At 68.7% G+C, this 110,601-nt stretch carries 103 protein-coding genes and 1 tRNA gene (1 of these 104 cut by a window edge); 57 read left to right on the top strand and 47 right to left on the bottom strand.

Features of this window, described 5'->3' with window-relative positions:
- Positions 1 to 294: 294 nt before the first annotated feature.
- The gene (locus ACWF9G_RS14255; RefSeq protein WP_452515627.1) at positions 295 to 639 is read left to right on the top strand and encodes an MmcQ/YjbR family DNA-binding protein; all 345 of its coding nucleotides are present in this window, start codon (positions 295 to 297) and stop codon (positions 637 to 639) included.
- Positions 640 to 661: 22 nt separating this feature from the next.
- On the opposite strand, the gene ACWF9G_RS14250 is transcribed toward ACWF9G_RS14255, so the two are convergent.
- Positions 662 to 1,450, bottom strand: a complete 789-nt coding sequence (locus ACWF9G_RS14250; RefSeq protein ID WP_452515637.1) for an RNA polymerase sigma factor SigF — start codon at positions 1,448 to 1,450, stop codon at positions 662 to 664.
- A 104-nt stretch (positions 1,451 to 1,554) separates the two neighbouring features.
- Positions 1,555 to 1,977 (bottom strand): ATP-binding protein, encoded by a 423-nt coding sequence (locus tag ACWF9G_RS14245; protein WP_379309906.1) that lies wholly within the window; start codon positions 1,975 to 1,977, stop codon positions 1,555 to 1,557.
- A gap of 98 nt (positions 1,978 to 2,075) precedes the next feature.
- On the opposite strand from ACWF9G_RS14245, the gene rpe reads away from it, so the two are divergent.
- Positions 2,076 to 2,732 (top strand): ribulose-phosphate 3-epimerase, encoded by a 657-nt coding sequence (gene rpe, locus ACWF9G_RS14240; protein ID WP_379033572.1) that lies wholly within the window; start codon positions 2,076 to 2,078, stop codon positions 2,730 to 2,732.
- Positions 2,733 to 2,745: 13 nt separating this feature from the next.
- Here the strand turns inward: rpe and ACWF9G_RS14235 are convergent, their stop codons facing one another.
- A complete protein-coding gene (locus ACWF9G_RS14235) occupies positions 2,746 to 3,216 on the bottom strand; it encodes a hypothetical protein (protein WP_379309907.1) in 471 nt (156 codons plus the stop codon).
- A 544-nt stretch (positions 3,217 to 3,760) separates the two neighbouring features.
- Here ACWF9G_RS14235 and ACWF9G_RS14230 point away from each other — a divergent pair.
- The 4 genes from ACWF9G_RS14230 to ACWF9G_RS14215 all read left to right on the top strand — a co-directional run bounded on the left by ACWF9G_RS14230 (position 3,761) and on the right by ACWF9G_RS14215 (position 6,756).
- Positions 3,761 to 4,384, top strand: a complete 624-nt coding sequence (locus ACWF9G_RS14230; RefSeq protein WP_189023588.1) for a riboflavin synthase — start codon at positions 3,761 to 3,763, stop codon at positions 4,382 to 4,384.
- Positions 4,385 to 4,506: 122 nt separating this feature from the next.
- A complete protein-coding gene (locus ACWF9G_RS14225; RefSeq protein WP_379032565.1) occupies positions 4,507 to 5,751 on the top strand; it encodes a bifunctional 3,4-dihydroxy-2-butanone-4-phosphate synthase/GTP cyclohydrolase II in 1,245 nt (414 codons plus the stop codon).
- Positions 5,752 to 5,782: 31 nt separating this feature from the next.
- Positions 5,783 to 6,259, top strand: a complete 477-nt coding sequence (ribH, locus tag ACWF9G_RS14220; protein ID WP_189023584.1) for a 6,7-dimethyl-8-ribityllumazine synthase — start codon at positions 5,783 to 5,785, stop codon at positions 6,257 to 6,259.
- A complete protein-coding gene (locus ACWF9G_RS14215) occupies positions 6,256 to 6,756 on the top strand; it encodes a PH domain-containing protein (protein WP_379309909.1) in 501 nt (166 codons plus the stop codon). The genes ribH and ACWF9G_RS14215 overlap by 4 nt, the downstream gene beginning before the upstream one ends.
- 4 nt (positions 6,757 to 6,760) lie before the next feature.
- Here the strand turns inward: ACWF9G_RS14215 and ACWF9G_RS14210 are convergent, their stop codons facing one another.
- The gene (locus ACWF9G_RS14210; protein WP_452515624.1) at positions 6,761 to 8,494 is read right to left on the bottom strand and encodes a gamma-glutamyltransferase family protein; all 1,734 of its coding nucleotides are present in this window, start codon (positions 8,492 to 8,494) and stop codon (positions 6,761 to 6,763) included.
- Between ACWF9G_RS14210 and ACWF9G_RS14205 the strand changes: the two genes are divergently transcribed.
- On the top strand, positions 8,478 to 8,720 hold the full coding sequence (locus ACWF9G_RS14205) for a hypothetical protein (protein ID WP_452515623.1): 243 nt from the start codon (positions 8,478 to 8,480) through the stop codon (positions 8,718 to 8,720). The genes ACWF9G_RS14210 and ACWF9G_RS14205 overlap by 17 nt on opposite strands.
- Positions 8,721 to 8,876: 156 nt before the next feature.
- On the top strand, positions 8,877 to 9,569 hold the full coding sequence (locus ACWF9G_RS14200; protein ID WP_452515621.1) for an HAD family hydrolase: 693 nt from the start codon (positions 8,877 to 8,879) through the stop codon (positions 9,567 to 9,569).
- An 18-nt stretch (positions 9,570 to 9,587) separates the two neighbouring features.
- On the opposite strand, the gene ACWF9G_RS14195 is transcribed toward ACWF9G_RS14200, so the two are convergent.
- The gene (locus ACWF9G_RS14195; protein WP_379309911.1) at positions 9,588 to 10,001 is read right to left on the bottom strand and encodes a hypothetical protein; all 414 of its coding nucleotides are present in this window, start codon (positions 9,999 to 10,001) and stop codon (positions 9,588 to 9,590) included.
- 190 nt (positions 10,002 to 10,191) lie between these two features.
- Here ACWF9G_RS14195 and uvrC point away from each other — a divergent pair, with 190 nt between their 5' ends.
- The 7 genes from uvrC to tpiA all read left to right on the top strand — a co-directional run bounded on the left by uvrC (position 10,192) and on the right by tpiA (position 18,503).
- Complete coding sequence (gene uvrC, locus ACWF9G_RS14190; protein ID WP_379309912.1) at positions 10,192 to 12,180, top strand: excinuclease ABC subunit UvrC; 1,989 nt, start codon at positions 10,192 to 10,194, stop codon at positions 12,178 to 12,180.
- Positions 12,181 to 12,301: 121 nt separating this feature from the next.
- A complete protein-coding gene (rapZ, locus tag ACWF9G_RS14185; protein ID WP_379309913.1) occupies positions 12,302 to 13,258 on the top strand; it encodes an RNase adapter RapZ in 957 nt (318 codons plus the stop codon).
- Positions 13,255 to 14,301 (top strand): gluconeogenesis factor YvcK family protein, encoded by a 1,047-nt coding sequence (locus tag ACWF9G_RS14180; RefSeq protein WP_189023569.1) that lies wholly within the window; start codon positions 13,255 to 13,257, stop codon positions 14,299 to 14,301. Before rapZ ends, ACWF9G_RS14180 begins: the two co-directional genes overlap by 4 nt.
- A complete protein-coding gene (gene whiA, locus ACWF9G_RS14175; protein ID WP_067493655.1) occupies positions 14,292 to 15,275 on the top strand; it encodes a DNA-binding protein WhiA in 984 nt (327 codons plus the stop codon). Before ACWF9G_RS14180 ends, whiA begins: the two co-directional genes overlap by 10 nt.
- Before the next feature lie 199 nt (positions 15,276 to 15,474).
- On the top strand, positions 15,475 to 16,491 hold the full coding sequence (gap, locus tag ACWF9G_RS14170) for a type I glyceraldehyde-3-phosphate dehydrogenase (RefSeq protein ID WP_379309915.1): 1,017 nt from the start codon (positions 15,475 to 15,477) through the stop codon (positions 16,489 to 16,491).
- Between the two features lie 5 nt (positions 16,492 to 16,496).
- Entirely contained in the window at positions 16,497 to 17,711 is a 1,215-nt protein-coding gene (locus tag ACWF9G_RS14165; RefSeq protein ID WP_452515618.1) for a phosphoglycerate kinase, read from the top strand.
- Between the two features lie 3 nt (positions 17,712 to 17,714).
- Positions 17,715 to 18,503 (top strand): triose-phosphate isomerase, encoded by a 789-nt coding sequence (gene tpiA / locus ACWF9G_RS14160; RefSeq protein WP_379309917.1) that lies wholly within the window; start codon positions 17,715 to 17,717, stop codon positions 18,501 to 18,503.
- 64 nt (positions 18,504 to 18,567) lie between these two features.
- Here tpiA and ACWF9G_RS14155 read toward each other — a convergent pair whose 3' ends face one another.
- Complete coding sequence (locus ACWF9G_RS14155; RefSeq protein WP_452515617.1) at positions 18,568 to 19,353, bottom strand: META domain-containing protein; 786 nt, start codon at positions 19,351 to 19,353, stop codon at positions 18,568 to 18,570.
- 136 nt (positions 19,354 to 19,489) lie between these two features.
- Between ACWF9G_RS14155 and ACWF9G_RS14150 the strand changes: the two genes are divergently transcribed.
- On the top strand, positions 19,490 to 21,076 hold the full coding sequence (locus ACWF9G_RS14150) for an MFS transporter (protein WP_452515635.1): 1,587 nt from the start codon (positions 19,490 to 19,492) through the stop codon (positions 21,074 to 21,076).
- Positions 21,077 to 21,110: 34 nt separating this feature from the next.
- Positions 21,111 to 21,344, top strand: coding sequence for a preprotein translocase subunit SecG (gene secG / locus ACWF9G_RS14145; protein WP_189023559.1), 234 nt, complete (start codon positions 21,111 to 21,113; stop codon positions 21,342 to 21,344).
- On the opposite strand, the gene ACWF9G_RS14140 is transcribed toward secG, so the two are convergent.
- Complete coding sequence (locus ACWF9G_RS14140; RefSeq protein ID WP_452515615.1) at positions 21,331 to 23,562, bottom strand: dehydrogenase E1 component subunit alpha/beta; 2,232 nt, start codon at positions 23,560 to 23,562, stop codon at positions 21,331 to 21,333. The two genes, secG and ACWF9G_RS14140, sit on opposite strands and share 14 nt — an antisense overlap.
- A 200-nt stretch (positions 23,563 to 23,762) precedes the next feature.
- Here ACWF9G_RS14140 and ACWF9G_RS14135 point away from each other — a divergent pair, with 200 nt between their 5' ends.
- Positions 23,763 to 24,740 carry an alpha/beta hydrolase fold domain-containing protein gene (locus ACWF9G_RS14135; protein WP_452515613.1) on the top strand — a complete coding sequence of 326 codons (978 nt, stop codon included), beginning with the start codon at positions 23,763 to 23,765 and terminating at the stop codon, positions 24,738 to 24,740.
- A gap of 73 nt (positions 24,741 to 24,813) precedes the next feature.
- On the opposite strand, the gene ACWF9G_RS14130 is transcribed toward ACWF9G_RS14135, so the two are convergent.
- The 6 genes from ACWF9G_RS14130 to tkt form a co-directional block, all read right to left on the bottom strand.
- A complete protein-coding gene (locus ACWF9G_RS14130; RefSeq protein ID WP_452515611.1) occupies positions 24,814 to 25,563 on the bottom strand; it encodes a PaaI family thioesterase in 750 nt (249 codons plus the stop codon).
- Between the two features lie 125 nt (positions 25,564 to 25,688).
- Positions 25,689 to 26,474 (bottom strand): 6-phosphogluconolactonase, encoded by a 786-nt coding sequence (gene pgl / locus ACWF9G_RS14125; RefSeq protein ID WP_452515609.1) that lies wholly within the window; start codon positions 26,472 to 26,474, stop codon positions 25,689 to 25,691.
- On the bottom strand, positions 26,467 to 27,375 hold the full coding sequence (gene opcA, locus ACWF9G_RS14120) for a glucose-6-phosphate dehydrogenase assembly protein OpcA (RefSeq protein WP_452515607.1): 909 nt from the start codon (positions 27,373 to 27,375) through the stop codon (positions 26,467 to 26,469). The genes pgl and opcA overlap by 8 nt, the downstream gene beginning before the upstream one ends.
- Positions 27,372 to 28,946: a glucose-6-phosphate dehydrogenase gene (gene zwf, locus ACWF9G_RS14115; protein ID WP_379309925.1), complete on the bottom strand. Its 1,575-nt coding sequence runs from the start codon at positions 28,944 to 28,946 to the stop codon at positions 27,372 to 27,374. Before zwf ends, opcA begins: the two co-directional genes overlap by 4 nt.
- 4 nt (positions 28,947 to 28,950) lie before the next feature.
- Complete coding sequence (gene tal, locus ACWF9G_RS14110) at positions 28,951 to 30,087, bottom strand: transaldolase (protein WP_452515605.1); 1,137 nt, start codon at positions 30,085 to 30,087, stop codon at positions 28,951 to 28,953.
- Positions 30,088 to 30,092: 5 nt separating this feature from the next.
- Positions 30,093 to 32,234, bottom strand: a complete 2,142-nt coding sequence (gene tkt / locus ACWF9G_RS14105) for a transketolase (RefSeq protein WP_452515604.1) — start codon at positions 32,232 to 32,234, stop codon at positions 30,093 to 30,095.
- A 440-nt stretch (positions 32,235 to 32,674) separates the two neighbouring features.
- Between tkt and ACWF9G_RS14100 the strand changes: the two genes are divergently transcribed.
- Positions 32,675 to 33,664, top strand: coding sequence for a heme o synthase (locus tag ACWF9G_RS14100; protein WP_379309929.1), 990 nt, complete (start codon positions 32,675 to 32,677; stop codon positions 33,662 to 33,664).
- Positions 33,665 to 33,757: 93 nt separating this feature from the next.
- Here ACWF9G_RS14100 and ACWF9G_RS14095 read toward each other — a convergent pair whose 3' ends face one another.
- The gene (locus tag ACWF9G_RS14095; protein ID WP_452515602.1) at positions 33,758 to 35,212 is read right to left on the bottom strand and encodes an FAD-dependent monooxygenase; all 1,455 of its coding nucleotides are present in this window, start codon (positions 35,210 to 35,212) and stop codon (positions 33,758 to 33,760) included.
- A gap of 96 nt (positions 35,213 to 35,308) precedes the next feature.
- Here ACWF9G_RS14095 and ACWF9G_RS14090 point away from each other — a divergent pair, with 96 nt between their 5' ends.
- Positions 35,309 to 35,911: a TetR/AcrR family transcriptional regulator gene (locus tag ACWF9G_RS14090; protein ID WP_452515600.1), complete on the top strand. Its 603-nt coding sequence runs from the start codon at positions 35,309 to 35,311 to the stop codon at positions 35,909 to 35,911.
- A 17-nt stretch (positions 35,912 to 35,928) separates the two neighbouring features.
- Here the strand turns inward: ACWF9G_RS14090 and ACWF9G_RS14085 are convergent, their stop codons facing one another.
- The 12 genes from ACWF9G_RS14085 to ACWF9G_RS14030 all read right to left on the bottom strand — a co-directional run bounded on the left by ACWF9G_RS14085 (position 35,929) and on the right by ACWF9G_RS14030 (position 42,696).
- Complete coding sequence (locus ACWF9G_RS14085) at positions 35,929 to 36,234, bottom strand: gas vesicle protein K (protein WP_189023537.1); 306 nt, start codon at positions 36,232 to 36,234, stop codon at positions 35,929 to 35,931.
- On the bottom strand, positions 36,227 to 36,457 hold the full coding sequence (locus ACWF9G_RS14080) for a gas vesicle protein (RefSeq protein WP_452515597.1): 231 nt from the start codon (positions 36,455 to 36,457) through the stop codon (positions 36,227 to 36,229). The genes ACWF9G_RS14085 and ACWF9G_RS14080 overlap by 8 nt, the downstream gene beginning before the upstream one ends.
- Positions 36,454 to 37,248: a GvpL/GvpF family gas vesicle protein gene (locus ACWF9G_RS14075; RefSeq protein ID WP_452515595.1), complete on the bottom strand. Its 795-nt coding sequence runs from the start codon at positions 37,246 to 37,248 to the stop codon at positions 36,454 to 36,456. Before ACWF9G_RS14075 ends, ACWF9G_RS14080 begins: the two co-directional genes overlap by 4 nt.
- A complete protein-coding gene (locus ACWF9G_RS14070) occupies positions 37,245 to 37,631 on the bottom strand; it encodes a gas vesicle protein (RefSeq protein WP_379310937.1) in 387 nt (128 codons plus the stop codon). Before ACWF9G_RS14070 ends, ACWF9G_RS14075 begins: the two co-directional genes overlap by 4 nt.
- On the bottom strand, positions 37,628 to 37,963 hold the full coding sequence (gvpO, locus tag ACWF9G_RS14065; protein WP_379310936.1) for a gas vesicle protein GvpO: 336 nt from the start codon (positions 37,961 to 37,963) through the stop codon (positions 37,628 to 37,630). The genes ACWF9G_RS14070 and gvpO overlap by 4 nt, the downstream gene beginning before the upstream one ends.
- Before the next feature lie 5 nt (positions 37,964 to 37,968).
- A complete protein-coding gene (locus ACWF9G_RS14060) occupies positions 37,969 to 38,220 on the bottom strand; it encodes a gas vesicle protein GvpG (RefSeq protein WP_379310935.1) in 252 nt (83 codons plus the stop codon).
- A gap of 3 nt (positions 38,221 to 38,223) precedes the next feature.
- Positions 38,224 to 38,985, bottom strand: a complete 762-nt coding sequence (locus tag ACWF9G_RS14055; protein ID WP_452515593.1) for a GvpL/GvpF family gas vesicle protein — start codon at positions 38,983 to 38,985, stop codon at positions 38,224 to 38,226.
- Positions 38,985 to 39,398 (bottom strand): gas vesicle protein GvpJ, encoded by a 414-nt coding sequence (gene gvpJ / locus ACWF9G_RS14050; RefSeq protein WP_452515591.1) that lies wholly within the window; start codon positions 39,396 to 39,398, stop codon positions 38,985 to 38,987. Before gvpJ ends, ACWF9G_RS14055 begins: the two co-directional genes overlap by 1 nt.
- Entirely contained in the window at positions 39,395 to 40,534 is a 1,140-nt protein-coding gene (locus ACWF9G_RS14045) for an SRPBCC family protein (protein WP_452515589.1), read from the bottom strand. The genes gvpJ and ACWF9G_RS14045 overlap by 4 nt, the downstream gene beginning before the upstream one ends.
- A gap of 5 nt (positions 40,535 to 40,539) precedes the next feature.
- Positions 40,540 to 41,178 carry a hypothetical protein gene (locus ACWF9G_RS14040; RefSeq protein ID WP_452515587.1) on the bottom strand — a complete coding sequence of 213 codons (639 nt, stop codon included), beginning with the start codon at positions 41,176 to 41,178 and terminating at the stop codon, positions 40,540 to 40,542.
- 207 nt (positions 41,179 to 41,385) lie between these two features.
- Positions 41,386 to 41,592 carry a hypothetical protein gene (locus ACWF9G_RS14035; RefSeq protein ID WP_452515585.1) on the bottom strand — a complete coding sequence of 69 codons (207 nt, stop codon included), beginning with the start codon at positions 41,590 to 41,592 and terminating at the stop codon, positions 41,386 to 41,388.
- 138 nt (positions 41,593 to 41,730) lie between these two features.
- Entirely contained in the window at positions 41,731 to 42,696 is a 966-nt protein-coding gene (locus ACWF9G_RS14030; protein ID WP_452515583.1) for a quinone oxidoreductase family protein, read from the bottom strand.
- Between the two features lie 76 nt (positions 42,697 to 42,772).
- Between ACWF9G_RS14030 and ACWF9G_RS14025 the strand changes: the two genes are divergently transcribed.
- Positions 42,773 to 43,141: a hypothetical protein gene (locus ACWF9G_RS14025; protein ID WP_452515582.1), complete on the top strand. Its 369-nt coding sequence runs from the start codon at positions 42,773 to 42,775 to the stop codon at positions 43,139 to 43,141.
- A 59-nt stretch (positions 43,142 to 43,200) separates the two neighbouring features.
- Here the strand turns inward: ACWF9G_RS14025 and ACWF9G_RS14020 are convergent, their stop codons facing one another.
- From ACWF9G_RS14020 to ACWF9G_RS14000, 5 genes are all read right to left on the bottom strand, one after another.
- A complete protein-coding gene (locus ACWF9G_RS14020) occupies positions 43,201 to 44,169 on the bottom strand; it encodes a COX15/CtaA family protein (protein ID WP_452515580.1) in 969 nt (322 codons plus the stop codon).
- 66 nt (positions 44,170 to 44,235) lie between these two features.
- Positions 44,236 to 45,018, bottom strand: coding sequence for an ABC transporter permease (locus tag ACWF9G_RS14015; RefSeq protein WP_452515578.1), 783 nt, complete (start codon positions 45,016 to 45,018; stop codon positions 44,236 to 44,238).
- Positions 45,015 to 45,947 carry an ABC transporter ATP-binding protein gene (locus tag ACWF9G_RS14010; RefSeq protein ID WP_452515576.1) on the bottom strand — a complete coding sequence of 311 codons (933 nt, stop codon included), beginning with the start codon at positions 45,945 to 45,947 and terminating at the stop codon, positions 45,015 to 45,017. The genes ACWF9G_RS14015 and ACWF9G_RS14010 overlap by 4 nt, the downstream gene beginning before the upstream one ends.
- Positions 45,944 to 47,662 (bottom strand): polyprenol phosphomannose-dependent alpha 1,6 mannosyltransferase MptB, encoded by a 1,719-nt coding sequence (gene mptB, locus ACWF9G_RS14005; protein ID WP_379310924.1) that lies wholly within the window; start codon positions 47,660 to 47,662, stop codon positions 45,944 to 45,946. The genes ACWF9G_RS14010 and mptB overlap by 4 nt, the downstream gene beginning before the upstream one ends.
- A 77-nt stretch (positions 47,663 to 47,739) precedes the next feature.
- Entirely contained in the window at positions 47,740 to 48,690 is a 951-nt protein-coding gene (locus tag ACWF9G_RS14000) for a rhomboid family intramembrane serine protease (protein WP_452515574.1), read from the bottom strand.
- A 74-nt stretch (positions 48,691 to 48,764) separates the two neighbouring features.
- Between ACWF9G_RS14000 and ACWF9G_RS13995 the strand changes: the two genes are divergently transcribed.
- From ACWF9G_RS13995 to ACWF9G_RS13955, 9 genes are all read left to right on the top strand, one after another.
- Positions 48,765 to 50,243, top strand: coding sequence for an FAD-dependent oxidoreductase (locus ACWF9G_RS13995; protein WP_452515572.1), 1,479 nt, complete (start codon positions 48,765 to 48,767; stop codon positions 50,241 to 50,243).
- A gap of 179 nt (positions 50,244 to 50,422) precedes the next feature.
- Positions 50,423 to 51,199, top strand: coding sequence for a helix-turn-helix transcriptional regulator (locus ACWF9G_RS13990; protein WP_452515570.1), 777 nt, complete (start codon positions 50,423 to 50,425; stop codon positions 51,197 to 51,199).
- Positions 51,196 to 52,632, top strand: a complete 1,437-nt coding sequence (gene sufB, locus ACWF9G_RS13985; RefSeq protein ID WP_379032649.1) for a Fe-S cluster assembly protein SufB — start codon at positions 51,196 to 51,198, stop codon at positions 52,630 to 52,632. The genes ACWF9G_RS13990 and sufB overlap by 4 nt, the downstream gene beginning before the upstream one ends.
- Entirely contained in the window at positions 52,632 to 53,810 is a 1,179-nt protein-coding gene (gene sufD, locus ACWF9G_RS13980; protein WP_379306707.1) for a Fe-S cluster assembly protein SufD, read from the top strand. The genes sufB and sufD overlap by 1 nt, the downstream gene beginning before the upstream one ends.
- A gap of 36 nt (positions 53,811 to 53,846) precedes the next feature.
- On the top strand, positions 53,847 to 54,614 hold the full coding sequence (gene sufC / locus ACWF9G_RS13975) for a Fe-S cluster assembly ATPase SufC (protein WP_378853788.1): 768 nt from the start codon (positions 53,847 to 53,849) through the stop codon (positions 54,612 to 54,614).
- A 1-nt stretch (position 54,615) separates the two neighbouring features.
- A complete protein-coding gene (locus tag ACWF9G_RS13970; protein WP_452515567.1) occupies positions 54,616 to 55,887 on the top strand; it encodes a cysteine desulfurase in 1,272 nt (423 codons plus the stop codon).
- 22 nt (positions 55,888 to 55,909) lie between these two features.
- A complete protein-coding gene (gene sufU, locus ACWF9G_RS13965; RefSeq protein ID WP_452515565.1) occupies positions 55,910 to 56,386 on the top strand; it encodes a Fe-S cluster assembly sulfur transfer protein SufU in 477 nt (158 codons plus the stop codon).
- Complete coding sequence (locus ACWF9G_RS13960) at positions 56,386 to 56,769, top strand: metal-sulfur cluster assembly factor (protein WP_379306699.1); 384 nt, start codon at positions 56,386 to 56,388, stop codon at positions 56,767 to 56,769. The genes sufU and ACWF9G_RS13960 overlap by 1 nt, the downstream gene beginning before the upstream one ends.
- 168 nt (positions 56,770 to 56,937) lie before the next feature.
- The gene (locus tag ACWF9G_RS13955) at positions 56,938 to 57,363 is read left to right on the top strand and encodes a DUF4189 domain-containing protein (RefSeq protein ID WP_452515563.1); all 426 of its coding nucleotides are present in this window, start codon (positions 56,938 to 56,940) and stop codon (positions 57,361 to 57,363) included.
- Positions 57,364 to 57,416: 53 nt separating this feature from the next.
- On the opposite strand, the gene ACWF9G_RS13950 is transcribed toward ACWF9G_RS13955, so the two are convergent.
- Positions 57,417 to 58,046 (bottom strand): TetR/AcrR family transcriptional regulator, encoded by a 630-nt coding sequence (locus ACWF9G_RS13950; protein ID WP_452515561.1) that lies wholly within the window; start codon positions 58,044 to 58,046, stop codon positions 57,417 to 57,419.
- Positions 58,047 to 58,201: 155 nt separating this feature from the next.
- Between ACWF9G_RS13950 and ACWF9G_RS13945 the strand changes: the two genes are divergently transcribed.
- The 3 genes from ACWF9G_RS13945 to ACWF9G_RS13935 all read left to right on the top strand — a co-directional run bounded on the left by ACWF9G_RS13945 (position 58,202) and on the right by ACWF9G_RS13935 (position 60,741).
- Positions 58,202 to 59,425, top strand: coding sequence for a PucR family transcriptional regulator (locus ACWF9G_RS13945; RefSeq protein WP_452515559.1), 1,224 nt, complete (start codon positions 58,202 to 58,204; stop codon positions 59,423 to 59,425).
- Between the two features lie 76 nt (positions 59,426 to 59,501).
- The gene (locus ACWF9G_RS13940; protein ID WP_452515558.1) at positions 59,502 to 60,050 is read left to right on the top strand and encodes an NADAR family protein; all 549 of its coding nucleotides are present in this window, start codon (positions 59,502 to 59,504) and stop codon (positions 60,048 to 60,050) included.
- 190 nt (positions 60,051 to 60,240) lie between these two features.
- Positions 60,241 to 60,741, top strand: coding sequence for a DUF4189 domain-containing protein (locus ACWF9G_RS13935; protein WP_452515557.1), 501 nt, complete (start codon positions 60,241 to 60,243; stop codon positions 60,739 to 60,741).
- Positions 60,742 to 60,807: 66 nt separating this feature from the next.
- On the opposite strand, the gene ACWF9G_RS13930 is transcribed toward ACWF9G_RS13935, so the two are convergent.
- From ACWF9G_RS13930 to ku, 6 genes are all read right to left on the bottom strand, one after another.
- The gene (locus tag ACWF9G_RS13930) at positions 60,808 to 61,470 is read right to left on the bottom strand and encodes a methionine ABC transporter permease (protein ID WP_379306690.1); all 663 of its coding nucleotides are present in this window, start codon (positions 61,468 to 61,470) and stop codon (positions 60,808 to 60,810) included.
- Positions 61,470 to 62,483 carry a methionine ABC transporter ATP-binding protein gene (locus ACWF9G_RS13925; RefSeq protein WP_452515555.1) on the bottom strand — a complete coding sequence of 338 codons (1,014 nt, stop codon included), beginning with the start codon at positions 62,481 to 62,483 and terminating at the stop codon, positions 61,470 to 61,472. The genes ACWF9G_RS13930 and ACWF9G_RS13925 overlap by 1 nt, the downstream gene beginning before the upstream one ends.
- The gene (locus ACWF9G_RS13920) at positions 62,480 to 63,352 is read right to left on the bottom strand and encodes a MetQ/NlpA family ABC transporter substrate-binding protein (RefSeq protein WP_452515553.1); all 873 of its coding nucleotides are present in this window, start codon (positions 63,350 to 63,352) and stop codon (positions 62,480 to 62,482) included. Before ACWF9G_RS13920 ends, ACWF9G_RS13925 begins: the two co-directional genes overlap by 4 nt.
- A 132-nt stretch (positions 63,353 to 63,484) precedes the next feature.
- A complete protein-coding gene (locus ACWF9G_RS13915; protein ID WP_452515551.1) occupies positions 63,485 to 64,744 on the bottom strand; it encodes an NAD(P)/FAD-dependent oxidoreductase in 1,260 nt (419 codons plus the stop codon).
- A gap of 48 nt (positions 64,745 to 64,792) precedes the next feature.
- Entirely contained in the window at positions 64,793 to 65,338 is a 546-nt protein-coding gene (locus ACWF9G_RS13910; RefSeq protein ID WP_379306682.1) for a GNAT family N-acetyltransferase, read from the bottom strand.
- A gap of 14 nt (positions 65,339 to 65,352) precedes the next feature.
- Entirely contained in the window at positions 65,353 to 66,267 is a 915-nt protein-coding gene (ku, locus tag ACWF9G_RS13905; protein ID WP_452515549.1) for a non-homologous end joining protein Ku, read from the bottom strand.
- A gap of 109 nt (positions 66,268 to 66,376) precedes the next feature.
- Here ku and ACWF9G_RS13900 point away from each other — a divergent pair, with 109 nt between their 5' ends.
- Positions 66,377 to 67,459: a lycopene cyclase family protein gene (locus ACWF9G_RS13900; RefSeq protein ID WP_452515548.1), complete on the top strand. Its 1,083-nt coding sequence runs from the start codon at positions 66,377 to 66,379 to the stop codon at positions 67,457 to 67,459.
- A gap of 208 nt (positions 67,460 to 67,667) precedes the next feature.
- Complete coding sequence (locus tag ACWF9G_RS13895; protein WP_452515547.1) at positions 67,668 to 70,001, top strand: MMPL family transporter; 2,334 nt, start codon at positions 67,668 to 67,670, stop codon at positions 69,999 to 70,001.
- A gap of 81 nt (positions 70,002 to 70,082) precedes the next feature.
- On the opposite strand, the gene ACWF9G_RS13890 is transcribed toward ACWF9G_RS13895, so the two are convergent.
- Positions 70,083 to 70,847, bottom strand: a complete 765-nt coding sequence (locus ACWF9G_RS13890; RefSeq protein ID WP_452515546.1) for an SDR family oxidoreductase — start codon at positions 70,845 to 70,847, stop codon at positions 70,083 to 70,085.
- Between the two features lie 147 nt (positions 70,848 to 70,994).
- Here ACWF9G_RS13890 and ACWF9G_RS13885 point away from each other — a divergent pair, with 147 nt between their 5' ends.
- Both ACWF9G_RS13885 and ACWF9G_RS13880 read left to right on the top strand, forming a co-directional pair.
- Positions 70,995 to 72,626 carry an ABC-F family ATP-binding cassette domain-containing protein gene (locus ACWF9G_RS13885; RefSeq protein WP_379306672.1) on the top strand — a complete coding sequence of 544 codons (1,632 nt, stop codon included), beginning with the start codon at positions 70,995 to 70,997 and terminating at the stop codon, positions 72,624 to 72,626.
- A 232-nt stretch (positions 72,627 to 72,858) separates the two neighbouring features.
- Positions 72,859 to 73,131 carry a helix-turn-helix domain-containing protein gene (locus ACWF9G_RS13880; RefSeq protein ID WP_379306670.1) on the top strand — a complete coding sequence of 91 codons (273 nt, stop codon included), beginning with the start codon at positions 72,859 to 72,861 and terminating at the stop codon, positions 73,129 to 73,131.
- A gap of 7 nt (positions 73,132 to 73,138) precedes the next feature.
- Here ACWF9G_RS13880 and ACWF9G_RS13875 read toward each other — a convergent pair whose 3' ends face one another.
- From ACWF9G_RS13875 to ACWF9G_RS13860, 4 genes are all read right to left on the bottom strand, one after another.
- Positions 73,139 to 74,098, bottom strand: a complete 960-nt coding sequence (locus ACWF9G_RS13875) for an MvdC/MvdD family ATP grasp protein (protein WP_379306668.1) — start codon at positions 74,096 to 74,098, stop codon at positions 73,139 to 73,141.
- A 14-nt stretch (positions 74,099 to 74,112) separates the two neighbouring features.
- A complete protein-coding gene (locus ACWF9G_RS13870; RefSeq protein WP_379306666.1) occupies positions 74,113 to 74,532 on the bottom strand; it encodes a hypothetical protein in 420 nt (139 codons plus the stop codon).
- 284 nt (positions 74,533 to 74,816) lie between these two features.
- A complete protein-coding gene (locus tag ACWF9G_RS13865; protein WP_379306664.1) occupies positions 74,817 to 75,233 on the bottom strand; it encodes an acyl-CoA thioesterase in 417 nt (138 codons plus the stop codon).
- Between the two features lie 89 nt (positions 75,234 to 75,322).
- The gene (locus tag ACWF9G_RS13860) at positions 75,323 to 75,817 is read right to left on the bottom strand and encodes a cupin domain-containing protein (RefSeq protein ID WP_452515543.1); all 495 of its coding nucleotides are present in this window, start codon (positions 75,815 to 75,817) and stop codon (positions 75,323 to 75,325) included.
- A gap of 65 nt (positions 75,818 to 75,882) precedes the next feature.
- Between ACWF9G_RS13860 and ACWF9G_RS13855 the strand changes: the two genes are divergently transcribed.
- Positions 75,883 to 76,377, top strand: a complete 495-nt coding sequence (locus ACWF9G_RS13855) for a MarR family winged helix-turn-helix transcriptional regulator (protein WP_452515541.1) — start codon at positions 75,883 to 75,885, stop codon at positions 76,375 to 76,377.
- Positions 76,378 to 76,438: 61 nt separating this feature from the next.
- Here ACWF9G_RS13855 and ACWF9G_RS13850 read toward each other — a convergent pair.
- From ACWF9G_RS13850 to acnA, 3 genes are all read right to left on the bottom strand, one after another.
- Positions 76,439 to 76,520 (bottom strand) — tRNA-Val (locus tag ACWF9G_RS13850).
- Positions 76,521 to 76,534: 14 nt separating this feature from the next.
- Positions 76,535 to 77,104, bottom strand: a complete 570-nt coding sequence (locus ACWF9G_RS13845) for a TetR/AcrR family transcriptional regulator (protein ID WP_189023455.1) — start codon at positions 77,102 to 77,104, stop codon at positions 76,535 to 76,537.
- 135 nt (positions 77,105 to 77,239) lie between these two features.
- A complete protein-coding gene (gene acnA / locus ACWF9G_RS13840; RefSeq protein WP_379306658.1) occupies positions 77,240 to 80,053 on the bottom strand; it encodes an aconitate hydratase AcnA in 2,814 nt (937 codons plus the stop codon).
- Positions 80,054 to 80,334: 281 nt separating this feature from the next.
- On the opposite strand from acnA, the gene ACWF9G_RS13835 reads away from it, so the two are divergent.
- The 3 genes from ACWF9G_RS13835 (at position 80,335) to ACWF9G_RS13825 (ending at position 83,666) form a co-directional block, all read left to right on the top strand.
- The gene (locus ACWF9G_RS13835) at positions 80,335 to 80,895 is read left to right on the top strand and encodes an Rv1476 family membrane protein (protein ID WP_379306656.1); all 561 of its coding nucleotides are present in this window, start codon (positions 80,335 to 80,337) and stop codon (positions 80,893 to 80,895) included.
- Between the two features lie 325 nt (positions 80,896 to 81,220).
- Positions 81,221 to 82,585, top strand: coding sequence for an NlpC/P60 family protein (locus ACWF9G_RS13830; protein ID WP_452515538.1), 1,365 nt, complete (start codon positions 81,221 to 81,223; stop codon positions 82,583 to 82,585).
- A 472-nt stretch (positions 82,586 to 83,057) separates the two neighbouring features.
- On the top strand, positions 83,058 to 83,666 hold the full coding sequence (locus ACWF9G_RS13825) for a LuxR C-terminal-related transcriptional regulator (RefSeq protein WP_452515537.1): 609 nt from the start codon (positions 83,058 to 83,060) through the stop codon (positions 83,664 to 83,666).
- 92 nt (positions 83,667 to 83,758) lie between these two features.
- Here the strand turns inward: ACWF9G_RS13825 and ACWF9G_RS13820 are convergent, their stop codons facing one another.
- Positions 83,759 to 84,352, bottom strand: coding sequence for an HAD-IA family hydrolase (locus ACWF9G_RS13820; RefSeq protein ID WP_452515535.1), 594 nt, complete (start codon positions 84,350 to 84,352; stop codon positions 83,759 to 83,761).
- Between ACWF9G_RS13820 and ACWF9G_RS13815 the strand changes: the two genes are divergently transcribed.
- The 16 genes from ACWF9G_RS13815 to ACWF9G_RS13740 all read left to right on the top strand — a co-directional run.
- Positions 84,246 to 86,429: a fatty acyl-AMP ligase gene (locus ACWF9G_RS13815; RefSeq protein ID WP_452515533.1), complete on the top strand. Its 2,184-nt coding sequence runs from the start codon at positions 84,246 to 84,248 to the stop codon at positions 86,427 to 86,429. The genes ACWF9G_RS13820 and ACWF9G_RS13815 overlap by 107 nt on opposite strands.
- On the top strand, positions 86,429 to 92,062 hold the full coding sequence (locus tag ACWF9G_RS13810) for an SDR family NAD(P)-dependent oxidoreductase (RefSeq protein WP_452515531.1): 5,634 nt from the start codon (positions 86,429 to 86,431) through the stop codon (positions 92,060 to 92,062). The genes ACWF9G_RS13815 and ACWF9G_RS13810 overlap by 1 nt, the downstream gene beginning before the upstream one ends.
- A complete protein-coding gene (locus tag ACWF9G_RS13805) occupies positions 92,059 to 95,154 on the top strand; it encodes a type I polyketide synthase (RefSeq protein ID WP_452515529.1) in 3,096 nt (1,031 codons plus the stop codon). The genes ACWF9G_RS13810 and ACWF9G_RS13805 overlap by 4 nt, the downstream gene beginning before the upstream one ends.
- Complete coding sequence (locus ACWF9G_RS13800) at positions 95,151 to 95,927, top strand: thioesterase II family protein (RefSeq protein WP_452515527.1); 777 nt, start codon at positions 95,151 to 95,153, stop codon at positions 95,925 to 95,927. Before ACWF9G_RS13805 ends, ACWF9G_RS13800 begins: the two co-directional genes overlap by 4 nt.
- Positions 95,928 to 95,930: 3 nt before the next feature.
- Entirely contained in the window at positions 95,931 to 96,950 is a 1,020-nt protein-coding gene (locus ACWF9G_RS13795) for an AfsA-related hotdog domain-containing protein (protein WP_452515525.1), read from the top strand.
- Complete coding sequence (locus ACWF9G_RS13790; RefSeq protein WP_452515523.1) at positions 96,947 to 98,572, top strand: FAD-dependent monooxygenase; 1,626 nt, start codon at positions 96,947 to 96,949, stop codon at positions 98,570 to 98,572. The genes ACWF9G_RS13795 and ACWF9G_RS13790 overlap by 4 nt, the downstream gene beginning before the upstream one ends.
- A gap of 233 nt (positions 98,573 to 98,805) precedes the next feature.
- A complete protein-coding gene (locus ACWF9G_RS13785) occupies positions 98,806 to 101,022 on the top strand; it encodes an MMPL family transporter (RefSeq protein WP_452515522.1) in 2,217 nt (738 codons plus the stop codon).
- A 100-nt stretch (positions 101,023 to 101,122) separates the two neighbouring features.
- Positions 101,123 to 102,199 carry an alpha/beta hydrolase gene (locus ACWF9G_RS13780; RefSeq protein WP_452515520.1) on the top strand — a complete coding sequence of 359 codons (1,077 nt, stop codon included), beginning with the start codon at positions 101,123 to 101,125 and terminating at the stop codon, positions 102,197 to 102,199.
- A 47-nt stretch (positions 102,200 to 102,246) separates the two neighbouring features.
- Entirely contained in the window at positions 102,247 to 103,833 is a 1,587-nt protein-coding gene (locus ACWF9G_RS13775; protein ID WP_452515518.1) for an MFS transporter, read from the top strand.
- Between the two features lie 563 nt (positions 103,834 to 104,396).
- Positions 104,397 to 105,563: a chaperone MoxR1 gene (moxR1, locus tag ACWF9G_RS13770; RefSeq protein WP_452515516.1), complete on the top strand. Its 1,167-nt coding sequence runs from the start codon at positions 104,397 to 104,399 to the stop codon at positions 105,561 to 105,563.
- A 23-nt stretch (positions 105,564 to 105,586) separates the two neighbouring features.
- The gene (locus ACWF9G_RS13765; RefSeq protein WP_379306628.1) at positions 105,587 to 106,543 is read left to right on the top strand and encodes a DUF58 domain-containing protein; all 957 of its coding nucleotides are present in this window, start codon (positions 105,587 to 105,589) and stop codon (positions 106,541 to 106,543) included.
- Positions 106,540 to 107,544, top strand: coding sequence for a VWA domain-containing protein (locus ACWF9G_RS13760; RefSeq protein ID WP_189023421.1), 1,005 nt, complete (start codon positions 106,540 to 106,542; stop codon positions 107,542 to 107,544). Before ACWF9G_RS13765 ends, ACWF9G_RS13760 begins: the two co-directional genes overlap by 4 nt.
- 84 nt (positions 107,545 to 107,628) lie before the next feature.
- Entirely contained in the window at positions 107,629 to 108,345 is a 717-nt protein-coding gene (gene fabG1, locus ACWF9G_RS13755; RefSeq protein WP_452515514.1) for a 3-oxoacyl-ACP reductase FabG1, read from the top strand.
- Positions 108,346 to 108,419: 74 nt separating this feature from the next.
- Positions 108,420 to 109,256, top strand: coding sequence for an NADH-dependent enoyl-ACP reductase InhA (gene inhA / locus ACWF9G_RS13750; protein ID WP_189023417.1), 837 nt, complete (start codon positions 108,420 to 108,422; stop codon positions 109,254 to 109,256).
- 26 nt (positions 109,257 to 109,282) lie between these two features.
- The gene (locus tag ACWF9G_RS13745; protein ID WP_452515513.1) at positions 109,283 to 110,341 is read left to right on the top strand and encodes a ferrochelatase; all 1,059 of its coding nucleotides are present in this window, start codon (positions 109,283 to 109,285) and stop codon (positions 110,339 to 110,341) included.
- 87 nt (positions 110,342 to 110,428) lie between these two features.
- Positions 110,429 to 110,601, top strand: the 5' portion of a protein-coding gene (locus ACWF9G_RS13740; RefSeq protein WP_379306621.1) for a hypothetical protein. Its footprint extends 229 nt past the window's final position; the window shows 173 of its 402 coding nt (coding positions 1-173); it begins with the start codon at positions 110,429 to 110,431; its stop codon lies beyond the right edge, outside the window.

The raw sequence follows: 110,601 nt of genomic DNA, 5'->3' as shown, positions 1-110,601 counted from the left end.
CGCACGTCATCGCCGGCGATCTGCCCATCAGCCTTTCCCCGCTCGATGAGCGCCATCACAGACTCGGACTCGGCGATCTCCGGCGGGAGCGTACGGGATGGGCTCGCACCGCGGCTGCCGACACTGGGCAACCGCGACAGCGGGCTCGGCTCGAACACGGTGGAATGGCCCGCAGGCGCCGGGCAACCGGTCTCGCTCCGGGTCTGTCCCGAGCGGGCCTGGCTCTCGGCGCGAACCGCCGATACGTGACATTCGTCCAATCGCCCGGCGCACGAACAGGCGCAGAATCGGGGCATGGCGATGACGTGGGAGCAGGTGGTGGACGTGGCGACGGCGCTGCCGGGTGTGGAGGAAGGCACCTGGTGGCGTAGTCCCGGGCTGAAGGTCGAGGGGAAGGGGTTCGCGCGGTTGCGGGTCGAGGCCGAGGGTGGGCTCGCAGTGCTGTGTGAGCCGGGGGAGAAGGAAGCCCTCCTGGCCTCCGGTGATCCGGCGTTCTACACGACACCGCACTACGACAGGAGTCCGTACGTCCTCGTCGATCTCGCGGTGGTCGACGCCGATCAGCTCGCCGAACTCCTCGACAGCGCCTGGTGGCTGCGGGCGCCCGCCCGGCTGCGGCGCGAACGGCAGGGCGCGTAGGGACATCGTTGTCCCGGTGACCTCAGTCCCGTTCGGACAATTCGCGCAGGCGGGCCAGGGTTTTCGCGAGGATACGCGAGACGTGCATCTGGGAGATCCCCAGCTGGGACGCGATCTGGGTCTGCGTCATCGACTCGAAGAAGCGCATCGTCAGGATGCGGCGCTCGCGTTCGGGCAGGCCCGCCAGCAGCGGTCGCACCGCGATGTACTCCTCGACCCGGTCGAACTGCGATTCCTCCTCGCCGAGGGTGTCGAGCAGCGAGGCATCGCTGTCGCGCCCGACCGAGGCGGCATCGATCGAGGTGGGCTGATACGCGTTGCCCGCGATCACCGCCTGGGTGACCTCGTCGGGGTCGACCTCGAGTTCGGCCGCGATCTCCTTCGCGGTCGGGGAGCGACCGAGCCGCTGCGACAGCTGATCGACCGCTGCGCCGATGCGTAGGTGGGTCTCCTTGACCCGCCGGGGGACTCGCATCGCCCAGGTGTTGTCGCGGAAATAGCGCCTGACCTCGCCCATGATCGTCGGCACCGCGAAGGACAGGAAGTTCGAGCCGCGGCTCAGATCGAACCGGTCCACCGCGTGCACCAGGCCGACGCGCGCCACCTGCGACAGATCGTCGAACGGTTCGCCGCGCCCGCTGAACTTCCTGGCGATGTGATCGGCCAGCGGAATGCACCGGTTGATCAGCGCGTCCCGCGCGACCGCGTGCGCGACACTGCCGGGTTCGGTCGCCGCGAGACGCTCGAACAGCGCGCTGACGTCGTCGTAGCCGGATACCGGCTCCTCGGTCTCGGCGTCCTCGTCGACGATCTCCTCGGCCGGGTTCTCCGCCGCGGCGCCGTTGTCGGCGGCCTGCGGTTCGGCTCGGGTTTCCTGGTCGGGCTTGTGGTCTTCGGTGGTGTCCTCGCCGTGCACTACGCCTTCCCCCGGACCCGGCGGAATCGGACCGTCGTCGGATAACCGGATACGACCGTGTCGAAGCCCTGCTGATCGGCGCTCACCTCGTCGCTGAGGGTGCGCAGCACGTGCCAGCCGAAGCTGCGCTGATCGGGCATGCCCTCGGCCGCGGCGACGCCGTCGACCCGCACCATCAGTTCGCTGTCGCCGACGACGAATTCGCAGGTCAGCGTCGAACCAGGCGCCGCGATCGCGATGAGCGTCGAGCAGACCTCGTCCACGGCCAGGCGCACGTCGGCGACCTCGTCGAGGGTGAAATCACTGAGCAGGACCAGGGTTTCGGCCAGGCCGCGCAGGATCGGCAGCTGGGTCAACGAAGCTGCTACGCGAATCTCCACCGGGGCGCTGAACAGCCCTTGTTCCGCCGAAATATTGGTCACCCTATGGAGGCTACCCACATCCCGGCAGGGCAATCACCATTTGGTCGCTACACTTGCGCGCTGTGTCCACACCGACGTTCTCCCGCCCGGCCAAGCCGATGATCGCCCCGTCCATCCTGTCTGCGGACTTCGCGAACCTGGCTGCCGAGGCGGCCGCTGTCGAAGGCTGCGACTGGCTCCACGTCGACGTCATGGACGGCCACTTCGTGCCGAACCTCACACTCGGCCTGCCGGTCGTGCAGAGCCTGCTCAAGGCCACCGACATCCCGTTCGACTGCCACCTGATGATCGACGACCCCGGCCGCTGGGCGCCGGGCTACGCCGAAGCGGGCGCCTACAACGTCACCTTCCACGCCGAGGCGACCGACGATCCGATCGCGGTGGCTCGCGACATCCGCGCCGCGGGCGGCAAGGCCGGGCTGTCGGTGAAGCCGAATACGCCGATCGAGCCGTACCTCGAGATCCTGCGCGAATTCGACACCCTGCTGGTGATGAGCGTCGAGCCCGGTTTCGGCGGGCAGTCGTTCATTCCGGGCGTGCTGGAGAAGGCGCGGATCGTGCGCAACCTGGTCGACGCGGGTGAATTGCAGCTCGTCGTCGAAATCGACGGCGGCATCAACCTCGACACCATCGAGCAGGCTGCCGCGGCGGGCATCGATTGCTTCGTCGCAGGCTCGGCGGTCTACAACACCGCCGATCCCGGTGCGGCCGTGCAGACGCTGCGCAGCATCGCGACTGCCGTCTGGCAGCCGTAGGTCGCGCATTCGATCAGAGCGAGCGGAGTGTGCGGGTGCCCAGCGCCCGCGCCGCTTCGATCACCGCGTGCACCGGCGGCCGGGTGTCGGCCGCCACCGGCGCCTGCACCCAGGTGCGGTAGCCGGTGCGCTCGTCGTCGGGCGACGGCAGCACGATCTGGCTGCCGTGGCACGCGACCGTCGTGTAGAGCCGGAACAATTCGGCGGACGCGGTGGGGGTGATGCTGTCGGGGCGGCACGGGCCGGTGAGGAAGGTCCAGCGCCGTGCCCGCGGGTGGTCGACGACCGGACCCGCGATCGCGGCGCTGCGCAACCGGGCCTGCACCCGCTCGCCCAGATCGCCCGGCATGGTGACCGCGCCGTAGTGCGCGCCGATCAACAGCAGAATGCGCCGGGAATCGGGATCGATCGTCGCGGGCAGGTGCAGTTCCCGCCGATAACGGACACAGCGAATTTCCAGCGTGGAATCGACCAATGTGCTCACACGGCACCCCCACATGTATCGAACCTGTTGTGACCCACAGTATTGTCTGACTTCCTGGAGTGGTGGACTATCCCTGGGTCGAACTGCCTACGGCTGCCTTGCCGCGGCCCGAATGCGCCGCCGACCAGGCCGAGACGAATAGTTGAACAGCAGGAATCGGCGACATAACAATATTGCGTCAATGGCCTGCCCGGCGCAAGCATTCGAATCACCGTGTTTCTAGTTCGTAATTCAAGGGTAAGTACAGGTTAGAGCCGCCGAAGGAATGGCTGTGACCGATTCTCCGAAAATTCGATTGAACAATTACCGCCGGAATGATTAACGGCGGGGTTTCATCATGTCGGCCTGCATTCACCGCCGGATCGATGCACCGCTGTCCGTTTCCCCGGATGTGACCGTGCCCGAGGTCCGATTCGACCCCGACCCGGCAGGCCTCACCCCGCCCGCCACTAGGCTGTGCGGCGAGCGGGTGCCGCCGGGAATAGCGGCCACCCACCTGCTGTTGGGCCCAACGGGTACAGATGACGCGACAAGGGAGTCAGGCATGTTCACAGGGATCGTCGAAGAGCTGGGCGAGATCGTCGCCACCGAACAGCTGGCCGACGCCGCCCGGTTGACGATCCGCGGCAAGCTGGTGACTTCCGATGCCGGGCACGGCGATTCGATCGCCGTCAACGGTGTCTGCCTCACCGTCGTCGATGTGATCGACGGCGACAGCTTCACCGTCGACGTCATGGCGGAGACGCTGAACCGGTCGAGCATCGGCGCTCTGGTCGCCGGCTCCCGGGTCAACCTGGAGCGCGCCGCCGCGCTGAACAGCCGCCTCGGCGGCCATCTCGTGCAGGGTCACGTCGACGGAACCGGCACCGTGCTCTCGCGGACGCCGTCGGAGAACTGGGAGGTCGTCCGGATCTCGCTGCCCGACGCGATCGCGCGCTACGTGGTGGAGAAGGGCTCGATCACCGTCGACGGCGTCTCCCTCACCGTGTCGGGCCTCGGCATCGCCGACGAGCCAGCCGCCGACGGCAACCGCGACTGGTTCGAGGTCTCCCTGATTCCGACCACGCTGGCGCTGACCGTCCTCGGCACCGCGCCCGTCGGCACCACGGTGAATCTCGAGGTCGACGTGATCGCCAAGTACGTGGAGCGACTCGCCCAGCGAGGCTGACCTACCGCGGCCCCGGGCGGCACCGAAAGCGCCTGGAGCACGCCGTACTGTGTAGGAAGAATCGAGGCCGAGAGGCCGAGAAATCCGCGGCGCCAGCCGCCAAGAATACGGAGCAAGCAGACGTGACCAGGTTGGACAGCATCGAGCGCGCGGTCGCCGATATCGCGGCCGGCAAGGCTGTCGTCGTCGTCGACGACGAGGACCGGGAGAACGAGGGCGATCTCATCTTCGCGGCCGAGAAGGCCACTCCGGAGCTGGTCGCGTTCATGATCCGCTACACCTCCGGCTACATCTGCGTGCCGCTGACCGGCGACGACTGCGACCGCCTCGGCCTGCCGCCCGCCTACGCGATGAACCAGGACAAGCACGGCACCGCCTACACCGTCTCGGTCGACGCCCGCGAGGGCATCACGACCGGCATCTCGGGCGCCGACCGCGCGGTCACCATGCGCCTGCTGGCCAGTGCCGAGGCCAAGGCCGACGAGTTCACCCGGCCCGGTCACGTGGTGCCGCTGCGCGCCAAGGACGGCGGCGTGCTGCGCCGCCCCGGCCACACCGAGGCCGCGGTCGATCTGGCCAGGATGGCCGGTCTGCGCCCGGCGGGCGTGATCTGCGAGATCGTCAGCCAGAAGGACGACGGGCACATGGCCCGCACCGACGAGCTGCGGGTCTTCGCCGACGAGCACGATCTGGCGATGATCTCGATCGCCGACATGATCGCGTGGCGGCGCAAGCACGAGAAGCATGTCGTGCGGGTGGCCGAGGCGCGGATCCCGACGGCGCACGGTGACTTCAAGGCGGTCGGCTACCAGAGCATCTTCGACGAGGCCGAACACGTCGCGCTGGTGCGTGGCGACATCGGCGACGGCGAGGACGTGCTGGTGCGCGTGCACTCGGAGTGCTTGACCGGCGATGTCTTCGGTTCGCTGCGCTGCGACTGCGGTCCGCAGCTGGACGCTGCGCTGGAGATGGTCGACGCCGAGGGCCGCGGTGTCGTGCTCTACATGCGCGGGCACGAGGGCCGTGGCATCGGCCTGATGCACAAGCTGCAGGCCTACCAGCTGCAGGACACCGGCCGCGACACCGTCGACGCCAATCTCGATCTCGGCCTGCCCGCCGATGCCCGTGACTACGGCACCGGCGCGCAGATCCTGGTCGACCTGGGTATCCGGTCGATGCGCCTGCTCACCAACAACCCGGCCAAGCGCGTCGGTCTGGACGGCTACGGCCTGCGGATCACCGAGCGGGTGCCGATGCCGTTGCGCGCCAATGCCGAGAACCTGCACTACCTGCGTACCAAGCGGGATCGGATGGGCCACGACCTGATCGGCCTCGACGACCTGGATCTGGGCGAAACCGCGCAGTGACCACCACGCACACTCCCGAAAGGCAGCAACGATGAGCGGCACGGGCGTCCCGTCCTTCGCGCTGGCACAGGCCAAAGACGTCAAACTCGGCATCGTCGCCTCGCGGTGGCACACCGAGATCTGCGACACCCTCGTCGCCAACGCGCAGCGGGTCGCCGAGGAAGCCGGCGTCGAGCAGGTGACCGTGGTGCGCTGCGCCGGTGCGATGGAACTGCCGGTCGTCGCGCAGGAACTGGCCCGCACGCACGACGCCGTCGTCGCGCTCGGTGTCGTGATCCGGGGTGGCACACCGCATTTCGAGTACGTGTGTGACGCCGTGACCGCGGGCCTGACCCGGGTGTCGCTGGATGCGGCCACCCCGGTCACCAACGGTGTACTGACCACCAACGACGAGGAACAGGCGCGCGACCGCGCCGGGCTGCCCGGTTCGTCCGAGGACAAGGGCGAGCAGGCCTGCGCCGCCGCCCTGGACGCCGCGCTCACCCTGCGCGCTCTGCGATCGGCGTGACCGTGCCGGTGGTGCGGACCTGGCGGCGCGGTGCGGGCGCACCCGAACCCGGGGCGACCTGGGAATTCGAGGTGCGGCCGCGGCGCGCGATCCGGACCGCGGTGGTGGTCGCGATCGTCATCCTCGTCTTCTTCACCGCCGGTGGTCTGCTGCTGCGCACCGGTTCGACCGGGGTGAACTTCCGGGTCGCCGACCAGATCGGGATGATCCTGATCGGCGTCCTCGGCGCGGCCGCAGTCCTGCTGCTCACCCGGCCCAGGGTCCGCGCGGGCGCCGCGGGGGTCTCGGTCCGCAATATCCTCGGTGATCACGAGTACCCGTGGTCCTACATCCGCGGCGCCGCGTTCCCCGACCGCAAGTCGTGGGCACGCCTCGAGCTGGCCGACGACGATTACGTCCCGATGCTGGCGATCCGGTCGAACGACAAGGCCCATGCCGCCGACGCTATCGAGCGCCTGCGTGAGCTGGGCGCCAAGTATTCGTCCGCCCAGGACTGACCCGCTAGCGGGTGTCGCCGAGGACCGCTCCTTCGCGGCGGGGGTCGGCGCCGCCGATCCAGCCGTCCTTGCCGTCGCGTTGCAGCGCGCTCAGACCGCTGGTCTGTGGTGCCACCGAGACCTGGTGGCCCATGGCGCGCAGGCGCTGGACGAGGGGATCGTGGTCGCCGTTGTCGGTGGCATCGATGTCGGGGTGTTCGCCGCCGATGCCGGTCACCGGGGTGTTGCCCGCGCCGAAGGAGACGCCGGAGACGGCCTGTTGCGGGTCGACGCCCCAGTCCAGGACGTTCACGAGGGTCTTCACGACGAACTGGATGATCACCGCGCCGCCGGGCGAACCGGTCACCAGGGCGAGGTCGCCGCGGTTGCCCGCATCGTCACGGTCGAACACCAGGGTGGGGGCCATCGAGCTGCGGGGGCGCTTGCCGGGCTGCAGGCGGTTGGCGACCGGGGTGCCGTCCGGGTCCAGCGGGTCGGACGCGAAGTCGGTGAGCTGATTGTTCAGCAGGAATCCGTCGACGAAGTGGAACGAGCCGAACGCCGCCTCGACGGTGGTGGTCATCGCGGCGGCATTGCCGTACTTGTCGACGACGGAGATGTGACTGGTGCCGTGTTCGGGCGGCTGGGGACCGTTGCCCAGCGGCACCGGACCGAGGTCGCCGGGCTTGGCGGTGCCCATGCTGCGCTGCGGGTCGATCAGCGTCGAACGCTGCTTCAGGTACTGCGGGTGCACCAGGGAGAGCACCGAATTGCCCGGCAGCGGAACGAAATCCGGATCCGCGACATACTTGTTGCGGTCGGCGTAGGCCAGGCGCTCCGCCTCGGAGATCAGGTGCACGGCCTGCGCGTCGGGGCGCCCGCCGTTGGCATCGAGGTCCTGCGGGCGCAGGGCGGCCAGGTCGAAGTTGGCCAGGATGCCGAGCGTCGCGGCGACGGTGCTGCCGCCCGAGGACGGGGCAGGCATGCCGCACAGTTCGAATTTGCGGTAGCCGGTGCACAGCGCGGCGCGCTTCTTGACCTGGTAGTCGGCCAGATCGGAGGTGGTCAGCAGGCTGGGGGTGCGCCCGCCGGCGGTGCTGCCCGCCGCCTCGACGATGTCCTGGGCGATGGCTCCGGTGTAGAGGGCCTGCGCGCCGTCGGTGGCGACGGCCGACAGTGTCTTCGACAGGGCCGGGTTGGTGAGGACCGTGCCTGCTTTCTTGGGTGCGCCGTCCGCTTCGAGGAAATACCCACGCGCGCCCTCGTCGGCGGAGAGGTCCTTGGCCGACTCGGCGATCTGCCCGGCCAGCCGCGGACTGATCGCGAAACCGCTGTCGGCCAGGCTGATCGCCGGGTCGAACAGTTCCTTCCACGCGGTCATCCCGTGCTCGCGGTGCGCGAGCTCGAGCATCCGCAGCACGCCGGGCACCCCGATCGACCGGCCGCTGGCCCTGGTGTTCGGGGCGGGTTCGGTGCGGTCGGTGTCGCTGACCCAGCGCAGGTAGTTCTCGGTGGCCGCGGCGGGCGCGGTCTCGCGGCCGTCGTAGGCCTCGACGGTGCGCGATTTCGCGTCGTAGTGCAGCAGGAACGCGCCGCCGCCGATGCCGGAAGCCTGCGGTTCGACGAGCCCGAGCATCGCCTGCGCGGTGACCAGCGCGTCGGCGGCAGTGCCGCCGGCCCGCAGCACCCGGCACGCGGCCTCGGTGGCCAGCGGGTTGGCGGTGGAGACGGCGTAGGTGCGGGTGCGCACCGCGGTCATGTCCGAGCGGTACCCCGACGCGATCTCCGGGTTGGTGCTGAGATTCTGCGTGGTCGGGGCGCCGGTGGCAGGCGCAGCCGAGACGGGAGTGCCGTTCGGCGTGCTCGTGCATTCGGCTGCCGCGGCGTCGTTCGACGAGCAGCCCGTCAGTAGACCTACCGTGAGCACTCCGGCCGCCGCGGCCCCGATCCACGTCTGTCGCCTTGGCGTCATCATGGCAGCGTAACTCCGCACGGCCCACTCCTGCCGCCTTTTTCCGGCGCAGCGCCCGCGGTCGACGGATTGCCGCGCCGTCGACGCGCCGGTGACGACGGCACGAATCTTCGGTTGCCGGACCATTTTTCCGCCCGGCGCCCCGTGCGGGGCTCGCTACCCTGGCGAGATGGATATCGACGCGGTGCTGTTCGACTTCTCCGGCACGGTCTTCCGTCTGGAAGACGATCGGACCTGGGCCGACGAGCTGATCGACGACGACGGCGCACCGTTCGACGTCGCGGCGAAAGCCGAAGTACTGCGGCGGATGACGGCGCCGGTCGAGCAGTTCATGACCTTCGACGCGGCAGGTCAGCACGCCTGGGACAACCGTGATCTCGACCCGGCCCTGCACCGGCACGCCTATCTCGAAGTGCTGCGTGGCTCCGGGGTCCCCGACACCAAGGCCGCCCGCCTCTACGCGCGACTCATCGACCCGCTGGCGTGGACGCCGTATCCCGATACCGGCACCGTCCTGGAATCCCTGGCCGCCCAGGGCATTCCGATCGGCATCGTCAGCAATATCGCCTTCGACATCCGCCCCGCTTTCGCGGCACGCGGGTGGGCGGACCTGATCGGTGCGATGACCCTGTCCTACGAGGTCGGCGCCATCAAGCCGGACGTGCAGATCTTCCGCGACGCCACCGACCGCCTCGGGGTCGCCCCCGAGCGGGTCCTGATGATCGGCGACAGCACCGAAGCCGACGGCGGCGCGACCACCCTCGGCGCCCGCTTCGCCCTCGTCGCCGCGGTCCCGACCACCCAGCGTCCCCGCGCGCTCATCGACGCGCTCGCCGAGCACGGCATCCGCACGGCCGGGTGATCCGAACGGCCCAGCAGGTCAGCGTTCGCGGGTGAACCAGGCCTTGGCCGACGGCCGCAGGAGCAGCGCGGCCACCGCACCGTTGGCGACGATGCCGACAGCGCCCGGCGGCAGCCCGGTGAGGATCCCGGTGCACGACACCAGACCAGCCAGCGCGGCGACGCCGACCGCGGCCTTCCGGATCAGGTCACCGCCGCGACCGAACAGCAGCACCAGCGGGATGAGCGCGAAAGTCGGCAGGTAACCCGCGATCAGCGCACCGAGCGAACCTCCGGTGCCCAGCGCGACGGTGATGGCGATCAGCACGACGCCGACGGCGGCCGCGACCGCGGCGATGAGCCGCGCACCGCGCACGGTGCCCGGCATGACCCCCGGCGGGGTGGCCTCGTCGAACAGGTCATCGTGGAGTGGGGCAGCGGGCGCGTTGGTCATCGGAGGTCCTTTCCGGCACGGAAGCCGGCCACCCACGCTACACAGGCGAGCCGGCGGGCCTGCCGTTGCGCGGTCGTCCGAGTGCTGATCAGCACGGCCGGTGGAACCCATGGTGCGCGCGCGTCATCTCGGTGGGAGCCGAAGTCCGGAGCGCGACCGGCGTGTCGGATGTGCTCGCTAGGCTGGATGGGTGGCAGATCCCGCGACGTACCGGCCGGCGCCGGGCACTATTCCCGTCGAACCCGGTGTGTACAAATTCCGGGATGTGCACGGGCGGGTCGTCTATGTCGGCAAGGCCAAGAGCCTGCGCAGCCGGTTGAACTCCTACTTCGCCGATGTGTACTCGCTGCATCCGCGGACCAGGCAGATGGTGACCACGGCGGCGAGTGTCGAGTGGACGGTGGTGTCCACCGAGGTGGAGGCGCTGCAGCTCGAATACAACTGGATCAAGGAATTCGACCCGCGGTTCAACGTCCGCTACCGCGACGACAAGACCTATCCGGTGCTGGCGGTGACGCTGAACGAGGAGTACCCGCGCCTGTTCGTCTACCGTGGCGCCCGCAAGAAGGGCGTGCGCTACTTCGGCCCCTACGCCCACGCCTGGGCGATCCGCGAGACACTCGACCTGCTGCTGCGCGTGTTTCCCGCGCGCACCTGCTCCAACGGAGTCTTCAAGCGGCACAGCCAGATCGGGCGTCCCTGCCTGCTCGGCTACATCGACAAATGCTCGGCGCCGTGCGTCGGCCGGGTCACCGCCGACGAGCACCGCCAGATCGTCGACGACTTCTGCGACTTCCTCTCCGGCAGGACCGACAAGATGGTGCGCGCGCTGGAACGGCGCATGCACGAGGCCGCCGACGACCTCGACTTCGAGACCGCCGCCCGCCTGCGTGACGACGTGCAGGCCTTGCGCCGCGCGCTGGAGAAGCAGGCGGTGGTGCTCGGCTCCGGCACCGACGCCGACGTGATCGCCTTCGCCACCGACGAACTCGAAGCCGCCGTCCAGATCTTCCACGTCCGCGACGGCCGCGTGCGCGGCCAGCGCGGCTGGGTGGTCGACAAGTCCGGCGACGCGCTCGACGTCGCCGAATCCGGCACCGAACTCGCGGCGCTGGTCGAACAGTTCCTCACCCAGTTCTACGGCGAACAGGCCGCGATGGCCGAGCAGAACGCCGACCGTGATGTCGTCGTCGTTCCGCGCGAGGTGCTGGTCCCCGAGCTGCCCGGCGACGCCGAGGAGATCCAGGACTGGCTGACCAGGCTGCGCGGTTCGGCGGTCTCGCTGCGCGTGCCGCAGCGCGGCGACAAGAAGGCGCTCGCCGAGACGGTGCAGCGCAACGCGGGTGAAGCCCTGGCCCAGCACAAACTCAAGCGCGCGGGCGACCTGACCTCCAGATCGCAAGCGCTGCAGGACATCCAGGACTTCCTCGACCTGGACAGCGCACCGCTGCGGATCGAGTGCGTCGACATCAGCCACGTCCAGGGCACCGATGTCGTCGCCTCGCTGGTGGTCTTCGAGGACGGCCTTGCCCGCAAATCCGACTACCGCCACTACGCGATCAAGGAGGCCGCGGGCGATGGCCGCTCCGACGACGTCGGCAGCATCGCCGAGGTGACGCGGCGCCGCTTCGCCAGACTGGCCCGCGACCGCCAGCAGGTCGTCGACGTCGAGATCGACGACACCGACGAGCCGACCTCGCGCCCCGGCGTCGACCCGACCACCGGCAAGCCGCGACGCTTCGCCTACCCGCCCAACCTCTACGTCGTCGACGGCGGCGCGCCCCAGGTCGCCGCGGCCGCCGAGGTGCTCGACGAACTCGGCATCACCGATGTCGCGGTGATCGGCCTCGCCAAGCGGCTCGAAGAGGTCTGGGTGCCCGGCGAACCCGACCCGGTGATCATGCCGCGCAACAGCGAAGCGCTCTACCTGCTGCAACGCGTGCGCGACGAGGCACACCGCTTCGCGATCACCTTCCACCGCAGCAAGCGCTCGCGCCGGATGACGGCGTCCGCGCTGGACTCGGTGCGTGGACTCGGCGAGGCGAGGCGAACCGCGCTGGTCACCCACTTCGGCTCGGTCGCCCGTATCAAGGACGCGACTGTCGAAGAGATCACATCGGTGCCGGGTATCGGCGTCTCCACGGCGAAAGCGGTGTTGGAAGCACTGAACAGCCCGTAGCCGGGGACGGGCGCGGATCACAGGACGCAAGATTGCGAGTGCCGTACGTTGTGTGTCTGCGCCCGATACCCGAACCGGTGCGGGATGATCGAAAGGCACCCAGAAACGGATCCGGTAGGACATGACACGCGTCGAATCGAACAACAATGCGGGGGCGGTACCCGGAAAGACCGGGTCGGTCACCGACAAAAAGCAACCAGTAGAAGTGGTCATCGTGACCGGCTTGTCCGGCGCGGGCCGCGGTACAGCCGCGCGCGTATTGGAGGATCTCGGCTGGTACGTCACCGACAACCTGCCGCCCGAACTGATCGGGCGGATGATCGAGCTCGGCGCCGCAGCCGAACCACCGATCCGGCGTCTGGCGCTGGTCATGGACGTGCGCAGCCGGTTCTTCACCGGTGACCTCTCCGGCGTCACCGAGCAACTGCGCTCGGCGGGCATCCGGACACGCGTGCTGTTCCTCGAAGCCTCCGACGACGTCCTGATCCGGCGGTTCGGCTTCGCACGGCGCAGGCACCCGTTGCAGAGCGACAGCCCCGACGGCACCCTGTCGGCGGGCCTGACCGCCGAGCGGGTCCGGCTCGCCGCGGTGAAGGCGGCGGCCGATGTCGTCATCGACACCACCGAGCTGTCGATCCACCAGCTGCACCGCAAGCTGGAGGAGGTCTACGGTGCTGGCGCGCCCGCCGCGCTGCAACTGACCGTGCAGTCGTTCGGATTCAAGTACGGTGTTCCACTCGACGCCGACATGGTGTTGGATGTCCGATTTCTGCCCAATCCGCACTGGATTCCCGAGCTGCGGGAACACACGGGCCAGGAATCGGTGGTCAGCGACTACGTGTTGTCGAGGCCGGGTGCGCAGGACTACCTGCAAACCTGCCACCATCTCGTCGACCTGACCACGACCGGATACCGCCAAGAGGGGAAGCGATACATGACGGTGGCAGTGGGGTGCACCGGCGGCAAGCATCGCAGTGTCGCGATCGCCGAGGCGCTCGGCGAGCGCATCGGCGCCGATACCGGGCACGCGGCGGTGGACGTCGTCCGCGTCGTGCACCGGGATCTGGGGCGCGAATGAGTGGATGGGAAGCCGACCCGGCCGTTGTCGCGCTGGGCGGCGGACACGGGCTCTACGCGACCCTGACGGCGGTACGCAGGCTGACCAGGCGCATCACCGCGGTCGTCACCGTCGCCGACGACGGCGGGTCGTCGGGCAGGCTGCGCGCCGAACTGGGCATGCTGCCGCCGGGTGACCTGCGGATGGCGCTGGCCGCGCTCGCCGAGGACGCCGACGGCGTCTGGGCGACGACGGTGCAGCACCGTTTCGGCGGAACGGGCGCGCTGGCCGGTCACTCGGTCGGCAATCTGATCCTGGCCGGGCTCACCGATGTCCTCGGCGACCCGGTGGCCGCGCTCGACGAGGTGGGCAGGCTGCTGCGGATCACCGGCCGGGTGCTGCCGATGTCGCCGATCCCGCTCGACATCGAGGCCGAAGTCTCGGGCCTGGAAGCGGATCCACGGATCGGGCGGTGCGTGCGCGGTCAGGTTGCGGTGGCGACCACGCCGGGTAAGGTCCGGCGGGTGCGGCTGATTCCGTCCGATCCGCCTGCCAGCCCCGAGGCGACCTCGGCCATCGAACACGCGGATGTCGTTGTGCTCGGCCCTGGTTCGTGGTTCACCAGCGTCATTCCGCATGTCCTCGTGCCGCAACTGCACGAATCGCTGGTGCACACCAGGGCGCGCAAGGTGCTCGTGCTGAACCTGGCCGCCGAGCCGGGGGAGACAGCCGGCTTTTCGGCCGAACGTCATCTGCATGTATTGTCCCAGCACGCACCGGATTTCGCGGTCGACGACGTGCTCGTCGACTCGGCGTCGGTGCCCGAGGGGCGGCAACGGGAACATGTGGCAAGAGCCGCCGAACAGTTGCGCGCACGGGTAACGTTCAGCGATGTCGCCGAGCCGGGAACGGATCGGCATCATCCCGGAAAACTAGCCGCCGCACTGGATCAGCTGATCCGGCAGCCGCGGTCGCAACTGGCAGGGCTTCGAGTCGAGGGACGGCACACGGGATCGGATGTGCGTTCCGGGTCGGTGGGAAAGGAGCGCGTCTCGTGGCGATGACAGCCGAGGTGAAGGACGAGCTGAGCAGGCTCGTTGTATCGCAGGTCAGCTCACGCAAGGCGGAATTGTCGGCCTTGCTGCGGTTCGCCGGTGGTCTGCACATTGTCGGGGGCCGGGTGATCGTCGAGGCCGAGGTGGACATGGGGTCCATCGCGCGGCGGTTGCGCCGGGAGATCTTCGAGCTCTACGGGTACGGCTCCGACGTGCACGTGCTCGGCGCGGGCGGGTTGCGCAAGACGTCCCGCTACGTCGTGCGGGTGTCGAAGGAAGGCGAGGCGCTGGCGCGCCAGACCGGTTTGCTCGACGTGCGCGGGCGTCCCGTCCGCGGGCTGCCCGCCCAGGTGGTCGGCGGCAGTATCGGTGACGCCGAAGCGGCATGGCGCGGTGCGTTTCTCGCGCACGGTTCGCTCACCGAGCCGGGGCGTTCCTCGGCGCTCGAGGTGAGCTGCCCCGGCCCGGAGGCGGCATTGGCGCTGGTCGGCGCCGCCCGGCGGCTCGGCATCACCGCCAAGGCGCGCGAGGTCCGCGGCACCGATCGGGTGGTGGTGCGTGACGGCGAGGCGATCGGCGCGCTGCTCACCAGGATGGGCGCGCAGGACACCAGGCTCACCTGGGAGGAACGCCGGATGCGCCGCGAGGTGCGGGCCACCGCCAACCGGCTCGCCAACTTCGACGACGCCAACCTGCGCCGGTCGGCACGGGCGGCCGTCGCCGCGGCGGCGCGGGTGGAGCGGGCGCTGGAGATCCTCGCCGACGACGTGCCGGATCATCTGGCCGCCGCGGGCAAGCTGCGTGTCCAGCACCGGCAGGCCTCGCTCGAGGAGCTCGGTCAGCTGGCCGAACCGCCGATGACGAAAGACGCTGTCGCCGGACGGATCCGGCGCCTGCTGTCGATGGCGGACCGGCGGGCCAAGGACCTCGGCATCCCCGACACCGAATCGGCGGTGACGGCGGAACTCCTCGACGACGCGTAGTGCGGTCGCCGCTCGCTGTGGCGAATCCGACGTTTAGGGCAGAGCGGTCATGCGTGACCGCTCTGCCCTTTATTCTGGGATTCCTGCAGGCCGGGGGCAGGGACCTCACAAATCACAGGTGGCTGTCGTGAAGTCGACAGACGGCTACTAGTGTGGTGACGGTCGGAATGAATCCGCTTGAAAGCTGAGGAGCGATAACGTGACTGTCCGGGTAGGTATCAACGGCTTCGGTCGTATCGGACGAAACTTCTTCCGTGCGGTGGAGGCGCTGAAGGCTGTCGGCAAGACCGATATCGAGATCGTCGCGGTCAACGACCTCACCGACATCAGCACCCTCGCCACCCTGCTGAAGTACGACTCGATCCTGGGTCGGCTGCCGCAGGACGTCTCCGTCGACGGTGACACCATCGTGGTCGGCGAGCAGCGCATCAAGGCGCTCGCGATCAAGGAGGGCCCCTCGGCGCTGCCGTGGGCCGACCTCGGCGTCGACGTGGTCGTCGAGTCGACCGGCATCTTCACCGCCGCCGAGAAGGCCAAGGGTCACCTGTCCGCCGGCGCCAAGAAGGTCATCATCTCCGCGCCTGCCACCGGCGACGACATCACCATCGTGATGGGCGTCAACGACGACAAGTACGACGGCAGCCAGAACATCATCTCCAACGCTTCGTGCACCACCAACTGCCTCGGCCCGATCGCGAAGGTCCTGCACGACTCGTTCGGCATCGAGCAGGGTCTGATGACCACCATCCACGCCTACACCCAGGACCAGAACCTGCAGGACGCGCCGCACAAGGACCTGCGTCGCGCCCGCGCCGCTGCCCTGAACATCGTGCCGACCGGCACCGGCGCCGCCAAGGCCATCGGCCTGGTGCTGCCCGAGCTGCAGGGCAAGCTGGACGGCTACGCGCTGCGCGTTCCGGTCCCGACGGGCTCGGTCACCGACCTGACCGCGACCCTGACCAAGGCCGCCACCATCGACGAGATCAACGCCGCGATGAAGGCCGCCGCCGAGGGGCCGATGAAGGGCATCCTGAAGTACAACGAGGACCCGATCGTGTCGAGCGACATCGTCACCGACCCGCACTCCTCGATCTACGACGCGCCGCTGACCAAGGTCATCGGCAACGAGGTCAAGGTCGTGTCCTGGTACGACAACGAGTGGGGCTACTCCAACCGCCTGGCCAACCTGGTCGATCTCGTCGGCAAGTCGCTCTGAACCCGATGACAGTCCAGACACTGCAAGATCTGCTGGCCGAGGGTGTCGAGGGCCGGGGCGTGCTCGTGCGCTCCGACCTCAACGTCCCGCTCGACGACAACGGTCAGATCACCGACCCCGGCCGCATCATCGCCTCGGTGCCGACCATCCAGGCGCTGGTCGAGGCCGGTGCCAAGGTGGTCGTGATGGCCCACCTCGGTCGCCCCAAGGGCGAGCCCGACGCCAAGTTCTCGCTGGCCCCGGTGGCGGCGAAACTGGCCGAGCTGCTCGGCCGCAACGTCCAGCTCGCCGGTGACGTGGTCGGCTACGACGCGCTCTCGCGCTCGGAAGGCCTCACCGACGGCGACGTGCTGCTGCTCGAGAACGTGCGTTTCGACGCGCGCGAGACCAGCAAGGACGACGCGGAGCGCGCCAAGCTGGCCGCCGCCTACGTCGAGCTGGTCGGCGACGACGGTGCGTTCGTCTCCGACGGTTTCGGTGTGGTGCACCGCAAGCAGGCGTCGGTCTACGACGTCGCCCAGGTGCTCCCGCACTACGCGGGCACGCTGGTGGCTGCCGAGGTCGAGGTGCTGCGCAAGCTCACCGAAGACCCGGCCCGCCCGTACGCGGTGGTGCTCGGCGGCTCCAAGGTCTCCGACAAGCTCGCGGTCATCGAGGCGCTGGCCCCCAAGGTCGACACCCTGGTCATCGGCGGCGGCATGTGCTTCACCTTCCTTGCCGCACAGGGCCTTTCGGTGGGCACCTCGCTGCTGCAGGCCGAGATGATCGACACCTGCAAGTCGCTGCTCGAGCGCTTCGGCGACGTGCTGCACCTGCCGGTCGACATCGTGGCGGCCGACAAGTTCGCGCCCGACGCGGACTCGAAGACCGTCGCGTCGACCGAGATCCCCGAGGGCTGGATGGGCCTGGACATCGGCCCCGAGTCGGTGTCGCGGTTCGCCGCGCTGCTGACCGAGGCGAAGACGGTGTTCTGGAACGGCCCGATGGGCGTGTTCGAGTTCGAGCAGTTCGCCGCGGGCACCCGTGGCGTCGCCGAGGCCATCGTGACCGCCACCGGCAAGGGTGCGTTCACGGTCGTCGGCGGCGGTGACTCGGCGGCTGCCGTGCGAACCCTCGGCCTGCCCGACGACGGCTTCTCGCACATCTCCACCGGTGGCGGCGCGTCCCTGGAATACCTGGAAGGCAAAGAGTTGCCCGGTATTTCGGTGCTGGAGGGCTGAGCGATGGCAGCACGTAAGCCGCTCATCGCGGGCAACTGGAAGATGAACCTCAACCACCTCGAGGCCATCGCGCTGGTGCAGAAGGTGGCCTTCGCGCTGCCGGAGAAGTACTTCGCGAAGGTCGACGTGTCGGTGATCCCGCCGTTCACCGATCTGCGTAGCGTGCAGTCGGTGGTCGAGGGCGACAAGCTCCTGCTCACCTACGGTGCGCAGGACGTGTCGGTGCACGACGCGGGCGCCTACACCGGCGAGATCAGCGGGTCGATGCTGGCCAAGCTGGGCTGCACCTTCGTGGTGGTCGGGCACTCGGAGCGTCGTCAGTACCACAACGAGGACGACGCGACCGTGCTTGCCAAGACCAAGCAGGCGCTGAAGAACGAGATAACCCCGATCGTCTGCATCGGCGAGGGTCTCGGCGTCCGCGAGGCGGGCACACACGTCGAGTACAACCTCGAGCAGCTGCGCGGTTCGCTGAAAGGCCTGACGGCCGAGCAGATCTCGCAGATCGTCATCGCCTACGAGCCGGTCTGGGCGATCGGCACCGGCAAGGTCGCCTCGGCGGCCGACGCGCAGGAAGTGTGCGGCGCGATCCGGGCCGAGCTGGCCGAGCTGGCCTCCCCGGAGGTCGCCGCGGGTGTCCGCGTGCTCTACGGCGGGTCGGTCAACGCCAAGAACGTCGGCGAGCTGGTCGGCCAGACCGACATCGACGGCGCCCTGGTCGGCGGTGCCTCGCTCAAGGCGGACGAGTTCGCGACCCTGTCGGCGATCGCCGCGGGTGGACCCCTGCCCTGATCGGGTAGCTCTGTAGCGAAGGGCCGGGAACCGGAAACGGTTTCCGGCCCTTCGTCGTTCGTCGCTACTGCGCGTGCAGGATCAGGCCGGTGCCGTTGCCGTTGCGCAGGGTGAGGCTGTCGCCGTCGATGGTGGCCGTCGTGCGGCCGTCGAGGGCGCGCAGCACGGTGTTCTCGATCTCCATGACATCCGGTGCGCACATCATCTTGGTGGTGGCGACGGCGAAGTTCACCGCGTCGCCGGGGCCGACGCCCGCGGTGCCGGTCATCCGGTTGCAGCCCGCCATCCCGTTGACGGTGCCGCCGGCGCCGATCGTCAGGTTGGGGCTCACCTCGTCGAGGGTGGTGGAGCGGACCTGGCCCTGCTCGGTGATCAGGGTGGTGACGACCCAGGTGGTGCCGGTCAGCGGCTTGTCCGGGGTGACGATCTTCTTGTCGGTGAGGTGGATGGTGGCGGTCGTGCCGGTGAGGGTCAGCTTGTCGCCGTCCAGACGCCAGGTGGGATCGGACTCCAGGAAGGAGTTCTGCCAGGCGTCGGACATGCCGACCTCGTCGGTGCATGCCATCAGGGTGCTCGCCAGCGGCGACGTACTCAGGACATGGTTGCTCAGGTCGACGGTGCCGCTGCTGGTGTTGCAGCCGGAGTTCGCCGAGATGCGTCCGTCGGCGAACGTGAGCGTCATCGGACCGCCGCCGGGGATCGGGTCGCCCTCGACCTCGGTGGAGATGTAGGTGTGTCCCATCGGGGTCGCGGTGTCGTCCGGCGCCTTCGGCGAATCGGAGGAGCAGGCCGTGGCCGCGGCGGTGGCGAGCACACAGAGCGCGGCGAGACGGATCAGGGTTGCCGACATGTAGCCCATCGTACGTGGCGGAGGGGTGAATTCGGCTCGAGCTGCGGCGAATCCGTCTCGCGACCGCACCGGACCTGCCGCCGTTGCGCACACGGTCGCGCACGGTCGCCGGGGATATGCTCGGCGGGTGAACAGTGTGGCGGCGGAACCGGTGTCGACGTGGGCGCCGTTGCGATCGCCGGTGTTCCGGGCACTGTGGATCGCGCAGCTGGTGTCGAATCTGGGCACGTGGATGCAGACGGTCGGTGCGCAGTGGATCCTGGTCGACCAGCCGAACGCGGCGGCGCTGGTGTCCTTCGTGCAGACCGCGCTCGCGTTGCCGGTGATGTTGCTGTCCATCCCGTCCGGGGTGCTCGCCGACCTGGTCGACCGGCGCAGGCTGCTGATCGGCGCGCAATCGGGAATGGCGCTGGCCTCGCTCACCCTCACCGTGTTCACCGCCACCGGGCACACCACGCCCGCGGTGCTGCTGACTCTGCTGTTCCTGCTCGGCTGCGGGCAGGCGCTCACCGCACCCGCGTGGCAGGCGATCCAACCGGAACTGGTGCCGCGCGACCAGATCACCTCCGCGGCGGCGCTGGGCAGCATGAGCGTCAATATCGGCCGCGCCGTCGGGCCGGCGGTGGCCGGCGTGATCGTGTCGATCGCCGGGCCGACGGTGGTGTTCGGGTTCAACACGCTCTCGTTCGTCGGCATCGTCGCGGTGCTGCTGGTGTCGCGGTGGCCGATCCGGGTGCGCACCCTGCCCAGCGAGCGCCCGCTCGCGGCACTGCAGGCAGGCACCCGGTTCATCCGCGCCGCGCCCGCGATCCGGCGGGTGCTGTTCCGCGCGATCCTGTTCATCGCGCCCGCCAGTGCGGTGTGGTCGCTGCTGCCGGTCATCGCGCACGACCGGCTCGGGCTGGCCTCCGACGGCTACGGTCTGCTGCTCGGCGCGCTCGGCCTCGGCGCGGTGTGCGGCGCGCTCGGCCTGTCCCGGCTGCGGGTGCTGTTCACCCCGACCCAGCGGCTGGCGCTGGCCGCGGTGCTGTTCGGGCTCGGCGCGGTGGCGACGGCGCTGGTGCCGAGCGTCCCGATCGTGCTGGTGCTGCTGGTCGGGTCAGGCCTGGCGTGGCTGCTCGCCATGGCGACGCTGAACTCGACCATGCAGTTGCTGCTGCCCGCCTGGGTGCGGGCACGTGGTCTGTCGGTGTACATGCTGGTGTTCATGGGCGGGCAGGCCATCGGCTCGCTGCTGTGGGGTCTGGTCGCCGGTGCGTACAGCGCTGTGGCGGCGCTGCTGATCGCGGCGGGTTTGCTGGCCTGCTGCGCGGTGAGCACGCTGTGGTGGCCGATCCGGCACAACGTCGAGGACATCGACCTGTCACCGGCCGCGTTCTGGCCTGAACCGCAGCTCGTCGTCGAACCCGACCCCGAGGACGGGCCGGTCCTGGTGATGCGCGGCTACGACGTGCCGGCCGAGGATGTCGCCGGATTCACCGCGGCGATGGCCATGGTCGGCCGGTCCAGACAGCGCACCGGCGCGATGGAATGGCGGCTCTACCGCGACGTCGGCATCGTCGACCGATTTGTCGAGGCCTTCGTCGTACGCTCCTGGGCCGAGCACATGCACCAGCATCAGGTCCGGCTCACCGCCCGCGACCAGGAGATCGAACAGACCGTCGCGCAGTGGTCGGCCGGCGCCGAAACCGTCGCCCACCTGGTCGCGGTCGAGCCTGGTTAGACCAGCCGGGCGTGGACCCCATAGGATGGGCGCCATGTCGCTGTTCCTCGATATCCTCCTTGTGATCACCAGCGTCCTGTTGGTGCTGCTGGTGCTGCTGCACCGCGCCAAGGGTGGCGGCTTGTCCAGCCTGTTCGGTGGCGGCGTGCAGTCGAGCCTGTCTGGCTCCACCGTCGTCGAGAAGAACCTCGACCGCATCACCATCTTCGTCGGCATCGTCTGGCTGATCGCGATCCTCGGCATCGGCCTGGAGATCAAGTTCGCCTGAGTCGCTGTGCCGCCGCTTCGATAGCCGACTCGCTCAGCAGGACGGTGTCGGCGGCGGGGCCGAGGGGGACGAAGCTGTCCTCGCTCGTGACGCGGGCGAGGGTCCCGGGGAAACCCGCGTCGACGAGCGCCGCGTAGACCGACTCGGACACGCCGCCGCTGCGCCGGGTTTCGTCGGCGACGAGCACGTGGCCGGTGGCCTCGGCGTGACGGAGCAGGTCGGCGACCGGGAGCGGGTTCAGCCAGCGTAGGTCGAGCACCCTGGCGTGGATGCCCTGGGCGGCGAGGCGGTCCGCGGTGCGCAGGCACATCGGCACCCCGTTGCCGAAGGTGACGAGGGTGAGATCGGTGCCGTCGCCGTAGACCCGGGCACTGCCGATCGGGACATGCTCGAAAGTCGGTGCGGCGAGCCAGGATTCGTCGCCGGGGTGCAGATCCCTGGTGTGGTACAGCGCGATCGGCTCCACGAACAGGCAGACGCGCCCGTCGACCCGGGCGGCGGAGACGCAGGTGCGTAGCATCGCCGCCGCGTCGTCGGCGCGAGCGGGCACCGCCACGACTACACCGGGGATATCGCGCAGGGCGGCCAGGGAATCGTCGTTGTGGAAGTGGCCGCCGAAGCCTTTCTGGTACGCGAGCCCGGCGATGCGCACCACCATCGGATTGCGGTACCGGCCGTTGGAGAAGAACGACAGGGTCGCCGCTTCACCACGGATCTGGTCGGCGGCATTGTGGACGTAGGCCAGGTACTGGATCTCCGGGATCGGCACGAATCCGGCCAGCCCGGTTCCCAGGGCGGTCCCGAGGACGGCTTGCTCGTCGAGCAGCGTGTCGAACACTCGCCGCGCCCCGAATCGCTTCCGCAGGCCCTTGGTGACGCCGTAGACGCCGCCCTTGCGAGCCACGTCCTCACCGAAGACCAGCACGTCATCGTCGCGGGCGAGCAGTTCGCCGAGCGTGTGGTTGATCGACTGGGCGAGTGTCATCGGCGGCAGTGCGGGGACGGCCGAATCGCCAGGCGACCCGGTGTCCTCCGGGCCGCTGGGGCCGAGCCCGAGGACATCGGCTGCGCGGTTGCCGACGCTCCGGGCGACGTCGCTGCGGATCGCGTCGGGAGTGGACGGGGCGAGGGGAGCCGTTACCGCCGCCGCGGAGTCGAGCCGGGCCTCGCCGAGCACCTCGTCGGCCGTGTCGCGGACGCGAGCGCCGATGCGCTCGTAGCGGTCGAGCAGGTCGGTGGCGTCGGCGAAGCCCGCATCGAGCAGAAAGCGGGCGGTCCCGAGCAAGGGATCACGAGCCAGGTCGGCGGCGAGCTCGGCAGGCCCGCGGTAGGCCGCCTCGACATCGGACCCCGCGTGCCCGCCGAGGCGAACGGTGCGCAGATGCACGAAGACCGGCACCCGCCACGTCCGGGCGAGGTCCACCGCGTCCTCGGCGACGCCGAGGGCATCCGGGAGATCGCAGCCGTCGGCAGCGAGGTAGGTGAGCCCGGGCCGCGGGCCGTAGGACCGTTCGATCCAGTCCGGTGGCGTCGGCACACTGATGCCGATCCCGTTGTCCTCGCAGACGAACACGAGCGGCATCGGCACACCCTGATGCGCGGCGTGCACCGCCGCGTTGATCGCCCCCGCCGCAGTGGAGTGATTGGCCGAAGCGTCACCGAAGCTGCACACCACGACCGCATCGGCGGGCCATGGACACGGAATGCCCTGCCGTGCGGCCCGATCCAGTGCGAATGCCAGCCCCACCGCGCGCGGCAGCTGGGACGCGATCGTCGAGGTCTGCGGGATGATCGAGGCCTGTTTGCTCCCGAACACCTTGTGCCTGCCACCGGAGATCGGATCGGCGGCCGCCGCGACAACCCCGAGCAGCACGTCCCGGATGGGGTCGGCCCCCGGAATCTGCCTGCACCGCTGGACAAAGAACGCGCCCGATCGATAGTGCAGCAGCGCCGGATCGTCGACCCGCAGCGCGGCCGCCACCGCCGCATTGCCCTCGTGTCCCGAGGACCCGATGCTGTAGAACCCCTGCCGGGCGGCGCCGAGCCGCCGAGCCGCCAGATCGAGATGCCTGCTGGTGACTTGGGACTCGAACAGCTCCAGCCCCCGCGCGGCATCGATCGCGCCGACGGCATCGCACCGGTCGGCCGCGGTGAGACCGGCCAGCGCGGTCCGAAACGCCGCGTCCAGGTCGAGCGAGCTCCTCGCCACTTCGCCCATCGCACCCACTCCTCGCCCGCAGTCGAGTCGACGTCCGATCCCGTCGGCATGCCAGGAATCCGATGCTAGGCGCTCGCGCCCTGTGACCCGCGCCGGATCGCACATTTCCGAAAGCGCACAGCCGGTCGCGCCTGCCACGGTAGTGCTACCCCCGCTCAGCGGCCGGTGAACAGCACGACGAGACGTCTGGAGGATCCATCATGCGAGGCACAGTTCCCCTGCGAATGCGCATACTCGCCGCACTGAAGCCCGAACCCGACTGGGATGCGATCACCCCGGCCGAGGTCATCGAGCTCCGCGCCGCGCAGGCGCGCACCCTGAGGTCCGCGCTCGGCGCCTTCGTCCTCGGCAAACCCGACCCCGGCGCGCGGATCACGACGCACTCCCTCGAACTCCCCGGCCGCACCCTCGATGTGCGGATCTACCAGCCGACGAGTGGCGGCACCGAGCTGCCGTTGATCGTCGCCTTCCACGGTGGCGGCCTCATCGGTGGTGTTCCGGCCCAGGACGATTGGCTGCTCAGCCATCTGGCCGCGCATACCCCGGCGGTGGTTGCCTCCGTGGATTACCGCCTGGCGCCGGAACATCCGGTACCCGAACCCGTCCAGGACGCCTACGACGCGGTGCCTCGCCTCGTCGAGCAGGCCACGCGATGGGACGCCGATCCAGGCCGACTCGCCCTGCTCGGCGCCAGCGCGGGCGCCACGCTCGCGGCCCTCACCGCGATCAGGGCCGTGGAGCTCGGTCTGCCGGTGCGCAGCCAAGTCCTGATCAATCCGCAGCTCGACTGGACCGACGCCGTGTTCCGGTATCCCTCGTTCACCGAGAACGCCGATGCGCCGACCGCGTCGCCCGCCAATTGCCGTGCGGTACAACGGATCGTGCTACCCCCGTCGTTCGATGCCAGGACGATCTCGCCGCTGTACGCCGACGATCTCACCGGCGTCGCCCCCGCCCTCATCGTGTCGGCCGGTCTCGACACCCTCGAGGACCAGTCGCCCGCCTACGCCGACCGGCTGCGCGCAGCAGGCATCGAGGTGACACTGACTCGCTATGCCGAAGCGACCCACGCCTTCCTGAGCATGCCCCGGCTCGTCCCTGCGGCCCAACCGGCCCGCGAGGAAATCCTCGCCCACCTGCGCAGCCGCCTGCTGGAGCGCACGAGTACGCCACGCTGACCCGGGCGTGCCCGACGTCAATTCCGCGGTGGCGATCACTTCGGCGCGGATGTGGCAAGTCCCCGGCGCGGCGCTATCGCTCGGAAGCCGAGGCCGGGGTCTGCTCGCGCGGCGCAACCCACAGGGCCTCGGCGAGGGCGCACAGCTCACCGCCGCGCGTCGAAAGGGACACGCCCACCGTGTATTTGCGGCCTTCGCTGCGGATCGCCCAGGCATGCGAGATGTATTCCGTGCCCGCCAGGACCGGCTGGAACCGGGTGGCGGTGAGGGCCGCGGTAACCGCCCCGTGGGCCATTCCCTGGAACACCCAGGCGGCGATACCGCCGGGGCAGTCGAGGGCAGCCCAGACGATCTCCGGCGGCAGTTCCCCGTTGTCGTCCGCGAGGCCCTGATCCGGAGTCCACGCGGCGGCGATGACCGGACGGTCCGGTACCGGCCAGGGGAACAGGCGCAGGCCGTGGCCGGGCGAGCACTCGACACCGCAGCCGAAGCAGTCGGTGACCGGGCGTTTCGGGCTCGCGAGCGCGGCTTCGGCAGCGCGCTTCGCCGCCGACCAGGAGGGACCGGGCGGCGCGGTGATGCCGAGCGTGGCGGGAGCAGCCTGCGCCAGCAGCGTGCCGTCCGCGTCGGTCAGGGTCGCGTGCCCGGGTTCGGCGGCGGGCAGGGCGATCGGGGTGTCGATCGGGACAGCGCGGCGGAAATCGACGCGCACCGTGTCGGCCCCGGATCGGCGGGCCAGCATTCCGGCCACATATCCGCCGAACGCCACCTGCGGATAGCCGTGCACATGGCCGGGAATCGTCACCGTCTCGGTCTGGATCATGCTGGTGGTCACCCTTTCGGCCGGTAGAACACCCTCGACGATATCGATGGGCCGGGGAGGCCGCTGCGATGGGCCCGGCATGCGAAAGGGCCGGACCCGCCTGGGCCCGGCCCTTCGCCGGACGACTATTCCTCGTCGAGCAGCAGGTCGGCGGCGGCCGCCTCGTCGACGACCCAGGTGGTCGACTCGATGCCGACGGCGCCCGCCGACGGAACGTCGTCGGGTGACGCGCCGTTGACCGCGGCGGCCACGGCGGCCGCCTTGGCGGTGCCGCTGACAACGAGCATCACGTGGCGGGAGCGGTGGATCGCCGGGAGGGTCAGGCTGACCCGGGTCGGCGGCGGCTTCGGGCAATCATGCACGGCGACAACGTAATCGTGCTGTTCCCGGATGGCGGGGGAGTGCGGGAACAGGGAGTCGATGTGGCCTTCGGGGCCCATGCCGAGAACGGTCAGATCGATGTCGCCGCGCTCGTCGAGCTCGGTGTGGATCGCCTGGGCATAGGCGGCGGCCGCCGCCTCCGGCGAGCCGTAGGTGCCGTCCGAGGCCGCGATCGGGAAGACGTGGGCCGGGTCGAGCGGGACGAAGTCGAGCAGCGCCTTCCTGGCCTGGAGTTCGTTGCGATCCGGGTCGTCCGCGGGGACGAAACGCTCGTCGCCCCAGTAGACGTAGAGCTTGGACCAGTCGATGGCGCCCGGGTTCTGCCGGACCCGCTCGAGCAGCCGGATGCCGTCGCTGCCGCCGGTCAGCGACACCGAGGCGGTGCCGCGTTCGGCCTGGGCAGCGACGATCACGTCCACGAATCGTTCGGCGGCGGCATCGGCCAGACCGTCGGCGTCGTCGTGGACCTCGACGGTATCGGCCGGGAATTCGGCACCGAGCTCGTCGTGCACGTCGATGTGGTCACTCATAGGTCACCTTCTCGATTCCGGCGAGCGCCTCGGCGTAGATCTCGTCGGCATCGAGCCGGCGCAGTTCCTCGGCGAGGCAGTCGCGAGTTTCCCGGCGCGCCAGCGCGATGCGCTGGTCGGGTTCACCGGTGCGGGTCAGCGTTGCTGTTCTTCCTAGTTGCGGGCGGCTGATGGCGATCGAATCCGCGCCGCGGTGCAGCTCCACCCGCAGCTCACCCGTCCTGCGGACGACGGGACAGCTCAGACGCGAAGCGAGCCAGCCCGCGAGGGTGTCCAGCGCGGGCTCGCCGGCCAGGCCGGACACGGTCACCGAGGTGACCGGCTCGAACGGCGGCTCGTCCAGCGCGGCGGCCAGCAGCGCACGCCAGTAGGTGATGCGGCTCCACGCCAGATCGGTGTCGCCCACCGCGTAGGAGTAGCGGCGCTTCTTGATGGCGGCCTGCGGATCGGGCGCGAAGGTGGCGTCGGTGATCCGGCGCTTGGCCAGCTTGCCCACCGAGTCCAGCGACGGGAACTCCGGCGCGCCACGCGGCCACCACGCCACCACGGGGGTGTCGGGCAGCAGGAACGGCGTGACGACGCTGCTCTCGTGGTTCACCAGCGGACCCTGCAACCGCAGCACGATCACCTCGGCCGCACCGGCGTCGCCGCCGACCCGGATCTGGGCGTCGAGGCGGGTATCGGCGTCGCGGTCGCCGCGGGCCAGCACGATCACCCGGCACGGGTGTTCGCGGCTGGCGTCGTTGGCGGCGTCGATCGCGTCCTCGGCCTCGGAGGAATCCAGGGTGCAGACCACCAGGGTGAGCACCCGGCCCTGGGTGATGACGCCGTTGGTCTCGCGCAACTGCACCATCCGCTTGCCGACCTCGACGGTGGTGGTGTCGGGCATGTCGACGATCACGGGCGCCGCCATTCCCGCCCGCTGCGCGCGAGCATCTCATCGGCCGAGGCCGGGCCCCAGGTGCCCGCCTCGTAGGGTTCGGGCTTGCCCTCGGCCGCCCAGTGCTCGAGCACGGGATCGAGGATGCGCCAGGACAATTCGACCTCCGCGTTGACCGGGAACAGCGAGGGCACGCCGAGCAGCACGTCCAGGATGAGCCGCTCGTAGGCCTCGGGGGAGGACTCGGTGAACGCCTCGCCGTAGCTGAAGTCCATGTTCACATCGCGCACTTCCATGCCGGAGCCCGGCACCTTGGAGCCGAAGCGCAGGGTGATGCCCTCGTCCGGCTGCACCCGGATGACCAGCGCGTTCTGCCCGAGTTCCTCGGTCATGGTCTGGTCGAACGGCAGGTGCGGCGCGCGCTTGAAGATCACCGCGATCTCGGTCACCCTGCGGCCGAGGCGTTTTCCGGTGCGCAGGTAGAACGGGACACCGGCCCAGCGGCGGTTCTCCACGTGCAGGGTGATCGCGGCGTAGGTCTCGGTCCGCGACTGCGGGTCGAAGCCGTCCTCCTCGTGCAGGCCGACCACCTGCTCGCTGCCCTGCCAGCCCTCGGTGTACTGGCCACGCGCGGTCGTCTCGTCCAGCGGCGCGACGAGTTTGGTCGCCGAGAGCGCCTTGATCTTCTCGGTGGTGAGCTGCTCCGGCTCGAAGGAGGTGGGCTCCTCCATCGCGGTCAGCGCCAGCAGTTGCAGCAGATGGTTCTGGATGACGTCACGCGCGGCGCCGATCCCGTCGTAATACCCCGCACGCCCGCCGAGGCCGATGTCCTCGGCCATGGTGATCTGCACGCTGTCGACGTAGTTGGCGTTCCAGAGCGGCTCGAACAACTCGTTGGCGAAGCGCAGCGCCAGGATGTTCTGCACCGTCTCCTTGCCGAGGTAGTGATCGATGCGGAACACCTGCTCCTCCGGGAAGACCCGGTTGACCAGGGCGTTGAGTTCCTTGGCGCTGGCCAGGTCGTGCCCGAAGGGCTTCTCGATCACCACCCGCCGCCACGGCAGGTAGCCGTCGGCGCCGGTGCCGACCGGCTGGGCCAGCTTGTGCTCGGAGAGCTGGTCGAGCACCACCGGGAACATGTTCGGCGGAATCGACAGGTAGAAGGCGTAATTGCCGCCGGTGCCGCGGGTCGCGTCCAGGGTCCGCAGGGTGTCGGCGAGCGTCGCGAAGGCCGCGTCGTCGTCGAAACTGCCCTGGACGAAGCGCAGCCCCTCCGCCAGGTGATCCCAGACCTCCTGGCGGAAGGGTGTGCGTGCGTGTTGTTTCACCGCGTCCAGGACGACGGCGGCGAAGTCTTCGTCGGCGTAGTTACGCCGGGCGAACCCGACCAGGGCGAAACCAGGGGGCAACAGCCCCTGGTTCGCCAGGTCGTAGATGGCCGGCATCAGCTTCTTGCGGGACAGATCTCCGGTGACACCGAAGATCACCATGCAGCAGGGCCCCGCGATGAAGGGAACCCGTTTGTCTCGTTCGTCGCGCAGCGGGTTGCGCCACAGCCCCGCCGCCCGATCCGTCGATGCTGTGCCGGCCATCGGGTCAGTTGCCCCCCGCCGCCGCGGTGCGCAGTTCGCCGGTGGTGGCTTCGAGCAGTTCGTTCCACGCCGACTCGAACTTGTCGACGCCCTCGCGCTCGAGCAGCGCGAACACATCGTCGAGGTCGACGCCGACCGCCGCCAGGTCGGCGAAGACCTGCGCGGCCTCGGTGGCCCGGCCGCTGAGCGTGTCGCCGATGACCTCGCCGTGATCGGCGAAGGCCTGCAACGTCTTCTCCGGCAGGGTGTTCACCGTGTTCGGGCCGACCAGCTCGGTGACGTACAGGGTGTCGGAGTAGTCCGGGTTCTTCACCCCGGTCGACGCCCACAGCGGACGCTGGCGGTTGCCGCCCTGCGCGGCCAGGTGGTTGTAGGTGGAGGTGTGTGCCCCACCGTCGAACACGTCCTGGTACTCGGCGTAGGCCAGCCGGGCGTTGGCGACACCGGCCTTGCCGCGCAGCGCGAGCGCCTCCGGCGTACCGATCGCGTCCAGGCGCTTGTCGATCTCGGTGTCGACGCGGGAGACGAAGAACGAAGCGACGGAATGGATCTTGGCCAGATCGTGGCCGCCGATCTTCGCGTTGCGCAGACCGTCGAGGTAGGCGCCCATCACCGCGCGGTAGCGCGGCACCGAGAAGATCAGCGTCACGTTGACGCTGATGCCCTCGCCGATCACCGCGGTGATGGCGGGCAGGCCCGCCTCGGTGGCCGGGATCTTGATGAACAGGTTCTTGCGGTCGACGATCTTCCACAGCTCGATCGCCTGGGCGACGGTCTTGTCGGCGTCGAAGGCGAAGCGCGGGTCGACCTCGATCGACACGCGGCCGTCCACGCCATTCGTTGCCTCGAACACCGGGGCGAGCACGTCGCAGGCGGCGCGCACGTCGTCGGTGGTCATGGTGCGGATCGCGGCGTCGGCGTCGGCGCCCTGGGCGGCAAGCTCTTTCAGCTGACCGTCGTAGTCGTGACCCTTGCTCAGGGCGGCCTGGAAGATGCTCGGGTTCGTGGTGACACCGACGACGCTGCGGGTCGCGACCAGGTCGGCGAGATTGCCGGACTGGATCCGATCACGGGACAGATCGTCGAGCCACACCGAGACCCCCGCGGCCGAGAGCGCGGCGAGATTCTCGTTCTGTGCCATTGGTTTTACCCCTTCACCTTGTCGGTCGAACGCAGTGCGGCGGCGACGACGGCATCGGCGGTGATACCGAATTCGCGGAACAGAGTCTTGAAGTCGGCCGAGGCACCGAAGTGATCGATGCCGACGACCTCGCCCGCGTCACCGACGAACCGGTGCCACGGCATCGCGATACCGGCCTCGACGGCCACCCGGGCACGCACCGAGGGAGGCAGCACCTCGTCGCGGTAGCCCTGGTCCTGCGCGTCGAACCATTCCACACACGGCATCGAGACCACGCGGGTCGGGATGCCCTGCTCCTCCAGGGTAGTGCGCGCGGCGACCGCGAGCTGGAGCTCGGAACCGGTGCCGATCAGGATGACCTGCGGGGTACCGGTCGAGGCCTCGGCCAGCACGTAGCCACCCTTCTTGACACCCTCGTAGCTGGTGCCTTCCAGGGTCGGGATGTCCTGGCGGGTCAGCGCCAGCGCGGACGGGCCGTCCTGGTGCGGGGCGTCGAAGGTGTGGAAGTGCGAGGTGTGCTCGTCGGAGTCGCGCTCGAGGATGGTGCGCCAGGCGTGCACGGTCTCGTTGGCGTCGCCGGGGCGCACGACATTGAGGCCGGGGATCGCGCGCAGCGCGGCCAGGTGCTCGACCGGCTGGTGGGTCGGGCCGTCCTCGCCCAGACCGATGGAGTCGTGGGTCCAGACGTAGATGGCGGGCACCCGCATCAGCGCGGCCAGGCGAACGGCCGGGCGCATGTAGTCGGAGAACACCAGGAAGGTGCCACCGTAGGGGCGGGTCGGGCCGTGCAGCGCGATGCCGTTGAGGATCGAGCCCATCGCGTGCTCACGGATACCGAAGTGCAGGGTGCGGCCGTAGGGCTGCGCCTTCCACATGCCGGTCGAGATCGACTCGGGGCCGAAGCTCGGCTGGTTGGGCATGGTGGTGTTGTTGGACTCGGCCAGGTCGGCCGAACCGCCCCACAGCTCGGGCAGCTCGTCGGCGACGGAGGCCAGGAACTTGCCGGAGGCCTTGCGGGTGGCCATGCCCTTCGGGTCGGTCTCGAAGCTCGGCAGCGCCTCGACCCAGCCCTTGGGCAGCGAGCGGGTCTGCAGGCGGTCGAACAGGGCCTTGTTGGACGGGTTCGTCTCGGCCCACTTGTCGAAGTCCAGCTGCCACTTCGCCTTGGCCTCGGTACCGCGGGCCAGCGCGTTGCGGGTGTGCTCGATGACGGCCGGGTCGACGTCGAAGGACTTCTCGGGATCGAAGCCGAGCGCCTTCTTGACCGCGGCGACCTCGTCGGCGCCCAGTGCCGCGCCGTGCACGCCACCGGTGTTCATCTTGTTCGGCGCGGGGAAGCCGATGATGGTGCGCAGGATGATGATCGACGGCTTGTCGGTCTCGGCCTTGGCCGCCTCGATGGCCGCCTCGATCGCCACGACGTCCTCGCCGCCCTCGACGATCTGCACGTGCCAGCCGTAGGCCTCGTAGCGCTTGGCGACGTCCTCGGTGAAGGCGATGTCGGTGTCGTCCTCGATGGAGATCTCGTTGTCGTCGTAGATCACCACGAGGTTGCCCAGCTGCTGGGTGCCCGCGATCGAGGAGGCCTCGGCGGTGACGCCCTCCTGCAGGTCGCCGTCGGAGGCGATGGTGTAGATGAAGTGGTCGAACGGGCTGGTGCCCGGCGCCGCTTCCGGATCGAACAGGCCACGCTCACGACGGGCGGCCATCGCCATGCCGACCGCGGAGGCCAGGCCCTGGCCCAGCGGGCCGGTGGTGATCTCGACGCCGTCGGTGTGCCGGAACTCGGGGTGGCCCGGGGTCAGCGAACCCCACTGGCGCAGGTGCTCGAGGTCGGTCAGCTCCAGGCCGAAACCGGCCAGGTAGAGCTGGATGTAGAGGGTGAGGCTGGAATGCCCACAGGACAGCACGAACCGGTCGCGACCGACCCAGCGCGGTTCCGCGGGGTCATGGCGCATCGTGCGCTGGAAGAGGGTGTAGGCGACCGGCGCGAGGCTCATCGCGGTGCCGGGGTGTCCGTTGCCCGCCTGCTGCACGGCATCGGCGGCGAGGACGCGGGCGGTATCGACGGCCTTGGTGTCGAGGTCCGTCCAGTCGCTGGGGTAGTTCCGCTGAGTGAGGGCGCGAATGTCGTCTGTGACTGACACGACCGTGGTTCTCCTGACCTGAGGTTTCGTCGACGGCGATACATGGCAGCTGCGATGTGTCTCGAACGGATCGCACGCGGCCGGGGGTGCGTACCGATGTACATCCATACCCTAGTGGTGATGCTCGGTGGGACCGGCGCGAACCCTGGTTGTGAGTGTAGTGCGGACCTGGGCGTCGTCTCCGGTGTGGGCGGCATCCATCGGCGGGCGGGGCGGTGGCGCATCCGCGGTGCCGTTCACCTGCATGTCGATGCCGGTTCACCGTGGGGTGGGGCCTCGTGACGGCCGCGTGAGCGGCAGTGACCGCGCCCACGGTGGCAGGGCCCTGGCGTGGAGCGGCACCGGCGTGGGTCTACCATCGTCTGTAGTAGTGGCCGCGCCGCAGCCGCGCGCTGCTCGTTCCAATGCCGGATGCGAAGCACAGCGTGCGAGGAGAAACAGTGCGGATCGATCCCCAGCCGGGTAGTAGCGGTGCGCACAATTCCTCGACGGCACTGGCCGATCGCCTCACCGGGGACGGTCTCGTCTCCAAGATAGTGCGCAAGCCACTCGCCTACATCGCGCTCACCAAGCCGCGTGTCATCGAGCTGTTGCTCGTCGCCACCATCCCGACGATGTTGCTGGCCGACCGCGGCACCGTCGACATCCGGCTGATCCTGGTCACCCTGTTCGGTGGCTGGATGGGCGCGGCCAGCGCCAACACCCTCAACTGTGTCGCCGACGCCGACATCGACAAGGTGATGAAGCGGACCGCGCGGCGCCCGCTGGCCCGCGACGCGGTGCCGACCAGGCACGCGCTCGTCTTCGGTGTGGCACTGGGCGCGATCTCGTTCGCGTGGCTGTGGTGGCAGGCCAACCTGCTCAGCGGCGTGCTGGTGGTCGCGACGATCCTGTTCTACGTCTTCGTCTACACCAAGGGCCTCAAGCGCCGGACCTCGCAGAACGTGGTGTGGGGCGGCGCCGCGGGCTGCATGCCCGCCCTCGTCGGCTGGTCCGCGGTCACCGGGAACATCGGCTGGCCCGCGATCGTGCTGTTCGCCGTCATCTTCTTCTGGACGCCGCCGCACACCTGGGCGCTGGCCATGCGCTACAAGGAGGACTACCGGGCGGCGGGGGTGCCGATGCTGCCGGTGGTCGCGACCGAGCAGGTCGTCACCAAGCAGATCGTCATCTACACCTGGTTGACCGTGCTGGCCACGCTGGCTCTGGTCCCCGCGACCGGTGTCATCTACGCGGCCGTCGCGCTGGTGGCCGGTGCGTGGTTCCTGCTGATGGCGCATCAGCTCTACGCGGGGGTGCGGCGTGGTGAGTCGGTGAAGCCGCTGCGGTTGTTCCTGCAGTCGAACAACTACCTGGCGGTGGTGTTCTGTGGTCTGGCTGTCGACTCGGTGCTCGGCTGGACCACGCTGGGTAGCCTCGTCGGGCTCTGATACTTCTCGAACGAACACCTGTGGCCGGGCAGGGATGCCCGGCCACCGGTGTGTTCGCGGCGGTGCTGTCCGGCTGGCCCGCGGCGGCAGGATCTACCAGCGGCGGGCGAGATGGCCGTCCGGACGGATCAGGATATGTGTGCCGGGGGTGGCCGCGTAGGCGGTGAACGCGTGACCGTCGGTGTCGACGAGTGTTGTGGATGCGAGCCGGTCGGCGACTTCTGTGCCCGGGGCGTCGGCGCGGCGGATCTCGACCGTGCGGACGGCGGAATCGTCGAGGGGCGTGCGGTCCGCCGACGCGAAACGCAGCAAGGTCGCGTGAGGACCGCGGAAGAGGTCGAACAGGCGGATCGGGCGGCCGGATTCGTCGTGCAGTGGGGCATCCGGTGCCCGGTCGCCCGCGACGAGCGGACCCTGCTCGGTGGGGGAGCGGTAGGTGATGCCGAGCTGGCGGGTCTCGGGGCCGCGGTGCATCGCGTCCTCGTCACCGTCGACGAGTTTGCCGAGGAGTTCGGTGCTCAGGCCGAGCACGCGGGCCGCGACCGTGCGGCGTTCGGGTTCGTAGGTGTCGAGCGGGGCGGTGTCGCCGTCGAGAGCGGCCGCCAGTTTCCAGCCGAGGTTGTAGGCGTCCTGGACGCCGGTATTGAGGCCCTGTCCGCCGGTCGGCGGGTGGACGTGGGCGGCATCGCCCGCGAGCAGCACCCGGCCGTCGCGGAAGCGCTCGGCGAGACGAATGTTGGGGCGCCACGCCGTGACCCACGACAGATCACTCAGGGTCAGGCCCAGCGTGGGGGCATGGTGGTCGGCGAGGTCCTGCAGGGTGGCCAAGTCGGGGGACTGATCCTCGGCCAGGGGCGCGGCGAACTGGAAGCGACGTCCACCCGGCAGCGGTGACAAGGTGAAACCGTTCATCGGCTGGTCGGCCGCGGCGGCGAACCAATAGCCGGACTCGTGGTCGAGGGCATCGACGCGGACATCACCGAGCAGCATCTTGATCGAGTCGTCGGTACTGCCCTCGAACGCGATCCCGAGACCCTTGCGCACGGTGCTCGCGCCGCCGTCGGCGCCGACCAGATAGCGGGCGCGGACCGTCTCGTGGACGCCGTCGCGCAGCAGTGTCGCGGTGACGCCCGTGTCGTCCTGCGTGAAATCGACCAGCGCCGTGGCGAATTCGACCTGTCCACCCAGCTCGGCCAACCGGGCCCGCAAGATCGCCTCGGTGTCGGACTGGCCGAGCACCCACCCGTTCGGGTACGGCACGTCCGGTGTCGGTGCGACCGGCTCCGCCATGCGCCGCTCGCCGGCGAACTCACCCGCGAAGTACACGCGCATCGCGGGGAGATCGCGCCCCGCGGCCGATACCGCGTCGAGGACACCGAGATCGTCGAACACCTCCAGCGTGCGCGGCTGGATGCCGTCACCGCGCGACCCCTGGAAGGGTGTCTCGGCTCGGTCGACGAGCCGGACGTCGATCCCGCGCCGCGCGAGATCGATGGCGAGGGTGAGACCGGTCGGGCCTGCACCGGCGACAAGTACCTGGTCGGACATGGGAACTGCCTCCTGTTATGTGAACTGAATCAATATTCAGTGAATATGAATTCAGTTTCAGTGTTGGTACCGTGCTTGTCAAGGAGGTGGCGTCCGGTGGCAGGCAGCAGGCGCGAGAAATCCGCGGAGACCGAGCAGGCGCTCAAGGACGCCGCCCGGCAGGTCTTCGCCGAACACGGCTACCTGAACGCGAAGATCACCGACATCACCGCCGCCGCTGGCCGGGCCGCAGGCTCGTTCTACAACCACTTCGCGAGCAAAGAGGAACTGCTGCAAGCATTGCTGGCCGATATCGCCGCGGCGGGCGACGAACGCGCCGCCGATCCCGAACACAACGGCGACTTCACCGATCCGGCCGCGGTGCGCTACCACGTGCGCGGCTACTGGACCTTCGCCCGCGACAACGCATCGGTACTGCGGGCAATGGGGCAGGCAGCCCAGGTCAGCCCCGAATTCGCCCGGATCATCGCGGGTTTCGGCACCGCGCAGCGCGCCGATATCGCCGACCACGTCTCCGATTTCCCCGACCGCGGCCTCCAACTGCCGGGGACTGTCGATGCCAGCCTGGCGATGATGTTCGCCGCGGTCGACGGGACGCTGCGCATGGTCGAGGACGGGTCGGTGACGCTGACCGACGAGGAGGCGATCGAGTCGATCACGCGCTTCGTCTATCGGGGGCTCACCGGTCGCGACTATTGACCGCGATCGACATGGTGTCAGCGGTCGGTCGGGTCACGCGGGAGCAGAGTGCCGAGGGGGCCGAGGTCGATGTTGAGTTCTTCCGGGGTGAGGCCGAAGTGATCGCGTAGTTCGTCCATGCGTTGTTCGAGCAGCATCAGGGTGGTGCCGATGCGTTCGATCTGGGTGTCGGTGAGGTCGCCCGCGTCGACGCGGCGTAACGCTTGCCGCTCCATCAGTTGCCGCAGTAGCTCCACCAGCGTGAGGACGAGGGTGACCAGCCCGCGCTCGACGGATTCCGGTTCGGTGTCGATACGCGGTGGGATGCCGCCGAATTCAGTCATCGCCGGGCGGTTCCAGCACACCGCGCATCGCGGACCCGACCGGCGCCGAGAGGGTGCTGATCGAGGAGATGAGGGCTCGCAACGAGATCTGGACGAGGTCGACGTCCGCGATGGCGAGTGTGATGTCGCCGGAAATCACCACGCCACCGGCCAGCACCCGATCCAGCAGATCGACAAGCGCGACGCGGCGCTCGCCGTCGACAGTGCGGTCGACCTGGCTCATGCCGGCTCGCGTTCTACGCCCGCGAACGAATACGGCGGCCACGGGCCGGTGAGTTCGAGCCGGATGCCGGGGAATTCGGCGCCGAGCATCGTGACGGTCGCGGTGAAGTCGTCGGTGCGATCGTCGTCGACGAGGTATGTCCCGTTGAGCACTATCCAGTCCCGGCGCCCACTCAGCGCCGGATCGGTCAGCGGCTGGAGTCGTCCTGCCGCGGCGTGCTGAACCAAGCGCGTGTGGATCTCCTCGGCGCGCTCCGCCGCGTCGCGTTCCACGGTCTCCCGTGCGGACAGTTGTGCGCGGCGCCGGGCGAGATACGCGGTCCCCGCCCCCGTCGCGCCGCCTGCGTTCGCGGCCCGGGCCTCGGCCACGGCAGTGGTGAGGGCGGCGCGATCGCCGTAGGCTTTCACGCCCCACTCGGTGCGGCCGCTCACCAGGGCCAGAGCCGCACCGAAGTCAGCTCGCCGTTCGTCGAGCAGCTCGCGCACCCGGTTGTCGTCGCTGAAGACGGTGGCCAGTCGCAGCGGGAGGGCCGGACCTCGGCGCACCAAGGTCGACACCACGGCGTCGTGCGTGCGGGCGGTACTTTCCAGCCAGTCGAGATCCTCCAAGTGCCCGCGTAGCGGTTGCTCCCCGAAAACCTCCAGCGGCACCGAGCCGACGACCGCCGTCAGGTCATCCGAGACCACCGTCCGCACCGGTTCACCCGCGACTCCGGTCAGCTCGCTCAGTTCCGCCACACCGCCGCGGCTGGACGTCACCGCGTACAGCCAGACCCCGAGGCCAGCGGTCACGATCGCTGTTCCTTGGGCTCGCGGCCGCGCTCGACGAGTTGACGGTTGTCGTTCGTCGCCTCCAGCTGGGCGATCCGATCCCGAAGTTCCCGGTTCTCGAGTTCGAGATCCCGATCCTGCCGTTCCAGCGTGCGGGCCTTGCTGTTGAGCCAGGGGTCGGTCTCCCACCAGTCGATGCCGACCGACTTGGCCGTCTCCAGAGACGCGATCACCAAGCGCAGCTTGATCGTGAGCAGTTCGATGTCGAGCAGGTTCACCTGGATGTCGCCCGCGATCACCAAGCCCTTGTCGAGGACCCGCTCCAGGATGTCGGCGAGGTTCGTGGACTGATGCCCGCCCCCGTAGGGCTGCGGGACAGAAGATCCGCCTCCGACGACAGTCATCGCCGCTCGTTTCCGCCGACGGCGGTATTGCCGCGCCCGTAGCGCTGTGTTCTGCGGTAGGCCAGCAGATTCCCGTCGAGATCGATCTCCGCCTCGTAGAGCGCCAGGATGTCCGCCGACGAGGGGATGCGTCGATCCTCGAGTACCTCGATCTCCACCAGCCAGCCGTCCTCCGTCGGTTCCATGCGGGTGACGCCCTGCACCTGTTTCGACGTCAGTTCGACGAGATGCTCGATCGCCACCGCCGCGGCTTGTGCCGCGCTCAGGGGAGGCTGTTCGTTCGACGACGAGTACTCGTCCTCGGAATCGTCGGAGGTAGTCTTGCGGGCCACGCGAGTCACTCCTCCGGCTGGTCGATCGCGGTCGCGGAGCCGGTCATGCGATCCAGGATCGACTGCTGCGCTTGCTTCTGCTCTTCTTCGGACAGGTCACCGGCCGCCGCCGCGCGATCGATCTCCTCGAGCTCGGCTCGCAGCGTCGCGGGATCATGGAGCTGCTGCTCGACCTGGTCCTGGATCACTTCGCCGAGCCACATCACGCCGCGAACCGGCGCGAGGGGCAACGTCACTATCGCTGAGAGCAGACCCATGCCTCACCCCTCCGGGGCTCGCTTCGTCACGAAGTCGTAGGCCGCCATCGGTCCGAGCAGGTTCAGCTCCACCCGGCCGTCCCATCCCTCGGCGAGCCGACGCAGCGTATCCTCCAACTCTTGCTGCCGGGCCAGCTCGACCAGCACCGCGATGTGGACGGCGTCCTCCTCATGGCTGGGCTCGCGCTGGTTGACCAGCGGTTCGAACGTCTCGAGCTCGGACACCGTCGTGCGGGTATCCTCGGCTCGCTTGGTCTCGATGGCCTGATTGATCAGCTCGCCCAGCGCGATCCGGGCATTACGGGTGGCGTCCTCCGGTTTGTCGCGGATCTCCTCGCGGAGGCGGGCGGCCTCCGCGTTCTCGTCGAGCAGTTCCCGCAGGATGGTGTCCTCGACGTAGCGCCCTCTGATCACGAACTGCGCCCGGCCCTCGAGTTCCTTCAGCGCGGCGCGGAATTCGTCCTCGTTCGCCTCCAGCAATTCGTTCTCCACCGCCTCCGCGTCGGTCATGACGGCACCGAACCGCAGCGGTAGCACCGGAGCGACGACAGCCGACCCGTCCAGCAGTTCGGCATGGACGGTGAGGTCATCGGGTGTGCCCAGTGGCCGATCGGATTCGAGCGCGCTGACCAGCGCGGCGATCTCGCCGTGCCGCACCACGCTGACCTCACCCGGAGGATCGCCGACACCGGTCGCGTGCGGCTCGGGTTCGACGTCGGCGGGCACGATGCCGTAGACATAGACGGAGGTTGTGTCGGCAGCCATCACTCCTCCACGCGTCTGGACGACCGGGGCACTGTTCGGCGCTTCTCCTGTACGTCGTCGAAAAAGTCCGTGACCTTCTCGCCGGCCGCCTCGAGAACGCCCTTTGTCTTGTGCTTCGCTGCACCTTGGGTGACGTCGCCGACGATATCGGTCAGCCCCTTCGGTTCGCTGGTCGAGATCTCCAGCCGGTTGACCGCTTCGGCGAAACGCAGATACGTGTCGACACTGGCCACCACGACGCGCGCGTCGATGGTCACCAGCTCGATGCCGACCAGCGACACGCGGGCGAACGCGTCGATGACCAGTCCTTTGTCGAGAATCGTGTCTATGACGTCAGCCAGGCTGGAGGAATTCGGCCGCGCCAACGTGCCTGCTCCGCCACCACCTCCACCTCCTGCGGGTTCGATGGTCATTCGCTTGCTCCTCGGCTCTCACGCGCCCGGCGGGTCACCGGGCTCTTGCGGCGGGCGGCCGGTCGGCGGCGAGGTGGCTCTGGTTCTTCCTCCTCCTCGTCTTCTTCGGTCTCGTCCGGCTCCTCATCCTCGGGGGCTTCTTCGTCCTCGGGAGTTTCTTCGTCCGCGTGGTCGTCTTCGGTGTCCTCTTCTTCCTCACGCCGCGCGGTCTCGTCGTCTTTGACGACCTCGCTGTCGTGGATCTCGCCGTGCCAGCCGACGATGTCGTCGCTGTGCAGCACAGCGTCGAGCATGACCTGCCGCTGGAAGTGCTTGAGTTCCAGGCGGCACCGGCGACCTGCCGCGCGCCACAGATTGGCGGTCTTCTCGAACAGTCCCTGGGGGTGGTATTCGAGCACCACGAGGATGCGGGTGAGCCCCGGCGTGATCTCGTGGAAGGTGACCGCGCCGTCGATGTAGCCTTTGGCGCCCTTGGAACGCCAGACGATCCGCTCGAACGGCACCTGCTCGAGGATCGTGGATTCCCAGGTCCTTCTTGACCAGAACACTTTGCCGGTCCAGCTGAGCTTTTCGTCGGCGACCTGCTCGACCTGCTCGACCTTCTTCGTGAACTTCGGAAAATCCGCGAACTGGGTCCACTGGTCATAGGCCAGATCGATCGGAACCCCCACGTCGATGTGCTCGACGATATTGGTCAGCTTCAGCTTCTTGCCGCCGCCTTTGCCTTTGCCCTTGCCGCCGGTCAACGACTCCTTGGCCGCCTCGAACGTTTCGCCGACCGAGTGCCGGAGCTTGCTCATGCTGCCGCTGACGGCCGCTCGCAACGGCGAGGCGCCTCCGGCCAGCTTCTCGACACCGGTTACCGCGGCCAGCAGATTCCCTCCGTTCCCTTCGCCGTACTCGGTCAACCGGCCTGCGGTCTTCGATACCCGGTTCGACAGCCCGGACACCGTGCGTTCGGCCAGCGTTCCGGCGAGGTTCTGCACGGATTGCTGCAGCATGGCCGTCGGGGTGGCTGCCTGCGCTGTTTTCTGTGCCGTCGACCCAGCCCGGGTCGCGGCGTGGGTGGCGCGGCCTGCGGTATCGGTGGCCGCCTTGCCGACTCCGGCCGTCGTGTCGCGCAACGTCTTCGTCATCGACCTCACCTCCTCGCGCGTCGCACGGGCGCTTCGTCGGGGTCGGAGCGGCTACGGCGTCGGACAGCCGAAGCCGGCTTGCGGTCCGCGGACCCGGAGCTACGGGCCGCGGTCCGGGAGCCGGTTTTCCGTCCGCCCGCGGTTCCGGTCCGGCGTGCCCGCGTCCGTGCGACGGGCTGAGCGCTGTCGTCCTCGTCGCTGCTTCGTCCGGAATCGTCTTCGTCCTCGAGATCCTCGTCCTCGTCCTCGTCGGCGGACGCTTGCTCGTCGTCCCGGATCGATTCGTCGTCGTACTCGTCTTCGTCGGAATCCGATTCGTGCGACTCGTCTCGGTCCTCGTCGATCGCGAGCGTGGAGCCATGCTGCAACCGAGAGTTGAGCGCGTCGATGCGATTGCTCGCGGCGGTGACCGCCGCCGTCCGGACTGCGCCTGCCAACTCGCCGCGAACAGTGTCGGTGAGCCGAGTCAGCTCCGGCGACGATTTGAGCAGCGACGCTCCGCGTCCCAGCAGCTCCGCGGGGGTACCCGAGGACCGCTTGGCCATCGCCGCACCCGCCAGTGCCAACGCAAAGCGCATTTTGTGCGTGCGGCCGAGCACGTATCCGATTCCCACCCCTACCGCAATTCTTGTTCCGCCCTTCATGCTCACTCCTCGCTGGCTCGACTGCCACGGCACCGACGCGTCCCCGATACGTCGAGCTATGACACCCCTATGAGTGGGGTACACCACATGCATTCCAGCGTATGCCTAGTTACCGGATGGGTCGACGGGTGCTGCCTGCGAAGACCCGCGAACGTGCGGCATCTGAGCCGTCATCTGGCAATCAGCAAATCCGGGAAGCGAGCGGAATCAGGGGTTATGCATCAGCTGTTTGGCAAGGCCGAACAGGCGGCTACCGAGCTTGATGACAGGAAGCCCCAGCGGAATCAGGAGGATCGTCGCGCACAGCACGGCACCGAGGACCCACACCACAGCGGCCAGCACCCCGACTACCGTGCCGAGCACGGCCGTCAGGATTCCCACCACCACATTGAGCAGGCCCTGTATCGCGCGCATGACAACCTTCCTCCATCCATTCTGCGCCTTTTTCACTCGATGCGCCCCTGCCCGCTCCCAGAATGGCAAAGCCGCCGGAGTTCGGCGAAGAATGAAGAATCAGGTGTCACGGGGCGATCTAGAGCGGCGAGACCTGACTTAGGGCAGCAGGACGATGGAGCCGGTGGTCTTGCGTGCGGCGAGATCCTGGTGGGCCTGGGCGGCGTCGGCGAGGGGGTAGGTCGCGCCGATCCGGAAGGTCAGGGTGCCCGCGGCGATGCCGTCGAAGACATCGGTTGCGCGCCAGAGGAATTCGGTGCGGTCCCGGGTGTAGGCGCCAAGGGACGGGCGGGTGAGCCAGAGGGAACCGGCCGGGTTGAGGCGTTGCGGGTCGAACGGCGGGACCGCCCCGCTGGCCGCGCCGAACAGGGCCAGGGTGCCGCGCACGCGCAGCGAGGCGAGGCTGGCTTCGAAGGTGCTGGCGCCGACGCCGTCGTAGACCGCGGCGACACCGGCGCCATCGGTCAGTTCGCGGACCTGCGCGGCAAGATCGTCACCGTAGCGCAGGACCTCGCGGGCGCCCGCCTGGCGCGAGAGCTTTTCCTTGTCGTCGGTGGAGACGGTGGTGATCACCCGGGCGCCCTTGGCGGCGGCCATCTGGGTGAGCAGCAGCCCGACGCCGCCCGCGCCGGCGTGGATGAGTACCGGATCGCCGGGTTCGGGGCGGAACACCGATTCGACCAGGTAGTGCGCGGTCATGCCCTGGAGCAGGGCGGCCGCCGCGACGACCGGTTCGACGGTGTCGGGCACCCGCACCGCCACGGCCGCGTCGACGGCGACCTTGCCCGCGTAGCTGCCCGGCGCCGCGGCCCACGCCACCCGGTCGCCGACCGCGAACTCGGTGACCTCCGCGCCGACCTCCGCCACGATGCCGGTGCCTTCGGAGCCCGGTATATAAGGAGTCGCCTGCGGATACAGTCCGGTGCGGAAGTAGATGTCGATGTAGTTGACGCCGACGCCCTGCGTGTCGACCAGCAGCTGACCCGGCCCGATCTGTGGATCCGCCACCTCGACGTACCGCAGGACCTCGGGACCACCGTGCTCGGAAACCTGAATCGCGCGCATGAGTCCCCTTTGTACACCCCGTGTTCGACGCCACTCGGGGGTGGACTCGGAACTACCGGCCGGTAAACTCACGGCCATGAGTGCTACCACCGCCGCCCCCGTCGCCGTGAAGGTGCCTGCCGAGGTCGAGAAGTCCGTCGTCAAGTTCGTCGCCGAGCACGGTGGTTCGGGGACGGCCGTGCTGCAGTACCTCGGCGAGCAGGGCGTGCGCATCACGCTGGTCGGCGCCGACGGCATCCTGGGCGACCGCGTGGTGGCCGACATGGCGACCGCGAAGGCCCTGGTCGAGCGGGTCGACGGCCTCGCCGAGACCGACGAGTGGAACCGCGAGCTGGTCTCCGTCGTGACCCCGGCCGCGTCGCACTGGAAGAAGATGGCGGGCTGGGTCGCCAACCAGACTCGCTTCCCGAAGGCGCGCAACGGGAAGCTCTTCACCGGCGCCTGAGCCCGGTACGCCAACAGCCCGCGATCATCGAGATCGCGGGCTGTTGTCTTGTCAGGAGATCAGTGCCCCGCGGGCACCGGAGCGGGCGCGTCGACCTGCTCGCGGACGCGCAGCGACGCCCACAGCGCGGCGGTCGCGGCCGTGCAGGCCGCGGCGCCGCCGACGTGGATGGCGACCAGCGCGGCGGGCACATCGGTGAAGTACTGGACGACGCCGACAAGAGACTGGGACACGACCAGCCCGAGCAGCACGTACAGGCGGACGCGGATCGCCGGCGTGATACCGACGGCGAACAGGCCGAACGCGAGGCCGACCAGCAGCGCCAGATAGCCGACGAGCAACTGCGAGTGCAGGTGCACCAGCGTGACGATCTCGACTTGCAGGCGCGCGACCGGACGTTCGATGCTCTTGTCACCGGCATGTGGTCCGGCGGCGGTGACCAGCGTGCCCGCGATCAGCACACCCGCCAGCGCGACACCGCTGAGCGCGGTGAGCCAGCGCAGGGGAGCGGGCACAGCGACGGTGTCGATGCCGTCGTCGGGCTGACCGATCTTGGCGTAGAGCACGACCGCCAGCCACACCATCACCATCGAGGCCAGCAGGTGCACGGCCACCGTCCACCACAGCAGCCCGGTGCGCACGGTGATGCCGCCGATGATCGCCTGCACGACGGTGCCGCCGGGCATCAGCCACGCGTAGACGAGCACCTCGCGACGGCGCCGCGCCCTGACCACGGCGAGCACGATCAGCGCGGCGCACAGCGTCACCGCGAAGGTGAGCAGCCGGTTGCCGAACTCGACGGTCTGATGGATGACCGGCACCTCCGACACCCCCACCGGGGTGAAGCTGCCGGGGAAGCACTGCGGCCAGGTCGGGCAGCCGAGGCCCGACGCGGTGACGCGCACGACGGCGCCGGTCACGGAAATGCCTGCCTGGCTGAGGATCACCGCGAACGCGATGAGCCGCTGCACCCGCAGCGAGGGGAGCGGCAGCCGGTCGACGAGTCCCAGGAAGGCGCGATACAGCACGTCACGATGGTACTGGCCGCGAATTCCCGCCCGATACCAGGGCTACTACGGTGCGTCGTTGATCACTCAGCTGAACCGGAACAGCCGGGTCGCGAGCCACCCGCACACCACGCCCCACACCGCCAGCACCGCGACACCGAACCAGTCGACCGCCCCGGACAGCGCCGCTTCCAGCGCGAACGCCAGCGCCCCGGACGGGACCAACCGGACGAGCACGGTGACCGCGGTGTGCAGCGAATCGCCGACCAGCACCAGGCTGGCGACGCCGAGCATGATGAACCACAGGACATTGGCCAGCGCCAGCACGACCTCGGCCTTGAGCGTCCCGCCGAGCAGCAGGCCCATGGCCGCGAAGGTCGCGGTGCCGAGCGCGATCACCAGTGCGCCGAGCGCCAGACCGCCGAGTCCGGGCCGCCAGCCCAGGGCCGCACCGATCACGCCGAGCAGCATCGCCTGCAGCACCACGACGATCAGGACCGCCGCGCACTTGCCCGCGATCACGCCCCAGCGCGGCAGCGGCGTCGCGCCGAGGCGCTTGAGCGCGCCGTAGCGCCGGTCGAAGCCGACGGCGATGGCCTGGCCCGTGAACGCGGTCGACATCACCGCGGTCATCATGACCATCGGCACCACCTTCTCGACCCGGTGCTCGCCGAGTTCGCCGAACGGCAGCAGGGTGAGCCCGATCAGCAGGGTGATCGGGATGAACATGGTGAGCAGCAACTGTTCGCCGTTGCGCAGCAACAGCTTCAGCTCGAGCCCGGTCTGCGCGGTGAGCATCGTCGCGCGCGAGGCTGGTCGCGGGCCGGGGGCGAACGTGCCGGGCAGGAACCGGCTGGTGGTCTCGGTCATCCGCGCAGGTCCCGTCCGGTCAGTTCGAGGAAGACATCTTCGAGGCGGCGCGCATCGATGCGGATGTCGGTGGCCAGCACGTCCATCCTGGCGCACCAGGCGGTGACGGTCGCCAGCACCTGCGGGGTGATCTCGCCCTCGACGAGATAGGTGCCCGGCGATGTCTCGCGCGGCGAGAAGCCTTCCGGCAGCGCCGATTTCAGCATCGCGATATCGAGTTTCGGCGGGGCGCAGAACCGCAGCTGACCCGCGGCGCCGTGCGCGGTGACCTCGGCGGGCGTGCCCTGGGCGACGATCTCGCCGTGATCGATGATCACCAGCTGGTCGGCGAGCTGTTCGGCCTCGTCCATCATGTGCGTGGTGAGGACGACGCTCACCCCGTCCCGGCGCAGGGCGTCGATCAGTTCCCACACGATCAGCCGCGCCTGGGCGTCCAGGCCCGCGGTGGGTTCGTCGAGGAAGACGATCTCCGGCCTGCCGACCAGCGCGCAGGCCAGCGCGAGCCGCTGCTGCTGACCACCGGACAGGCGGCGGTAGGGCGTGCGGCGGTTGTCCCGCAGACCGAGCGTCGCCAGCAGCCAGTCGGGATCGATCGGGTCGGCCGAGTACGCGGCGACCAGGTCGAGCATCTCGCCCGCGCGGGCGCCCGGGTAGGCGCCGCCGCCCTGCAGCATCACGCCGATGCGCGGGCGCAGCTGTTCGGAGTCGGCGATCGGGTCGAGCCCGAGGACGCGCACCGTGCCCGCGTCGGGGCGGACGAAGCCCTCGCACATCTCGACGGTGGTGGTCTTGCCCGCGCCGTTGGGGCCGAGCAACGCGAACACCTGGGCCTGTTCGACATCGAACCGCAGGCCGTCGACCGCGGTGGTCTCGCCATAGCGCTTGACCACGCCGTCGACGCTAACAGCGGGTCCGGGGCGACTTGTCACGATGTCACACGGTAAGCCGTGCCCTCCTGTGACGGAGCCGACACCCCCGGCTGAGCGCGCCACGGGAGGGAGTGCCGGGTGAGTGCGAAGAACAACGCGAAGCAGACCGCGGCTGCCAGTGCGGCGCCGATGATCTGGAAGACCTGGAATTCCGCACCGCGCGGCATCACCAGCATCGAGACGACCGCGGAGAACGCGACCGCGGGCACACGGAACACCGGCTGGGTCGCCCAGGCGGCCAGCGGCACGATCGCCCACAGCAGGTACCAGGGCTGGACCACCGGGAACAGCAGCACGATCGCGCCGAGCGAGACGCCGAGCGCGCCGACCGGGTGCAGCCTGCCGGTGCCGGTGGCGACCAGCATGCGCACCGTCACGTAGGCAGCGACCGCCGCCGCGATGGGCCGGGTGATCGACAACAGCGCCGTCGTGTGATCACCGAGACCGAGGAGGACGCCGCCGAATCCGGTGATGATGCCGATGACCGTCGGCAGCGACATCCAGCTGCGCACGGCGCTGGCGGTGTTGAGGGTGAAGATCCAGCCGAACCCGAGTCCGCTCAGCCAGCTCACCAGCAGTGTCGTCACCCCGGCGATCAGACCGAGCAACAGGGCCGCCTTGACCACTGCCTGGAGGGTGCCGCCCCACCTGCGGGCCAGCGCCATACCGACGAAGCCGAGCGCGATGATCGAGGTGAACTTGACCGATGACGACAGCGTGATCACCACCGCGCCACCGATCAGCAGGCCATAGGCACGAGCGTCGAAGGGTGCGAGATTCGTGCCGGTCAACCGATCAGGCATGCCGCCGTTGCCGTAGATCGCGCGCAGCATCATCTCCACACCGGCCAGCATCAGACCGAGCATGAGCGCGTCGTTGTGCACGCCGCCGACCAGATGGAACAGCACCAGCGGATTCGCCGCGCCCAGCCACAGCGCGCTCACCGGGGCGACGCCGCAGCGCACGGACAGCCGGGGCAGCGCCCACACGATCAAGGCGACACCGGCCAGCGCGAGCAGCCGGTGCACCCACACCCCGGCGATGATGTTGTCCCCGGTCAGCTCCGCGATGCCACGGCCGATCCACAGGAACAGCGGACCGTAGGGCGCGGGCGTGTCGCGCCAGATCGTCGGCACATTGTTGGTGAGGACGTTGTCGATGCCGAGCCCGGCGACCGGCCCCTCCAGATAGGGGTCGATGCCGCGCGCGGCGATCTCGCTCTGCGCCAGATAGGAATAGACGTCGTTGCTGAACATCGGCGGCGCCACGCTGAGCGGGATGATCCACAGCAGCAGCGTCCGGTCCAGCTGCGACCGGCTCAACCGGTGCAGCGGCGAACCGGCCAGCCCGCCGACGGCGAACCTGCCGAGCAGCAGCCACGCGCCGATCACCAGGACGGTGCCGAACATGCACATCGCCAGCGACCCGGTGTGCGCCCGCGCGAAGATGCCGAGTACCCGCATGCCCGAGACCGGGTTCTGGTGCACCGGCTGCGCACCGATGCCCAGCGCCGCGATCGCCATCAGCACCGCGCCGGTCGCGCCCATCAGCCGGATCCGGTCCAGTTGCGCGCGCTCGTTCTTGTCGAGCCCGGGGACCTCGCTCTCGTCGCGGTGCAGCACCGCGACGGTGTGATCGGGCGTCGGCACGTCGAGCCCGAGAGCCCGCCTCCCGAACGCCAGTGTCTTGCGCGCCGCGCCCTCCAGTACCGCCACGAACACGGAGCCTAGTGTGGTCCGCCGCGCGTGGCGCTGTTCCGGTCGGCCGCACGTCGTCGACGAGCGCGGATCGGCTACCGCGGCTGCGGCGTCTCGAGGACGGGGGCCGTCACCTCGACGGGCGCCTTCGGCAGGTCGCCGCGCACCACGAAGGTGGCCGCGACGGTGACAGCGACACACGCCACCGCGACCGCGGCGAAGGCGGCCCAGCCGACGCGCCGCGCTGCTTCCGGTGTCCGCGCCGCTTCCGGCCCGCGGGCCAGCAGCCAGCCGGGGACGAACAGGAAACCGAGCGCGGCGAGCGTGCCCGCGGCCAGCCCGCCGAGGTGGCCCCACAGCGAGATGCCCGGTAGCGAGAAACTGATCAGCACGTTGACGCCGATGACGACCAGCATCGGCGTCGGGCTCTGCCGCAGCCGGATCAGCGTCACGGTGACCGCTCCGAACAGGCCGTACACCGCGCCGGAGGCACCCGCGGTCGCGACGATCGTGTCCGACAGGGCCATCACCGCGGCGGAACCGCCGAGCAGCGAGACCAGGTAGACACAGGCGAACCGCACCCGGCCGAGCACCTGCTCGAGATCGCGTCCGACGACATAGAGCGCGAACATGTTGACCAGCAGGTGGATCGCGCCGTAATGCAGGAATCCCGAGCCGATCAGTCGCCACCACTCGCCGTCGGCCACCAGCAGCGGAACCAGCACGAACTCCCGGAACAGCGCCGACCCGCGATAGTTGTCCATCGCGCTGCCCGCCTGGGCGGCCGTGATGACGTAGACCAGCACATTGATCGCGATCAATCCGTAGGTGACATACGGAACCGCACCGCTACCGGCCCGCCCGCCACCGACGGTGCGCACCTGCCGCACGTCCCGCTGCCCCTGCCGCACGCAGTCCACGCAGTGCTGTCCGACCGAGGCGGGCCGCAGGCATTCCGGACAGGCGGGCCTGCCACACCGCGTGCACGCGAGTCCGGTGGGTCGATCGGGGTGGCGGACACACGTGGGTGTGGGCGGGGTGGACACACCGCCATCGTGCCATGCGCCGACGCGGCGGGCTGGGGGAGTTTCGGTTGACGCGTCGGGGCTATGACCGGGACATGACGTCATTGTGGTTGAACAACGCCGAGGTCCCCGCCCGTTTGCGGCTCACCACCGGTTCCCGCTTCGACACCGTCGTCATCGGCGCCGGGCTGGTCGGGCTGGCGACCGCGCTGCTGCTGGCCGAGCAGGGCCGCGAGGTCGCGGTGCTCGAGGCCAGGCGGGTCGGCGCCGGCACGACCGCCGCCTCCACGGCGAAGATCTCGCTGCTGCAAGGCACCCGGGCCCAGGCCATCGCGCGCAGGCACGGCATGGCGACGCTGGCGCGCTATATCGCGGGCAATGTCGAGGGATTGGATTGGCTGCTGAACTTCTGCGCGGGCCACGATATCGACGCCCAGCGGGTCCCCGCGCTCACCTACGCCCAGAACCGGTCCGAAACCGCCGCTGTGCGTGCGGAATTCGAGGCCACCCGCACCGTGGGACTACCCACCGAGCTGGTCGACGACATCGACGTCCCGTTTCCCACCTACGGCGCGGTCCGCCTGCGCGAGCAAGCCCAGATCGACCCGATGGCGATGCTGGCCGCCCTCGCCGCCGACGTGGAATCGCACGGCGCGCCGATCTTCGAATCCACCCGCGCCCAGAGCCTGCACCACCGCGACGGCGAGGTCGTGATCGGCACCGAACACGGCGAGGTGTCGGCGGCGAACGTCGTGGTGGCCACCGGCACCCCGATCTTCGACCGCGGCGGCTTCTTCGCCCGCCTCACCGCGCAGCGTTCCTATCTGTCGGCGTGGCGGGTTCCGGGACCGGTGCCGCAGGAGATGTACATCAGTGCCGGACGGCCCATCCGATCGCTGCGTGTGTTCCCGGCCGAGGACGGTGACGTGCTGCTCGTCGGCGGCAGCGGCCACGACGTCGGCCGGGAGGGCTCGGCCACCGCCCACGTCCAGCAGCTGCTCGACTGGACCGGCCGCTGGTTCCCCGGTGCCGAACTGCTGCACCGCTGGTCGGCCCAGGACTACCACCCCGTCGGCGAACTGCCTTATGTCGGACCGCTGCTTCCTGGTCGCGACGATGTCCTGGTCGCCACCGGCTTCGCGAAATGGGGACTGACCAACGGCGCCGCCGCCGCACACGCGCTAGCCGGGCGGCTGACCGGCAAGCCGCCGCCGTGGGCGGGCACCCTGTCCGCCTGGCGTCTCAACGAGGTGACCTCGGTCCTGGCAGGCGCCAAGTCCAACGCGGCGGTGGCCCGATACCTGTCTACCGGGTGGTTGCGGCTGGTCGGCGCGGGCGGGCACCCGGTGCCGCCCGAAGGCTGCGGCTGGACCGAACGTCACGGGTTGCGCCCCACCGCCGTCTGCACCGTCGATGGCGTGACCACCGAGGTGTCGGCGGTGTGCCCGCACCTGTACGGCATAGTGCGGTGGAACGACGCCGAACGCACCTGGGACTGCCCGCTGCACGGATCGCGTTTCGCCCCCGACGGCACCGTGCTCGAGGGCCCGGCGACCGAACCGCTACCCCGGTGACGGACCCCCGCGCTGTGCGATGAGTCACCCCGGCGCGCGGAATTGATCCGGCGCCGGGAGCGGTACCTGGGCTTTTACCCGGGGCAGTGGAACGGGATGCGGCGACTTCCCAGGTCAGGGCACCCTTGCCAAGGTGACCCTTATTAGATTTAGGGAAGTAATTCCGCCACACTGGTGTTGTGAAAACCGTGGGTTTGCGGACAGGCGTGGAAGGGACCGGTCGTAAGACGACCGGCGCCCGGACGTCGGCCGTGCCCGTCGCGACCGTGCACGAGGGTCAGACCAGGGCGGCCATCGTCCAGCTCCTGCTCGAAGACGGCCCGATCACCGCGACCGCCATCGGCACCGCGCTCGGGCTCGCGCCCGCGGGCGTGCGCAGGCACCTCGACGCGCTCATCGACGCGGGTCAGGCCAGGGCGAGCCGATCGGCGCCGTGGCAGCAGAAGGGCCGCGGCCGACCGGCCAAGCAGTACCAGCTCACGGCAGCGGGGCGCGGCAATCTCGGCCACGCCTACGACGATCTGGCCGGGGCGGCGATCCGTCAGCTCGGCGAGATCGGCGGCGACGCGGCGATCGCCGACTTCGCCCGCAAGCGGGTCAACGTCATCGTCGACGGCATCGAGCCGGTCGCCGAGCACACCGCACCCCAGATCGAGGCGAAGGTGGAGGAGATCGCGGAAGCGTTCACCGACGCCGGTTTCGCCGCCACCACCCGCCAGGTCGGCACCGGTGTGCAGATCTGCCAGCATCACTGCCCCGTGGCCCACGTGGCCGAGGAGTTCCCGCAGCTGTGTGACGCCGAACTGGACGCTTTCCGCGACCTGCTCGGCACCCACGTCCAGCGACTTGCGACCATCGCCAACGGCGATTGCGCCTGCACCACCCACGTACCGCTGATCACCGCCGCACAGCCCGCGGCGGGACGAACGAACGACTCCGGAAGGAGTGCCGAATGACGACGACCACCGACCAGGTGCAACCGCTGACCCAGGACGAGACCATCGCCTCGCTGGGCAACTACGGTTACGGCTGGGCCGACTCGGACGAGGCCGGCGCCAGCGCGCAACGCGGTCTGTCGGAAGCTGTCGTTCGCGACATCTCGGCCAAGAAGAGCGAGGCGGAGTGGATGCTCGACATCCGCCTCAAGGCCCTGCGCATCTTCGATCGCAAGCCCATGCCGAACTGGGGTTCCAACCTCGACGGCATCGACTTCGACAACATCAAGTACTTCGTGCGCTCCTCGGAGAAGCAGGCCGAGAGCTGGGAAGACCTGCCCGAGGACATCAAGAACACCTACGACAAGCTGGGCATCCCCGAGGCGGAGAAGCAGCGGCTGGTCTCCGGTGTCGCCGCGCAGTACGAGTCCGAGGTCGTCTACCACTCCATCCGCGAGGACCTGGAGAAGCAGGGCGTCATCTTCCTCGACACCGACACGGCGCTCAAGGAGCACCCGGAGATCTTCCAGCAGTACTTCGGCTCGGTGATCCCCGCCGGTGACAACAAGTTCTCCGCGCTCAACACCGCCGTCTGGTCGGGTGGCTCGTTCATCTACGTGCCGCCGGGCGTGCACGTCGACATCCCGCTGCAGGCCTACTTCCGGATCAACACCGAGAACATGGGCCAGTTCGAGCGGACGCTGATCATCGTCGACGAGGACGCCTACGTCCACTACGTCGAGGGTTGTACAGCCCCGATCTACAAGTCCGACTCGCTGCACTCCGCGGTCGTCGAAATCATCGTGAAGAAGGGCGGCCGCTGCCGCTACACGACCATCCAGAACTGGTCCAACAACGTCTACAACCTGGTCACCAAGCGGGCCAAGGCCGAGGCGGGCGCCACCATGGAATGGGTCGACGGCAACATCGGCTCCAAGGTCACCATGAAGTACCCGGCGGTCTGGATGACCGGTGAGCACGCCCACGGCGAGGTGCTCTCGGTCGCGTTCGCCGGCGTCGGCCAGCACCAGGACACCGGCGCCAAGATGCTGCACCTGGCCCCGCACACCTCCTCGACCATCGTGTCGAAGTCGGTGGCGCGTGGCGGCGGTCGCGCGTCGTACCGCGGCCTGGTCCAGATCAACAAGGGCGCCCACGGCTCCAAGTCGACCGTGAAGTGTGACGCGCTGCTGGTCGACACGATCAGCCGCTCCGACACCTACCCCTACGTCGACATCCGCGAGGACGACGTGACGATGGGTCACGAGGCGACCGTCTCCAAGGTCTCCGAGGATCAGCTGTTCTACCTGATGAGCCGCGGTCTGACCGAGGACGAGGCGATGGCGATGGTGGTGCGCGGCTTCGTCGAGCCCATCGCCAAGGAACTGCCGATGGAATACGCGTTGGAACTGAACCGGCTCATCGAGCTGCAGATGGAAGGGGCCGTTGGCTGATGTCGTCGCTCGAGACGCCGACCCAGAACCCGGGCGCGGGCGCCGCCGTCAACAAAGGCGAGGTCTTCACTTCGTTCGATGTCGACCAGTTCGAGGTCCCGTCGGGCCGTGACGAGGCCTGGCGCTTCACCCCGCTGCGCCGCCTGCGCGGCCTGCACGACGGCACGGCCGTGCGTGACGGTCAGGCGACCGTCGAGGTCAGCGAGGTCGCCGGTGTCACCGTGGAAACGGTGGACCGCACCGACGCCCGCCTCGGCCAAGCCGGTACCCCCGCGGATCGTGTTGCCGCCCAGGCCTATTCGGGCTTCGAGTCGGCGACCGTGATCACCGTCGGCAAGGAGACCGAGGTTTCCGACCCGATCACCGTGACCATCACCGGTCCCGGCGAGGGCAAGACCGCCTACGGTCACCTGCAGGTGCGCCTGGACAACTTCGCCGTCGCCACCGTGGTCATCGACCAGCGCGGCAGCGGAACCTACGCCGAGAACGTCGAATTCGTGCTGGGTGACAGCGCCAAGCTGACCGTCGTCGCCGTCCAGGAATGGGCCGAGGACGCCGTCCACGCGACCGCGCATCACGTGATGCTGGGCCGCGACGCCACCGTGCGGCACTTCGCGGCGACCCTCGGCGGCGATCTGGTCCGCCTGTCCGGCACCGTGCGCTACGCCGGTCCCGGCGGCGAGGCCGAGCTGTTCGGCCTGTACTTCGCCGACGCGGGCCAGCACTTCGAGCAGCGCCTGCTGGTCGATCACTCGGAGCCCAACTGCAAGTCCAATGTGCTGTACAAGGGTGCGCTGCAGGGTGATCCGTCCTCGCCCAAGGGCGATGCCCGCACCGTGTGGATCGGCGACGTGCTGATCCGCGCGGCCGCCGAGGGCACCGACACCTACGAGGCCAACCGCAACCTGGTGCTCACCGACGGCGCCCGCGCCGACTCGGTGCCGAACCTGGAGATCGAGACCGGCGAGATCGCCGGCGCCGGACACGCCAGCGCCACCGGCCGTTTCGACGACGAGCAGCTGTTCTACCTGCGTGCTCGCGGCATTCCGGAAGACGTCGCCCGCCGCCTGGTGGTGCGTGGCTTCTTCCACGAGATCATCCAGAAGATCACGGTCCCCGAGGTCCGGGAGCGGCTGGAGGCGGCCATCGAGGCCGAGCTCGCCACTGTCGGTATCTGACACCACACTTACTCCCCACGAAGGAATTCGAATTCGATGACCACCTTGGAAATCAAGGACCTGCACGCCGAGATCACCACCCCCGAGGGTGAGTCCAAGAAGATCCTCAACGGTGTGAACCTGACCGTGCGCTCCGGCGAGACGCACGCCATCATGGGCCCCAACGGCTCGGGCAAGTCGACGCTGTCCTACGTGATCGCGGGCCACCCGAAGTACACCGTCACCCAGGGCACCATCACCCTCGACGGTGAGGACGTGCTGGAGATGTCGGTCGACGAGCGCGCTCGCGCCGGCCTGTTCCTGGCGATGCAGTACCCGGTCGAGGTCCCCGGCGTCTCGATGTCGAACTTCCTGCGGACCGCCGCCACCGCCGTGCGCGGCGAGGCGCCCAAGCTGCGCACCTGGGTCAAGGAGGTGAAGGAGTCGATGAAGGAGCTCGACATCGACGCGGCCTTCGCCGACCGCAGCGTGAACGAGGGCTTCTCCGGTGGCGAGAAGAAGCGGCACGAGGTCCTGCAGCTGGGTCTGCTCAAGCCGAAGATCGCGATCCTCGACGAGACCGACTCCGGCCTCGACGTCGACGCGCTGCGCATCGTCTCCGAGGGCGTCAACCGCTACAAGGAGCGCGAGAACGGCGGCGTGCTGCTGATCACGCACTACACCCGCATCCTGCGCTACATCCAGCCCGACTTCGTGCACGTGTTCGTCAACGGCAAGATCGTCGCCGAGGGCGGCTCCGAGCTGGCCGAGGAACTCGACGCGAACGGCTACGTGCGCTTCACGTCCGCGACCGCTGGAGCCTGAGATGACCGCGACGGTGCCCGCCATCGACGTCGCCCGGATCCGGGCCGACTTCCCGATCCTGAACCGCACGGTCCGGGACGGGAAACCGTTGGTGTACCTGGATTCCGGTGCGACCGCGCAGCGCCCGCTGCAGGTGCTGGACGCCGAGCGCGACTTCCTGCTCACCCGCAACTCGGCGGTGCACCGCGGTGCGCACCAGCTGGCGGAGGAGGCGACCGACTCCTACGAGGACGCGCGCGTCGCCATCGCGCGCTTCGTCGGCGCCGAGGCCGGGGAGATCGTGTTCACCAAGAACGCGACCGAGTCGCTGAACCTGGTGGCCAACGCGTTCGGCGACGACCGGTTCCCGTACAAGGTCGGCCCGGGCGACGAGATCGTGATCACCGAGCTCGAGCACCACGCGAATCTCGTTCCGTGGCAGGAACTCGCGCGCCGGACCGGCGCCACCCTGAAGTGGTACGGCGTCACCGACGACGGCCGCATCGACCTGGATTCGCTCGAACTGTCGCCCGCGACCAAGGTTCTCGCGTTCACCCACCAGTCGAACGTGACCGGCGCGGTGGCCCCGGTGGCCGAATTGGTCCGCCGGGCACAGGAAGTCGGCGCGCTGGTCGTGCTCGACGCCTGCCAGTCGGTGCCGCACATGGCGGTGAACTTCCGTGAGCTCGGCGTCGACTTCGCCGCGTTCTCCGGTCACAAGATGCTCGGCCCGATGGGTGTGGGCGGACTGTGGGGCCGTCGTGCGCTGCTCGAGGAGACCCCGCCGTTCATCACCGGTGGGTCGATGATCGAGACCGTCACCATGGAGAAGACCACCTACGCGCCGCCGCCGCAGCGCTTCGAGGCGGGCACGCCGATGACCTCGCAGGTCGTCGGGCTGGCCGCCGCGGTGCGCTACCTCGAAGGCCTCGGCATGGACGCGATCGCCGCCCACGAGCACGCGCTCACCGGCGCCGCGCTCGACGGGCTGCGCGGGATCGAGGGTGTGCGGATCATCGGGCCCACCGAGAACGTGGACCGCGGTGGCGCGGTGGCGTTCGTGGTCGACGGCATCCACGCCCACGACGTGGGCCAGATCCTCGACGACCAGGGTGTCGCCATCCGGGTCGGGCACCACTGCGCCTGGCCGCTGCACCGCAAGTTCGGTGTCGCGGCCACCGCGCGGGCGTCGTTCGCCGTGTACAACACCCTCGACGAGGTCGACGCGCTGGTGCAGGCCGTGCGGAAGGCTCAGAACTTCTTCGGCGTGAGCGCAGCGAATGCCGACGATTAGACACCGTGGAGTTGCATAAGTCATGCGCATGGAGCAGATGTACCAGGAAGTGATCCTGGACCATTACAAACACCCGCACCATCGCGGCCTTCGGGAGCCGTTCGGTGCCGAAGTGCACCACGTGAACCCGACCTGTGGTGACGAGGTGACCCTGCGGGTGAACATCGACGGCGCGGGCGAGATCGCCGATGTCTCCTACGACGGTCAGGGCTGCTCGATCAGCCAGGCCGCCACCTCGATCCTCGCCGATCAGGTGATCGGGCTGCCGGTGCAGCAGGCGCTGAAGGTGGTCGACTCCTACAGTGAGATGATCTCGAGCCGCGGCACCGTCGAGGGCGACGAGGACATGATCGGCGACGGCATCGCACTCGCGGGCGTCGCCAAGTACCCGGCGCGCGTGAAGTGCGCACTGCTGGGGTGGATGGCGTTCAAGGACGCCGTCGTGCAGATCGCCTCGGCCGAAGATGCCAAGCCTGCCATGGGAAATGGGGAAGCGTGATGAGTGAGACACCGGCCGTCGAAGCCACCGAAGCCGCGGCTCCCGCGGTGGAGCTGACACCCGAGCAGGTCCAGCACCTGGAGGATCTCGAGGAGGCCATGCGCGACGTGGTCGACCCCGAGCTCGGCATCAATGTCGTCGACCTCGGCCTGGTCTACGGCATGTCCGTCGACGACGGGAACATCTGCACCCTCGACATGACGCTCACGTCGGCGGCCTGTCCGCTGACCGACGTCATCGAGGACCAGTCCCGCAACGCGCTGGTCCGCAGCGGCCTGGTCGAAGACCTGAAGATCAACTGGGTCTGGATGCCCCCGTGGGGCCCGGACAAGATCACCGACGACGGCCGCGAACAGCTGCGCGCCCTCGGCTTCACGGTCTAGAACGCTCCGTGCAAGGCCCGGATCCCGGTGGGGGTCCGGGCCTTTTCGGCTTTCCGGAGCGATCGCGGGAATTGTGATTCTGCTCTATTCGATTGTCCAGGAAGCGGTGTTCGGCCATGATCTTGATGCTCCGGCTTTTCGGGGCAATTTCCAGAGGAGATCGTTCGAATGAGTTTCATGGGTAAGGCCGGTTTCGCCGTCGCGGCGCTGGGCCTTGCGGCCGGATCGGTGTTCGGTGCCGGTGCGGCGAAGGCCGACAACCAGTACGCGGCCTACGCGGTGAGTGATCGGGAGTGGGTCTTCGGCGTCGGGGTCAACGCCTCCAGCCGCGAAGACGCCGAAGCCGAGGCGATCGCGAATTGCGGAGCCGGCGACTGCCGAGTCGTGGCCTGGTGGGGCAACGGCTGCGCCGCGTTGGTCGAGAGCGATCAGGGCTTCGCCGTGTCCATCGCCGCCACCCGCGCCGAGGCCGAGCGCGAGGCCTACACCAAGCTGTCGGAGATCACCCCGACCGCTCAGCTGGCCAACTTCGGTTCGTCGCAGTTCAGCGGCGCCGACCTGGTCGACGTGACCTGCACGGCCAACGCACGCTGATCGCCGTTCCGGCCCGGATCCCCGCGGGGGCGGATCCGGGCCTTTCGTGTGTTCTAGACCGGTTCGGGTTCGGTGAGCGAGGCGATCCAGGCGCCGATCATGTCGGCGGTGTGGTCGATGACGACCTCGCGGTCGAGGCCCTCGTCCTCCATCCCGACCGAGCGCAGGGCAGTGGCGAAACCGGCGTTGAGCACGACGAAAGCCATGATGTCGACGTCGATGTTCTTGGTCGGACCGAACAGGTGGAGCAGGTAGAGCTTCATGATCATGCGCAGGCGCGGCTCGAACTCGGGGATACCGCTGCCGTAGAAGTGCAGATCGGCGACCAGCGCGCGCACCAGGGGACCGTTGGCGACCAGGATCTCCACCGCGATCCGGATGATCTCGGCGACGGCGTCACGCGGCACCTTGTTGCCGCCGGTGGTGAGCAGCCGGCTGTATTGGTCTTCGACCTGCAGGAAAAGGCCGTCGGTGAGCTCCTTGACGATCTCGTCGCGGTCGGTGAAATACCGGTAGAGGGTGCCGATGCTCATGCCCGCTTCGGCGGCGATCCGGTTGGTCGAGGTGTTGCCGATCCCGCGGCTGCCGAAAAGCTGAGCGGATACCGTCAGAATGCGGGTTCGGGTTTCCTTCGCGCGATCCTGTTTGGGACGTTTGCGCTGCTTATCGGCGTGCGGTGGCATTCGATGACCTCGGCTGAAAGAGGAGTAGAAGGTGAGCAGTTACTCATCCTAGAGTCATGATCACGAAGAAACCGCAGTGCGGGCCATCACAGCGGTCACGGTGCGGAAGCTGAACCACCACCGGCACGGCCGGCTCGGTGTGGAAGGAGTCGACGATGATGACGGTCCCCGTAGACGGTGCCCCGATGTGGCAGCCGCTGCGCGAAGTCCGGACCTTGACGGGCACGCTCGTCGGCCACTTCGTCGACACCGTGGCGACCTGCCGGACGCTGCCCGGTGACGCGATCTCGGGGGACGTCACCACCGTCACCCGGTTGTGCCTGGAAATCGTCGGTGGGATGCTCGACGGCCGCGACGAGACCGAGCGGCTGAACCGGCTCTCCGTCGCCGCGGCGGGCTGGGCACGCGAGGGCGTGCCGATCGACACCATCCTGCACGCCTTCCACGAGGGTTTCCGGCTCGCTTTCGACACCGTGTTCGACGGGGCCGGCGACGGCGACCGGGCGGGCCTGATCGACGGATTCCGCAGGGCCGTCACGATTTCGGATCAGCTGTGTACGACGGTGACCCTCGCCTACATCCGGGAGCATCGCGATATCGCGGGCGAGCATCACACGGCCGTGCACACCCTCACCTCGGCACTGCTGGCCGGTCAGCCGACCGTCACGATGGCGCGCGAATGCGGGATCGCCGTCGCCGACGCGTATTCGGTACTGGCACTGTCGATCCGGCGCCATCCCGCGCACGACGATCCGCGGGTGAACGCCGCCGTGGTGGCGCGGCGCACCCTGCGCCGGGTACAGGCGGCGCTGGCGCATCATGGCGGCGACCAGGTGCTGTCGCTGCTGTCGGTGGACGGCGGCACCCTGCTGATCCCGGCCGAGCTGATGGACTCGGGTGCCCTCGAGGCCCTGGTAGCCGCCCTCTCGCGGGCGGCCCGCGTTGACGTGACGGGCGCGCTGGTGCCCGCGGCCACCGAGGAGATCCCGTCCGCGGCCGAGCGCGCGCACGAACTGCTCGACATGGTCGAGCGCCTCGACTGCGCGCCCGGCCTCTACCGATTCGGTGACCTGGCCCTGGAGTACCAGCTCACCCGCCCCGGCCCCGGCCGCGCCCGCCTGGGTGAACTGCTGGCCCCGCTGGACAATCACCCCGAACTGTTCGAAACCCTGCGCGTGCACATCGCCAACAACATGAACCGCCGCCGCACCGCCCGCCTCCTGCACATCCACACCAACACCGTCGACTACCGCCTGCGCCGCATCGCCCAGCTCACCGGCCTCGACCCCGCCCAGGGCTCCGGCCTCTGGCAACTGCGCTCCGCCATGATCGCCCGCAGCTTCCACACCGGCCCCACCCCGGAAGCCCGCCTGGCCTAGAACCGGCCGCGAATATCGTTGGCGGACAAGCCACCCGACGGTATATGGTTCATAAGACCAAAACCGGGAGGGGCTTATGACCGTCGACACCGTCGAGCAGTTGTGTCAGTCGATCGAGCAGGGCGCATCGCCGAAGTACCTGCCGTTCTGGGGCCACACCCCGCGGCAGGACGGGACCATAGGCACGAGCTGCCTGAGCCAGTGGTGGCCCGCGGTATTCGTCGTCGACGGCACCGAGTTCACGAGCGCCGAGCACTACATGATGTGGCGCAAAGCGCTGCTGTTCGACGACGAACGCAGCGCGGCCCGCGTCCTCGAGGTGAAGCACCCGAGTGCGGCGAAGAAGCTCGGCAGGCAGATCCGAGGGTTCGACGAAACCGTCTGGGAGCAGGCTCGATTCGAGATCGTGGTCGCGGGCAATGTGGCCAAGTTCGGGCAGGACGACGCGCTGCGGACCTACCTGCTCGGCACCGGCACCCGTGTGCTGGTCGAGGCCAGCCCGGTGGATCGGATCTGGGGGATCGGGCTGGCCGCCGACGATCCACGCGCCGCCGACCCCGCGCAGTGGCGGGGCCTCAATCTGCTCGGCTTCGCGCTGATGCGAGCCCGGAGCATGGTGCGGTAGGCGGGGGCGCGATGGCCCGACTGTGTCGGTGGGGGTTGTTAGTCTGTGACGGACGAACGGACCGGGAGGATTCGGGCGTCGCTACCGGCGAAATCAATTCGGGAAAGCTATTTCTCGATGGTGCGTGTAGCGGTTCATGATTGGTTCGGCTTCGACCGCGAAGCCGATATTTCGATGGGGAGATTCACTGATGTCTGTTGTGGGCAAATATGCCCTGGGTGTGGCTGCCATGTCCGCGGTGGCCGCGTTCACCGTCGTGAACGCCGGTTCGGCCGCCGCGGCCGAGAGCGGCGTGGCGATCGCCGAGGCGCCGGGTTACACCGCTGTCTCGCGTGATGGTGGCTTCCAGGCCGCCGCCGGTGATCTCTATGGCGCGCTGGCGCTGTCGTCGAAGGAAGCCGTGGTCGCTTCGGCGGTCAACTACGGCAGCTGGGCGGCCGCGAGCCAGGCCGCGCTGGCCGAGTGCGGTGTGTGGGACTGCCAGATCGTCGTCGAGTTCCGCAATGCCTGCGGTGCTGTCGCGCAGGGCGCCGACTACCGCTTCGGCTGGGCCTGGGATCACACCCTGGCCGCCGCCGAACGGTCGGCGGTGGACGTGCTGGGAATCAGCGCGCCGCCGTTCCCGGATCCGGGTTCGGCCTCGCCGCGGGCGGCGAGCGTCATCCTGTCCGCCTGCACGGCGAACGTCTGACGAACGAAGGCAGGGGCACGGGCCATTCGGACCGTGCCCCTGCCTCGTCTTCGGTGCTCGAGTTGCTCAGCGGCGCAGCACTTTCCGTGCCAGCCAATTGCCGAAGAACTGCACACCCTGCACCCCGGCGATGATGATCAGCGTCGCCACGATCGTGACTTCCCAATCGAACTGCTGGTACCCGTAGACCAGCGCGAAATCACCGAGCCCGCCACCGCCGACAGTGCCTGCCATCGCGGAGATGTCGACGATCGAGATCACCACGAAGGTGTAGCCGAGAATCAGCGGGCCGAGCGCCTCCGGAATCAGCAGCGTGAGAATGATCCGCAGCGGTCCCGCACCGACCGCGCGCGCCGCCTCGATCACACCGGGATCGACCGTCACCAAATTCTGTTCCACGATCCGCGCGATACCGAACGACGCCGCCACGATCATCACGAACAGCGCGGCCTCGGTGCCGATGGTGGTGCCGACGACCTCCAGGGTGACCGGGCCGAGCGCGGCGAGCAGGATGATGAACGGAATCGGGCGCACCACATTGACGATCACATTGAGCACCAGATAGACCGGCGCGTTCGCCAGCAGCCCGCCCTTGCGGGTGGTGTAGAGCGCCGTGCCGATGACCAGCCCGATCACCCCGGCCACGACGAAGGTCACGCCGACCAGATAGACGGTCGTCCCGATCGCCTCGAACAGGGTGGGCCGCAGCTTCTCCCAGTTGGTCTCCATCAGCCCGCCTTCCGTGCCAGGTCGGCGACCACGCGGTCCAGCGCGTCGTCGGGGCCGTGCAGCGCCAGGGTGATGCTGCCGAACGTCTTGTCCTGCAAGGTGCTCACGCCGCCGTAGACGATCTCGAAGCGCACGTCCGCGGCGGTGGCGGCGGCGAGCGCGGCGCCGATACCGCTGTGGTCGTCGACGTCGACGGTGACCAGCCGGCCGCCGTGCAGCTCCCGCAACCGGTCGAGCTCGGCCGCGTCGGGCCGGTTGTGCAGCACGGTCGCCACGAACGACCGCGTCGGCGCCGCCTTCGGCGCCGCGAAAACATCGAAGGTGTCGGCCAATTCGACGATCCGCCCCTCGGCCAGCACCGCCACCCGGTCGGCGACCGCGCGGATCACGTCCATCTCGTGGGTGATCACCACGATGGTCACCCCGAGTTCGGCATTGATCTTCTTCAGCAGCCGCAGTACCTCGCCGGTGGTCTCCGGGTCGAGCGCGGAGGTGGACTCGTCGGCGAGCAGCAGCGACGGCGAGGTCGCCAGCGCCCGCGCGATCCCGACGCGCTGCTTCTGCCCGCCGGAGAGCTGATCGGGATAGGCGCGCGCCTTGTCGGTGAGGCCGACGAACTCGAGCAGCTCGGCGACCCGCGCCTTGCGTTCGGCGCGCTTCCAGCCCGCCACCTTGAGCGGATACTCGATATTGCCCGCGGCCGTGCGTGATCGGAACAGGTTGAACTGCTGGAACACCATGCCGATATCGCGCCGCAGCCTGCGCACCGCCGACTCCGGCACCCCGGTGATGGGGGTGCCGGAGATCGTGACGGTGCCCGAGGTCGGCTTCTCCAGCGCGTTGATCAGCCGTACCAGGGTGGACTTGCCCGCCCCGGAATAGCCGATCACACCGAAGATCTCGCCCCGCTCGATCCGCAGGTCGATGTCGTCGAGCGCGACCAGCCGCTCGTCGCCGCTGCCGAAGACCTTGGTGACCGAACGGAATTCGACAGCGGCAGCGTCGGAGCTCACTTGTTCGCGCGGATGCCCTGCTGCACCCGGTCGAGGATCTGTTCGAGCTCGGCGCCGGGACGGGTCACGGCGACCGCGGTGTTCTTGGTGACCGCGGCGTGCGCGGCAGCCACGGCCGGGTCCTTCCAGATCTCGACCAGCTTCAGATAGGTCGGGTTGGTCTTGTCCTCGGCGCGGGTGACGATGACATTGATATAGGGCTCGGCGGCCGGGTTCTTCGGATCGTCCTTGTACAGCGCCGAATGCGGGTCGATGCCGGAGCGCTCGAGGAAGGTGTTGTTGACCACCGAGCCGTCGACCGAGGCCAGCGACAGCGCGGTCTGCGCGGCGTCGACCGGGGTCACCCGCACCTTCGACGCGCCCTTGTCGATGTCGGCAGGCGTCGGCTGCGCGGAGGTGCCGGTCAGCTTCAGCAGCCCGGCGGCCTGCAGCACGAACAGCGCGCGGGCCTGGTTGGTCGGATCGTTGGGGATCGCGATCTCACCGCCGGCCGGGATGTCGGCCAGTGCCTTGTGCTTCTTGGAATACAGGCCGAGCGGCACGATGTAGGTCGAGCCGATCGGGGTCAGGGTGTCCGAGCTCGCCACGTTGTACTGGCCGAGGAATTGCAGGTGCTGGAACAGGTTGACGTCGATCTGCTTCTGCGACAGCGCCGCATTGGGCTGCTTGTAGTCGGAGAAGTTGGTGATCTTCAGCGTGATGCCCTGCTCCTTGGCCTTCTGCTCGAAGACGTCCCACGCCTGGTCCTTGTCGGTGGTGCCGATGCGCACCACGGTGCCGGACTCGGCGTCGTCCGCACCGCACGCCGTGAGGGTGAGGGCCGCGGTTGCTACCAGTACCGGGATCGCCAGTACCCGACGGAATTTCACTTGATACTCCCGAATTGCTCGCTATTGGTGAACCCGGTCATCCAAGCCGGGGCCGCCGACCTGCGACAACGGTTTACGTTGCCTCGAGCGAAACCCTCGCAAACAGTGGGACGTCCGTCTAATTTGCGGACATCAGTCGCGCAGGTATTCGTGGACCAGCATGACGGCCATCGATCCCTCGCCGACCGCGGCCGCGACCCGGTGGCCGTTGAAGGCGCGCACGTCGCCCGCGGCGAAGACGCCCGGCACGGTCGTCTCGAGGTGCAGCGGCGGCCGGGTCAGCGGCCAGGGTGAGTCGGCGCCCGCGACGGTCGCGATATCGGGTCCGGTGAGCAGGTAACCGCGGTCGTCGCGGGCGAAACCGGGGCCGAGCCAGGCCGTGGCGGGATCGGCGCCGATGAAGGCGAACAGCCAGGTGGCGGGAACTTCTTCCGTCGCGCCGGTCCGCCGGTGGCGCAGGGTGAGGCGTTCGAGATGGGTGCCGCCGGAGGCGCCCGCGACCTCGGTGCCCGTGCGGACGTGGATCTCCGGGATCGACGCGATCTGCTCGATCAGAGAGGTCGACATCTCCGTGGCCAGCGATTCGCCGCGGACCAGCAGGATCACCCGGCGGGCACAGCTGGCGAAGTAGACCGCCGCCTGGCCCGCCGAGTTCGCACCGCCGACGATGTAGACGTCGGACCCCGCGCACAGCGGCGCCTCGGTGAGCGCCGAGAAGTAGTACACGCCGCGGCCGGTGAAATCCTCGACACCCGGTGCGTCGAGGGTGCGGAAGGTAGCGCCGGTGGCGATGATCGCCGCCCGCGCCGAGACGGTCGTGCCGCCCGCGCAGTGCGCGGTGACGTCCTCGTCGGTGGCCTCGAGCGCGTCGGCCCGCAGGCTGATCACCAGTTCGGCACCGAACTTGCCCGCCTGGCGCCGGGCCCGGTCGGTGAGCACGGCGCCGGAGATCCCGTCGGGGAAGCCGAGATAGTTCTCGATGCGCGCGCTCAGCCCGGCCTGCCCGCCGATCGCCCAGCGCTCCAGCAGGACGGTGTGCAGTCCCTCCGACGCGCCGTAGACGGCGGCGGCCATGCCCGCCGGACCGCCGCCGACGACGAGCAGGTCGTAGCCGCCGGAGCCGGGTGTGGTGTGCAGCCCGACCCACTGGGCGAGTTGCTCCTCGTCGGCGGGTTTCAGCACCCGGCCGTCCGAGGCGATCAGCACCGGGGTGTCGTCGGCGGCGAACCCGTGCGCGGCCAGCAGTTCGCGGCCGGTCGGATCGGTGGGTTGCACCCAGCGGCAGGCGATCTCGTTGCGGCTGAGGAAGGTCCGGACTGCCGCGCACGCGGGCGACCACATGTCGCCGACGACGGTCAGCGCGGGGGAGTCGTGCGCATCCTGCGAGGCCACCCGTCGAGAATAGGCCGGACCGGCGGCGATGCCGGGGTGGCGCTCCGGTCAGCGGCGCGGGTGGTCCACCGACAGCCTGCCGCGGCGGATGAGATCGTGGCGGGTGTTCGCCGACATCGGCGGCAGCGGCTGCTCGCCGCTCGCCTCGTCCGGGTTCGGCCGCACCAGCAGGGTGACGGTCGCGGCAGGCACGAAACCGGTGCTGGTCATCAGCGCCGCCGAGGCGCTGTTGCGGTCCTCGACATCGGTGACGATATGGCGTGCCCCGCGCGCGAACAGCGCCTCCGAGCACACGTTCACCAGCCGCCGGGCGATCCCGTGGCCCTGCATGTCGGGCGCGACCGCGATCCACTCGAGGTAGGCCCAGTCGTCGCGGTGCTCGAACTCCATCGAGCCGAGCACGAAGCCGACGACCCGGTCGGAATCCAGGGCGACCCAGCAGGCGTTGTCCGGGCTGTCCAGATGCTCGGCGACGGCCGTGAGCGACCACGACGTGTACGGCTTGGTGGTCGTGTCGAACACCTGGTGGCCGAGGTCGAGGACTTGACGCAGATGTCCCAGCCCCATCGGCACGACGACGATCGAGGAGTCCATAGCGTCAGTGTGCCCTACGCGCCCTTGCGAGTCGCGGTCTTGCCTGCCGTGGATTTCTTCGCCGCCGCCTTGCGCGGCGCCGCCTTCTTGGCCGTTGTTTTCTTGGCCGCCTTCTTCGGGGCGGGCGCGGCCTCGGTGTCGCGGCGGCCACTGGCTTCGAGGCTGCGCTGCAGCGCGGCGACCAGGTCGACGACCTCGGCGTCGGGCTGTTCGGCGGGTTCGGCGGCCGCGGCGGATTCGACCTTGCCCGTACCGCTGGCGATCGCCTCGTCGAGGAGTTTCTGCAATTCGATCTGATATTCGTCGGTGTATTCGCCGGGATCGAAATCACCCGACATCGACTCGACCAGCGTTTCGGCCATCTTCAATTCCTGCGGACGCGGTGCGGGCGCCTCGTCGAGCGACGGGAAGTCGACGGCACGCACCTCGTCGGGCCACAGCAGCGTCTGCAGGACCAGCACGCCGTCGCGCACCCGCAGCGCCGCCAGCCGGGTCTTCTGCCGCAGCGTGAAGTGCACGAGCGCGGTCTTGTCGATGCGTTCGAGGGTGGCCGCCAGCAGCTGGTAGGCCTTGGGCGTCGCCGAATCCGGTTCGAGGTAATAGCTCTTGTCGAACAGGACGGGGTCGATCTGCTCGGACGGCACGAATTCCAGCACCGGTATTTCGTGTTTCTCCGCCGCGGGGAGTTTCGCGAAATCGGCGTCGGTGAGGACGACCTGGTCGCCGTCGGGGGAGACGTAGGCCTTGTCGATGTCGGAATACTGGACCGATTTGCCGCACACCTGGCAGACACGGTCGTATTTGATCCGGCCGCCGTCCTTGGCGTGGACCTGATGGAACCGAATATCGTGGTCCTCGGTCGCGGTATAGACCTTGACCGGGACATTGACCAGCCCGAAGGCGATCGAGCCTTTCCAGATCGATCTCATATGGCCATAATTGCCGAAATGTCGCCCGGGGGCGAGGCAACGCCGCTGAACCGGTGCCCCTCCGTGACGCGGCGGTGCTTGACATCGTTGCGTCTGATCCAATGGCCGGGTGGACGCCGAGCTGATCATCTGCGGACTCGGCCCGGCGGGCCGGGCGGTTGCCCATCGCGCGCTGGCCCGCGGCCGGGCCGTCACGGTGATCGACCCGCATCCCGACCGGGTGTGGACGCCGACCTACGCCGCCTGGGCGGACGAACTGCCGGACTGGCTGGATCCGGCCGTCGTCGCCGCGACCGTCGACGGGCCGACGGCGTTGGGCGTGCGGGAGCATCGGATCGACCGCACCTACCAGGTCCTCGACACCGCGGGATTGCAACGGTCGCTGACCATCGACGGCGCGGAGGTGATCGCCGACCGGGTCGTCGACCTGGACGCGGGCTCGGTGCGGACAGCGAGCGGATTGTCCCGCACCGGCCGGGTGATCGACGCGCGCGGACTGGCCAGGTCACCGCGCCGCGCCGAACAGACCGCCTACGGCATGGTCCTGCACCGGGACACCCGTGCCCAGCCGACCCTGTTCATGGACTGGCGGCTGGACAACGGTGCCGATCCGGACGATCCGGCGTCGTTCCTCTACGTCGTCCCGCTCGGCGCGGACACGATGCTGTTCGAGGAGACCTGTCTCGCGGGCCGCCCCGCCCTCGGCCCCGACGTCCTGCGACACCGCCTGGAACACCGCCTGCGGGCACGCGGCATACCCGTCACCGGTGCGGAACCGGTTGAGCGGGTGCGCTTCCCGGTGCAAGGGGGCAGGCCCGGTCATGGCCGGTTCGGGGCGGCCGGTGGCCTGACCCACCCCGCCACCGGTTACAGCGTCGCCGCCTCGCTGAGCGCGGCCGACCTCGTCGCCGCAGGCACGACGCCGTGGACGGCCCGAGGGCGCACCGTGGCCGCCCTGCGCCGGGCGGGTTTGCGGGCACTGCTGGCCATCCCGCCGCGCGATGTCGCTGTCTTCTTCGACGCGTTCTTCGATCTGCCCACCCCACTGCAACGGTCCTACCTGTCCGGACACGACGATCTGCGCGGCACACTCGCGGCGATGCGCGCACTGTTCGCCGCTCTACCTCCGCGATTGCGCCGCACCCTCGCGATGTCGGTGGCCGGAATCGGCCCGGCACCGGCCGGGGTGTAGCGGGCCGGTCGCCGGCCTGCATCGAAGGGTGTGCGCGCGGTCACCCCGGGGCCCGGCGGCACCGCCACGAAGTTGCTACCATCGCTGCGCGAACGCGCCCACCCGCCAACAGGATCGGGCCGGCGAGGCGGACCGGCCGGAAACACCCGAGCCCCCGCGCGTCGACGTGCGTGCCGCACAGTTGCGTGACGAGTTAGGGGAATATCCGGTGTTCGAATTCACCAAGCGGCGCAGCTGCTGGGTGCTCGGCGTTTTCGCAGTGCTCGCGCTGGTGCTCGGCGCACTCGGCGCCACGCTGTTCGAGCGGGTGGAGGGCGGCGGATACACCGACCCGGGCAGCGAATCAAGCAGAGCACTCCAGGTGCTGCGCGAGGAGTTCGGGCAGGCGCCGCCGAATCTGCTGCTGCTCGTGGAGACCGAGTCCTCGGTCGAGGACCCCGAATCCACCGCGGCGGCGACGGCACTGGTGGCCAATCTGCAGGAGCGCGACGGCGTCACCGACGTGGTGTCCTACTGGACCACCCACCAGCCCGCGCTGCGCAGCGTCGACGGCAAGCAGGGCCTGATCGTGGCCAGCGTGCTCGGCAGCGAACGCGAGATCGACCAGCGCGTCGCCGCGATCGCCGCCGAACTGACCGGAACGCAAGGCACCCTGCAGGTCAGGGCGGGCGGCTTCGCGATGCTCATGCACGAGACCGTCGAGCAGAGCAAGACCGATATCGCCAAGGGCGAGGCCATCGCGTTCCCGCTCACCCTGATCGCGCTGCTGTTCGTCTTCGGCGGCCTGGTCGCGGCGAGCCTGCCGCTGCTGGTCGCGCTCGGCACCGTGCTGACGACGATGGGCGCGCTGTGGCTGCTGACGCTGTTCACCCCGCTCTCGGTCTCCGCGACGAACGTGGCCACCCTGCTCGGCCTCGGCCTCGCCATCGACTACAGCCTGCTGATCGTCAACCGCTACCGTGACGAACTGTCCGAGGGCCGCACCCCGGCAGGCGCGGTCGCGACCACCCTGCGCACCGCGGGCCGCACCGTCGCGTTCTCGGCGCTGACCGTCGCCGTCGCGCTCGCCGGCCTGCTGTTCTTCCCGCTGCTCGCGATCCGGTCCATGGGTTACGCGGGCATCCTCGTCGCGGCACTGGCGGCCCTGGTCTCCCTGACCGTGCTGCCCGCGGCGCTGCTGCTGCTCGGCCCGCGGATCGACAAGGGTCAGCTCGGCTGGTGGTTCCTGCGGGCGCCGCGTCCAGCGCCGGGTGAGGGCGCCTGGCACAAGCTCGCCACCGCGGTGATGCGCAAGCCGATCCCGATCGGGCTGACCGTGACCGCGCTGCTGCTGCTCCTGGGCGCACCGTTCCTCGGCGTCAAGCTCGGCTTCCCGGACGAGCGCACCCTGCCGGAGTCGATGAACTCCCGCCAGGTCACCGAGATCGTGCAGCGCGACTTCGGCGAGAGCGACCAGAACACCCTCGTCGCTGTCCTGCCCGAGAGCGCTTACAGCGCAACGGGAATCGATGCCATCGCGCGCGACCTGTCCGACCTCGACCATGTCCGCCGCGTCGACACCGCCACCGGCAGCTACGCCCAGGGCGGCCTGCTCACCGCCCCCACCGCGGCGAACGCGCACTTCCGGGCCGACCGGGCCGTCTACCTGTCGGTCGTGCCCGCCACCTCCGACAGCGACGCGCTGGCCGGGCTGGTCGAGCAGGTGCGCGCGGTGCCGACGCCCAGCGAGCTGCTGGTCGGCGGTGTCGCCGCGGCCAATGCCGACTCCATCGCCGCCATCGAGGACGAATTGCCCTGGGCGCTCGGCTTCGTGGTGCTCGTGATGCTGCTGGTGCTGTTCGCGCTCACCGGCAGCGTCGTGCTGCCCGTGCTGGCGGTGGTCCTCAGCGCGCTCAGCCTCACGGCGACCTTCGGCGCGCTGGTGTGGATCTTCCAGGACGGCCATCTGTCCGGGCTGTTCGGTTTCACCGTCACCGGTGACCTGTCGGCCACCGTGCCGGTGATGCTGTTCGCCGCCGCCTTCGGGCTCGCGATGGACTACCAGGTGTTCCTGCTCTCGCGGATCCGCGAGGAATTCGACCGCACCGGCAAGAACGAGACCGCCGTCGCGGTGGGGCTGGAACGGATCGGGCGCATCGTCACCGCGGCCGCGATCCTCATCTCGCTGGTGTTCCTCGGCTTCCTGGCCTCCGACATCACCTTCATGAAGGCGTTCGGGATCGGCCTGCCGCTGGCGGTGATCGTCGACGCCACCCTGGTGCGCGGGTTCCTGCTGCCCGCCGCGATGAAGGTGCTCGGCGACGCGAACTGGTACGCGCCGGAATTCCTGCGCCGCCTGCACGATCGCTGGGGCCTGGACGAGGGCGGTGCGGGCCGGTCGCTGAATCGCGATGTCCCGGTGCGTGATCCCCTCGGTGTCACCACCGGCAAGCCGGTGACCACGGACGTGGAGATCGTCGTCAACGATCCGCTCGCGCGAGCGGAGGCGGCACGGGCCAAGGAAGACCTGGCCGCCGCGGGTCGTGCCGAGACCGCGGACTGACCAGGCGGGGTCTGTCGAGAGCTGTTGGGTGACACCGGTTTCGCTTCGGACCGGTGTCGCCCTTCGCGTTGTCCGGGAGGCTCAGATGCCGCCGGTGGACAGCAGTCCGCCGTCGACCCGCACGCAGTCGCCGGTGATCCACGCGGCCTCGTCGGAGACCAGGAACGCGATCAGCCTGGCCACGTCCTCCGGGACGCCGAGCCGCTTCAACGGGTAGGCGCTCGCGGCCCGCTCCTCGTCCGCCGAGTACAGCGCGTCGGCGAACTTGGTCTTCACCACGCCCGGCGCCACCGCGTTGACGCGAATGTTCGGGCCCAGCTGCCAGGCCAGCTCCTCGGTGAGCCGGATCAGCGCCGCCTTGGACGCGCCGTAGGCCGAGATGACACCGGAGGACCGGATGCCCGCGACACTGGCGACGTTCACGATCGCGCCACCGTGCTCGGCCATCCACGCCCGGTACGCCTGCTGGACGTAGCCCAGCGAGGCGACCACGTTCACGTCGAAGATCTTGCTGACCCCGCCCAGGTCGGCGTCCATCAGCGAGCCGTACACCGGGTTGATGCCGGTGTTGTTGATCAGGATGTCCAGCGAACCGAACTCGGTGACCGCCCTGGCCACGGCCTCGGCCCTGGCGTCGGCATCGCCCGCGTTGCCCGCCAGCGTGCTCACCTGGCCCTTGTGCCCGAGGGCGCGCAGCTCGGTCGCCGCGGCCTCGAGCGGCTCGGGCTTGCGCGCGGTGATCAGCACGTTCGCGCCACGGCGCATCAGTTCGGCGGCGGTGGCAAGGCCGATGCCGCGGCTCGCTCCGGTAACGAGGGCGGTCCGGCCTAGGAGATCGGTAGTCATGCGACGAGAGTAACCAGGCTCACACCGGGCGGCGCCGGTTCGGTGGTCGAGTTCGAGGACGGTAAAATGAGTGGTTCTTGCCGAGACCGACGGTGCACGATGGGTCGGTTCGGCGGCCACCCTTTTTTCGACACGAGGAGATTCCCTGTGATCACGGCGACCGACCTGGAGGTCCGGGCCGGAGTCCGCACCCTGCTCTCGGCCCCCGGGCCGGCGCTGCGGGTGCAGTCCGGCGACCGGATCGGACTGGTCGGGCGCAACGGCGCGGGCAAGACCACCACCCTGCGCATCCTCGCGGGCGAGGGTGAACCCTACGCCGGAAAGATCGTGCGCTCCACCGAGATCGGCTACCTGCCGCAGGACCCGAAGGAAGGCGATCTCGATGTGATCGCCCGCGACCGGGTGCTCTCCGCCCGCGGCCTGGACACCCTGATCCGGGACATGGAGAAGCAGCAGGTGCTGATGGCCGAGGTCGTCGACGAGAAGGAACGCGAGAAGGCGATCCGCAAGTACGGCCGCCTCGAAGACCAGTTCTCCTCGCTCGGCGGCTACGTCGCCGAGAGCGAAGCGGCCCGCATCTGCAACAGCCTCGGTCTGCCCGACCGGGTCCTGGGCCAGCAGCTGCGCACCCTCTCCGGCGGTCAGCGCCGCCGCATCGAGCTGGCCCGCATCCTGTTCTCCGCCTCCGACGGCTCCGGCGGGCGCTCCGATCGCATCCTGCTGCTCGACGAGCCGACCAACCACCTCGACGCCGACTCCATCACCTGGCTGCGCGGGTTCCTGCAGAACCACGACGGCGGCCTCATCGTGATCAGCCACGATGTCGAACTGCTCGAGGCCGTGGTCAACAAGGTGTGGTTCCTCGACGCGGTGCGCGGTGAGCCCGACGTCTACAACATGGGCTGGAAGAAGTACCTCGACGCCCGCGCCACCGACGAACAGCGCCGCGTCCGCGAGCGCGCCAACGCCGAGAAGAAGGCGAGCGCGCTGCGTCAGCAGGCCGCCAAGCTCGGTGCCAAGGCCACCAAAGCCGCTGCGGCACACCAGATGGTGCGCCGTGCCGAGCGGTTGATGTCGGAGCTCGACGACGTGCGCGTTGCCGACAAGGTCGCCCGCATCCGCTTCCCCGAGCCTGCGCCGTGCAGCAAGACCCCGCTGATGGTGAACAACCTCACCAAGCTCTACGGGTCCCTGGAAATCTTCACCGGCGTCAACTTCGCCGTCGACAAGGGCAGCCGCGTGGTGGTGCTCGGCCTCAACGGCGCGGGTAAGACGACCATGCTCAAGCTGCTCGCCGGCGTCGAGACGCCGACGTCGGGCGGGGTCGAGCAGGGCCGCGGCCTCAAGGTCGGCTACTTCGCCCAGGAGCACGACACCCTCGACGACGAGGCCTCGGTGTGGGAGAACATCCGGCACGCGTCCCCGGACGCGGGGGAGCAGGAGCTGCGCAGCCTGCTCGGCGCCTTCATGTTCACCGGTCCCCAGCTCGACCAGCCCGCGGGCACCCTGTCCGGCGGTGAGAAGACCCGTCTGGCCCTGGCCGGGCTGGTGTCCTCGGCGGCGAACGTGCTGCTGCTCGACGAGCCGACCAACAACCTCGACCCGGTCTCGCGCGAACAGGTTCTCGAGGCGCTGCGCACCTACGCGGGCGCCGTCGTCCTGGTGACCCACGACCCGGGCGCGGCCGAGGCGCTGAACCCGGAACGCGTCATCCTGCTGCCCGACGGCACCGAGGACCACTGGTCCAACGAGTACGCGGAGCTGATCGACCTCGCCTGAGCCGTCAGGGCTCGGAGGCGGTAGCGCAGCGTCACCACGCAGGGCCCCGGAGTCAGGCGGCGATCAACACAGCCTGAGCCCATCGGCGCCCAAAACGGCGGTGTGTCGCGCGTGAAACGCTGTGTCGCGAGGGAACTCGCGGGTCTCAGGTGAGTTTCATCACTGTTTTCGTTGATCACCGACTCCGGAGTGTCTAGCCTGGAATCAGCTGCTCGGCGACTCGGAGGAAGCCATGAGCGACAGTGCGAGACAGGCCGCTAGGTCGGCCAAGGGCAAGGCGACGATCGGCAAGACAGCGCTGGGAAAGGGCACCCGGGTCACGGGCAAGTCCCGCGACCGGTTGCAGTCCCAGCTGAAGAAACAGTACGAGGCGGGAGCGAGCATCCGCTCCCTGGCCAGGTCCACCGGCCGCTCGTACGGCTTCATCCACAATGTGCTGGTCGAATCGCACGTCGAGTTGCGCGGCCGCGGCGGCGCCAACCGGCGAAAGAATCCGGCCGACTGAGGCGGGCTCACCAGTCGGCGACGGCACCGTCCCCGCGGACGAGCAGGTTCGCCAGGCTGGTGAACAGCGGCAGGCCGGTCTTGATCTCCAGATACGCGAACTGGCCCTGCGGGTTCACCTCGAGGAAGTAGTACTCCCCGTCGCTGCCCAGACGCAGGTCGACGACGCCGAAGCTCAGCCCCAGCGCGCCCATCAGGGTGGCCAGCGACTTGCTGACCGAGGCGGGCAACCGGTCGCGCGTGAACCCCACCGAGGTGTCGAGCCGGGAATCGACCCGCCCGGCCCCCGCCTGCGAATCGATGCGCACCGTCCACTCGACGCCGTCGACCCACACCACCCGCAGATCGCAGCTGGCCTCGACATAGTCCTGGAACGTGGTGGGCGTCGACCGGATCGAACCGAGCCTGCTCAACTCGGACCCGGTGATGATCCGGGTCTCGGAGAACTCGCCGCGGCCGGTCCCCGTGCGCTTGTACACCACTGGGCCGGAACGGGATTCGACGAAACTGCGGGCCTCGTCCGGATCGTTGGTGATCAGCGTCTCGGGAATGGTGAAGCCGGCCCGCTGCGCCGTCTCCAGCTGCACGATCTTGCGGCTCGCGGTGCGTTCGGCGGCCGGATCGTTGACCCAGTACGCCGGGATCGACCACAGCATGCCCTGCAGGAACCCGTCGCACTCGGCCTGGCGGAACTCGTCGTCGGCGACGCGAACGCCGTGCGGCACCCGGCACGGGTGCGGCCTGCGCCACCACACCGCGCGCACGTCGTCGAGGCCGTGGATATGGGCGAGCGCGCGGTTGGTGCCTGCCTTGTCGAGCCGGAAACTGCCTGTCTCGGTGGGGAAGTCACGCAGGTCGAGCCGGATCGGGTCGAGCCCGTGGTGTTCTCGCAGGGTGGCGGCCAGCGCATCGGCGTGCAGGTCGTCGGTTTCGGAGACGATGAGCACCGCGTCGGTCGCGCGTTCCATGATGGTGGGCCGCTTCAGTCGAGGCTGTCGCAGTTGATGCCGTCGCGGAAGGTGAACGTGGCGCCGGTGACGCCGCCGCGTTCGGCGATCCGCAGCTTGGCCGCCCAGGTGCGGGTGGCCTGGGCCAGCTGGTCGTCACCGAGCGCCTCCGACGGCTCTGGGGCCAGCGTGATCGGCCGGTCGACCAGTTCGACGCGCATCCTGCGCGTGAAATCGGCGGTGGCGCCGGGCCGGATGTCGACGCACACCTGCCGTTCACCCGCCGCGGCGCGATCCTCGGTGAGCCGCACGACATCCCGCCGGTCGAAGGTCCACGTACCACCGTCGACGCGCACCGAGATGTCGCGATCGGACTCGGCCACCAGCAATCCGCGCAAGGCCGGGCCCCGATCTCGGGACGCCGCGGTAGCGGGGAGGTGGATGGCGTCGGTCATGGGCACTCACTCCGATCTTCTCGTCTGCTCGCGATTTGCCAGAGCCCCCGAAGGTGCTTCGGATCATAGCGTGCGAGCGGGCGTCGCCGAGTCGGTTCGCGAGATTTGCAGAGCCCCGGGCAAACCGCCGAGCGGCGCGTGATCGCCTAGCGGGGAGAGAATTTCGGACAACCGGACCGCTGATCGCCCCGTCGCACCGGCAATCGATCAGCTAACGATGCTTGACACGACCGCGGCCCGCATCGCCCTGGAATTGCTGGGCGATACGGGCCGTGCCGGGCAGGTCAGAGGCCGAGCAGTTCGGGGTGCTCGGCGAGACCGCGGAAGTGCTCGGCGGGGTTGGCGACCAGCTTGCGCTCGGTCAGATCCATCGCGCCCGCCACCACGGTGATCTCGGCGGAGACGGTTCCGTCGAGCTTGATGATCTTGTGGTGGAACCGGAAGACCTTGCCGCCGTCCCAATCGAATTCGCACGTCACGGTCACCTCGTCGCCGCCGCGCAGCTCCCGCCGGTACTTGATCGTCGACTCGAGCACGACGGCCCCGATGCCACTGGCGAGGAACTTGTCCTGCGGGATCCCCGCTGCCCGCATCAGCTCCCAGCGGGCATGCTCGCCGTACTGGTGGTAGACGGCATGGTTGAGATGGCCCTGGGTGTCGAGCTCATAGCCGCGGACGAGGACCGGTACGGAGAACGTCATACGGTGTACAACCGGCGGCTTCGCCAGCGTTGTTCCCGATTCGGCTGCAATCTGCACCACAGTCCGGACGGTTCGGTATGGCCGATCGGTCAGCGGCGGTGGGCGTTGCGTTCGGCCCACCAGGTGGGGGCGTCGACGAAGTGGTTGTCGAACTCCTCTTGGGCGGCGAGGAATTCGTCGTGGGTCGCCTGGCCGTGGATGAGCCGGTCGAGCAGGCGGAAGTATTCGAAGCGCTGGACGCCGGGCATCAGGGCGATGAGGATGCGGGCGCCGCTGTCGGGAGTGGCGCCGAAGGCGTGGGGCATCAGGCGGGGGACAACCAGGGAGCCGCCCGCGCCGACGGTGAGGATGCGGTCGCCCGCCATGACCTGGAGTTCGCCGTCGGCGACGTAGAAGAGTTCGTCGGAGCGGGTGTGGAAGTGCGGTGCCGCGCCGTCGGCGCCCCTGTCCATGGTGACTTCCAGAGTGCTGACGGTGCCGTCGCTGGCGTTCGCGTCGGTGAGCAGGCGCATCCGCACGGAGTCGGTGCCGAGGACTTCGGCGTCCTCGGGCAGGCAGAGGGCGATGTCGCGAGTGTTCGTCATGGCAGTTCCATTCGCTGGTTGATAATTCGGTACCGAACTATATCGCAGCGAATAGAATCGTGTCCATGGATGAACCGGACGCCGTCGACGCCATCGCCGCCCAGTGGCAGCGCGAACGCCCCGACCTCGACCTCGCCGCGATGGCGGTCCTGGGCAGGCTGGGCAGATTGATGACGGTGGCGACGGCCCGCATCGAAGCCGTGTTCACCGCACACGGCTTGCAGCGTGGGGAGTTCGATGTGCTTGCGGCACTGCGCCGTTCGGGCACACCGTGCGAACTCAACCCCTCGGTGCTCGCCGACACCCTGATGCTGTCGCGCGCGGGGATGACCGGCCGCATCGATCGCCTGGAAGCAGGGGGCCTGGTCCGCCGGATCGCCGATCAGGGTGACCGCAGAGCAGTGCTGGTCGCGCTGACCGAGGAGGGGCGTGAACTTGTCGATGTCGTCGTCGGCGCGCACACGGAGAACGAGACAGCGATGCTGTCCGTGCTGGATCCCGCCGATCAGGAATCGCTCGACCGCATCGCCCGCATCCTGCTGAAGAGCCTCGAGGGCTAGCCGATCCCCAACGGCACAATGATCAAGACCGTTGATCCCGCCGATCGCAATCGGGGAATTCTGGCGGCCATGGAGGCGGGATTCGAGCCCGCGACCTCCGTCATGTCGAGGCGGTGTTCTACCTGCTGAACTACTCCATGGCCACGCTGAGCGTAACTCAGGCTTCCTTGCGGCGCACCGAGGCTTCGACGAGATCCAGTACGGCGGAAAGGTTTTCGTCGGTGTGACCGGAGGCGATGCGGGCGATGAGGCCGTCGAGGACGAGGTCGAGATAGCCGAGCAGGACGTCGGTGGGGACGTCGTCGCGCAGGGCGCCTGCCGCCTTGCGGCGCTCGAGGCGGGCGAGGGTGGCCGCGGTCAGCTCGGCCGAGCGCTGGGTCCAGCCGGCCCGGAACTCGGGGTCGGTGCGCACCCGGCGCGCGATCTCGAGGCGGGTGCCCAGCCAGTTGAATTCCTCTGGGCGGGCGAGCATGTCGCGCATGACCTGCACGATGCCCTGGTTGGCCGCGACCTCGGCCATGCGCTCGGCGTCGTCCTTGGCCAGGGCGAAGAACAGCGCGTCCTTGTCCCGGAAGTGGTGGAATATCGCGCCGCGGGACAGGCCGATGGCCTCTTCCAGACGGCGCACCGTGGCGCCGTCGTAGCCGTATTCGGCGAAGCAGCGCCGCGCGCCGTCGAGGATCTGGCTGCGGCGGGCGGCGAGGTGGTCGTCGCTGACCTTGGGCATGAGTCCTCCAACGGGAAATACACGGACCCCCGCCCCGGAACTCCGAGACGGGGGCTGTCGCAAGAAGGGCATCCGTTAACGGATGCCCGTGTGGTGCAGCATCATTCGATACTGCACCACCGGACACCGAGGTGCTTAACCGCGGATCATGTTGCGCAGGACGTACTGCAGGATGCCGCCGTTGCGGTAGTAGTCGGCCTCACCGGGGGTGTCGATGCGGACGACCGCGTCGAACGTGGTGACCTTGCCGTCTTCCGCGGTGGCGGTGACCTTGACGGTCTTCGGGGTGACACCCTCGTTGAGGGCGGTGATGCCCTCGATGTCGAAGGTCTCGGTGCCGGTCAGGCCCAGCGACGCGGCCGACTGGCCGGCCGGGAACTGCAGCGGCACAACGCCCATGCCGATGAGGTTGGAGCGGTGGATGCGCTCGAACGACTCGGTGATGACGGCCTTCACACCCAGCAGGCTGGTGCCCTTGGCGGCCCAGTCACGCGAGGAGCCCGAACCGTACTCCTTGCCACCGAGCACGACCAGCGGAATGCCGGCGGCCTGGTAGTTCTGCGAGGCGTCGTAGATGAACGCCTGCGGGCCACCGTCCTGGGTGAAGTCGCGGGTGTAACCACCCGAGACGTCGTCGAGGAGCTGGTTGCGCAGCCGGATGTTGGCGAAGGTGCCGCGGATCATCACCTCGTGGTTACCACGACGCGAGCCCAGCGAGTTGTAGTCCTTGCGGGCCACACCGTTGGCGTCGAGGTACTGCGCGGCGGGGGTGCCGGGCTTGATCGGGCCTGCCGGGGAGATGTGGTCGGTGGTGACCGAGTCGCCCAGCAGCGCAAGGACGCGGGCGCCCTTGATGTCGGTGACGGGGCTCGGGTCCATCGACATGCCGTCGAAGTACGGCGCCTTGCGGACGTAGGTCGACTTCTCGTCCCACGCGAAGGTGTCGCCCTCCGGGGTGGCCAGGCCCTGCCAGCGCGCGTCGCCGTCGAAGACGGTGGCGTAGGAGTTGCGGAACATGTCCTGGTTGATCGAGGACTTGATGGTGTCGTCGATCTCCTGGGCCGAAGGCCAGATGTCCTTCAGGAAGACGTCGTTGCCCTCGGTGTCCTGGCCGAGCGCGTCGGTCTCGAAGTCGAAGTCCATGGTGCCCGCGAGCGCGTAGGCGATGACCAGCGGCGGGGAGGCCAGGTAGTTCATCTTCACGTCGGGGGAGATGCGACCCTCGAAGTTGCGGTTACCCGACAGCACGGCGGTGACCGAGAGGTCGTTGTCGTTGATCGCGGCCGAGATCTCCTCGGGCAGCGGGCCGGTGTTACCGATGCAGGTGGTGCAGCCGTAGCCACCGACGAAGAAGCCCAGCTTCTCCAGGTAGGGCCACAGGCCTGCCTTCTCGTAGTAGTCGGAGACGACCTGCGAGCCCGGCGCCATGTTGGTCTTCACCCACGGCTTGGTCGACAGGCCCTTCTCCACCGCGTTGCGGGCGAGCAGGGCGGCGCCGAGCATGACCGACGGGTTGGAGGTGTTGGTGCAGGAGGTGATACCCGCGACCACGACGGCGCCGTGATCGAGGACGAAGTCACCGCGCTCGGCCGAGCGGACCTCGACCGGCTTGGACGGACGGCCGTTGGCACCCTTGGCGGCCGAGTGGGCCGGGGTGTAGGTGTCGTCGGCGGCGTTCGCGGACACGGCGACCGAATCGGAAGCCGGGAAGGACTCGTCGCCCGCCTCGTCCAGCGCGGTCAGCTCGCCCTCGCCCACGTAGTTGACGATGTCGGAGCGGAAGGCGCTCTTGGACTCGCTGAGCAGGATGCGGTCCTGCGGGCGCTTCGGACCGGCGATGGACGGCACGACGGTGCCCAGGTCCAGCTCCAGGTACTCCGAGTACGCGGGCTCGTTGTCGGCGTTGTGCCACATGCCCTGTTCCTTGGCGTACGCCTCGACGAGCGCGAGCTGCTCGTCGGTGCGGCCGGTCAGGCGCAGGTAGTTGATGGTCTCCTCGTCGATCGGGAAGATCGCCGCGGTGGAACCGAACTCGGGGCTCATGTTGCCGAGGGTGGCGCGGTTGGCCAGCGGCACCTCGGACACACCGGCGCCGTAGAACTCGACGAACTTGCCGACGACGCCGTGCTTGCGCAGCATGTCGGTGACGGTCAGCACCACGTCGGTGGCGGTGACGCCCGGCTTGATCTCACCGGTCAGCTTGAAGCCGACGACGCGCGGGATCAGCATGGAGACCGGCTGGCCCAGCATCGCGGCCTCGGCCTCGATGCCGCCGACGCCCCAGCCGAGCACGCCGAGGCCGTTGACCATGGTGGTGTGCGAGTCGGTGCCGACACAGGTGTCGGGGTAGGCCTGGCCGTTGCGGACCATGACGGTCGGGGCCAGGTACTCGATGTTGACCTGATGGACGATGCCCATGCCAGGGGGGACGACCTTGAAGTCGTCGAAGGCGCCCTGGCCCCAGCGCAGGAACTGGTAGCGCTCGCCGTTGCGCTCGTACTCGAGCTCGACGTTGCGCTCCAGCGCGTCGGCGCGGCCGAAGACGTCCAGGATGACCGAGTGGTCGATGACCATGTCGGCGGGGGAGAGCGGGTTCACCTTGCTCGGGTCGCCGCCGAGGGTGGTGACGGCCTCACGCATGGTGGCGAGGTCGACGATGCAGGGCACGCCGGTGAAGTCCTGCATGATCACGCGCGCGGGGGTGAACTGGATCTCGACGCTCGGCTGCGCCGAGGGATCCCAGTTCGCGATCTCGCGGATGTGATCGGCGGTGATGTTGGCGCCGTCCTCGGTGCGCAGCAGGTTCTCCGCCAGCACCTTCAGGGCGTAGGGCAGCTTCTCGGTGCCGGGAACAGCCGAGAGACGGAAGATCTCGTAGGAGTTGCTTCCGACCTCGAGCGTGCCCTTGGCGCCGAAGGTATCAATCTTCGTCACGTCAGCTCCACTCATGTGTGAGGGTGTGCCGCCGGCGGGGCTGTGCCGGCGACTCGCGTCTTCGGAGGGGGATCCGGCGCCGTGAGATGCCGGTTTCCTCGCCGTACGAGCCTAACAGTACGCTTGTCCTATGAAATACGCGGGGGCGGTTGGGCGTGCCGTGTGAGCGTGTCCGCGCGCGTCGTCGCGTACTGTGCCAGTCGAGCGAGTCGGGGAATGACGCTTTGACGCTCACCCTGCAGTGTTGGATGCCCGTCGCAACGTAGGCGACCGAGGCTCGAAAGACCGGATGGAAGATGACCGTCTTGCACACCTTCGCGCCGATGGCCGCCGAACTGCCGCCGAATACCGTGCTGAGCAGTGTCCGGTCCGATCTCGCCGACAATCACGTCGCCGCCCCCAAGGGCGTGAACCAGGAGAAGCTGGCGGCGATCGTCGCCCAGGCGCGATCCGAGGGGATCCCGCTGAGCGTCGTTGTCGTTCCAGGCAACCCCGGCCACGACTCGAGCCTACGTGACCTGGCCACCGAGGTGGGCAAAAGCACCGACGGCACGGTCGCGGTCTTCAGCGACGACTGGGTCGGCACCTACAGCGACGGCATCAGCCGGGTCCGGCTCGAGTGGGCCGAGGACGTCGCCAAGTACAAGGGGAATCACCCCGAGGAGGCCGTGCAGGCCTTCGTCGACCGGCTGGAGCAGCCGGAGGGTGTGTCCTGGAGTGTGATCACCGCGGTGTTGCTGACGCTGGCCGCGCTGGTGATCGCCGGGCTGTACTTCGTGAAGGCGCGCCGCGGTCCCGATGCCGACACGCAGGTTGCCGCGTCGGCCCGCCGCGCTGACGCGGGTTCCGTCAAGTAACTGGTTTCCCTTCAGCAACATTTCCAGACCGTCGGTCTGTTTTCTGCCGTGAAAAGCTGACCTCCGACAGGCTACTTTCGGGCTATCCGCTAATTGCATCCCCGTGTCGCTGTGGCGGTTGTTTCCCTTGTGAACTATGTGTCGTACGGTTGCGGTGATCGTGATCGTGAATGCAGTGGTACAGGGGGCATTGGTCGACTCGTGTGGTCGGTGGGTGGGCTGATGCGCCGGTGGCGTATGTCGAGTCGAGTCACTCGGAGGTGCCGTGCGCGGTGCGGGCAGGCAGGACGAACCAGGTCTATTACGGGTAGCGGCGGGATTGCTGATGGCGCTGGCCGTGTTCGCGGGCGCGGGGCAGGTCGCGGCGGTGCCACCGCCGCCGCCCAATCCCTCCGACGGTGAGATCGCGGGCGCGGGCGCGCAGGTCGACGCGCGGGTGAGCGAAATCGGCGTGCTGATCAACCGGGTCGCCGCGGCCGATCAGCAGTTACAGGCCCTCGACGACGCGCTCGCCGCCAAACGCGAGGCGGTCAACCAGGCGCTGGTCGACCTGCAGACCGCCAGAGACGCCGCCGACGCGGCCGCGGCCGCGGTCACCGACTCGCAGGCACTGCTCGCCGACGCGGGCGCGCAAGTCGGCGCGGCCCGCCAGGACTTCGACCAGTTCGCCACCCAGGCCTATGTGCGGCCGGTGAACAGCTCGGTCGTCACCTACCTGGCCTCCGCCACGCCCGATGCCGCGATGGACCGCGCGCAGGTGCTGAGCATGGTCTCGAAGAATCAGCGCCAGGCGCTCGACGACCTGCGCCGCACCCAGATCGCCCAGGCCAACCAGAACGCGGCGGCCCGCCAGGCCAAGGCCGACGCCGACGGCGCCGCCGGCGCCGCCGAGCAGAAGAAGAATGCCGCCCAGACCGCGGTCACCGTCGCCAAGACCGAATTCGACACCCAGGCCACGGCCCGCGACACGCTGCAGCGCGACCGCGCGGCGGCCCAGTCCGCCCTCGATGTCGCCCGCGCGACGGTGTCGGGGCTGCAGAGCCAGCGCGAGGTGTTCCTGGCCTGGGACGACCAGCGCAAGGCCGAGCTGACCGCGCTGCTCGCCGCCGCCAACGCCGCGGCCGCCCGCGCCGCCGCCGACAAGGCCGCCCGCGACCGCGCCGCCAAGCTCGGCGAGGGGCAGCGCCCACACACCGAGCTCGAATCCTCTCCGGCCTCACCACGCAAGACCAAACCCAAGCCGACGAAACCGCAGGTCACCGGGTCGGCCGCGATCGAGACGGTGATCGACCGGGCGATGTCGCAACTCGGCGTCACCTACGCCTGGGGCGGCGGCGACGAGGGCGGACCCACCCTCGGCATCCGTGACGGCGGCACCGGCGACGCGCACGGCGACTACAACAAGATCGGCTTCGACTGCTCGGGCCTGATGCTCTACGCCTTCGCGGGCATCGGCGTCTCCCTGCCGCACTACAGCGGCTACCAGTACAACGCGGGCACCCGCGTCGACGTCGAGGACCGCGAACGCGGCGACATGCTGTTCTGGGGCCCGGGCGGCAGCGCGCACGTCGCGCTCTACCTGGGCAACGGGACGATGATCGAGGCGCCCGAATCCGGTGATGTGGTCAAGATTTCACCGGTCCGCGAGGATGGCATCATGCCGTATGCGGTCCGCATCGTCGCCGAATGAGGATGCGGGAAGTGAAAGAACGAGGTAAACAACTGGAGAACAGTAGATGTGACCGGGCGTTTTGCTCAAAGGTGGGTTGTCGGCGCCTCGGAAGAGGGATAGCGTCACTACCTATAACCAAGTCACGCCTCGAAACATCAAGTGTGAGTGTGTGTTTCAGAATGAGGCTATCGCGGGGCAAGACCGCTCCTCGGTCGGCGACGGTTTGTGGTTCATCGCCGAGCCTTCCTGAGTATGCGTGGCCGGATGGAGTCAGCGGCCGGGCCGGCACGCAGTTCGCGCATCCAGGATCCATGGCGGCAGTATCCGAGGGGGCGTAGTGAGACCAACCGAACCCACACAAGCAGTAGCGGAGCGCGCGAGTATCGGCTCCGAGTGCCGCGGGATTCCGATCCGGACACCCGATCTGGCTACCCGGTATCTGGTAATCCCGAACACCGCGTTGTCCGAGCCGACGGTCAGCATCGAGGTGGTGGCCGACAACTCCCTGACGCGAGAAATGCTGTGTGGGTTCTTGGGTTCCGAAGACGACTTCGTCGTCATCCGCGGGGTGTCATGGAACGAAGCCGACAGAAGGTCCGGCGCGGTGCCCCCGGATGTGATCGTGCTCGACATCGACGAAATCAGCAGTGGCGCTGTACGGATCACCCGCTCGCTGATTCGGGCATTTCCCGACGCCGCGATCGTGGTGTTGAATTCGGGCGGCCCCGGACACGTGTTGTACGACATGCTGGAGATCGGTGTTCGCTGCTTTCTTCACAAGGGGATTTCCCGCACCGAACTGGTGACTTCGATCCGGGGTGTGGCGTCGGTGGAGAACCAGATCACGGTCACCGTGCCCCGCGAATTCCTGACATGCGGCGGACCATCGAGTCGCGGAAGACTCTCTGCGCGTGAGGAACAGGTCGTTCGCCTGGTCGGCGAGGCTATGACGAATCGTCAGATCGCCAATGCCCTGTCGATCACCGAGGGAACGGTCAAACGCCATCTGCGTAGCATTTTCGACAAGCTGGGGGCGGTCTCGCGGATCGACGCGGTCAACCGGTATCGCACCCTCGAAGGCCGGCAGGACTCGGCCTGAATACCCGATGGCATCCGAAAGATGCGAAAGAGGCCGGACTGTCCGCCGATGCGCGGACAGTCCGGCAATAGTGTGATGCGGCCGCCTCGGCGTCAGTGGTCGACGGCTCGTTCCACGTCGGCGATGGCCTGCTCTGCGTCGACGAACAGGACTGCGCGCCAGCCTGCCGCGCGAGCGCCGGCGCAGTTCTGTGGCAGGTCGTCCACCAGGATGCACCGATCCGGGGCAATGCCCGCCCGTTCGGCCGCCAGGTCGAAGATCTCGCGGTCGGGCTTGCGGCAACCGACCTGTGCGGAGTTGACCACGGTGTCGAACAGCTCGTCGGCGACCACCATCTTTCGCCAGTAGGGCTCCCAGGCGGGCGGCATGTTGGACAGCATGCCGACGAACGCGCCCTCGGTGCGGTACCGCAGCAGCGCGTTCACCCAGCTGGTGTTGGCCGGCCTGTCGGCGAACCACGTCTCGGCCAAACTCGGGATCGCGGCATGAATCCCCTGCTCGGCCAGTGCCGCGCGCACCAGGTCCAGCCACTCGTCCTCGGTGACCAACGGTGTGTCCAGCGGCAGCATCATGTCCTCGGTGCCAAATGTGGCGGTCACGGCTGCAATTGCCGAACGAAGCGGATCCGGTGCCAGCCCGGTTTTTTGGCAGAATGCCGCAAAAGTATCGGCGACCGGCGGGGTCAATACACCACCGAAATCTGACCAGATCGCGACAGAAGGTCCCATGCTGAGGTCGGTCAACGGTCTCTCCACTCTGTATTCGACTATCCCGTCCAGCGGCACGATATTTCTTCACCGGGCGCCCGCGCGATACGACGAACGGGGTACCTCGCATGGTCCGGCATGCTTCCTCCGGACCCGTCCCGGAAGTGATACACCTTGGGAGACAGGCAATTCAGCCCATTGGAAGGTGACTCGTTCACCTTTCGCGGCACGGTCTGCCGTCGGTACTGTCCGAATCGTGTCGAGGGAGGACGGTTTCGGCTGCTGCGCGATACGAATTCCCCCGAGCCGGATGGATATGGGTAGGAGCATGACGATGGAGACAACACTCCGGGCAAGAACTCTCGCGGAGGCTATTTCTCTGCGTGCTACCGAAGATACGAATCGGACTGCCTACACGTTTTTGGCCGATGGCGAAAACGAATCGCTGTCGTTGACATTCGGCGAGGTCGGGGTGCGCGCCACAGCGATCGCGTCCCGATTGGCGGCGGTGGCCGCACCGGGTGAGCGGGCACTCATCATCGCCCCGGATTCGGCCGATTTCGTGCTCGCGTTCCTGGCCTGCCAGTACGCGGGGGTGATCGCGGTGCCGGTCTACCCGCCTTTCCCGATCACCTCGCCGCGTCGGATCGACACCCTCCGGACGATCGCCGCGGACTGCGGGGCCACCGTGGTGCTCGCCGGCGCTCCGGAACAGACCCGCCAGGCCCTGCTCGCCGCGGCGCCCGAACTGGGTGCGTTGCGTTGGGTGGGTACCGACGCGACCGACGACACAGGGTTCGAGCCGGTCTTCCCGACCGGAGCCGACGTGTCCTTCCTGCAGTACACCTCGGGTTCGACCTCGGCTCCGAAGGGTGTGGTCGTCACCCACGACGCGCTCATGCACAACCAGGAGCTGATGTGCCACAGCATGGGCTACCGCCCCGAATCGAGCATCGTCGGCTGGCTGCCGTTGTTCCATGACATGGGATTGATGGGGCTGATCGTGCCCGCGATCTACGCGGGCGGCAGCACTGTTCTGCTGCCGCCGTTGACCTTCGTCCAACGCCCGGAGCGCTGGCTGCGCGCGGTGACCCGATACTCGGCCACGATTACCGGCGGCCCGAACTTCGCCTTCGAGCTGTGCTGCCGTCGCATCCCCGCCGCAGAGCGCGAAGGGCTCGACCTCAGTTCGCTCGAGGTCATGTTCAATGGCGCGGAGCCGATTCGCGACGAGACATTGGCCAAGTTCGCCAGGGAGTTCGGACCCCACGGATTCGACCCGCGCAGTCATTACCCCTGCTACGGCCTGGCCGAATCGACGTTGTTCACCGCCGGTGCGGTGCGTGGGGCAGGCGCGGTGACCCTGTCGGTGGACAGGGCGCAGCTGGCGGAAGGCCGGGTCGTAGCAGGGGCGGGGCATACCTTGGTCAGCTCTGGTGTCGTCGCGTCGCATCGCGAGCTTCTGATCGTCGACCCGGAAACCCGGACCCCGGTTGCCGAGGGCGACGTCGGCGAGATCTGGATCGGTGGCCCCGATGTGGCCGCCGGGTATTGGCAGAACGCGGACGCGACGACCGAGACATTCCGCGCGGAAACGGTGTCGCCACGTCGCGGCCCCTTGCTGCGCAGTGGCGACCTCGGTGCGGTCGTCGACGGCGAACTGTATGTGGTCGGCCGCCGCAAGGACCTGATCATCGTCGGTGGGCGCAACTACTACCCGCAAGACATCGAGGCCACGGTCGAGAACGCGAGCCCGCTGGTACGACGCGGCTGCACCGCGGCGTTCGCGTCCGACCGGGCCGGCGGCGAAGAGCTGATCGTGGTCGCGGAGACGCGTGCGGACGCTACCGGCATCGACGTGGCCGCGCTGTCGGCAGCCTTGCGTGCCGCGATCACCATCGACCATTCGATCACCCCTGCCGATGTACTGCTGGTTCCGGCGGGCACAGTGCCCAAGACCTCGAGCGGAAAGCTGCAGCGCCGCGGCACTCGTGCCGCCTTCGAGGCGGGCGAGCTGACCCTGGCACAGCAGTCGCTGACGGTCGGAGCGCAGTGATGTCGCGGGCGGATCAGATTGTCACGTGGCTGGTCGAGCGAATCGGTTCCCTGCTCGGCGTGGAGGGGGAGAGCCTGGCGGTCGACGTCCCGTTCGTCGCACTCGGATTGTCCTCGCTGCAGGCGGTGGAGCTGTCCGACGATCTCCAGCGCTGGACCGGACTGACGCTCTCGCCGACATTCGCCTACGACTATCCCAGCATCACCTCCGCCGCCGTGGCGCTCGCGGAGCAGATGGCCGTGGCGGCCCAGCCGGGCACCGGCGGACGCGGCGAAGTGCGGGGCCCCGTGCGCCGACTGCAGGAGCCGGCCGAGGCCGGTACCGAGGGCGAGCTGATCGCGATCGTCGGCATCGGCTGCCGATTCCCCGGCGCCGACGGTCCCGCACAGTTCTGGGACCTGCTGCGGCACGGAGTCGATGCGATCAGCGAGGTGCCTTCGGATCGCTGGAATGCCGACGAACTCTACGATCCCGATCCTGATGCTCCAGGCCGGATGACCACCAAGTGGGGTGGATTTCTTTCCGGCGTCGACCATTTCGACGCGGACTTCTTCGGCATCGCGGCCAGGGAGGCCGTGCGAATGGATCCCCAGCAACGCCAGCTACTCGAAGTGGCGTGGACCGCGCTCGACGACGCCGGGATCGGACCGCGCGGCCTGGCGGCGACCCCGACCGGTGTCTTCATCGGCGCATCGTCCTACGACCACGGCGTCGCGGTGCTCGCACCCGGCACCGAGGTGTCGGCCCAGGACGGTACCGGTGCGGCATTGAGTGTCATCGCCAACCGGCTGTCGTACTGCCTGAACCTGGCGGGCCCGAGCATGGTGGTCGACACTGCCTGCTCGTCATCACTGGTCGCCGTGCACCTGGCCTGCCAGTCGCTGCGGGCAGGGGAGTCGGAGCTCGCCTTGGCGGGCGGGGTCAATGTGATCGCAGGCCCACGCATCGCGCTGAGCTTCAGCAAGGGCAGGCTGATGGCTCCGGACGGCCGGTGCAAGCCGTTCGACGAGAGCGCCGACGGCTACGTCCGCAGTGAGGGGGCGGGCGTTGTCGTCCTCAAGAGACTGGACAAGGCACTCGCTGACGGGGACCGGGTCTATGCCGTGATCCGTGGCAGCGCGGTCAATCAGGACGGGCGGACCAACGGTCTGATAGCGCCGAGCCGCCCCGCGCAAGAACGTGTGTTGCGCGCGGCCTATCACAGCGCCGGCGTCGACCCCGCTTCCGTCACCTATGCGGAGGCACACGGTACCGGCACAGCTGTCGGCGACCCGATCGAGGTCGGGGCGCTTGCCACGGTGCTCGGTGCGGGCCGTGACCCGGCCACGCCATTGCGAATCGGTTCGGCGAAATCGAATCTCGGACATCTCGAGGCCGCCGCCGGCATCGCCGGATTGATCAAAACCGCGCTGTCGCTGCATCATCGGCAATTGGTGCCGACGCTGCACTTTCAGCGGCCGAATCCGAGAATGGGCCTGGATACCGTCCCCGTGGTCGTCCAGACCCAGGTCGAGTCGCTGCCTGTCGACACTGCGGGCAGTGCTGTCGCGGGAACCAGTTCGTTCGGCTTCGGCGGCACCAACGCCCATGTGGTGCTGTCCACCGCGCCGACGGCCGAACCGCGGTCGGCACAGCGAACCACCGAATACCTGCTCTTCCCGGTGTCGGCGCAGACGGAAGCCGGCCTGCGCCGCCGTGCTCGGGGCTGGGCTGCTGTCGCCCGACGAGACGGGCACGACCCGGGATGGCTGGCGCGCGCCGCTGCGACCGCTGCCCGGCGAGCCGATCACGACACGCATCGGGCCGCGGTGATCGTGCGCGATGTCGACGACCTGGTCGAAAGCATGACCGCTATCGCCGAAGGCGAACGGGCTCGCGGCATCTGCGGACCACGGCCGCGGGCGACAGGCCAACGCCAGGTGGGGCTGATCTTCCCCGGGCAGGGTTCGCAGTGGGACGGGATGGGGCGCGGGCTGGCGAAGAGCATTCCGGCGTTTCGCGAGGCGATCGAACGCGCCGACACCGAACTGTCGGCCTGGCTGGGTGAATCACTGTGGTCGGCCGATACCGGACTCGTCGCGCACGGCACCGCGCAGGTGCCGCCCGCGCTGTTCGCGATGCAGGTGGCGTTGGCGCAGACCTGGCGAGCTTTCGGCGTAGAGCCCGCCGCTGTGTGCGGGCACAGTATGGGTGAGATCGCCGCTGCCCACGTCAGTGGTGCGCTCTCGCTCGCCGATGCCGCGCGCGTCGTCTCGGTACGGAGCAGGCTGCTCACCGAGATCTCCGGCCACGGCGGACTCGCGCTCGTCGAACTCGATGCGGCGCAACTGGAAACGGTGCTCGCCGAGCACCTCGACACAGTGTCGGTGGCAGCGGTGAACGGACCTCGCGCGACGGTGCTCTCCGGTCCTCCGCAGGCGTTGGACGGGATTGTCCGGCAGCTGGAGGCCGACGGCGTGTTCGCCCGGCGCATCGCGGTCGACTTCGCCGCCCACAGTCCGGCTGTGGAGCCGTTGCGGCCGCGCTTGCGCGCCGGCATCGAGGGCATCACCGCGCAGCGTCCCGCGCTGCCGTGGTATTCGACGGTCACCGGTGCCGTGTCCGCGGACACGCTCGCCGATGGCGACTACTGGTCGCGCAATCTGCGCGAGACGGTGCTGTTCGATACCGCGGTCGGCCGGATGCTGTCCGAAGGGCACGACACGTTCGTAGAGATCGCACCGCACCCGGTGCTTTCCCGGTCACTCGGGGAGATCGCCGAGGCCACCTCGGCGACAGCGGATGTGGTGGTGGTGTCGTCGACACGTCGTGACGAGGACGAGGTATTCGCGTTCCTGCACGCGCTGGGCGAGATCTACGTATCCGGCGTGAGCCTGGATTGGGAGGCGATTCACCCGGTCGCCGACGCGGTAGCGGTCCCGTCACAGGGCTGGAACCATCAGCGTTTCCCGCTGATCCGGGCTCTCGGGCCCGGCGAAGGCGCCGGAGCCGGTGCGGCTTCGAGCCGGCTGCTCGGCGCGCGGGTCTCCGTCGGCACCCACCCCGAACTCGGCGTGTGGCCGATCGAGCTCGACGCCGCACCCGAGATCGCCGATCACGTCGTCGATGGTGTGGTTGTGGTGCCGGGTACCTACTGGCTCGCCGCGGCGGCTGGTGCCGGCGCCGGGCGGACTGCCGTCGACGCGTCGCCGACGGTCGTGCTCAGCAACGTCAGTTTCGACGCCCCGCTCGTCCGCGCGGGCGAACAGGTTCCGGTGCAGCTCGTGATCGAATCCGCAGGTGGGCGTTCGGAATTCGCGATCATTTCCGATCCGGCAGGCACCCGGCTGACGCACGCGCGCGGCTGGCTCGATGCCGCGCCGGGCCGGCTCGCGGAGCGCCGGGTTCCCGCGCTCGACGACCTGCTCGCTCGGTGCGCCGAGCCCGTCTCGATCGCGCAGTTCTACGCCGATCTCGCTGCGGCGGGCCTCCACTACGGCCCGGCGTTTCGCGCCATGACGCTGCTGCAGCGCGGCGACGGCGAGGCGATCGGCAAGTTCAGCGCGGCCCTCGGGCCTGGCAGGCACACCGGGATACACCCCGCGCTGCTCGACGCCTGCCTGCACACCATCGCGGCCGCCGCGGGCCGGCAGCTGGAGCCGGGCACATTGCCGTTGCCCTCCGGCGCGACCCGCGTACAGTCCTCGGCTACCAGCGAGCCGATCACCGAGGTCTGGTGCCACGCGCGGATAGTCGAGTACGGCGATCGTGACCTGACCGCGGACCTGGTGGTACTCACCGGCGACGGGACGCCGATCTGGTCGGCGATGGACTTTCAGGTCACCAAGAGCAGCGCCCCGGCTGTCGACCGTGGCAGGTTGTATCGGCTGTCCTGGACAGCACACGAATCGGCGCCCGCGCCGATCGAGCCTGGCCGCTGGCTTGTCCTCGGCACCGATACCGCGCCGCTGCGCGCATTATCGGCGCGGTTGAGCGGCCGTGGCGACAGCTGCGTGCTCGGAAACGCCGACAGCGCGGCCGAACTGGATGCGCTGCTGGCCCAAGAAGACGACCTCGTCGGCATCGTCGACGCCCGTGGCTTCGCCGACCCGGGTGACCCCGATGCGGTCGTCTCGGCAGGCCGTGCCGCGGCGGCGATCAGCCTGGCACGCTCGATGACCGAGCGTTTCACCCAGGACGGCCGCACCCCTCGACTGTGGCTGTTGACCGCGCACACGCAACAGGATCCACGAGTCGGCGGACTTTCCACGGCGGCCCTGTGGGGTGTCGCGCGGGTGATCGCGACCGAGCATCCCGAATTGGGTTGTGGTGTTGTCGATCTCCCGGCCGCTCCGAGTGCGTTCGAACTGGACCGGCTGGTCGCTGTCTTGCGTCATCCGCAGCCGCTGGGGCAATGGGCGATCGGCGCGACCGCGGCGGTTCCCCGCCTGCTGCCCGCGCCGCGCGCTCGCTCGACCCCGGCGTTCGACGCCGGACTCGGCTATCTCGTCACGGGTGGACTCGGTGGACTCGGCTTGCGGCTGGCGCAGTGGCTGAGCTCGCAGGGGGTACGCAGGCTGGTGTTGCTCGGCCGGTCGGCCCCGACCCCCTACGCGGCGCTGGTGATCGAGGAACTGCGGGCGCGTGGCACCCATGTCGAGGTGGCGGCGGTGGACCTCGCCGATGCCGACGCCCTCGAAGCGGTGGTCGCGAGTGCGAGCCCCCTCGGCGGAGTCTTCCACCTGGCGGGCGTGCTCGAGGACGGTGTGATCGGCGAATTCGAGAACGCGCAGCTGGACCGCGCGTTCGCCGGAAAGGCCAGGGGCGCGTGGAATCTGCACCGCGCGACGCTGGCTCAGCCGCTCGAGCACTTCGTGCTGTTCTCCTCGCTGGCGGGGATGTTCGGCTCACCGGGTCAGGCCGCCTATGCGGCGGCCAACACCTATCTGGACGCGCTGGCTTCAGCGCGGGTCGCCGATGGCCTCCCGGCTGTCAGCATCGCCTGGGGTCCGTGGGCCGAGATCGGCCTCGCTGCCGCCGTCGGGAGTGATCGACGACTCGCGGCCCTCGGCGTTCCCGCGCTCGCCCCCGACGACGCCTTGGCTCTGCTGGCGGCGGCCTTGACGGATCCCGCGCCGGTACTGGCCGCCGCCGCCTTCGATCTGACGGCGCTGGCGGGTCCGAACACCCCGCCCTCGGCGCGGGAACTACTCACCGATCTCCTGGCAGGGGTTTCGGCAACCGGTGCCGATGCCGGAGCCGCCCCCGACCTGTCCGGAATCGATGATCCGGTCGAGCGGGCCGAACTGGTCCGCCAGTTCGTGCTCGGCCAAGTCGCCACCATCGTCGGGACGACCGGCTCGATCGACCCGACGGTGCCGTTCCGCGACCTCGGCTTCGATTCGCTGATGGCGGTCGATCTGCGGAACCGGCTGGAAGCCGGTCTGGGGCAACCGATGTCGGCCAGCATGATCTTCGCCTATCCGACCGTCGACCAACTCGTCGGCGAACTGATCGAGCGGATGTCGCCATCGCGGCCGACGACTCCGATCGCGGAGGAGCTCGATGCCGTGTTCGCCCAGGCCACCGACGACGAACTCGCCGACCTGCTGTCGGCCGAACTGGACCTCAACTCTGAGGGGGAATCCCGATGACTACTACGACGTCCGGCGCCCATCGCGAGATATTGCAGCAGTCGCTGCAGGAGATTCGACGACTCCGAGCACAACTGGCGGCGCACTCCGCACCGGCGGCGGTCCTCGGCGCGGCAGTGCGAATGCCCTCCGGCATCGAAGACCTGCACAGTTACTGGTCGGCGCTGCGTGACGGCGTAGACGCGGTCACCGAGCTGCTCGGCGGGACCGACGGGCGCCGCGGGCCCGGGGCAGGCGTCGACCCGAACGGCCGTTACGGCGGCCTGCTCAGCACGGTCGACAGCTTCGACGCCGAGTTCTTCGGCATCTCGCCCGCCGAGGCCGAACGGATGGACCCGCAGCAGCGGCTGGTGCTCGAAGTCGCCTGGGAAGCCATCGAAGACGCCGGTCTCACGCTAGACACGCTGCGCACCGCGACAACGGGGGTGTTCATCGGCGTGTACGGCTCCGACTACCTCATGATGCAGGTCGCCGACAGCTCCGGCGTCAATGCCTATACCGCACCGGGCGGGGTCCACAGCATCGTCGCCAACCGGCTGTCGTATGTGCTGGACCTGAGCGGTCCCAGCATGGCTGTCGACACCGCGTGCTCTTCCTCACTGATGGCACTGCACCTGGCGGTGCGGGCGCTCCGCGACGGTGACTGCGATATCGCTCTGGTAGGCGGGGTGAACACGATCTTGTCGCCGGTGTCGACGACGGTGACCGAGAAGGTGCTGCCGCTGGCACCGGGTGGACGGTGCCGGGCTTTCGACGCGTCGGCGGAGGGGATTGTGCGCGCCGAAGGGTGCGGCATGGTGGTACTCACCAGGGAGTCGTTCGCCGTGGCCGGCGCACAACGACCGCGGGCGGTCATCCGCGGGACGGCGGTCAACCACGATGGCCGGACCAATGGACTCACCGCACCGAGCCCACGTGCGCAGACCGACCTGCTGCGCCGCGCGCTGCGCGACGCGAACGCCGAACCCGACGACGTGGTCTACATCGAATCGCATGGCACCGGAACACCGTTGGGCGATCCGATCGAATTCGACGCGATCCGCACTGTCTACGGTGCGGGGTCGGACCCGTGCCCGGTGGGCGCGGTGAAGACGAATTTCGGCCATCAGGAGGCGGCCGCCGGCATCGCGGGCCTCATCAAGGCGATCCTGGTCCTGGAGCACGACGAAGCCCCGGCGAACTTGCATCTGGAGCGGGTGAATCCGGAGATCGATCTGACCGGAACCAGGCTGCTGCTGCCACAGGCGCCGACGCCCTTGGCCGATCGCACGGGCCCGAAGCTGGCGGCTGTCAGCTCCTTCGGCTTCGGTGGTGCGAATGTGCACACCATCGTGGAGTCGCGCCCACGGACCCCGGCCGAGACCGACACCGGGAACCCGAGCTCCGCGCGTGGCGACCAGGGCACACTGATCCTGCCGATCTCGGCGCGGAGCGCGCCCGCGGCTCGGGCCCTCGCCGCCCGCTACGCCGAACAGCTCGCCGAGGCCGATTTCGCCACGGCCGTCGAGATCTGCGCGGCGGCGGCCACCAGACGGTCCCACCTGCCGGTACGGCTGTGCCTGACCGGGGCAACTACCGAGGAACTGGCCCAGCGCGCCGGGTCGGCGACAGTGATCAGCAGGCCGAAAGCCTCACCTCGGCAGCGGACGCTGTTCGTGTTCAGCGGCCAGGGCTCGCAGTGGGCCGAGATGGGCAGGGCGCTCTACGCCGAACCGGTCGCCGCCGCGGAACTCGACGCGTGTGAAGTCGTCGTGGCCGAGCGGGCAGGCTGGTCGTTGCGGGCCGAACTGCTGGCCGACCCGGCCGACAGCCGGCTCGAGCGCACCGATATCGCCCAAATCTGCATCGCCGCGGTCGAATTCGCGCTGACGGCCCTGTGGCGTTCGTGGGGAGTGACACCCGCCGCGGTGGTGGGGCACAGCATGGGTGAGGTCGTGGCCGCCGCGGTCGCCGGAATGCTGACCAGGGAACAGGCTTTCGATATTCTGGTCCGCCGCGCGGTACTCACCGAGAAGTACGCGCGCGGTGGCGCGATGTGTGCCGTCGCGCTGCCTGCCGATGAGGTCGCGGCGCTGCTCGACCCGGACTCCGGAGTCGGTATCGCGGCGGTCAACGGGCCGCGGTCGACGGTGATCACCGGTCCGGCGGACGCCGTCGACGCGGTGGCCGCCGCCGCGTCGGCCCGTGCGGCCATGGTCAGAAGGCTGCCGGTCGACTACGCCTTCCACAGCACACTGCTCGCCCCCTGCGCCGAGGAGTTCGCCGAGCAGGTCGCCGCGATCACGGCGAGCACCCCCACAATCCCCGTGTACTCCACGGTGACCGGGCAGCGGGTCAGCGCCGACCAGCTGTCCGGGCAGCATTGGGCACGCAATCTCGTCGACACGGTGCTGTTCGCGCCCGCGGTGACGGCCGCACTGCGCGCCGATTCCACTCTCACGACAGTGCTCGAGGTGGGCCCGCATCCGGTGCTGATCCGCGACCTCGCCGTGGTGGCGGCCGATGTCGGCCGTTCCCCGGCCCTGGTCGCGAGCCTGCGGCGGGAGCGCTCCGCCGCGGACTCGCTGCATCGAAGCCTCGCCGAGCTCTACGTCGACGGCCACGACATCACGTGGCACGCGGTGGTCGACCCGCCTGGCGCTCGGGTCGACCTGCCGCACTATCCCTGGGTGCGCAGGAGATATTGGCTGCCGGAACATATCGGCAAGATCGCGCATACACATCCCGTCGACGGCAAGACCGATGCGCGCGAGTCGAGCGCACCTGCCCCGCTCGGTCGCGACGCACACGCTGACCGGCCCGCACAGCTGCAGGCCCTCACCGAATTCGTCCGGGAACGCATCGCGCGTGCGCTGCGACGTCCGATGACCGAGATCGACGAGTCGACCCCGATCCGGGAGTTCGGGCTCGAATCCTTGGTCGTCGTCGAGATGAAGAACGAGCTCGAGGCTGAATCGGGCATTCTCGTCCCACTGCACAAGTTGCTCGAAGTGCTCGATGATGGGTCGGCGCGTGATCTGGCCGCCGTCATCGTCGGCGCGGACCCGGATCGACCTGGCGAGAACAGCGCCGTGCAGAGCGGGCAGTCATGAGTACGCCCACGCTCGCCACTCTGCGGGCGAACCACAACGGCGTCCTGACCTGCCCACGTCCACAGCCCGGCCCGGCGGTCCGGCTGGTCTGCTTCGCCCATTCGGGTGGCAATCCGCGGATGTACCAGAACTGGGTCGACAAGCTGGCGCCGGAGATCGAACTGTGGTGGGTGACCCTGCCCGGCCGTGGGCAGCGGTGGCGGGAGCGCCACGCCGACAGGTGGGAGCCGCTGATCGATGACATCACCGCTGCGCTGGTCGCGCATGTGCCGTGGCCGATGGCATTGTTCGGGCACAGCCTCGGCGGACTGATCGCCTTCGACGTCGCGCGGCGGCTGACCGAGGAGCAGGCGCCGCCGAACCACCTGTTCGTCTCCGCCCGCGCCCATCCGCGCCGCGAGTTCGCGTTGGACCTTCCCGAGGACGATATCGACCTGCTGCGCTTGGTCGACACGGTCTACGCGGGCGTGCCGGCGCAAATCCTGGAATCACCGGAGCTGGCCAGGCATTTCGCGCCGACTCTGCGCGCCGATCTCGCGCTCGGCGCCGAATACCGATACCGGCCGGGACGGCTGACTACGCCGATCACCGCGCTCGGCGGCGTCGACGATCCGATGACCCCGGTCGAGGAACTCGATGCCTGGCGCGACTGCACCACCGCGGCCACTCGGTGGCGCCAGTTCCCCGGCGGCCACTTCTACCTCGAACAGTCCGAGGCCGGTGTCCTCCGGACGATCCGCCGCACTCTTCTCAGATCAACAGGCAAGGAATAGACGATGACAGAGATCGCTCTTCGACCACAGGCCCTACCGGCCGCGCTGACCTTCGAACGAACCGTCGCGCGGGCGCACGCGCACCGGCGTGCGCTGGGCGAGGTATTCGTGTCCGATTCTGTCGCCGACGGCGACTCCACCTTCTATGCCGCCGTGCAGATCCCGCGCGCGCACAGCCTCTGGTACGACCGGACCACGGTGTACCACGACCCGTTCGCCATGGCCGAGGCCGCGCGGCAGGGGTCGTTCGTGGTGCTGCACCGGCATGTCGGCGTTCCCGTCGGCTTGCCGTTCAGCATGCTGCGCTACGAGTTCGAGGTCACCGATCGCGCCGCGTTCCTCGACGACGAGAAATCGCCACTGGAGGGTGTCCTGCGCTACGACATCGTGTCGCGAACAGACCGGGGTGCCGATTTCGCCGACCTGACCTTGGAGGGCGAGCTGAGCGTCGGCGGGCGAAGCGCCATGCGGCTCAGCGCCGATGTCGTGTTCCTTGCCCGCGCCGATTACGAGGCCCTGCGCGCCTACCAGCAGTCGCGGAAGTCCGAAGCCGACCCGGGGCAGCCGGTCCTGTCGCCACTGCCACCAGAACGGGTGGGACGGATGGATTCCCGCAATATCGTGATCGCCGAGCCTGCCGACGAGGGCGCGCGCTGGGTGTACCCGTTGCTGCCGGATCCGCGGCATCCCGCGCTGTTCGATCACGAATACGACCATGTGCCAGGGCCGTTCATCATCGAGGCGTTCCGGCAGGCATCGATCGACACCGCCGTGCGCTCCGGTGGACTCACGTCACCGATCACCACCGTGGTGTCGTGCTCCTCGCGATTCGATCAGTTCGGCGAATTCGGCGCGCCGCTGGAATGTGTGTGCACGCCGGTCGACCCGACCCGGCCGGACACGGCCAGGGTCGACGTCGAGCTCCGCCAGTTCGATCGGGTACTCACCACCGGCACGCTGGAGCTGGCCTCGATCGCCGAATTCGAGAGTTCGTTCGTCCACCGTGTGCGGGCCGAGTCATGACGGGCACGGTTGATGTCCTGGTCGTGGGTGCGGGCCCGACGGGTCTCACGCTGGCCACCGAGCTGCGCAGGCACGGCATCTCGTGCCGCATCATCGACCGGGCGGCGAACCGGCCCGCCGATCAGGCGCGCGCGCTGACGATGTGGGACGGCGCCCTCGATGTCCTGGCACGGCAAGGCACAGCCGAGGCGGTCAGGTCACGCGGGATCCCGATGACGGCGGCCAAGTACTTCTCCGGCGGCAAGGTCGTGGCACAGGTACCGTTCGGGCCCGCCGCGGCCAACTCCGCGTCGCCGGTGATCATCACCCAGCCCTCCGTGGAATCGGCGATGATCGAGAATCTGCGCGCCCTCGGGGTGATCGTGCAGTGGCAGACCGAGTTGACCGAGCTCACCGACAATCCGGACTCGGTGGAGGCGACCCTGACCGGTCCCGGCGGTGTCGAGACGCTGAGCGCCCAGTGGGTGGTCGGCTGCGACGGTACGCACAGCGCGGTGCGCACCCTGTCGGGAATCGATTTTCAGGGCAGTACCTACGAGCAGCGCTACACGCTCGGCGACGGTGACATCACGGCACCGGTGCCGCCGGGGGAGGCGCACTATCACCTGCACCCCGACGGTGTGCTCGTCGTTGTGCCGCTGCCGGACGGGCAGGTCCGGGTCTTCGCCGACGCTACCCAGCTCGGCGACGAGGACACCGCGCCCTCGACCGCCGACCTCCAGAAGCTGGTCGACGTGCGCGCTCCTTATCCGATCAAAGTTCGGGCATTGACCTGGAGCACAAGGTTTCTCGTGCACATGCGCCATGCCGAGCGGTTCCGGTCCGGGCGTTGCCTGCTGGCCGGCGATGCCGCGCACGTGCACAGCCCGGCGGGCGGTCAGGGCCTCAACACCGGCATCCAGGACGCGGCCAACCTGGGATGGAAACTCGCGGCAGTCCTGCACGGCGGTGTGGACTCCGCGATACTGCTCGACAGCTACGCCGCCGAGCGCGCGCCGATCGCCCAGCAGGTGATCACGGCCGCCGACCGGCAGACCAGACTGTGGACTGTGCGATCCCGGCACGGCAGATGGGCCCGGGACCTGTTGCTCTCGACGCTGAGCCGTACGGGGTTGCTGGAGAAGCGCTTGGTCCCCGGACTGGCTCAATTCGAGCTGGACTACCGGGAGAGCCCCATCGTGGGCAGCGGGGGCGGGCGCCGCGGACTCGGACGCGCGGTACCGAACGTGGAGGTGACCGGGCCGGACGGCGTGGTGGTCGCGCTGCGCTCGCTACTCGACGCGCCAGGGCACACCCTGCTGGTCGTGGTCGGTGCGCAGCCCAGTGCGCAAGACGCTCAGCTGTTGAGGCAGATTCCGGCTCGAATAGCCGCCTACCGCATCGCGATACAGGTCCTGGTTCTCGCTGCCGGCGAGGCGGGCCTGGAGCAGGTTCTCCCTGAGGTCTATCACGTCCCACCCGACTTCGCGCTGCGTGACGAACTTGCGGGCTGCGCACTGGTGCTGATTCGTCCCGATGGTTATGTCGCCGACGCCACGCCGTCATTGGACGTGGACGCGTTGCTGAACGGACTGCCGGGGGTCCTGAGTCCCGAGGAGAAGGACGATCTCCTGACCAGGTGATCTACGGGCAAGCCACCAGATATCTCGGCCCATCCCATGGTTCGGTACCGCGATCGGTCCGTCGTCGGCGCATCGCTAACACGCAGGTCATCGCGTCGCAGCACGCTCCGACTACTCCCTACGACACATAGACAGCCGAGACAAGCCGCTGAGAACCTGAGCAAGCGCTCGTATCCCCACGGGGGTACTGGTTCGTGCTCACCTACCGACTCGACCCCGAAGGGGATCACTCCATGATTGGCAAATTGGTCACTCGATATCCACGAAAGGTCTTGGTCGGCGCGTTCATCGTGTTCATTCTGTTCGGCGCTGTCGCCGCGGGGGCGATGGACGCGTTGACGCAGAGCCGCTTCGAGTCGGCTACCGCGGAGTCCGCGGATGCGGAGCGAATGCTGGCCGAGCAGTTCGGGACGGGCACGCCGAATATCGCGGTGCTCGTCACGCCGGAAGCGGGCCGGTCGGTCGATGATGCCGATATCGCCCGTGCCGGAAGGGATTTCACCGAACTGCTGCGGGCTGAACCAGGCGTCGAGGACGTGACGTCGTACTGGGACGCGGGATCCTCGCCCACGCTGGCGAGCGAGAACCGCGGCGAGGCGTTGATCCTCGCGTGGGCGCCCGGCAGCGCCAACCACGTACGCAATGAGCTGCTGCCGGAACTCGAGAGCCGTCTCGTCGCGGCCGACGAGGCGGCCACCCAGGTGTCGGTGACCCTCGCGGGCAGCGACCAGGTGTTCCGCGCGGCGGCCGTGCAATCGCGTCAGGACTTCCTGCGCGCCGAAATGCTGATCCTGCCTTTGGTGTTCGGCCTGCTGTGGCTCGTCTTCCGACGTGTTGTGCTCGCCCTCGTCACGATCGGCATCGGCCTCTTCTCGGTCATCGGCACGTTGGCGATCCTGCGCATCATCGCCGGCTTCACCGACGTCTCGCCGTTCGCGGCGAATATCGCGCTCACGATGGGTATCGCGCTCGGTGTCGACTACGGCCTGTTCCTGACCTACCGCTTCCGTGAAGAGCTGGCCGCCGGCCGTGAGGTCGCGGACGCGGTGAGCTCGGCGCTGCGCGCCGCAGGCCACACGATCGTCTTCAGCGCCGCCACCGTCGCGGCGGGACTGGCCGCGTTGTTCGTGTTCCAGTTCCCCTTCTTGTCCTCGTTCGCCTATGCAGGGATCGCCGTGGTCGCCACCGCGTTGATCGGTGTCGGAGTGATCCTGCCCGCCACCCTCACCCTGCTCGGTACCCGCGCGCTGCCGCGTAACCCGCAGCGTGCCAATTCCACGGCGACAGGGCTGTGGGTGCGGGTGACCAGTGCGGTGATCCGAAGGCCTGCTCTCGGTGGCGCGGTCGGCCTGATCGCGCTTCTGGTACTCGGTGCGCCCGCGCTCGGCGCTCAGTTCGGAGCCCCGGACGACCGGGTCCTGCAACCGTCGCAGCCGGTTCGCACGGTCTACGACACGATCCGGGCCGAGTTCCTCACCGAGGACGCCGACGCCGTCGCCGTCGTCGTACCCGATGCTGGTCCCGATTCGATCGGACAGTACGCGGCGCAACTGTCGTTGGTGCCGGGTGTCCTCCGCGTCGACAGCGCGCTCGGCACCTATGTGCAGGGCACGTCCACCGGACCGGGTGACCCGACCACTCGCGCACGATTCACCGCGGAAGACGGTACGGGAACCTGGCTCTCGGTCCTGCCGACCCGGGATTCTCTCGATGAGGGCGTCAATCACTTCGTTCGTGACATTCGAGCCACACCAGCGCCCGCGGAGGTGATCGTGGGTGGCTCGCCCGCGATGATGGAGGACTACATCGACGGTGTCGTCGATCGGTTCCCGCTCGTTGGCCTGCTCATCGCGTTGGTGACCTTCCTGATCCTGTTCGTGATGACGGGGTCGGTGATCGCTCCGCTCAAGGCGACCGTGTTGAACATGCTGTCGCTCTCGGTCATGTTCGGTGTGCTGGTGTGGGGCTTCCAGGACGGGAACCTCTCTGGCATCCTCGACTTCACCCCGACCGGCCTGATCGAGCCGAGTATCCCGATCCTCATGTTCTGCATCGCCTACGGCCTGTCCATGGACTACGAGGTCTTCCTGCTCTCCCGGATCAAGGAGGAGTACGACCGCACCGGTGATGCGAATCAATCAGTGGTGCAGGGTATTTCCCGCTCGGCTCCGTTGGTCACGGCCGCGGCGCTGATCCTGGCGATCTCCTTCGCTGTCTACGCGACCAGCGGTGTCACCTTCCTGCAACAGCTGGGCCTCGGCATGGCGTTGACCGTTCTCGTCGACGCGACGATCGTCCGGGGCATCCTGGTGCCTGCCTTCATGCGACTGGCCGGGCCGTGGAACTGGTGGGCGCCCGCGCCGCTGCGACGCCTGCACGCCCGTATCCCCGTCAGCGAACCGCTGTCGGTAGTCAAGCCCGTCGAAGCACAGCCGGTAGCCAGTTCTTGAGCATCCGATAGTCACTGTCACCCGCCGTCGCCGGACGGCAATCCCTGTGCGCTGAATGCTTGTCGGCGCACTGTTACAGGAGTCAGTAGTGAGTGCTGCAATGAGTCGTGTCCGAAATCTCCTCCTAGGCATCGCGGTAGTCGTCTCAGCCGCCACCGCGGTCACCGCGCCCGGCGCCTCCGCGCAACCAGGTGGTCCCGCCGTCCCCGCGGGTGTGGTGGATATTCCTGTCGAGTTCCGTGTAGTCAATGTCAACCAGACGCAGGTCCCGTGCAGTGGCGACGGCGGGACCTACACGATCGCCGGACACCTGACCGCTCCGCGCGATCAGCTCGACGGAGATGGTGCGATCACCCTGTACGAGCACGGCATCGCGGGCGGTGAATGGTACTGGCGGCTACCGGTATCGGGTTATCACCATTCCTACGAGATGGCCGCGCGCGGCCACGCCTCACTGACCATCGACCGCCTCGGCTACGACCGTAGTGATGCTCCTGCCGGCACGGGTATCTGCATGGGCTCGCAGGCCACCATGGCGCATCAGATCGTGCAGGCACTGCGCAGTGGCGACTACGTCCGGGGCGACGGCGCCGTGGCGCCCAGATTCGACAAGGTGTTCCTCGCCGGGCAGTCCAACGGCGGGCAGCTCGCCGAAATCGAGGCGTACAGCTTCCGCGACGTCGATTCGATCATCCTGATGGCGTGGGTCGACCGCGGATTGACCCCCGAGGTATATCCGCGATTCTTCGTGGCGGCAGGCCAGTGCGCGGCCGGCGGTTCCCCGCACGAGAAGGATCCGAGTCGGCGCGGCTACGTGTACTTCGATCAGGGGCGCGAGGAGTTCGAAACCGGAAACTTCGACGGGATAGATCCCGCCGTCCTGGCCGCCGCCCTGCCCCTGCAGAACCAGCATCCGTGCGGCGACATGATGAGCCAGGGGCAGGGGCTGGCCCTGAATATCGCCAGGGCGGGAGAAATCACCGTGCCGGTGCTCGGCATGTACGGCGAACGTGACCGCCGCGTGACGGCGGGCATCGAGGCGGGCGCCTACTTCACCTCCGCACCGGAGACCAAGGCGGTCGTCATCGAGGGCGCCGGGCACTACATCGGCCAATCTGTCGATCCCAGCAGGGTTTTCGACCCCTTGGCCGACTGGCTCGACAAGTACTCGGACTGATGTCGGCGATCAGTCTCGAAGCCCGAATGTAAAGGGAAGGGTCCGCAGTGGAAATCCGGAAGGCCGGCGCTGCCGGGGTGAGTGTCCACCGGTGGTGGACACTGGCCACGGTCTGTGCCGCAACGTTCATGTTGATGCTCGACCTCACCGTGGTGAACGTCGCGATGCCCGCCATCCAGGTGGATCTCGACGCGACCTTCGGTGACATGCAATGGGTCATCGATGCCTACGCGCTGGGGTTGGCCGCGTTTCTCCTGTCGGCGGGGTCACTGGCAGACCGCGTAGGTCGGCGGAAACTGTTCGCCCTGGGTCTGGTTGTGTTCACCCTGGCCTCGGTGGCCTGTGGTCTGGCCACAGAACCGTCGTTGCTGATCATCGCTCGCGGGGTCCAGGGAGTCGGCGCCTCGATCCTGTACGCCGTTGGCCCGGCGCTGATCGCCGCCGAGTTCCACGGCAGGGAACGCGGTAGCGCCTTCGGAATCTTCGGCGCCACCGCCGGCGTCGCCGTCGCCGCCGGGCCCCTGATCGGTGGGGCGCTCACCGAGCTCGATTGGCGCTGGGTGTTCTACATCAACCTGCCGGTGGGGCTGCTCGCGCTGCTGATCGTCTTGACCCAGGTGCCCGAAAGTGCCGGACGCGGCGACCGTCCCACCGACTACGCAGGCCTCGGTTTGCTGTCCGGGGGATTGTTCACCCTGGTCTTCGCGATCATCCGGGCGCCGATCGTCGGATGGATCTCGCCGACCACGGCGATCGTGCTGGTCGCATCGCTCGCGCTGCTGATCGGTTTCGTCGTCGTGCAGTCCCGGATCAGCCACCCGATGCTGGACCTGGCGCTGTTACGCAACCGCACATTCGACGCTCTGTCCGCCGCGACATTCACGATCAACTTCGCCGTACTGCCGGTGATCCTGTTCGGTGTGCTGTGGATGCAGGGTGTGCTGGGACTGTCGGCGATCGAAACGGGCATCCGGTTCCTGCCGTTGACCGTGATGCTGCTCCTCGCGGGCGCCGTCGGCGGTGTCCTGAGCGCGCGGGTGCCGACGAATCTGCTGATCGGTGCGGCACTGGTGCTCACCGGGGCGGGTTTTCTGCTCTTGCTCGGAATCGATACGAACGACAGTTGGACGGCGGCGTTGGTTCCCTTCCTCGTCGCAGGCCTCGGCATGGGGCTGTTCAATCCGCCGCGGGCCAACGCGTCGGTGGCCCTGGTCTCCGCCGATGACTCCGGCATGGGCTCCGGAGCCAACGAGACCTTCCAGCAGGTCGGCGCCGCTCTGGGCATCGCGGTGCTCGGCGCGGTCGCGCACGCATCGATCAACACGGCCCTGTCCGAGCAACTCGGCTTGTCGGATGCCGCGTTGGAGACGGCTTCGGACGCGGTGGCGGCTGGTGCGATCGAACCGTTCGTAGCCACGGTGCCGCCTGATCGAGCCGACGCTGTCGGCGCGGCCGCCGCCGACGCGTTCCTCGGAGCGTTCGCCGAGGTCGCGATGATCGGCGGAATCGCCTGCGTCGTGGTCGGCGCGGCGGCATTCGTCCTGATTCGCCGACGCGACTTCGTCCTCGACCCCACCGCTCCCGCCGGTCTCGAATCGCCGAGCCAGGCCGCGGAGGAGACGCCGGTGCATTGATCCGCCGACGAGCTGCCGCGTGACCCGGAATTCCAGGTCACGCGGCATCCGTCCGATGACATAGGACCTGTCGATACCGATTGCAGCAAACTGCGAGACAACCAGGTGCGAGGAGAGCCGCAGGAAGATCATCTTCCTCGACGGAAATGCTCCGGCAGGTCGGCAGTCGTCGATGAACAGAAACCGGCATCCGGCGATAAGCCACAGAACCGCGGCGCTCCCGCCGGAATTACTGATGAGCTGTGTTTTCAAGGGTGCGGACAATGCCGTCACGCGCTCACCTCGGTATTCGTCATCGCCGAATCCGGATTGTTGCGGTGGTTGGCCAGCGCGCCGCAGATCATATTGCTGACAAGTTGCCGTGAGGATCGACGCGACCGTGGGTATCCAGGCGGGTGCCCGCGTCGCGCGGTGCGGCCGACGCTGGACATGCGTAGGGTGACGGGCGACCGGGCCCGGCGGTAATACGACGAATTCACGTCCACTCCTGGCCGGTTGCGGCGCGCCGGGCTGTTACCTGGAATAGTTGGTGCCGCACGCACAGGACCAAAGCGAAAGCGGGGATGTTGGTGACTTCGACGGAAGGTGTGAGCGGGCCGAAGCTGGCGAAGGACGCCGGATCGGCAACGCCGAGCACCCTGGAGCGTGACGTCCAGACTCTCGAGAAGGCGATCTACGAGGTCAAACGGGTCATCGTCGGTCAGGACCGGCTCGTCGAGCGGTTGCTCGTCGGCGTGCTGTCGCGTGGTCACGTGCTGCTCGAGGGTGTGCCCGGCGTCGCGAAGACCCTCGCCGTGGAAACCTTCGCCAAGGTCGTCGGCGGCTCGTTCTCCCGGGTGCAGTTCACCCCGGACCTGGTGCCGACCGACCTCATCGGTACCCGGATCTATCGCCAGGGTCGCGAGGAGTTCGACACCGAGCTCGGTCCGGTCGTCGCCAACTTCGTGCTCGCCGACGAGATCAACCGCGCGCCCGCCAAGGTGCAGTCGGCACTGCTCGAGGTGATGGCCGAGCGCAAGCTGTCGATCGGCGGCAAGACCTACCCCATGCCCGATCCGTTCCTGGTCATGGCGACCCAGAACCCGATCGAGAGCGAGGGCGTCTACCCGCTGCCCGAGGCCCAGCGCGACCGCTTCCTGTTCAAGGTCGTCGTCGACTACCCCTCGGTCGAGGAAGAGCGCGAGATCATCTACCGGATGGGCGTGACCCCGCCGGAGCCCAAGCAGATCCTGGCGCCCGAGGACATCATCCGGCTGCAGAAGCTGGCCGCGAACGTCTTCGTGCACCACGCCCTGGTCGACTACGTCGTCCGCGTGATCACCGCGACCCGCACGCCCGCCGACTTCGGCATGGCGGATGTGGCCAGCTGGATCGCCTACGGCGCTTCCCCGCGTGCCAGCCTCGGCATCATCGCCGCCGCGCGCTCGGTGGCCCTGATCCGCGGCCGCGACTACGTGGTGCCGCAGGACGTCGTCGAGGTGATCCCGGATGTGCTGCGGCACCGCCTGGTGCTGTCCTACGACGCGCTCGCCGACGAGGTCACCCCCGAACACGTCATCAAGCGGGTCTTGCAGACCGTCGGTCTGCCGCAGGTCGCGCCGCAGGCCGTCGGCGGCCAGGCCGCCCCGCAGCAGCCCGCGGTACCGCAGCCGCCCGCCCAGCAACAGCCCGTCCCACAGCCGGTGAACGGGCAGCAGTCCCAGCCCGCCGGCCACGTCGCGCCCCAGTGAGTGCGCCGGAACCCGTTGTCCGCGTGCCCCTGTCGTCGCACGCGCCGCCGTCGTTCCGTGCCGGTGAACTGACCGACCCGAAGCTGTCGGCCGCGCTCAAGACGCTCGAACTGACGGTGCGGCGCCGCCTCGACGGCGTCCTGCACGGCGACCATCAGGGACTCATCCCCGGACCGGGCTCGGAACCGGGCGAGGCGCGCCTGTACCAGCCGGGTGACGATGTGCGGCAGATGGATTGGTCGGTCACCGCCCGCACCACCCATCCGCACGTGCGGCAGATGATCGCCGACCGCGAGCTCGAGACCTGGCTCGTCGTCGACCTGTCGTCGAGTCTGGACTTCGGCACCGGCCGGGTACAGAAGCGCGATCTCGCCATCGCGGCGGCCGCGGCGATCACCCACCTCACCTCCGGTGGCGGCAACCGCATCGGCGCCGTGGTCGCGACGGGTCAGGATCTCGTGCGCATTCCGGCCCGCAGCGGTCGCCTGCACGCGCAGACCATGCTGCGCGGCATCGCGACCACTCCGCACGCCCGCGACGGCGTCCGTGGCGACCTGAAGGCAGGCATCGAATCGCTGCGCCGTCCGCAGCGCAAACGCGGTCTGGCCGTGGTGATCAGCGACTTCCTCGGTGACGTCGACTGGCAGCGGTCCCTGCGCGCGATCTCGGCGCGCCACGACCTGCTCGCGGTGGAGGTGCTCGACCCGCTCGATGTCGCCCTGCCCGACGGCGGCGACGTGGTGCTGCACGATCCGGAATCCGGGCGCACCCGCGAGTTCAGCGTCACCCCCACGCTGCGGGCCGATTTCGCGGCCGCGGCCAAGGCCCAGCGTGAGCAGGTGCAGCTGGCGCTGCGCAACTGCGGCGCGCCGGTGCTGTCCCTGCAGACCGATCGGGACTGGATCGCCGACGTGGTCCGGTTCGTGTCCACCCGGCGCCACAGCCTCGGCGCCCCGAGCGGGCGGGTGCCTCGCCAGTGAGTATTTCGCATTTCACGGCCGTCGTCTGGCTCGGTTTCCTCGCGGTCGTCGCCCTGCTGGTGCTCGGCTATGTGCTGGTGCAGCGCGCCAGGCACAAGCGGATGCTGCAGTTCGGCAACATGTCCGTGCTCGAGCGGGTCGCCCCGTCGCGGCCGAGCCCGATGCGGCACGTGCCGATCGCGCTGATCCTGGTCGGCCTCGTGCTGCTGACCATCGCCGCCGCCGGTCCGACCGCCGTGCAGAAGGTGCCGCGCAACCGGGCCACCGTCGTGCTGGTGATGGACGTGTCGCTGTCGATGGAGGCCACCGACGTCGAACCGAACCGGTTGCAGGTCGCGCAGCGGGCCGGTAAGGAATTCGTCGACGGCCTGACACCCGGCATCAACCTCGGTTTCGTCACCTTCGCGGGCACCGCGTCGGTGATGGTGTCGCCGACGACCAACCGCGAAGCCGTCAAGCACGCGATCGACAACATCAAGCTGGCCGAGCGCACCGCGACCGGCGAGGGCATCCTGACCGCCCTGCAGTCGATCGACACCCTGGCCGCCGTGCTCGGTGGCGCGGAGACCCCGCCGCCCGCGCGCGTGGTGCTGATGTCGGACGGCAAGCAGACCGTGCCCGACGACAAGGACGTGGACAACCCCCGCCACGGCTTCACCGCGGCCAGGCTGGCCAAGAACAAGAACATCCCGGTCTCGACCATCTCCTTCGGCACCGAATGGGGCACGGTCGAGATCCCGGATTCCGACGGCAAGGGTTCGCAGCGGGTGAAGGTGCCCGTCGACAACGCCTCGCTGCAGGAGATCGCCAAACTGTCCGGCGGCGAGTTCTACACCGCCTCCTCGCTGGCCGAACTGCGCGCTGTCTACGACACGCTCGAGGAACAGATCGGCTACGAGACCACCCGTGGCGACGCGAGCAGACCGTGGCTGTTGCTCGGCATGCTGTTCATCGCCGCAGGCGTCGTGGTCAGTTTGCTCTATCGTCAACGCCTGCCCTAGCAGCCCCTGCCCCGCGTGGTGAGTCGTCGCAGTGGCGCGACCCTGACGCGGGGCACACGAACCGGAACAGATAGGTTGGACCCTATGTCGAACGTCACATCCCGCTCGGTCCTGGTGACCGGCGGTAACCGCGGTATCGGTCTCGCGGTCGCCCAGCGCCTGCTCGCCGACGGCCACAAGGTCGCCGTCACGCACCGCGGATCGGGGGTGCCCGATGGCCTGTTCGGCGTGAAGTGCGATGTCACCGACAGCGAGTCGGTCGACCATGCGTTCACCGAGGTCGAGGAGCACCAGGGCCCGGTCGAGGTGCTGGTCGCGAACGCGGGCATCACCGACGACACGCTGCTGATGCGCATGACCGAAGAGCAGTTCGAGCGTGTCATCGACGCCAACCTCACCGGCGCCTTCCGCTGTGCCAAGCGCGCCAACCGTGCCATGCTCCGTGCGCGCTGGGGCCGGATGATCTTCCTCGGCTCCGTCGTCGGTCTCGGCGGTGGCCCCGGTCAGATCAACTACGCCTCCTCCAAGGCGGGCGTGATCGGTATGGCGCGCTCCATCACTCGTGAACTGGGCTCGCGCTCGATCACCGCGAACGTGGTCGCGCCCGGTTTCATCGAGACCGACATGACTGCCGAGCTGCCCGAGGATCTGAAGGAAACCGCCAAGAAGTTCATCCCGCTGGGTCGCCTGGGCCAGGCCGAGGACGTCGCCGCGGTGGTCAGCTTCCTGGCGTCGGAGGACTCGCGCTACGTCACCGGTGCCGTCATCCCGGTCGACGGCGGCATGGGCATGGGTCACTGACCCGCTAACGGATCGCACCGCGCCGCCGACAAGGTGGTGGCAACCATACTGATCTCAGGGAGAACCGAAAACTCATGGGCGGACTGCTCGAAGGCAAGACCATCCTGGTCACCGGCATCATCACCGACTCGTCGATCGCGTTCAGCGCGGCGGCGGTCGCGCAGGAGCAGGGCGCGAAGGTGATCATCACCGGCATCCCGGAGCGGCTGCGGCTGATCGACCGCATCGCCAAGCGCCTGCCGCAGGAGGTGCCGCCCGCGATCCCGCTGGACGTCACCAACGAGGAGAACCTGGGCGCGCTGGCTGACGCCCTGCGCGAGCTGGCGCCCGAGGGCATCGATGGTGTGCTGCACTCGATCGCCTTCGCGCCCAAGACCCTGATGGGCCCGGAGGCGGTGCCGTTCCTGGAGGGCCCCGGCCCCGATGTGGCGAAGTCCTTCGAGATCTCCGCGTGGAGCTACGCCTCGCTGGCCCGCGCCGTGCTGCCCGTGATGAACGAGGGCGGCTCCATCGTCGGGATGGACTTCGATCCGCGCGTGGCGATGCCGTACTACAACTGGATGGGTGTCTCCAAGGCCGCGCTGGAGTCGGTGAACCGGTACGTGGCCCGGGAAGTGGGCTACGCCAAGAAGATCCGCTCCAACCTGATCGCCGCGGGTCCGGTGAAGACCCTCGCGGCCAAGGCCATCGCCGGTACCGCCACCGACGACGCGAAGCAGCTGCGTCAGCTGGACGAGTACTGGGACGGTGCGTCGCCGATCGGCTGGGACGGCGCCGACGCGCGCGCCGTCGGCAAGTCGATCGTCGCGCTGCTCTCGGACTGGCTGCCCGCCACCACCGGCTCGATCATCTACGTCGACGGCGGCGCCAGCCACAACATGTGGTTCCCCGAGGGCTTCACCGCCAACTGATCAACGACACGAAGGAGGCGCGGACCGTGTCCGGCTCCGCCGACGCACTGCTGCTGCTGTCCTTCGGTGGCCCCGAGGGCCCCGAGGACGTGATCCCGTTTCTGGAGAACGTCACTCGGGGCCGCGGGGTACCGCGCGCGCGGCTCGAGGAAGTCGCCGAGCACTACCTGCATTTCGGCGGTATCTCGCCGATCAACGCGCTCAACCGCGACATCATCGAAGCGGTCGAGGCCGATCTCGCCGATGCCGGGCTCGACCTGCCGGTGTATTTCGGCAACCGCAACTGGCATCCCCAGGTGGAGGACACCGTCGCCCGGATGACCGCAGACGGCGTGCGGTCCGCCCTGGTCTTCCCGACCTCGGCGTGGGGCGGCTACTCGGGCTGTCGCCAGTACGACGAGGACATCATCCGCGCCCGCGCCGCCGTCGGTGCGGGCGCGCCCGAACTGGTGAAGCTGCGCCAGTACTTCGACCATCCGCTGCTGATCGAGTCCTTCGCCGACGCGATCACCGCTGCGGTACAACAGATTCCGGCCGACCGGCGGGACGCCGTGCGCCTGGTGTTCACCGCGCACTCCATCCCGCTCTCGGCCGACATCGCCGCGGGACCACCCGCCGACGGTGGTCGCCTCTACAGCAGGCAGGTCGCCGAGGCGGCCCGATTGTGTGCCCTCGCAACCGGTTTCACCGACTACGACGTGGTGTGGCAGTCCCGGTCCGGCCCGCCGCAGGTGCCGTGGCTGGAACCCGACATCGTCGACCATCTGGATGTGCTGCACGGCAAGGGAATCAACGCCGTCGTCGTCTGCCCGGTCGGCTTCGTCTCCGATCATCTCGAGGTGATCTGGGACCTGGACAACGAGGCATCGGCCAGGGCCGCCGAACTCGGCATGGCCTTCGCCCGCGCCGCGACACCCGGCACCGACCCGCGCTTCGCCCGCATGGTCGTCGAGCTGATCCAGGAACGGGTCGGCGGGGGAGCGGTGCGTGAACTGGGCGAGGTTCCCGGGTACGGATGCACCGTCGACGGCGCCCTGTGCGCGCCCGGCTGCTGCGCGCCACCGTCGCGCCCGGCCCGGCCATGAACACAACCGGATAAACATTCGCCGAGCTACCGGTGTGTCGGGAGTACGCTTTTCCGGGACTGTGATCGACAGATCGGAGGACTTCCGATGCGTTCGACAATGTCCCGCCACGGACGGACGGCGGGTGTTCTCCTCGTCCTGACCGCCACGACGCTGGGGCTCAGCGGCTGCGGCGACGACTCCGGGTACGACGCCGTCGGCCCCACCCCCACCGAACCCACCATCTCGCAGGCGTCGGTGGACGAACTCTGCGGCATCCT

This window comes from Nocardia sp. NPDC055029 (assembly GCF_053608525.1).
Note: the sequence above shows the minus strand (reverse complement) of the source record. Positions and strands in the feature narration are given on the sequence as shown.

What these genes read in the sequence shown, in the direction of transcription:
- ACWF9G_RS14255 (WP_452515627.1), top strand. Translation starts at nt 295, where the DNA reads ATGGCGATGACGTGGGAGCAGGTGGTGGACGTGGCGACGGCGCTGCCG.
- rpe (WP_379033572.1), top strand. Translation starts at nt 2,076, where the DNA reads ATGATCGCCCCGTCCATCCTGTCTGCGGACTTCGCGAACCTGGCTGCC.
- ACWF9G_RS14230 (WP_189023588.1), top strand. Translation starts at nt 3,761, where the DNA reads ATGTTCACAGGGATCGTCGAAGAGCTGGGCGAGATCGTCGCCACCGAA.
- ribH (WP_189023584.1), top strand. Translation starts at nt 5,783, where the DNA reads ATGAGCGGCACGGGCGTCCCGTCCTTCGCGCTGGCACAGGCCAAAGAC.
- ACWF9G_RS14210 (WP_452515624.1), bottom strand. Translation starts at nt 8,494, where the DNA reads ATGACCGCGGTGCGCACCCGCACCTACGCCGTCTCCACCGCCAACCCG.
- ACWF9G_RS14200 (WP_452515621.1), top strand. Translation starts at nt 8,877, where the DNA reads ATGGATATCGACGCGGTGCTGTTCGACTTCTCCGGCACGGTCTTCCGT.
- ACWF9G_RS14195 (WP_379309911.1), bottom strand. Translation starts at nt 10,001, where the DNA reads ATGACCAACGCGCCCGCTGCCCCACTCCACGATGACCTGTTCGACGAG.
- rapZ (WP_379309913.1), top strand. Translation starts at nt 12,302, where the DNA reads ATGACACGCGTCGAATCGAACAACAATGCGGGGGCGGTACCCGGAAAG.
- ACWF9G_RS14180 (WP_189023569.1), top strand. Translation starts at nt 13,255, where the DNA reads ATGAGTGGATGGGAAGCCGACCCGGCCGTTGTCGCGCTGGGCGGCGGA.
- ACWF9G_RS14165 (WP_452515618.1), top strand. Translation starts at nt 16,497, where the DNA reads ATGACAGTCCAGACACTGCAAGATCTGCTGGCCGAGGGTGTCGAGGGC.
- tpiA (WP_379309917.1), top strand. Translation starts at nt 17,715, where the DNA reads ATGGCAGCACGTAAGCCGCTCATCGCGGGCAACTGGAAGATGAACCTC.
- ACWF9G_RS14155 (WP_452515617.1), bottom strand. Translation starts at nt 19,353, where the DNA reads ATGTCGGCAACCCTGATCCGTCTCGCCGCGCTCTGTGTGCTCGCCACC.
- secG (WP_189023559.1), top strand. Translation starts at nt 21,111, where the DNA reads ATGTCGCTGTTCCTCGATATCCTCCTTGTGATCACCAGCGTCCTGTTG.
- ACWF9G_RS14140 (WP_452515615.1), bottom strand. Translation starts at nt 23,562, where the DNA reads ATGGGCGAAGTGGCGAGGAGCTCGCTCGACCTGGACGCGGCGTTTCGG.
- ACWF9G_RS14135 (WP_452515613.1), top strand. Translation starts at nt 23,763, where the DNA reads ATGCGAGGCACAGTTCCCCTGCGAATGCGCATACTCGCCGCACTGAAG.
- ACWF9G_RS14130 (WP_452515611.1), bottom strand. Translation starts at nt 25,563, where the DNA reads ATGATCCAGACCGAGACGGTGACGATTCCCGGCCATGTGCACGGCTAT.
- pgl (WP_452515609.1), bottom strand. Translation starts at nt 26,474, where the DNA reads ATGAGTGACCACATCGACGTGCACGACGAGCTCGGTGCCGAATTCCCG.
- zwf (WP_379309925.1), bottom strand. Translation starts at nt 28,946, where the DNA reads ATGGCCGGCACAGCATCGACGGATCGGGCGGCGGGGCTGTGGCGCAAC.
- tal (WP_452515605.1), bottom strand. Translation starts at nt 30,087, where the DNA reads ATGGCACAGAACGAGAATCTCGCCGCGCTCTCGGCCGCGGGGGTCTCG.
- ACWF9G_RS14095 (WP_452515602.1), bottom strand. Translation starts at nt 35,212, where the DNA reads ATGTCCGACCAGGTACTTGTCGCCGGTGCAGGCCCGACCGGTCTCACC.
- ACWF9G_RS14085 (WP_189023537.1), bottom strand. Translation starts at nt 36,234, where the DNA reads ATGACTGAATTCGGCGGCATCCCACCGCGTATCGACACCGAACCGGAA.
- ACWF9G_RS14080 (WP_452515597.1), bottom strand. Translation starts at nt 36,457, where the DNA reads ATGAGCCAGGTCGACCGCACTGTCGACGGCGAGCGCCGCGTCGCGCTT.
- ACWF9G_RS14070 (WP_379310937.1), bottom strand. Translation starts at nt 37,631, where the DNA reads ATGACTGTCGTCGGAGGCGGATCTTCTGTCCCGCAGCCCTACGGGGGC.
- ACWF9G_RS14060 (WP_379310935.1), bottom strand. Translation starts at nt 38,220, where the DNA reads ATGGGTCTGCTCTCAGCGATAGTGACGTTGCCCCTCGCGCCGGTTCGC.
- ACWF9G_RS14055 (WP_452515593.1), bottom strand. Translation starts at nt 38,985, where the DNA reads ATGGCTGCCGACACAACCTCCGTCTATGTCTACGGCATCGTGCCCGCC.
- gvpJ (WP_452515591.1), bottom strand. Translation starts at nt 39,398, where the DNA reads ATGACCATCGAACCCGCAGGAGGTGGAGGTGGTGGCGGAGCAGGCACG.
- ACWF9G_RS14045 (WP_452515589.1), bottom strand. Translation starts at nt 40,534, where the DNA reads ATGACGAAGACGTTGCGCGACACGACGGCCGGAGTCGGCAAGGCGGCC.
- ACWF9G_RS14040 (WP_452515587.1), bottom strand. Translation starts at nt 41,178, where the DNA reads ATGAAGGGCGGAACAAGAATTGCGGTAGGGGTGGGAATCGGATACGTG.
- ACWF9G_RS14035 (WP_452515585.1), bottom strand. Translation starts at nt 41,592, where the DNA reads ATGCGCGCGATACAGGGCCTGCTCAATGTGGTGGTGGGAATCCTGACG.
- ACWF9G_RS14030 (WP_452515583.1), bottom strand. Translation starts at nt 42,696, where the DNA reads ATGCGCGCGATTCAGGTTTCCGAGCACGGTGGTCCCGAGGTCCTGCGG.
- ACWF9G_RS14025 (WP_452515582.1), top strand. Translation starts at nt 42,773, where the DNA reads ATGAGTGCTACCACCGCCGCCCCCGTCGCCGTGAAGGTGCCTGCCGAG.
- ACWF9G_RS14015 (WP_452515578.1), bottom strand. Translation starts at nt 45,018, where the DNA reads ATGACCGAGACCACCAGCCGGTTCCTGCCCGGCACGTTCGCCCCCGGC.
- ACWF9G_RS13995 (WP_452515572.1), top strand. Translation starts at nt 48,765, where the DNA reads ATGACGTCATTGTGGTTGAACAACGCCGAGGTCCCCGCCCGTTTGCGG.
- sufB (WP_379032649.1), top strand. Translation starts at nt 51,196, where the DNA reads ATGACGACGACCACCGACCAGGTGCAACCGCTGACCCAGGACGAGACC.
- sufD (WP_379306707.1), top strand. Translation starts at nt 52,632, where the DNA reads ATGTCGTCGCTCGAGACGCCGACCCAGAACCCGGGCGCGGGCGCCGCC.
- sufC (WP_378853788.1), top strand. Translation starts at nt 53,847, where the DNA reads ATGACCACCTTGGAAATCAAGGACCTGCACGCCGAGATCACCACCCCC.
- ACWF9G_RS13970 (WP_452515567.1), top strand. Translation starts at nt 54,616, where the DNA reads ATGACCGCGACGGTGCCCGCCATCGACGTCGCCCGGATCCGGGCCGAC.
- sufU (WP_452515565.1), top strand. Translation starts at nt 55,910, where the DNA reads ATGCGCATGGAGCAGATGTACCAGGAAGTGATCCTGGACCATTACAAA.
- ACWF9G_RS13960 (WP_379306699.1), top strand. Translation starts at nt 56,386, where the DNA reads ATGAGTGAGACACCGGCCGTCGAAGCCACCGAAGCCGCGGCTCCCGCG.
- ACWF9G_RS13955 (WP_452515563.1), top strand. Translation starts at nt 56,938, where the DNA reads ATGAGTTTCATGGGTAAGGCCGGTTTCGCCGTCGCGGCGCTGGGCCTT.
- ACWF9G_RS13950 (WP_452515561.1), bottom strand. Translation starts at nt 58,046, where the DNA reads ATGCCACCGCACGCCGATAAGCAGCGCAAACGTCCCAAACAGGATCGC.
- ACWF9G_RS13945 (WP_452515559.1), top strand. Translation starts at nt 58,202, where the DNA reads ATGATGACGGTCCCCGTAGACGGTGCCCCGATGTGGCAGCCGCTGCGC.
- ACWF9G_RS13940 (WP_452515558.1), top strand. Translation starts at nt 59,502, where the DNA reads ATGACCGTCGACACCGTCGAGCAGTTGTGTCAGTCGATCGAGCAGGGC.
- ACWF9G_RS13935 (WP_452515557.1), top strand. Translation starts at nt 60,241, where the DNA reads ATGTCTGTTGTGGGCAAATATGCCCTGGGTGTGGCTGCCATGTCCGCG.
- ACWF9G_RS13930 (WP_379306690.1), bottom strand. Translation starts at nt 61,470, where the DNA reads ATGGAGACCAACTGGGAGAAGCTGCGGCCCACCCTGTTCGAGGCGATC.
- ACWF9G_RS13910 (WP_379306682.1), bottom strand. Translation starts at nt 65,338, where the DNA reads ATGGACTCCTCGATCGTCGTCGTGCCGATGGGGCTGGGACATCTGCGT.
- ku (WP_452515549.1), bottom strand. Translation starts at nt 66,267, where the DNA reads ATGAGATCGATCTGGAAAGGCTCGATCGCCTTCGGGCTGGTCAATGTC.
- ACWF9G_RS13890 (WP_452515546.1), bottom strand. Translation starts at nt 70,847, where the DNA reads ATGACTACCGATCTCCTAGGCCGGACCGCCCTCGTTACCGGAGCGAGC.
- ACWF9G_RS13880 (WP_379306670.1), top strand. Translation starts at nt 72,859, where the DNA reads ATGAGCGACAGTGCGAGACAGGCCGCTAGGTCGGCCAAGGGCAAGGCG.
- ACWF9G_RS13875 (WP_379306668.1), bottom strand. Translation starts at nt 74,098, where the DNA reads ATGGAACGCGCGACCGACGCGGTGCTCATCGTCTCCGAAACCGACGAC.
- ACWF9G_RS13870 (WP_379306666.1), bottom strand. Translation starts at nt 74,532, where the DNA reads ATGACCGACGCCATCCACCTCCCCGCTACCGCGGCGTCCCGAGATCGG.
- ACWF9G_RS13865 (WP_379306664.1), bottom strand. Translation starts at nt 75,233, where the DNA reads ATGACGTTCTCCGTACCGGTCCTCGTCCGCGGCTATGAGCTCGACACC.
- ACWF9G_RS13860 (WP_452515543.1), bottom strand. Translation starts at nt 75,817, where the DNA reads ATGACGAACACTCGCGACATCGCCCTCTGCCTGCCCGAGGACGCCGAA.
- ACWF9G_RS13855 (WP_452515541.1), top strand. Translation starts at nt 75,883, where the DNA reads ATGGATGAACCGGACGCCGTCGACGCCATCGCCGCCCAGTGGCAGCGC.
- ACWF9G_RS13845 (WP_189023455.1), bottom strand. Translation starts at nt 77,104, where the DNA reads ATGCCCAAGGTCAGCGACGACCACCTCGCCGCCCGCCGCAGCCAGATC.
- acnA (WP_379306658.1), bottom strand. Translation starts at nt 80,053, where the DNA reads ATGAGTGGAGCTGACGTGACGAAGATTGATACCTTCGGCGCCAAGGGC.
- ACWF9G_RS13835 (WP_379306656.1), top strand. Translation starts at nt 80,335, where the DNA reads ATGACCGTCTTGCACACCTTCGCGCCGATGGCCGCCGAACTGCCGCCG.
- ACWF9G_RS13830 (WP_452515538.1), top strand. Translation starts at nt 81,221, where the DNA reads ATGGCGCTGGCCGTGTTCGCGGGCGCGGGGCAGGTCGCGGCGGTGCCA.
- ACWF9G_RS13810 (WP_452515531.1), top strand. Translation starts at nt 86,429, where the DNA reads ATGTCGCGGGCGGATCAGATTGTCACGTGGCTGGTCGAGCGAATCGGT.
- ACWF9G_RS13805 (WP_452515529.1), top strand. Translation starts at nt 92,059, where the DNA reads ATGACTACTACGACGTCCGGCGCCCATCGCGAGATATTGCAGCAGTCG.
- ACWF9G_RS13800 (WP_452515527.1), top strand. Translation starts at nt 95,151, where the DNA reads ATGAGTACGCCCACGCTCGCCACTCTGCGGGCGAACCACAACGGCGTC.
- ACWF9G_RS13795 (WP_452515525.1), top strand. Translation starts at nt 95,931, where the DNA reads ATGACAGAGATCGCTCTTCGACCACAGGCCCTACCGGCCGCGCTGACC.
- ACWF9G_RS13790 (WP_452515523.1), top strand. Translation starts at nt 96,947, where the DNA reads ATGACGGGCACGGTTGATGTCCTGGTCGTGGGTGCGGGCCCGACGGGT.
- ACWF9G_RS13785 (WP_452515522.1), top strand. Translation starts at nt 98,806, where the DNA reads ATGATTGGCAAATTGGTCACTCGATATCCACGAAAGGTCTTGGTCGGC.
- ACWF9G_RS13780 (WP_452515520.1), top strand. Translation starts at nt 101,123, where the DNA reads ATGAGTCGTGTCCGAAATCTCCTCCTAGGCATCGCGGTAGTCGTCTCA.
- moxR1 (WP_452515516.1), top strand. Translation starts at nt 104,397, where the DNA reads ATGTTGGTGACTTCGACGGAAGGTGTGAGCGGGCCGAAGCTGGCGAAG.
- fabG1 (WP_452515514.1), top strand. Translation starts at nt 107,629, where the DNA reads ATGTCGAACGTCACATCCCGCTCGGTCCTGGTGACCGGCGGTAACCGC.
- inhA (WP_189023417.1), top strand. Translation starts at nt 108,420, where the DNA reads ATGGGCGGACTGCTCGAAGGCAAGACCATCCTGGTCACCGGCATCATC.